Genomic DNA, 109,352 nt, shown 5'->3' with positions numbered 1-109,352 from the left:
TTCTGACCAGCGTCCACCCGGTCGGCTCGCCGGACCGATGCGTGGAGTCCATCATGCGCACGTCGGAAGCGACGGGGATCCAGCACCTCATCCTCATGGTCGAGGGTATGGGCGACCACCGGCGCACCTTGGAGAACATCCACCGCCTGGGCGCAGAGGTGTTGCCGCAGGTCAGCGGCTGAGTGGAAGATGAGAGTCGCGCTGCCGGGTGCAGTCAGCCGAGTTGGTCGAATTCGCCGTCTTTGACGCCGCCCAGGAAGGCTCTCCACTCGCCGGGTGTGAAGGTGAGTGCGGGGCCGCCACGGTCCTTGCTGTCGCGGACGGCGACGATTCCGGGGATGTTGCTTGCGACCTCGACGCACTGGCCGCCGTTTGAGCCGGACCGGGAACTCTTCCGCCAGATGGCCCCGGACAAGTCAATGTCGCTCAGGTCTGCTGCTTCCATTGGTTCCGCGCTTCCTTGATCATCTGTAGAGACGGACCGGGGCGGAGCGCCTCTGTGCGTAGTTTGTCATAGATGTCCCAGATCAGAGAAACGAGTTTATGATCTGCAGAGACTTCCGCCTTTGCTGCGGAGTCTACTGAGACAGTGGTCGGGGCGTCGGAAAGCTCGGCAATCATGAATGCGGACATCAAGCCTGTCGTGCAAGTGGTGTCATAGGGGACGATCTGTATCGTCACGTTGGGGAGTTCCCCGGCGGTGAGCAGGTAATCAAGCTGCTCCTCCATAACCTTGGCGCCGTCGATGGGGCGACGAAGCACCCATTCGTCCAGGAGTACGAGCAAGGTGGGCGACTTGTCTCGTAGGAGGATGCCCCTACGCCGCATACGGGCATCAACCTTGTCTTGTATGTCCTGCTCGGAAGTGAATAGGCCACCGCGAAAGACGGCTCGCGCGTATGCCTCCGTCTGGAGGATGCCGGGAATCTGGAGGGGGTCCCAACTTCGGAGCACCCGTGCGTAGGGCTCGATTTCCTCTGTCCAACGGATGTACCAGTCGGGACCGGTGGGAGAGGTGATATTGCGGCATAGTCGTTTGAACCGGTCACCTGTCCCGAAGATCTCGTCACACCCTGCGGCAAGGTCGAGCTTCGGGGTCCTGTCACCTTTTTCGAGATGCGCTATGAGCGATGACGAGCAGCCCAGGTGTTTGCCGAGTCTGATTTGTGTCATGTTCGCCTCTTTGCGAACGCGGGCGAGCTCCTTGCCAAAGCGCTGAGCTGCCGTCAGGCGTGGGTCAAGATCGTTGGCCATGTTCGTCCTCCCCTTGTGTCTCCTCAGCGCGACAGATCTTTGACAAGTATTGACAGTTAGCCCCTCTCGTGGGGGTGTTTTGGGCCCCGATTGTGCGCCGCTTTCGTCTACTACACAAGTTTCTTCGCAGGCATTCTGGAAGCGCAAGGCGTTAGTTCTAAGTGTGGCCTTGACGGTGAATGGACAATTCGGTCATATGACTGGGGTTATCGTGACAGGCCAAGATCTCGGATGGATGGCCCCAGGAATGCGGCGGTGATTGTGTGGACGGCGTCTCGTTCGGTCCGTCCGGCACGGGCGCGGGGTTCTCCGTACGTGAGGGCAGCCTTCAGGGGGAAGCGGTGGATCTTCACCTGGGGGCGCGGTCGGGGTTGGTGGGTGCGTACGACGTTGACGCGGCTACGCGGGTCTGGGAGGTGGCGCGGTGGAGGAGCGGTTTCTTGGTGAAGTCGTGTTGCCGGGGGTGGCGCAGTCGGTGGCGGTGGCTCGTCACTGCGTCGGGGCGATGCTGGCCGCGGCAGGGCATCGGGTCGTGGAGGATGTGCGGTTGATCGTCAGCGAGTTGATTACCAACGCGCTGATCCACACCGCTTCCGGGTTGCATGGCGGGGTGGTGACGGTGGAGGTCGTCGCCGTTGATGCCGAGATCGTTCGCGTTGAGGTGACCGATGACGGGGCGGACACGGTCCCTCGAGCGCGGGTGTCCGGCGGTGACGACTGTCATGGGCGGGGTTTGTGGCTGGTCGAGCAGGTCTCCCTCAGATGGGGCGTGCGCCTGTTGGGTGCGGGACAGCGCGCGGTCTGGGCGGAGACGTTCACGGGTCAGGCCGCGCCTGGCTGCGCCGGGGAAGGCGTGACGGTCGGGGCCGCGTACACCGGGCATGAGGTGAGGGGATGAGTTGGGTGATGAGTCAGTGGCCGTTTCCCCCTCATCGCATGGCACCTCACATCCCAGCTGCGCAGTCGCACTACGACCGGCTGGCATGGCACCCTCCGCGCGGGGGCGAGCCGCCCGGGCGGGTCTTGCGGTGGACCTGCGACTGCGAAGAGGTCGTTTACGAACTGGTCGCGCTCGGCGGGTTGCGCTTCATCCGCCGGACGGCTCTCCGAGGTGGGAAGGGCGTCATTCACGAGAGTGATCGCTGGTCCCTCCATGCGGCAAATGCCATGTGGGACGCGCTACTGACGGGGAACGCGAGATGACGTGGAGATCATCGGGCGTCCAGCGCAAGGGCGCTCCACCGGGGCGGGTCGGCCACCATGGACCTGATGGGATGATGCCGAAGTGGCGCGCTTTGGGCCGTTTGTGGAGGAGCTGCTCGATTTTCTGCTGAAGCGGCTGGATGAGGCGGGGTTTGAGCGGCTCGTCGTCCATGAGCCCCGGCGAATGTGCGCCCCATATATCTTCTCGGGCGGCGGCCGTGTGGAGCAGCGAGGACTGTGGTTCACGGGGTGCTGCGCCTGCTCGCAGATCCCCCAAGGAGGGTTCGGCAACGACATCAACGTCGAAGCATGGCCGTGCCTGCATGTTCGGTCCCTGACGCTGCAGTTCGTCGACGACCCGGACTACTGCCAGGGATGGAGGCCAGAAAATGCGCTGTTCGCTTCGGGGAGACTCATCCACCCGGACGACGTCTAGCCAGCGGGTGTTCCTCCTCCTGTCCACGACGCGAAGTTTGTCCTGGTCAGCCTGATGTCGGCTCGGCGAGCCGGGCCTCCAGGTCTGAGATCAGGGTGAGCAGGCTGGTGTTCTCGTCGACTCCGTGCTCCAGGCAGTACGACAAGTACAAGGCGACCCGGCCGACGTAGGTCTTCTGCGGACGACCAAGCGACGTTTCGATATCCGGTTGCCGGTGAGGTTCTGGACAAACTACTAGTTGGCAGATGAGCGACTCGCAATTGTCGGACGGCGTCGTAACTTTGTCGCCGCTGTGTCTGGATGACCTGGATGCGCACCTGGCTGGCGAGGACGATCAACTGGTGTGGTGGCTCAACGGGGGCCCGAGCACTCGAGCTGGAACCGAGGCATACATTCGAAAGTGCATGCAACAGTGGAGCGACGACGGTCCGCTGCGCGCCTTCGGGATCCATGTCGACACCCAGGCGGCCCTGGTGGGCACCATTGACCTGCGGTTCGGGCTGGAGGACTTGGCCGACGGCCAGGTGAACATCGCCTACGGGCTCTACCCGAAATGGCGGGGTCGGGGCCTCGCAACCCGTGCGGTCCACCTGGTTTGCCAATATGCAGCCACACAAGGGGTGACGCAGGGAGTGATCAGGGTGGAACCGGAGAATGCCGCGTCCGTCGCCGTCGCACAGCGGGCCGGCTTCCGCTACGTCACACAGATCCAAGCTCCGGACGGCACCCAGCTCAGCTGCTACGTCCGTGATCTGGCGGCAAGAAGCTTCAACACGCGGATTTGACGGGGAAGATCACCACCCACACCGACTCATCGGCGGCCACCGCCCGCTCAGACCGGTGGCACCGAGGCAGTGCATCTGACGTGGCCGACATGCCTGAAGACCCCGGAACTGAAAGAGGGAACGATCGCGGACAACACGATGTGCGTGTATCAGGGTGCGCGGATTGTGCGCGTACATGACGTGGAAGCAAACGTTGTCGCGATGAGAAACGTGGAAGCGTTGTTAGGTTTGTAAGACGTAAAGCGGCGGGCCGGGAGAACCGGCCCGCCACAGGGGGAATCAGCAGTCCACCAGCTCGGGTTTCTGGTTGAGGATCTGTGCGCGTGGAGTGACGAACTCTCGCAACGCGTCGGCGGCCTTCGGTGAGAACACCGCCACCCGATGGCAGTTCTGGAAGGCCAGGCGGATGCCGAAGTGGCGCTCCAGGGCGCCCCGCATCGAGTCGCTGGCCAGGCAGCGCAGGAGCTGGCCGCGGGCCTCCTCGTCCGGTGGGGGCACCTGGTTGTCGGCGAAGTCGGCGCCGGTCCTGTCGCGGTGCTGGACCAGCTCGCTGATCACCGACCAGGCGTACGGCAGAGAGTCGCGGACGCAGGCGACGAACGCCGCGTCGTCGACCTCGCCCGCTCTGGCCTGATCGAGTAGATCGTTCGGAACGGTCAGCGACATGCTGTCTCCTCTCAACGGGGATTGATTCGAACGCTAGGTGGACTCGGTGGGGGCTTCCAGACGACCGAAGGGGACAGTCATGTGGTCGGGCAGCCGCCGTAGACGAACTCCGGGTCGATCTGGTCGGCCAGGTCGAGGCCGGTCTTGGCGTTGGCCCAGGACCGGGCATTGCGCAGGTGGAACTCCTCGGCCTGGCGGCCGAATCGGACCCAGTCCTTGGTCTGCGCGTCGAGGTGTTTGAGCAGCATGGCCAGCGCGTCGGTGTTGGCGGGCTCCAGGTCGTCGAGGGCGAAGCGGCGGCCCTGCTCCATGGCGCGGACGGCGGAGGAGTGGTCCATCCAGGTGAGCAGGTCGTCGCCCACCTGGTCGTGCAGGAAGTCGACGTCGGACTGGCCGTGCACCTTGTTGCCGATCACGGCGAGTGGCACGTCGTGATCGGCGGCGTAGTCGCGATATTGCCGGTAGACGCTGACGCCCTGCCTGGTCGGCTCCGCGACGAGGAACGTCAGGTCGAAGCGGGTGAACAGCCCCGAGGCGAACGAGTCGGCCCCGGCCGTCATGTCGACCACCACGTATTCGCCCGGGCCGTCCACCAGGTGGTTGAGCAGCAGCTCGACGGCTCCGACCTTGGAGTGGTAGCAGGCCACGCCCAGGTCGTCCGCGCTGAAGGGGCCGGTCACCATCAGCCGCATGCCCTCGCTCGTGGTGACCGCGAACTCGCTGGTCGCCAGGTCCTTGAAGCTGAGCAGCCGGGAGCCCCGGCCCGGCGGGGTCGTCTTGACCATGGCCTGGGCCGAGAGGATGCGCGGGTTGTCGCCGCGCAGCAGCTCCTTGATCTCGGTGAGCCGGGAGCCCAGCGGTTCCGGCGGCTCCTCGACCCCGAGCACCAGGGCCAGGTGCTGGTTGATGTCGGCGTCCACGGCCACGACCGGGCCGCCCTGGCTCGCCACGTATCTCGCGAACAGCGCCGACATCGTCGTCTTGCCGCTGCCGCCTTTCCCGACGAACGCCACCCTCACGAGCACCCTCCTGATGATTATGAAAACCGTTACCGTTTCAGGTCACGCTCATCATGGCACACTGAGCGCGTGCGTGACGATGAATTGGCGCCGGCCGTGGGGCTGCGCGAGGAATTGGCGCAGGCTGTGGGCGTGCGCGAGGAACTGGCGTCGGCCGTGGGCGTGCGCGAGGAGCTGGCGCGGGCCGTGGGGCTGCGTGAGGCGGGCGAGCGGGACGAGGCCCGCGAGCTCCTGGTCGCTCTGGCGGCGCGGCATCCCGAGGACGCCGAGGTGGCCTATCAGGCCGCGTGGGTGCACGACGCGCTCGGCCTGGAGGCCGAGGCGGTGCCGTTCTACGTACGCGCGCTGGCGGGTGACGGGCTGAGCGCCGAGGACCGGCTGGGCGCCTTCCTCGGGCTGGGCAGCACCTACCGGGTGCTGGGGCGGGTCGCGGAGTCGCTGGAGACGTTCGAGCGGGGGCTGGCGGAGTTCCCCGGCGACGCGGGGCTGCGGACGTTCAACGCCATGGCGCTCTACAACGCGGGCCGGGCGCGCGAGGCCGTCAGTACGCTGCTCACGGTCGTCGCCGAGTCAGACCGGGCGGGTGGCTACGTCAGGGCCATCTCCTACTACGCCGAGAACCTGGACGAGACGATCTGAGCGAAGGTGACCTCGGTCAGCAGTCGTTCCTCGTGCTCACGCAGCGCGCTCCAGACGTCGGCCAAGGGCCCCGCGACACCTGGATAGCCACCGTGCGCCGGATATTCGGGTTTGCCCTCGATGACGGCGATCACGTCGGCGAGCGTGATGTCCTCCGCCGGGCGCGCCAGCCAGTAGCCGCCGTCGGGGCCGCGCAGGCTGTGGATAAGCCCGGCCCGTCTGAGCTGCAGCAGGATGTTGTCGAGGAAGCGGCGCGGGATGTTCTGGGCCACGGCGATGCGTTCGGCCGGCACCGGCCCCGGCGGTGCGGCGGCTAATTCGCTGACCGCCCGCAGCGCGTAATCGGTTCGCGCGGAGACCCGCATCACACCGGATTAAGGCCCCAGCGCCGCCGCAAGGCGCTGTCGGCCGCCTCGAACAACATGTCGATCACTATACCGATCACCAGGATCACGATCATCGTGCCGATCAGTCCCGGCGAGTCGGACAGTTCCCGCGAGATCGCCAGCTGCTCGCCGAGCGACGACTGATAAGCGATGATCACCAGCAGCTCACCGGCCATCAGCGAGCGCCAGGCGAACGCCCACCCCTGCTTCAGCCCCGCCAGGAACGACGGCAGCGACGCGGGCAGGATCACATGCCGGTAGAGCTGCAACCGCCGGAACCCGAGCACGTGCCCGGCCCGCAGGAGCAGCGGCGGCGTGTAGTCGACGCCGGTGATCAGGCCGTTGGCGATCGACGGCGCGGCGCCCAGGATCACCACGAACGTGATGGCGCTCTCGGTCAGCCCGAACAGCAGGATCGCGAACGGGAACCAGGCGATCGACGGCATGGTCTGCAGGCCGGTGATCAGCGCGCCGAAGGCGGCCCGCAGCACCTTCACCCGCGACACGGCCGCACCGACGACCAGTCCGACGAGCACGGCCAGCGCGAAGCCGGTGACGGCCCGGCGCATGGTGGTCCCCACGGCCTGGTAGAACTCGGGGTCGCCGAGGCGGTGCCCGAGGTCCTGGAACGTGGTGATCGGCCCGGCGAAGACGTACTCGGGCCAGCGACCGCTCAGCACGACCAGCTGCCAGGCGACCAGCACCAGCGCGATCGCGGTCAGCATCGGCCAGACCCGCGCCCAGACGCGGGACGCTATCCCGGCGCGCTGGTCACCGGCCAGCTCCAGCGCGTCGAGCCCGGCGATCTGCCGCGCGTGCGTGTCAACGGCCATCACTCGCCTCCTTGCCTTGAGCGGCCCTGTCCTGCGCGGCCCTGTTCTGAGCGGCCCTGTTCTGAGCAGCCCGGCCTTGAGCGGTCCAGCCTTCAGTGGCCATGGCGCAGGACCTCTTCCTTCAGCCGGTCGGTGATCTTCGCGGCCAGCTCGGCGACCTCGGCGGAGTCGGTGCGGCGGGGCCGGGCCAGCTCGACGGGGAACTCCTCGACCACCTTGCCGGGCCGGCTGCTGAGCAGCACGACCTTGTCGCCGAGCCGTACGGCCTCGCGGACGTTGTGCGTGACGAACAGGACGGACAGCGCCCGCTCCCGCCAGATGCGTTCGAGCTCGTCGTGCAGCAGGTCGCGGGTCATCGCGTCGAGTGCCCCGAACGGCTCGTCCATCAGCAGCACCGCGCCCCCTTCGTCCTCCGCAGATGAGGAGGACGACGAGGAGGACTGGGCGAGCGCGCGGGCCAGGGCGACGCGCTGGCGCATGCCGCCGGACAGCTCGTGCGGGCGCTTCTTCCCGAACCCGCCCAGGTGCACGAGGTCGAGGAACTCCGCCGCCCTGGTCCGACGCTCGTGCTTGGACAGGCCCTCAGCGCGGAAGGCCATCTCGACGTTGGCCGAGACCGTGAGCCACGGGAACAGCGCCGGCTCCTGGAACATCATCGCGACCTGCCGCCCGACCGTGGAGATCTCCCCCTGCGTCGGCTTGTCGAGCCCGGCGACCAGCGAGAGCAGCGTGCTCTTGCCGCAGCCGGAGGCACCCAGGAGGCAGACGAACTCGCCGGGCCGTACCGACAGCGAGACCTTGTCGAGGGCGAGCAGTCCGTTGCCACCGTGACCGTAGACCTTGGAGACGGCCTCCAGCCGGACCGCCGTCGTGCGATCGACCAACTGCGTCGTCATGTGCGTCACCTGTCCGAAATCGACTGCTGGCCCTGCGCGGCCAGCACCTCGTTGAGTGGCTTCAGGTTGTAGATGCCGTTCAGGTCCACGGGCTTGAGCAGCCCGACCTTGACGGCGTGGTCCGCACTACCGGTGAGTGAGGAGGCGATGGGGTCGTTCGTGAAGGTGATGTTCTTGAACGCGCTCGCCAGCACCTCGGGCTTGAGCGGCTTCTGGGTGAGCTTCTGGATCGCGGTGTTGACGGTCTGCGCGGCCGCGGCGGGGTCGTCGTTGAGGTACTTGGTGGCCTCGACGTGCGCTTCGAGCAGCTTCTTGAGCAGGTCGGGGTTGGCCTTGGCCCAGTCCTGCCGGACGATCAGGTGGGTGATCACGAACTGCTTGTTCGGCCACAGGTCACGCTCGTCCTGCAGGATCTTGCCCTTGCTCTCGATGACCAGGCGGCTGGCGAACGGCTCGGGCACCCAGGCGCCGTCGATGTCGCCCGTCGCGAAGGTCTGCAGCGTCTGCGCGTTCTCCTGGGGCACGATGTGGACGTCGCCGCCGCCCTTGGTGTCGGTCTTGAGCCCCTTGCTGTCCAGCCAGTAGCGCAGTGCCACGTCCTGGGTGTTGCCGAGCTGCGGCGTGGCGATCTTCTTGCCCTTGAGGTCGGCGGGGGAGTTGATCCCTTGCTTGACGACCAGGTAGACGCCGCCGGACGCGGCGCCGGCGACGATGTTGATGGCCTTGCCCTTGGACTTCTCCCAGGCGTTGATCGCCGGGTTCGGGCCGATGTAGGTGGCGTCGATGGCGCCGGAGAAGACCGCCTCGATCGCGGCGGGGCCGGCGTTGAACGTGCTGGTCTTCACCGGTACGCCGAGGTGCTTGGCGTAGAAGCCCTTCTCGACGCCGACCAGGGCGGTGGCGTGGGTGATGTTCGGGAAGTAGCCGAGGCGCAGTTCCTTGGCGGCGCCGTCGCCGGCGGGAGACGCGCTGCTCCCGCAGGCCGCCGCGAGCGCGGTGAGTGCGGTTGCGGCCAGAGCGGCGAGCACCCTGCGAGCGTTCATGCTCTACTCCCTATTTCCTACTTAATAAGTCGGCTATGTGCATATGAAACCCCCCCAATCCCTACACGTCAAGTTGGTATAGGGGGATAACTAGGATCTGTCCATATGGAGAGACAGCTGATCAGCCACCTCGCGCACGCCGACCACCCGATCGCCTCCCCGATCAGCGAGGCGAACCTGACCCGCCTGCTGCGCCGCGCCAAGCTGGCGAGCGGCGCGCGGATCCTGGACCTGGGCTGCGGTGCGGCGTTCTGGAGCGTCCGGCTCCTGGAGTTGTACGGCGACGCCACAGCCGATGGTGTGGACCTGTCCGACGCGGGTTTCGCCGACGCCCGCCGGATGGCGGCCGAGGCCGGGGTGGCGGACCGGCTGACCCTGCATCACGGGTCCGCGACGGACTTCACCTCGGCCGAGCCGTACGACCTGGTGCTCTGTGTCGGTGCCACGCACGCGTTCGGCGGGCTGACGCCGTCGATGGAGGCGATCGGCGGACTGCTCGCTCCCGGTGGGCTGGCGCTGGTGGGCGAGGGGTTCTGGGAGCGGCCCCCGGGCAGGGAGATCGAGGCGGAGATCGGCGAGTACGCGGACCTGCCGGGCACTGTGGCGCAGGCCGAGTCGAGCGGGTACCACACCGTGTACGCCCACGTCAGCGAGCGGGGAGAGTGGTACGACTACGAGTGGTCGTGGACCGGGTCGCTCATCGACTGGGCGCTGCGGCACCCCGGCGACGACGGCGACGCCGCGATGGCCGCCGCGCTGGAGCACCGGAAGATGTGGCTCGACGGTTACCGTGACCTGCTCGGGTTCGTGACGCTGCTGCTCAGGCGCGGCTAACGGCAGGCGGAGTCGAGGGCGATCGGGGTCTCGGGGCTCGGCGTCTGCGGGGTGGCGTGCGGGGGTGTGGTGCTCGGGCCGTGGTCGGCCAGGGCCCGGGTGACCTCGCGCCGGATCAGGCTCCAGTCGGGGTAGACCGTGTTGATCAGCGGCGGTACGAAGCTCAAGCTTTTGATCTTGTTGGCCTTCACCCGCTGCGCCAGCTCGACCAGGTCGGGCAGCACGTTCTGCGGGATGTCGGTGGAGATGGCGCGCTTCGTCGCCACGGCCAGCTTCTCGAAGCTGTTCAGCACGGTGACCGGGTCGGCCTGCTTGGCGACGGCGTTGAGCAGGCATTTCTGGCGGCCCATGCGCACGTAGTCGTCGCTGTCCGTACGCGAGCGGCCGAACCAGAGGGCGTCCGCCCCGGAGAGCTTGCGGGTGCCAGGGCGCAGCAGGCCCTCGCGGTACTTGCCGTAGACGATCGGCTCCTTGATCGTGACCGTCACGCCGCCCATCGCGTCGATGATCTGCGCGAAGCCCTTCATGTCGACCATGGTGTAGTAGGTGATGGGGATGCCGAGGATGCCGCTGATGGTCTTCTTGAGCAGGGTCGGGCCGCGCTGCCCCTTGCGTATGCCGGGCTCCATCTCGGGATAGTCCTCGGCGTACTGGAACACCTCGTTGAGCAGGCCGGGAGTCTCCGGGCCCGCGCCCGTGAAGCCGTCCGGGAAGCGCTCTCTGGGCGGACCTTCCGGCAGACGCACCCGCTGCAGGTTGCGCGGCAGGCCGAGCAGGATCGTCGCGCCGGTGGCGACGTCGACGCTGGCCACAGTCATGCTGTCGGTGCGCACCCCGGGCCGGCCGGGGGCGGCGTCGGCGCCGAGGAGCAGGAGGTTGATCCGCTTCGCGCCGTCCCATGGATCCTGGGACACGACGGGCGAGACGTTCGCGGTGAACAGGCTGTTGACCACGTCACGCGACACGTAGGTCACGCGGGCCGCGTAGATGGCCGGGGTCAGGATGAGCGCGCACAGGGCGATGGTCAGCGCGCTGGTCACCGCGCGGCCCACGCGGTTCACGGGCGCCGGGCGTACCAGCATGTACGACCAGATGACCACCCCCGTCCAGATGATCGCGATCGTGGCGATCATGATCGCGAAGGCGGTGAGCCAGGCGGGCTGGACGGCCAGCGGGAGCAGCTTGCTGCCGAACACGGTGATCACGGTGAGGATCATGGCGAGCATCACCACGTGCGCCACCATGAGGGCGAGGCCGGTCTTCCGGCGGTCGGCGGCCAGGTGGGCCACCCCCCACAGCAGGGTTGACGCGAGGGTGAGGATGATGCTGAAGCCAAGCCCATAACCCCGTGTTCTGACTGTCATCCCTGGTAGGCCCCCCTGTTCTACGAATTACTCCCAAGGCTAGTAACGGGTTCCACGCGGGGTATTTGCGGAAAAGGCAGTGTCACGGCAAGTTTCGGTGAAGTCCATCTTGCGATATAACGTGAGTGTGAAGCGCGGTAGCTATGGATTCGACGCGCCATGGGCCCTTGCCGGACTCTTCTTCGGGGCAGTGGTCCTGCTGGTGCTGGCAGCGGTCTCGTTCATCTCCGACGTCCCGGCGGCGGCGATCGCGTTCCTGCTCGGCGCGGTCTACACGCTGGCCAGCGCGGTCAGCTATCTCTACACGACCCGGCGGGGGAAGTTCGCTGTCTGGGGCGAGGAGCTCGGCCGGATCGAGGGCGGTGAGCAGGTTCTCGACCTCGGCTGCGGGCGCGGGGCGGTGCTGCTGCTCGCGGCCCAGCGGCTGCGCGAGGGCCGGGCCACCGGCATCGACCTGTGGCGCGGCGTGGATCAGTCGGGCAACGCCGAGGGCGTCACCAGGGCCAACGCCGAGGCCGAAGGGGTGTCGGATCGGGTCGATCTGGTCACGGGTGACATGCGGGAGCTGCCGTTCGACGACGGCCGGTTCGACGTGATCGTGTCCAGCCTGGCCATGCACAACATCCCGACTGTGGAAGGACGCGAGCAGGCCGTCAAGGAGGCGCATCGGGTGCTGCGTCCGGGCGGGCTGATGCTGATCGCCGATTTCCAGCACACGCCCCAGTACGAGACCGTGCTGCGCGAGCTCGGCGTGGTCGATGTGCGCAGGCGCGACCTGGGGTGGCGGTTCTGGTACGGCGGGCCGTGGTTCAAGTCGGAGATGCTGGAGGCGCGCAAGCCGCGCCCGAACGGCGGCGACCCGCGCTCGGCCGGCGCCAAGGCGGTCGCCGACGGCAGTGAGGCTCCTCCGGTCGACGGTGAGGTGCTCCCAGACGGCGATCGGTCTCACCAGGACGCGGCGCCCGCGAAAGACGTCGGCGAGGGCGTGTAGCCGAGGCATTCGCGGGCCGCGGTGATGTCCAGGGTGCGCTCGACGGCCAGGTGGCCGACGGCGTAGCGGGTCAGGCGCGGCTCGCGGGTGAGCGTCTCGGAGATCGCCGCCAGGCCGTGGGCGAGCCGCCGGGGCAGGTAGAGCGGGGTCGCGTCGATGCCCTTCTCCCGCAGTACGGCACGGAGCGCGTCGTCCAGGACCACCGGCTCGGCGTCGGTGACGTTGTAGGTGCCGAGAGGGCCCGTGACGGCCAGCAGGCAGGCCTGGGCGAGGTTGGCCACCGAGGTCAGGCTGACGCGCTGCCGCCCGTCGCCGACCGCGACCAGCCGGCGGCCCCTGACCGACCGCAGCACGCGGGGGAGCAGCGTGGTGTCGCCGGGACCGTAGACGGCGTGCGGGCGCAGGATCACCGCCCGCCCCTCGACCAGCCGCTCGGCCGCCGCCTTGGACGCGCCGTAGGCGTTGACGTACCGGCTGACCGGGGCCTCGTGCTCTCGGGCCATGATCGTGGGCCGGCGCGGGTCGTACACGCTGGCCGTGCTGACGTGCACGAACCGGGCGCCGGGGAAGGCGGCCATGGCGTTCCGGGTCCCGTCGAGGTTGGCCCGCCAGATCCCGGCCGGCGGGCCCCAGTCGGTGACGCTCCCCGCGCAGTGGATCAGCGCGTCGAGGTCGAGGTCCGGGCGGTCGCGGCCGGTCAGGTCCCAGGTGAGGTACGGCACGCCGGGGATCCGCGTGGGCCTGCGCCCGAAGCCGTACACCTGCCAGCCCCTGGCCACGGCCGCCCGGCAGACCGCGCCACCCACGAAACCGGACGCCCCGGTGACCCCGACCCTCATACGGCCCTGATCAGCAGCCGCTCGTAGGTCGGGATGAGCACACCCCTGGCGGCCCGTCGCGCCACCACCCTGACCGGGCGGGCGAGCACGACCCGGGCCACCGCGCGGATCTCGGCCAGCGCCAGCGGGTAGCCGATGCAGAAGTGCGGCCCGGCGCCGAACCACAGGCGGCGCAGCTCGGGTGGATGCGGCCGGGACGGATCGAACGGTCCGTACGCGCGGGCGCAGTTGTGCGTGACGATCACCACGCGGTCGCCGGGCCTGGCCAGGACCCCGCCCAGGCGTACGGGCTCGGCGACGGAACGCAGCATCACCGGGGTCGGTGTGGTGACCCGCATGGCCTCCTCGATCGCCAGATCCAGGTCGGCGCCGAAGGCGTCGTGATCGTGCAGCAACGCGACCAGCCGGGGCACGAACGTGGCGACCGTCTCCGTGCCGGTCAGGAAGAACGCCCCGGCCGCGCCACGGGCCTCCGCCGCCGACAGCCCGAGCTCGCGCATCCGGCCCATCACCGTGGCGGGATCCCCCGCGTCGTAGGCGGCCTGCGCGATGTCGCCGATCCCGTCGAGCACCTCGTGGGCCACGGTGAGCTGGCGGGGGTTCAGCCCCCTGGTGCGCAGCGAGACCATCGACACCACCCGCTCCCCATCGGCGAACAGCCGCCTGGCCCTGGCCGCCGGCACCTCGCCCAGGCCGACGACCCGGCAGATCACCGCTCCGGCCAGCAGGCGCATCTCGTCCACCAGGTCCACCGTGTCGCCGTTCGCCAGTCGTACGCGGAGATCGTCCAGCGGGGCGGCGAGCACGTCGGAGACCAGCGTGGCGACGGACGACGGCGTGAACAGCGGGGCCAGCTTGGCGCGGAGCGCCGCGTGCGGCTCGCCCTCCATGTTGAGCAGCACCGACGGACCGAGCACGGGCGTCCACAGGTCACCGGGTGAGCCGGGGCCGTCCTTCCGGAAGCGGCCGTCCATGAGCACGCGCCGGGCGAGTGCCGCGTCGTTGACCACCACGCCAAGCCCCGGCACTCGCACCACCGCGCCCAGCCGGGCCAGCAGACGCATCAGCGGGTAGGCGAAGGGGTGGGCGGCGAGGTAGAGGCGGGTTTCGTGGCGTCCCCGCCGCCGGTCGTGTCGCTCGTGTCGGCGGTTCATGGGGCTGTTGATGTCGTTCACAGGTCCGCCAGCATGACGCCCAGGCTGATGCCGCCGCCGAGGCCGAGCAGCGCCACGCGGTCGCCCTCGCGGGCGTGCGCGAGTTGGAGCGGGAGTGTGGCCGACGCGCAGTTGCCGTGGTCGGGCAGTGTGATCACCAGCCGGTCCTCGGGGAGGTCCAGCGCCTGGGACAGGACCTTCAGGTACGGCAACGCCACCTGGTGGACCGCGATCACGGCGAAGTCGTCCCAGGTCAGGCCGGTGCGTTTCAGGGCGTTGAGGAAGAGGTCGGGGCCGATGAGCTCGAACGCCTCCTTCAGCCTGCGGCCGTCGCCACGGAAGTAGGAGTAGTCGGGGTCGCGCGGGTGCATGGAGCCGCCGCCAGGAAGGGTACCGATGACCCACGCACTACTATCAGCCGAAAAATCGCGATAAAAGATGCCGCGCGTGGGGTCGGCCTCCACGAGCACCGCCGCGCCCGCGTCCGACAGCGTGTACCCCGCGAACGCGTCCACGAACTGCGCCCGATCCCTGACCTCCCAGCGGATCGCCCGCGAGGGCGTCTCGCCCGAGCACACCAGCACCCTGCGGTACGACCCCGAGACGATCAGACCCTCGGCCACCTGGATCCCGTTGAGCAGGCTGTTGCAGGCGTTCTTGACGTCGAACACCGGGCACGACAAACCGAGCTTGGCGGCCACGATGTGCGCGGTCGCGGGCTCGACCAGGTCCTGCGAGGCCGAGGCGAAGATCAGCAGATCGACGTCGGCCGCCAACTCCTTGGCGGCCTCGACGGCCAGGTCCGAGGCCTGCTGGTCGTCGGAGGCCACATGGCGGCGCCTGATGCCGGTCATCCGCTCGACGATGCCGCGCGGCGGGTGGTAGCCCCGGATGCGTCGCTCGACCTCGTCGCTGGTCAGCGTGCCTGGGGGGAGGTACGTGGAAATCCTGGTGATGCGGGCCTTCATCTGCCGCAACCTAGCGGGTCGCCCTTGCAGAACGTTTGCCAGCCGTTCATCAGTGATGCGGAGACGGTGCGGGCCGCATGACGCGCAGCACCTGGGTGCTGTCGGCGAGATACAGGTGCGGAACGTCCACGAACACCCGCATCGGACCGGTGCCCAGCCCCAGCCGTCCCGCCATCCCGGCCTGGACGTCCGCGAGCGGCAGGTAGTTCAGGTAGCTGGTGAAGGCGTTCTGCGACCGGAACGTGGCGGTCATGACCAGCGCGTCCTGCCTGATCCTGAAGGCCAGTCCGATCAGGCAGGGCACCGAGTCGTACGGTTCGCCAGGGGTGGTCAGCGAGATCCAGGCGCTCTTGCTGTACGGCTTGGCCCGCAGCAGGTCGGCCGCCCATTGGAGCTGGCCCTTGATCCTGGCGCCGTAGCTGTACTTGAACGGCGGCACGATCGTGTCCTGGCTGAACTTCCTGCGGTACAGCGCCAGCCGGTCCGTGTCGCCGTACCTCTCGATGATGGGGTCGTTCCCACTCGTGACCGCGATCTCGAACAGCACGGACGGCGCCTCGATGACGGGACCCCGGTCATCGTCGGCGAGCGCCCCCGCCGTCCAGACATGGCGCATCAGCCATATCCACGCCTCCCCACATGACGCCCAAAGTGTTGGGCCCGGCATTCACGTCTCCATATTCGGGAATTCGTAGGGATTGTTCGGGAGCCGGCGCCGCCTGCTGACGTTGCAGCGCACATAGTAAACGGAGTAGTGGATGAGAGCCACCAGCGTGATGCCGCTCAGCAGTATGAGCAGGTTCGGATCCTGCCCGCCGAGGCCGCTGACACCCACTGTCAGGTACGTCGAGTTGACGATCGCCAGCATCATCACGTTGATCCCCGGCCAGGCCAGAGGGGCGTACGTCTCGGGAAAGCGCGGATCGACCGGCAGATTCGGCGACCAGTTGAGCTCGTCCTTGAGCCGGCCCGCGTACAGCAGCCGGAAGTTGTTGATCGCCCTGGCCGTCCTGGCGTGCGCGTTGACCGCCTCGATGAGCCGCAGGAACGGCAGCACGCTGAGCAGTCCGAACGCCGCCACCAGGGCGAACAGGTACCACGGCACCCGGTGCCACTCCGTCAGGTCCTGCGGGTCGACGACCTTCGCGCTGGTGAGCGCGATCGCGGCCAGGAACGGTCCAGACAAGAGGCTCATCGCGAGCCGTGTCATCTTCAGGCGCTCTTCCTTGGCGGCCAGGTGGACCGCGTACACGCCGTTGAAGTCGATCGCGGCGAGTTGGAGGAAGTGGTTTGACTCCAGCCTTGACTCCGGAGCCATGCGTGGGGGTGTCTTCCGCATGATCGTGCTCCTGTGGGACCAGCTTCCCCAAGTATGAGCACACTGTTCCCGGATTTGACAGGATTTCTACCAATCATTCCAACAAATTGGTATGGGTGGTCGGCTGATCTTTAAGCGAACTAGATCATTTGGGGAGGCAGCTGATCCAAAGGGCGGGGTAAGCCAGCGGGCGAAACAACGGTGTCATCACCTCTGGGGGATAGACCTTGTACAAGCACGCCATTACCGCGCTAGCGCTGACCGCCTCCGGCCTGCTGCTGAGCGCAGGACCCGCGGTTGCCGACGACGAGTTCGACAGCAGCGGCTTCACCTTCTTCCCGGTCGATGCGATCGGGACGCAGGACTTCAAGGCAACGGGCCACTTCTTCTTCGCCGACTCGAACAGCGTCCGCGCCGGCAGTTTCAGCATCAGCCGCTCCAGCGTGAGCAGCGTCCGCTCCAGTGCGAGCAACTCCAGTGTGAGCAGCGTCCGCGCCATCCCCGAGGCCGGCGCTGGCACCGCGACCTCTGCCTGCCCGGCGGCGACGGCCGCTGTCCGTCCGGCCACCGTCTGTCCCGACGCCTGGACCGCTGCCCGCCCGGAGGCCCTGACGGCCGTCCGCCCAGAGGCCCCGGCTTCTCCCTGCTCCGCCGCCGCCCCGACGATCGTCCGCCCGATCGCCCAGGTCTCCGCCTGCCCGGCGGCCACGACCGCGGTCCGTCCCTCGGCCACGGCGGTTGTCCGTCCCTCGGCCACAGTGCTTGTCCGTCCTGCGACCACGGTGATGGTCCACTCGACGGTGACGGCGATGATCCATCCGACGCTCACGGCGGTCATCAGCCCCACGGTGACGGCGGCTGTCCGTCCCACGGCCATGGTCGGTGTCCATCCGACGGTGACGGCGGCTGTGCGTCCCACGGCCATGGTCGGTGTCCGTCCAACGGTGACGGCGGCTGTGCGTCCGACGGCCATGGTGGATGTCCGCCCGACGCTCACGGCGGTCATCAACCCCTCGGTGACAGCGGTTGTCCGCCCGACGGTGACGGCGGCTGTCCATCCGACGGCCACGGTGGCCGTCCGGCCAAGGGTGACGGCGGTTGCCCGTCCGAGGGTGTCGAATGCCGTCCGTCCGGCGGTCGCGACCGATGCCTGCCCCGCGGCCTCGACGGATGTCCGTTCGATGGCCCCCGCCGCGGCCTGCCCGTCTCCGGCCGCCGCGACCGCCGTCCGGCCGGTGGCCCCGGCCGCTGCCTGCCCGGCCGCTTCGGTGGCGGCGGCTCCGGCGGCTGCCTGCCCGGCCCAGCCGACCGTTGTCCGCCCGGCCGAGCCGAAGAGTGACTGCATCGACCCCACGACCGTCAGCAGCCTCGAGCGGCAGCGCACGCCGTCTCAGGCCTACACCTGGGACAGCGGCTGGCGAGGGTCCATCCACGGATACGCACGCGGCTGGTGGCAGGGCGGTTCCATCCCCGCCCACGCGCACGGGAGGTAACAGCACCTTCGGCTCCATCATCCGCCTGAAGCCGTCCGCTCGCCGCACATGCGGGCGGACGGCTCGTCGGCCTTCAACCCGGCTATCCTGCTATCCGGTGCACTGCTCCGAATGCCAGCCTGGAGGCGAGCCGAATGGCGGACACGATGCGCGCGGACGGCCGCCGCAACTACGACCGGCTGCTCGACGAGGCCCGCGCCGCGTTCGCCGAGCACGGCACCGACGTCTCCCTGCGCGACGTCGCCCGCCGCGCGGGGGTCGGCATAGGCACGCTGTACCGCCATTTCCCCACCCGCGAAGCGCTCATCGAGGCCGCCATGCGGCACGGTCTCGACGCTCTCTGCGCGCGGGCCGACGAGCTCATCGACACCGAGCCGGCCAGTGAGGCGCTGGCCGCGTGGCTGCTCGCCTTCGCCACCGGCTCGACCCGATATCAGGGTCTGCCCGGGTCGATCCTCGACGCTCTCGGCGACGAGACCTCCGAGCTGTACCGCTCCTGCCACGCCATGCGCGCCGCCGCCGCCCGGCTGCTCCACCGGGCCCAGCAGGCCGGCCAGGTACGGTCCGACCTCGCGGTCGACGATCTGCTGGCCCTGGTGGTCGGGGTCGCCTGGGCGGGCCAGCACGCCCGCGACGGAGCGGACCTGACCGGCCGCCTGCTCGGCCTGATCAGAACCGGCATCGAGACCTCCGGCGGTCGGTGAGTCAGAACCGGCATCGAGACGCCCGGCGGTCAGTGAGAACGCCAGGCGGAAATTTCCGGACTATCCGCCGACCTACTACGCCACTTTCTGCGTTTGGATTCCTCTTGGAGATGGCCTGCCACCATGCGCGCGATTGACTCTCACACGGTGTCAGGTCGTAGACCGGGAAGTCCCAGCGAAGAGGAGATCGTCATGGCGTTTGCGGATCGGGTGGACAGTGTCCTGCGGGCGGGTGAAGCACCGAACCTGCACGGGCTCGTGGTCGTCGAGAACGGGCAGATCACTCTCGAACGCTACGGCGCGGGCGAGGACTTCAAGCTCAACGAGCCCCTCGGGCACGTCACGTTCGGGCCGGACACGCTGCACGACGTCCGGTCCGTCACCAAGAGCGTGGTCTCGCTCCTGTACGGCATCGCGCTGGCCGAGAAGCTGGTGGCGCCTCCGGAGGAGAGTCTGCTCGCTCAATTCCCGGAATATCCGGACCTGGCCGAGGACCCCCAGCGGGCCCGCCTCACCGTCGAGCATGCCCTGACGATGACGCTCGGGCTGGAGTGGGACGAGAGCGTGCCGTACACCAGCACCGCCAACAGCGAGATCGCGATGGAGTACGCGCCCGACCGCCACCGCTTCGTGCTGGAGCGGCCCGTCGTCGAGGAGCCGGGGCTGCGGCGGACGTACTGCGGTGGCGCGACGGCCTTGATCGGGCGGCTCGTCGCCAAGGGAAGTGGCCGGTCGCTGACCGAGTTCGCCAGGAGCGCGCTGTTCGAGCCGCTGGGCATCGGTGAGTTCGAGTGGGGGCGGGGCGGCGACGGAGTCGAGATGGCGGCGGCGGGGCTGCGGCTGACGCCGCGCGACCTGGCCGCCATCGGCACGCTCCTGCTCGACGGCGGGCGCGGGATCGTGCCGCGGAGCTGGATCGAGGAGCTGTGGCGGCCCCGCGTGCAGATCGACGACAGGTCCGCCTACAGCTACCACTGGTACGTCGGCACTGGTGAGCACCCCGGGCTCTCCGCGCACGGCAACGGCGGCCAGGTGCTCCACCTGGCCCCCGAGCGTGGGCTGGTCGTGGCCATGACCGCGGGCAACTACGACAACTTCGCACAGTCCACCTCCGCGACCGTGCTCGACGCGGTTCTCCAAGGGGCTTGACAGCTTTCGGCTAAAGCCATTAGCTTTCTGGCTATAGGGATTAGCCAAGGAGAGCGACATGACCGAGTTCCTGAAGCACGAGGGCGGACAGCTCGCGTACGACGTGACGGGTGAGGGCCCGCTGGTCGTGCTGGCGCACGGCATGGGCGACGGCCGGAAGGCGTACCGCTTCCTGGTCCCGAAGCTCGTGGCGGCCGGATGCCAGGTGGCGAGCCTGGACATCCGCGGCCACGGCGAGTCGAGCATCGGCTGGGACTCCTACACCCGCGTCGACGTGGCGGGTGACATCCTGGCGCTCATCCGCCACCTGGACGCGGGTCCCGCCGTCGTCGTGGGCCATTCGTTCTCCGGCGGGGCCGCCACCATCGCGGCGGCCCAGGATCCCCAGCTGGTCAGCGCCGTCGTCGAGGTCGGCCCGTTCACTCGGGCGCAGAAGATCGACCTGAAGGGCATGCGGATCGCCCGTCACCGCAAGGGCATGATGCGGCTCCTCGGCACCGCCATCCTCCGCAGCGTCGGGCTCTGGAAGAGCTACCTCGACGTCGCCTACCCCGGCACCAAGCCGGTCGACTACGCCGAGTACATCACCGCGCTCGAAGCCGACCTGCGCCGGCCGGGCCGGATGGCGGTCGTCAGCAAGATGGGTGGATCCGCGCCCACCGACGCCGGCGCCCTGCTCCCGGACCTCCAGGTTCCCGCCCTGGTCGTCATGGGCACGCTCGACCCCGACTGGGCGAGCCCCGAGGCCGAGGCCCAGGGCATCGTCGCGGCCATGCCGGAGGGGCGCGGCACGATCGCGATGATCGAGGGCGCCGGGCACTACCCGCACGCGCAGTTCCCCGACGAGGTCGCCGCGGCCGTGCTGTCCTTCCTCAAGGAGAAGGTCCGTGGCTAGGGCGGCGCTGTCCCCGGACGCGGTCGTCGCGCTCGCGGTCGCGCTCGTCGACGAGGAGGGCCCGGCCGCGCTGACCCTCTCGGCGGTGGCGGCACGGGCGGGCGTCGCGACCCCGTCCCTGTACAAGCATGTGCGCAACCTCGCCGAGCTGCGCAACCTGCTGTCCGTGCGGATACTGAACGAGATGGCGGAGCACGCGAACGCGGCCGTGCTCGGCCGGTCCGGCGACGAGGCGTTGCGGGCGCTGATGGAGGCATGGCGTTCGTACGTCACGATGCATCCCGGCCGCTACGCCATCGTGAACCAGACCCCGGACCCCGCCACGGCCGAGGCGGGGGCGCGCCTGGTCGATATCCTGCTCGCGGCCCTCAGGGCGTACGGGCTGGAGGGCTCGGACGCGATCCACGCGGCGCGCTCCCTGCGCGCGGCCGCCCACGGTTTCTCGGTGCTGGAGGCGGCAGGCGCGTTCGGGCTTCCCGAGAAGCTCGACGAAAGCTACGACCTGCTGATCCACATGATCATTTCAGGCCTCCACACCCCCCGCTAGGGGACCAGCACGATTCTGCCCAGCGCGGTGCGGCCTTCGAGCCTGCGATGGGCCTCGGCGGCCGACTCCAGCGGCAGCGTGGCCTCGATGTACGCCTGGCTGCGTCCGTCGGCCACCCTGGCCAGCATCTCCGGATAGTGGACGCCGAACGCCTCGGCTCCCCACGCGGGCCCGCCGCACCCGACGATGGTCACGCCGCGAGCCCACAGATCGGCGGCGCCCACCGCCGCGGGTTCGCCGCTCAGCGAGCCGTAGCAGAGCATGCGCCCGGAGCCGGGCGTGAGGTGATCGAGCACCTGCTTGGCCGACGCCCCGCCGATCGACTCGAAGACCACGTCCACGTCGGGCAATTCGCCGGGCCAGCCGGGCTCGCGGTGGTCGATGACCTCGTCGGCCCCCATCTGCCGGGCCCGCTCCCGCTTCGCCGGGGCGCCCGCGGTGGCGATCAGCCGTTCCGCGCCGAACTCCTTGGCGTGCCGCAGCAGGTACGTCCCGATGGAGCTCGCCCCGGCCTCCACCAGCACGGTCTCCCCACCCTTGAGCCCGGCCCGGTGCAGCAGCGCCAGCGCGATGGCGCCCGGCGCGGCGGCGGCGACGGCGTCGACCGGCGACACTCCCTCGGGCACCGGGGAGATCATCGCCGCGGGCACCGCCGCGTACTCGGCGTAGGAGCCGATCCCGCCCGTCACGCAGGCGATCGTGGTGCCCAGCAGGGCCTCGTCGACTCCCGCCCCGACCTCGGTCACCACGCCGGCCGCCTCGGCGCCGAACACCACGGGCAGCGGCACCGGCAGCGGGAACGGCAAGGTGCCCGCCCGCAACTGGGTCTCCGCGTAGCTGACCCCGATGGCCTGCGTACGGATGACCAGCTGCCCCTCTCCCGCCTTCGGCTCCGGCCAGTCCTCGGCCTTGAGCACCTTGGGACCGCCCAGTTCGTGGACAACGATGGCGCGCATGCGACACTCCTTCTAAGTGAACCGCTGGTCCAGTTAATATATGGACCGACGGTCAACTTGTCTATGGGGAACAATGATCTGATGGAACGGCGGGAGCGGGCCGACGCGGCACGCAACAGGCGGGCGATCCTGGAGGCCGCCGAGGCGCTGCTACGCGAGCATCCGCCGGGGGAGGTCTCCGTCGAGCGGGTCGCCGCCGTGGCAGGGGTGGGCAAGGGGACGGTGTTCCACCGGTTCGGCAGCCGGGTCGGGCTCATGCAGGAGCTCATGACGGAGCGGGCACGCGCCCTGGAGCAGGCCGTCGCGGACGGGCCGCCGCCGCTGGGGCCGGGCGCTCCTGCGGGGGACCGGCTGGTCGCCTTCCTCGACGCGGTGGTCGCGATGGCGGCCGGGAACGCGGGGTTGATGGCCGCGCACGAGCACGCGCGGCTGACCCAGAAGGCCGGGGGCGGGTCGCGGCTGGCCAACCCGATCTACGTGGCGTGGCACGGGCACGTCTCGGCGCTGATCGCCGAGGCGCGGCCGGATCTCGACGCCGAGCTGGCCGGGCACATCCTGCTCGGCACGCTGCACACGGAGCCGATCAGCGGCCTGCTGCTCGGCGGCGAGTCGGCCAGGGTCGCGGCCACCCTCGGCGACCTGGTCAAGGGCCTGCTCAGCGAGGGCGAGGGTCCGCCCAGTGAGCTCAGAGCGGGAGGTGGGTGATCGCGGTATGGAAGGCCGCGACAGCCGCCTTGATGGCGGGATGCCCGCCGTACCCCCTGCGGAAGGCGGCCAGGGTGCGGCGGCTGAGCGGCAGCCCGGTCAGCGTCACCCCGTGCGGCGGCGTGAGCGCGGCCAGGCGCGGCACGAGCGCCACGCCCTGACCGGCGGCGGCGAAGGCGAGCACGGTGTCGAAGTCGTCGATCTGATGACGGACCCGCGGCTCGAAACCGGCCGCCTGGCAGGCCCGGATCGCCATCGCGTGACACAGGGTGCCCGGCTTGCCGACGATCCAGGCGTCGTCGCGGGCGTCGGCGATCGTGGCCCGGTTGGTGAGGTACATCTGCTCCCCGAACAGCGCCTCCGTCTCCAGCGACGCGTCGGTGACCGGCGGCACGAAGTCGTACTCGTGCACGAGCGCCACGTCCACCTCACCCGCCCGCAGCGCGGCGGACACGTCGGCGGGGTCGATCTCGGAGACCATCGGCCGCAGTCCCGGATGCGCGCGGGACAGCTCGGCGAGCGCGGGCGGCAGCAGCACGCGCGCCGCCGTGGGGAACGCGCCGACCCGCAGCGGCCCCGACGGGCCGCTGCGCACCGCGGCGAGCGCCGCGGACGCCTTCTCCAACTGCTCGAGCACGTCCTGCGCGTGCTCGACGAGCAGGTGGCCGGCGGGCGTCAGCGTCACCGTACGGCCGGTGCGCCGCAGCAGCGCCACGCCCGCCTCCCGCTCCAGGGCGCTGAGCTGCTGGGAGATCGCCGACGGGGTGAAGCTGAGCGCCTCGGCGACGGCGGCGATGGTGCCGCGCTGGGCGAGTTCGCGCAGGAGGCGGAGCTTGCGAGGGTCGAGCATCAGACAAGCTTAAGCTCGACAGCAGAAATCCGCGCTGGACCTAACGTATCGTTCCGGGTCAGGCTGAAGCATGCTCACAGGACTTCATGTGCCACTGGTCACGCCGTTCACCGAGACGGGCGAGGTGGCCGTCGAGACGATCGACAAGCTCGCCCGCCACGTTCTCGACCAGGGCGCCGCCGGACTGGTCGCGCTGGGCACCACCGGAGAGGTCGCGGCGCTGACGCCCGCCGAGCGGGCCCGGGTGATCGAGGTCTGTGTCCGGGTCTGCGCGGAACGCGAGGTGCCGCTGACCGTCGGCATCTCCGGCAACGACACGCGCTCGACGGCCGTGGCGCTGAAGGAGTTGCCCGCGGGGGTCTCCGCCGCCCTGGTGACCGTGCCGTACTTCCTGCGGCCCTCGGAGCGAGGGGTCGTCGCGCACTTCGAGGCGCTGGCGGAGGAGACGCCGGTGCCGCTGGTGATCTATCACATTCCCTACCGGACCGGGCAGGCCGTGAGTGCGGCGACCCTGCGTCACCTGGGCGGGCATCCGATGATCGCCGGGGTGAAGTACGCGGCCGGCGGGATCGACCAGGACGCCGTGGATCTGCTCGGGGACCTGCCTGAGGGGTTCGAGGTGCTGGGCGGGGACGATCTGTTCATCTCGCCGCTGCTGGCGCTGGGCGCCGCGGGCGGCATCCTGGCCTCGGCGCATCTGGCCACCGACCGGTTCGCCGAGCTGGTCGCGGCGTGGCGCGCGGGTGACGTGGCCAGGGGCCGGGCACTGGGCCACCAGCTTGCCCGGCTGTCGGCCGCGCTGTTCGCCGAGCCGAACCCGACCGTCATCAAGGGGGTCCTGCACGCCCAGGGTCTCATCCCGACCCCGGACGTGCGCCTGCCGCTGCTCCCCGCGAGCCCGGAGGCCATTTCACAGGCTGACGTGGTGGCGGTACATCCAGGACAGTGACTCCTGGCTGGCCGTCTTCTTGAGGAAGAACGGCATCATCAGGTCGCGGAACACCCGGCCGACGGGTCCCGCGGCCTTGCTGTTGCTGATCGTCCGCGAGTAGGCCACGACCCGCTCGGCGCGCTCGCGCCGCTCGGCCTCGAACCGCTCGAACGCCTCCCGGTGGTCCGCCGCGTCCCGCAGGCACCTGGCCAGCACGATCGCGTCCTCGATGGCCTGCGAGGCGCCCTGCCCCGCGCTCGGAGAGGTGGCGTGCGCGGCGTCGCCGGTGAGCACCACCCGCCCCTTGTGCCAGGTCCGCAGCGGCGGCAGGTCGTAGACCGGCAGCGCCAGGTCGATCTTGGAGCGGCTGATCAGCTCGGCGGAGAAGTTCACGTCGTCCTTGAACGCCTCGACCAGCAGTGGCTTCCAGTCCCGTGGAACGTCCCCGAGTTCGCGCGGCAGGTTGGCGAACCACCAGGTCTCTCCGGAGGCGGCCACGGTGTAGCCGAAGAACGCGCGTTTGCCGAACACCATGTTGTAGACCCCCGGCTCGCCGATGAAGTCACCCTCGCGGACGATCCCGCCAAAGCTGTACAGACCGCTGTAGCGGGCGGCGGGCGCGCCGGGGTCGAGCTGGGCGCGGGTACGCGAGTGCACGCCGTCGGCGGCGATCAGCACGTCGCCCGTCTCCTCCGTGCCATCCTCGAAACGGGCGGTCACCTGGTCGCCCGTGTCGTCGAAGGAGACCAGGCGCTTGCCGTACGAGATCTTGATATCGCGGGAGCGGGCCTCGTCGCGGACGATGCGGTAGAGGTCGGAGCGCAGGATCGTGTGGCTCACCGTGCCGTCGTCGAGGGGCAGGCCGTTGGCCACCTCGCCGAGGCGCTTGCCGGAGCCGCTCCACATGACCATGTGCGGGGTGGGGATGCCGGAGGCCATCACCCGGCGGTGCGCACCCAGCACCCGCAGGGCGTCCAAACCGTTTGAGGCGACGTTGAGGAAGGAGCCGACGCCTTCCGCCTTGTCCCGGTACGCCTCGAAGATCGCGGCGTCGATGCCGACTTCGCGCAGAGCCATCGCGGTTGCCGGGCCACCGATGCCGCAACCTATGATCAGAGCCTTCATGGTGATAACCTTTCGTTCGGTCGAACGAAATATATGCCGGGAAGGAGGGCCGTGTCCAGAGATATTTCGGAACACCGAAAGAATTTGCTCGAAGCCCTGTTTGTGGCCGGTCGGGACAACAGCAACGCCGCGGTGATGTTCCACACCGCCATCGGCGAGCGGCTGGGCGTGGGGATGACCGAGGAGAAGGCCCTTGACCTGCTACAACGGTTGGGCCCGCTGACCGCGGGAGAGCTCTCGAAGCACACCGGCCTGGCGCCCGCCTCGGTGAGCGGGCTCATCGATCGGCTGGAGGGCAAGTGGCTGGTGCGCCGCACCCGCGACCCCAAGGACCGGCGGCGGGTGATCGTCGAGGTCAATCACGAGCAACTGGCCGGAGGCGCCGAGATCTTCGCGCCGTTCGTGGCCGGGCTGACCGAGCTGTACTCCAGCTACTCCGACGAGCAGCTGGAGACGATCCTCGACTTCCTCGACCGGGCCACGGCCATCCAGCGGACCTGCACGGCGGAGCTGACCTCGTCGCAGTGACGCGTCAGTCCGCCGCGTTCTGCCTGATGGCCGTGCCGACCTCGCCCACCCGGTCCGCGAGCAGGCCGATGGCGCCCACGGCCCTGGTCATCGGGTCGTCCTCGGCGCCGCCGAGCGCTTCGGCGCGCAGGTAGGCCGTCTTGATCTCGCGCCAGCGGGCGGCCTGCTCGGGGGTGAGGCGGCCGCGGAGCTCGGCGAGCTTGAGCAGGTTGGCCTCCGCGTCGCTGGTCAGGGTCTGGGCCTCGCCGAGGTAGTGGTCGTCGATGACCGCTTCCAGCTCGGCGTCGTTCATGGCGGGCACGATCCGCTCGGCCAGCTTGTTCATGTTCCGGTACGAGCCCTGCAGGCGGAACGGCGGCTCGGTGCGGGCGGCGTCGGACTGCCCGGCCGAGGCGATGTAGGCCTGGTTGTTGGCCAGCACGACCTCCTGCACCCGCACCAGCTTCCGCAACACGCTGAGGATCTGGTCCAGCTCGGTCTTGGCGTACGGGTGCCGGAGCTGGTCAGGGCGGGCGGTCTGGTCGCCGCGGGCCAGGCGTACCAGCAGCTCGACATCGGACCGGTCACGGGAGGAGAGCGGCGCCAGCACCGGGTTGGAGGTGAGCGCGTTGTCGATGTAGCTCAGCGCGAACAGCTCCTCCTTGCCCGACAGCACGTCGCCGAGGTTCCACACGTCGGCGCGGTTGGCCAGCATGTCGGGGATGCGGAAGCGCCGGCCCGACTCGGTGTACGGGTTGCCCGCCATGCACACCGCGAACCGCTTGCCACGCAGGTCGTACGTGCGGGTCCGGCCGTTCCAGACGCCCTCGATGCGCCGCTGGGCGTCGCACAGCGAGATGAACTTCTGCAGCAGCTCGGGCGAGGTGTGCTGGATGTCGTCCAGGTACAGCAGCGTGTTGTTGCCGCTCTCCAGGGCGAAGGAGATCTTCTCCACCTCCTGCCTGGCCGTCGCGTCGGGCGCCTCCGCCGGGTCGAGCGAGGTGACGGCGTGGCCGAGCGCCGGGCCGTTCACCTTGACGAAGACCAGGCCGAGGCGGCTGGCGACGTACTCCATGAGCGTCGTCTTGCCGTAGCCGGGGGGCGAGATGAGCAGCAGCAGGCCCATCTGGTCGGTCCGCTTGTCCGCTCCGGCGGCGCCGAGCTGCTTGGCCAGGTTGTCGCCGATCAGCGGCAGGTACACCTCGTCGAGCAGCCTGTTGCGGACGAACGCGCTCATGACCTTGGGCCGGTACTCCTCCAGCCGCAGCCGGGTCCGCTCGGTGGCCACCAGCTCGGTGCGCCGCTTCTGGTAGGCGCGGTAGGCGGGGACGCGTTCGGTGCGGAAGCGGCGGGTCCTGGCCAGGGTCTCGTCCAGCCGCAGTTCCAGCTTGCGGTCGGCGATGCGCGGGTGGGTGCCGAGCAGACCTTCCACGGTGGCGGTGAGCGCGGCGCTGGAGTCGTGCCGGGGCAGGTCGCAGAGCTGTACGGCGATGGACTCGGGCACCTCGGGGCCCGTGCCGAAGGCGCCGATCCAGGCCCGGGCCAGTTCCAGCCGATCAGGCAGCGCCACGGCCTTGAGCTCCTCCTCGAACTCCCGTGACCTGGCCGGGCCGAGCGCCTGGTGGAAGCCTTGAAGGAGGGAGCGGGCCGCCGCGCTGGTCACGAAGCCGGCGGGTTGGCCGGCGAGCTCCTCGACGAGGTACTCCCCGGCCAGCGCGGCCGTCTCGCCGGGCCCCGGGTCGAAGGCGGCGATGTGCGCGCCCAGTTCCGTTGCGAGAGCGGCAAGCTCCGGAGTCGGGCCGAAGACCGCGCGGGCGCGCACCAGCGACACGGCCCGTGTGGCGAATGTTTTACGTGAAACCTCGTCCGGCCCGAACGCCCAGTACAGCTGCGCCGCCGCCCGAGCATCCGGTGGAAACCGCAGCAGCCCCGCTCCCTCCCGGAGCCGGAGCAGCGTGTCGAGGATGGCGGTCGCGTCGTGGTCGTGGACGCCGCGCTCGTACCCCTCGTCGTAGCGCTCTTCGGCCGTCTGCCGTACGAGGTCCTGGAGCGGCCCGCCCGGCACCGCCACGTCGAGCAGTGAGGCGGCCAGGTGCTCGGCGCGGTAGACCTCCGGCGTCTCGGAGGCGAGCAGTTGGTCCCAGAACGGCTGGGTGTCGGCGAACGAGGCGGGGGCGGGGGACCGGTAGTCGGTGCCGGTGATGGCGAAGTGCATGGCGCCGTCATGCGGCACCAGCGTGAGGTCGATGGGCTGGGTGTTGACCGCGAACCGGTGCCGGCCCAGGCGCAGCGTCTCGCCGCCGTCCGAGAACAGGTCGAGGCGGTCGCGCAGGGCCCGGCCCGCCTCCTGCTGCGCGGCCTTGACCCTGCCCTCCAGCTCCTCGGCCCGTACGGCGTCGCCGAGCCCGCGCAGCTCGACCGAGACCGAGCCGAGCTTGGCCACCATCGGGTCGGTGGCGAAGAAGGTGTTGACCTCGTCGAGCGAGCCCAGCGACGGCAACCGTCTGGTGACGCTGCCGAGGATGCGTTCGGCCGAGGCGAAGATCCGGTCGGCCCGGCGGGCGAGCTCGTCCAGCTGCGTCTGCTTGCGGGCCGAGAACGCCTCGTAGACGTCGTCCCGCTTGCCGGCGAGCCGGGCGGCGAAGTCGTCGAACTCGCCGAAGCGCGTCTCCAGCGCCTCCAGCCGCAGCATCAGCCTGCCGAGCTGCTCGTCGCACCGCTCCGGCGTGTCCGCCACGGCCAGCGCGCCGGTGATGGCCTGCCCGAGCAGCGCGAACTCGGCCGCGAACGCCGCCCGCCCCTCGGCCCCCAGCAGCTCGCGCCGGCGGCCTTCGAGCACGGCCCGCGCCCGGTTCACGCCGCCGAGCACCTCGGCGATGCGTTCCAGGATGGAGGTGCGTACGGTGGCGTCGGCGATCTCGAGCGAGCCCACGACCTCGGTGACGACCTCCAGCCCCTCCGACTGGGTGGCCAGGCGTTCCGTGACGGGCTCGGCCTCGGCCACCGTGGTGATCGCGGCGGCCTCGGCGGCCAGCCCGTCCACCGCCTGGTGGTAGCCGGTGAACGCGTCGGCCCCCTGGAGGAAGGCCACGGCCCGCTGTCCGACGGAGACCAGCTCCTCGGCCAGCGATCCGGTCAGCGTGTCGAGCCGGGCGAGGTCCAGGTAGCGGACCTCGCGCAGCGTCACCAGGCGGCCCTGGGCCCGGCGCAACGTGGCCAGCAGCGTCACCCAGGCGTCGGCGGTGGCGGGGGTGTCGCCGCGCGCCTGCCGTACGAGCCGGGTGGTCTCCTCCGCTGCCTCGGCGAGGGTGCGGGCGGCCTGTCGGGTGAGCGCCTCCACGTGCTCGTACTCGTCGAGCACCTGCTCGGCGGTGGATCGCACGTCGGCGAGCGGGCCGCGCAGGCCCTGCTCGCCGAGCCAGTGGTAGTGGTCGAAGGCCCGCGTGCAGGCGGCTATCAGCGCCTCGAACGTGGCGGCCGACGGCGCCATCTCGCCGATCATGCGGGCCACCGACAGGCAGTCGGAGATGCCGCGCACCAGCTCGGCGTTGCCGATGCGCTCCAGCGGCCCGGTGCCGGTGGGCTGGGCGGCGGCGTAGGTGTCGGAGACGTACGGCGTCTGCCAGACCTGCATGGGATGGACCCGCGTCGGCTCCTCGGAGGTGGCGCGGAAGACCACCATCGTGCCGTCGTCGAACAGGGAGTAGCCGTGGCAGACGATGGGGTTCGCCACCTCCTTCCTGATGACGTTGTACGGCAGGAGCAGGGAGCGGCCGTCGCCCCTGGCGTGGAAGACGTACAGGACGTCCTCGCCGTTGGGGGAGCGGACCACGCGGTCGAACTCCAGGTCCGTGACGTCCGTGTCGAACGTCTTGCTGACCCCGGTGGCCAGGTAGTAGCCGCCGGGGAAGATCAACCCCTGGTCCTCCGGGAGGCGCTGGCAGGCCTGGCCGATGCCGTCGAGCCTGGTCACGGCCTTGGTACGGATGTTGAAGACCAGGTGGCGCCAGTCGGTCTCCTTGTACGGGCGGATCCTGATCAGGATGAGCGGGCCGATGACGGCGTGCTCGACATCGGCGTCGGCGAGACTCTGGAGGGGTTCGGCGACGGGCTCGGCGTAGATGCCCTCGCCGGTCTCGGTGTTGTTCTCGATCTTGATGGTCAGGTCGCCGCCGACCGTCTCGACGAACACCTCGTCGCGGATGGAGATGTGCGGGTGACGGCCGAGCACGTGGTCGTCCCGGGTGGCCGGGGTCCACGCGAAGTCGTGCGAGGGCGGGAAGGCATGGTCCCGCTCCCCCCTGTTGTCCTGATATTTCGTGACACCTTGGGGGTCGACTGTCCATCTGAAGACCCGGGTGTCGGCCGAGCCGGTCTGGAAGACGGCCAGCAGCTTGCCCTCGACGCGTCTCAGATGGTGGAGCCTGGACTCCTTGTAGTAGCGGTACAGCTCGGCGAAGTCCTTCTGGAACGCCGGATCGTCGAGGGCCGCGAGCCGGTCGGGGTCGAACCTGAAGGCGTCGCCGTCCCTGGTGAAGCGGTGCACGGAGAAGACGTCGGCGACCGTGGTCTCGGGCTTCAGCCCGATGAACACGTTGTAGCCGAACAGCATGACGCCGCCCAGCGAGACGATGTCCCGGGGGACGCAGTTGTTGTCCGTGCGGATGCGCTCGGTGCCGAGCAGGCGGAGCTCGGTGCCGCCGAAGACGGTCAGGCGCTCGGCGTTGACCGCCTCGGTCGCTCTGGCCAGGGCCTTGGCCTGTGCTTCCAGCCGGGACTTGAGCACCTCGTAGGTCCCGGCCGCCAGGGTTGGAGCGGTCGCGCCGGGCTCCGCCGTACGGGAGCCCTGGCGCTGTGCGTCGTCGGTCACGCGCGATCAGACCTTCGCGGCGGTGAGCGCGGCCACCGGGGAGTCGGCCACGCCCAGGCGGCGGGCCGTCTCCAGGAGCTCGCCCAGCGGGGCCGAGTCGGGCCCGCCGTTCTGGATGAGCCGCATCAGCAGCGCCGACACGGTCAGGTTCTTCAGGTCCTCGGTGCTCACCCCGCCGACCAGCGCGCTGAGGTCACCCGCGAGACTGGCCGACCCGTTGAGGTACGGCGCGGCCAGCGAGCCCGCGACCTGCGAGTGCTCCACGAACCCGTCCACCACCTTGCCCGCGGTGATCGAACCCACCACCTTGTCGAAGAACATCGTGTCGCCGCCGACGATGTCGATGTTCGCCTTGGCCAGGCCGGCGGCCAGCACGCTGGCCTGCGACTCCGCCACCTGCCGGGTGACGTCGATCTGCTTGAGGCGTACCTCCGTGTCGGCCTCCAGCCGCAGGCGGTACTCCTCGTGCGCCCGGCTCGCGTCGTCGAGCGCGGCCATCGCGGCCGCCTTCTCGGTCAGACCCTCGGCCTCGGCCTTGAGCTTCTCGCCCACCGCCGTGGCGGTGGCCAGGGCCATCGCCTGCTCGCCCTCGGCCTGCGCCTTGAGCCGGTCGCCCTCGATCACGGCCATGGACCTGGCGCCTTCCGCCTCTGCCTTGAGCTTCTCGGCCAGCGCCACCGCCTCCGCGCGGCCGACCTTCTCGATCGCCTCCGCGTCGCGCTCCCTGACCTGGACCTGGGCCAGTCCGGCAGCCGCCGACTCGGCCTGTACGCCCTCGGCCAGCCTGATCTTGGCCCGGGTGTCCAGCTCGGCGGCCTGCTGCCTGGCCTCGGCGAGCGTCAGCTCCTCGCGGGCCTTGAACTTCGACGCCGCCTCCGCCGCCTCGGCCGCCTTGATGCCCTTGACCAGGTTCTCCTGCGCCTCGGCCTCGGCGGCGATGATCACGCTCTGGCGGGTGCGCTCGGCCTCCTCGACCACGCGCAGCCGCTTGATGCTCTCCTCCTGCTCGGCCACCGTCTTGTCGACGGCGATCCGCTCGCGTACGACCTCGGCGATCGACCGCTTCTCGGTCTCGACCTCTTTGTCCTTGGCGATCCGCGACAGCTCGGTCTCCCGCTCGCGGGCGATGACCTCCAGCATGCGGTCCTTCTCGATCCGCTCGGTCTCGATCGCGATCACCCGCTCGCGGTTCTTCTCCGCGACTGCGACCTCACGGGCCCGGTTCTCGTGCTGGACGCCGAGCTGCTCGTCGGTCTTGATGTTGGCGGACTGCGACTTGAGCCGCTCCTCGGCCGCCACCCGGGCGATCTCCGCCTCCTCGCGGGCCTTCATGGTCTCGATCTCCCGACGCTGCTTGATCTCGGCGTCGGCCTGCCGGCGCTCCAGCTCCAGGATCGCCTCGCGGGCGTCCACGTTCTGGCGGGTGATCTCCTTCTCTTCGCTGCGCTGGAACTCGTTGGTCCGTACGTGCTCGATCGCCGTCAGCTCGGTGATCTTGCGGATGCCCTGGGCGTCGAGGATGTTGCTCTTGTCCAGCGCGATCAGCGAGGTCTGCTCCAGGTAGTCGATGGCCGCGTCCTCCAGGCTGTAGCCGTTGAGGTCGGTGCCGATGAGCCGGACGATCTGGTCGCGGAACTCGTCACGCTTGGTGTACAGATCCACGAAGTCGAGCTGCTTGCCGGCGGTCTTGAGCGCCTCGGAGAACTTCGCGCTGAACAGCTCCTGCAACGTCGACTCGTCGCTGGCCCGTACGGTGCCGATGGCCTGGGCGACCTTGATGACGTCTTCGGCGGTCTTGTTGACGCGTACGAAGAAAGTGATCTTGATGTCGGCCCTGATGTTGTCCTGGCAGATCAGCCCCTCACGGCCGGTCCGCTCGATCTCGATGGTCTTCACCGAGATGTCCATGACCTCGGCCTTGTGAAAGACGGGGAGCACGGTGGCTCCGGTGAACGTCACGTCGACCTTGTTGACCTTCGAGATGATCAGTGCCTTGCCCTGCTCGACCTTCCGGAAAAGGCGGCTGATGGCGGCAAGCAGGCCGATCACGATGATCAGCACGACGGCGAGGAATATGCCGAATCCGGTGGAGATGACGTCCATCAGTGCTCGCTTTCGTAAGGCATGACCCAGAAGAATTCGCCGTTGGCGTCGTATTCGAAGATGAGCGCGTTGTCGCCGCGGGCGAGCCGGTCCTGGCCGGTCGTCCTGACCTGGACGACCGCTGAGGAGCCATCGGGCGCGGTGACTTCGGCCTGGCCGAAGTCGGCGCCCGCGTGGCCGGTCCGGATCACGCACATCTGGCCGACGAAGTCGCCGCGTGACGGGCGCCGCGCGTCGGGGAACAGCCGGCGCAGCGGGATGATCAGCCCCCGCATGCCCAACCAGGCGCCGAGCAGGGCAAGGATGGGTACGGCCAGCAGCGCGACCCCCTGCGCCAGCTGGCTGCCGATCAAGGTGAGCAGCCAGGCCAGTGCGATCAGCAGCGACAGCGCGATCCCGGCAGGCACTCCGCCCAGCCCCAGCCAGGGCGCTTCGCCGTCTTCGAAGTCGAAAAGGCCGGATATGACAATGAACCAGTAGCCGGCCACCACGACGAGAAGGAAGGTGAATACCACCGTCGGGAAGCTCAGCGCAACATGTAAGAACTCGGTCATCAGACCCTGGTTACCCCGTCCCCTGCTGTGCCCCCGTCGGACTATATACAGATAAAGCCGGACTAAAGCTGAAAGTTCCCGAAATGCGATCCGACTTGACCTCAAGTGCGGTTGGGGATGCAGGGTCGACTCCATGACCGACGGAAATTTCATGAAAGCAGCGGCGTTTGCCGACTTCGGAGGGCCTGAGGTGCTGCGCCTGATGTCCCGGCCCATGCCGGAGGCGGGGCCGGGACAGGTTCGGGTGCGGATCAAGGCTGCCGGGGTTCAGCCCTTCGACGCCGCGGTACGTGCCGGGTGGACGCCGCCCGGCTTGACGGATCCGTTGCCGCGGGTCCCCGGCAACGAGTTCGCGGGCGTGGTCGACCAGGTGGGGCCGGACGTGACCTTGGATGTGGGGGAGGAGGTGCTCGGATTCTCCCTACTGAACAGCTACGCCGAGTACATCGTGGTCCCCGCCACCGACGTGACGTCCAAGCCGCCGGGTGTCCCCTGGGAGGTGGCAGGTGCGCTGACCGCCGCGGTGCAGACCGCCGAGATCGCCCTCGACCAGCTGAACCTGGCAGCCGGCGACACACTCCTCATCCATGGCGCCGCCGGAGCGGTCGGCACGGCCGCCGTCCAGATCGCCGTTGCCAGGGGCGCCACCGTCATCGGGACCGCTCGCGAGGAGAACCACGCCTACCTGCGCGACCTCGGCGCGATCCCGGTCGTGTACGGGGAGGGTCTCGCCTCCCGGGTACGAGCGCTCGCACCGAACGGGGTGGACCTGGCCCTCGACGGAGCGGGTGGCGCCGCGCTGGACGTCTCGCTGGAGCTGGTTTCGGACCCTGGTCGCGTGCTCACGCTGGTCGAGCATGGCAAGGCGGCCGGGCTGGGGGTCATGACCACGCGGGGTGTCCGTACGGCTGAGCGTCTTGGCCGGTATGCCGAGCTTTATGCGAAGGGGGAGCTGAAGTTCCTGATCCGCCGGACGTACCGGCTGGAGGAGGCGGCGGACGCGCACCGCGAGATCGAGACCGGCCACGGCCGCGGCAAGCTCGCCCTGCTCATCTGACCGCTTGGCTGATCAGCCCTCGGTGCGCTGGGCCGCGCCTTCCTCCACGGCCTGTCGTCCTAGAGGCGTTGACGGACCGCCTCGGCCACGGCGAGCTGGATCTCGTGGAGCTCCCGCTCGCCGCGCGCCACGTCCCAGAGGGAGTTCTGCAGGACCCGGCCGAGCGTCCACCCCGCGGCCCGCTGCCGGTCCAGCCCGAGCCCGTCCACCATGAAGTCGAACCGCCGCAACACCGCCCGCCGCACGTCCCCCGTCGCCACGGCCTCCTCCCACCGGTTGTGCAGCGCGGGCAGCAGGTCGAACCCAGGGTCCCCGGCGAGCGGCTTGGGATCGATGGCCAGCCATGGCTCCCGTTCCCCGGCCAGGACGTTGTCGTAGTGCAGGTCCCAGTGCAGCAACCGATCGCCCGGCTCGCCCACGAGCTCGCGCACCGCCGCCGCGCAGACCCCTAACCAGTCCCGATCCCGCTCCCTGCGCAACCCCGCCACCGCATCGGGAACGCGGCCGAGCATGTCACCCGCGATGTCCCCCAACCGCCGCATCCCCTCGGGGGCGGGCGGCACCACCAGCCGCCGGAGCAACTCGGTGAGGATGCCGAGCGCCTTCATGACATCGGGTTCGGCCGACAACGAGCGCTCGGCGTCGAGCCGTTCGAGCAGCAGGGTGCCGGTGGCGGGGTCCTCGTCGAGCAGCAACACCGACCCGTCACCCGCCCAGGCCCGCAGCCCGGGCCCCTCGCCGATCGTCTCGTGGCTCACGGGCTGCAACTTGAGCGCCGCCCGCGTGCCATCGGCCCGCACCACGGGCAGCACCAGCGACACCATCCCGTGCGCGGCTCCGCCATCGAGCCGCAGCTCCCATCGCTCGAGATACCGCTCGGCCAACGCGGGCAACCCCGCCGACCAGGCCCGCCCGGCCTCTCCATCGTGCTTCACGTGAAACTCGGTCAAAGCGGCAGGCACCACGATCTCCACCCACCCAGTCTGCCGCAAGCGAAACGTATGCAGTGCTATCCTTAATCGTATGCAGACGAAGGACAAGCGGACCAGCTTCTCCCACACCGAGGACGTCGGCAGGCAACTCAAGCAGGCCGCCGCCGCCCACGGCGTCACCGTCTCCACCTACATAGACGAAGCCGTCGCCGAGAAGCTCGACCGAGATCGCAGAATGACCGCCTGGCGCGAGCTCGTCGGCTATAACCTCGACGACGCCCCCGCCGACACGCTCGCCCGCGTCCGCGCCATGTTCGACCGCATCGAGGAGAGCCACCAATAGCCGTGCGCTTCCTGGACACCGGCCTGGTCCTCGACCACGCCGCCCTCACCGACTGGCTCGGCAAAGACATCGAGATCGAAGTGATCATCGGCGAAGCGGTCCGCCGCGGTTACCCCATCGTCATCCCCACGGTCGTCGCCGCCGAGGCCGCCCGTCAGGTCCGCACCGAGCCCGCCCGCGAACGCCTGCAGGGCCTCCTGTACGTGATCGCCCACCACGTCGACACACTCGACCGAGATGACGCCGTCACCGCCGGCTCCCTGGCGGCGGAACACGACGTCGCCTCGCTGCCTGCCGCTCACGCCGCACTCGCCGCATCACGCCGCCGCACCGACGTGGGCAACGCCACCGACTGGCGCATCATCACCCGCGACGCCGACCCCTACCAGCGCCTCTGCCCGGACGTCCCGGTCAACTGGCCCTGACGCCGATCAGGCTGCCGGTCGTCTGTCAGCAGCAGACGTGGGTCGATCGTCCGGGTGAGGCGGCCCCGCCGGCTGAAGACGTGCCGGAGCTCGCCTCTTGGTCTTGGGCGATGCGGCCGCGCAGCATGGTCTCCATGACCTTCATGAAGCGCTGCGTCCTGGAACGGCCGATGACGAACGGATTCCCCGCTCCCGTGGACCCGGCGCGCAACTCCTCGATGCGCGCCAGGCCGTTGTCGACGCCCCCGTGATTGTTCAGCTCGACGTCCACGCCTGCCTGTCTCATCCTGGAGGCGAAGGCGAGCGCTGAGGAGAGAGTGGTGCGCTTGTCCGTGGTCGCGGCGGGCGGGGCGGTCCCGCCCCACAACATCGCGGTGTGCCGTAGCCCCTTCCAGCGCACCGGGAAGATCGACGAGACGGTGCCCGGCGTATGCCCTGGCGTGTGGTGGAACGTGACCGTGGTGCCGGCGAGGGTGAGCCGCTGCCCGTCGGAGATCTCCAGGTCTCGCTTGGGCGCGTTGGCCGGGCGTTCGGCGGCGATGAGGTTCCAGTCGGCTCGGCTCATCATGACTCGGGCGCCGTACTTGTCGGCGAGGAACTGGGCGCCGCCGAAATGATCACTGTGGCCGTGGGCGACCACCACGTACTTGATCTTCGCTGGATCCGCTCCCACAGAACGCAGCCCAGGAACGATGATCTTTTCGGCGTCGTCCGGTGATCCCAGCGCGTCGATGAGGATGACGCCACGGGCGGTGAGCAAGGCTGTGGCCTGGACGAAGCTGGTGCCCAGCACCGCGACGTTGTCGAAGATCCGCAGTGGCGAGAGGGGTTTCACGGGCGGCAGTGCGCCGCCCGGCGTGAGCGCTTTGACGAGGGCCCGCAGCACCGGGTCGTCACCGGCCAGCCTGGCCGCGCGGTCGTAGTAGTACCGCGCGCTCTTGGGGGCGGCCGCCGATGCTTCGGCCTCGCGTCCCGCCAGCGGCAGGAGGGCCGCGGCGGCCAGCAACGCACGGCGGGACGGGCTGGACTGCCCGAAGGACATGGGCGAACACCTGCTTTCACGGGCCGGAGGATCACGACCTCGATGGACGTCGATGCCCGCTTAGCAGACCAGAAACGATCTCCTTGCGTCCAATATTGATATATATAATCCACCGATTATGAAGTCGATATTTAAGCTGATCAGGCACCATTGATGCCCCGGCCCGGCGTGCTTCCCGGGCCGGAGCCGCACCTGTTGCGTAGTCGGTCAGTCGTCGAGCACGCTGGTGTTCTGGCAGGCGGTCAGGCGCCACTGCCCGTCTTCTTTGGCCATGACGAACAGCGGAGTGCCCACCTCTGGCCCGTCGGATGTCTGGTAGACCTGACGGACCTTGACCGCGGCGACGTCGGGGCGGATGAACAGCACGTGCTCCACCTCGAACGAGACCGTCGAGCCCTGCATCCCACCAGGAAGAACCTGGTGGGTGAAAGTCGAGATCGCATCGCGGCCGAAGAGGCGCTTACCCCCACCCGTGGTCCAGATCGCATCAGCCCGGAAGAGGCCGACGAACTCATCGGGAAGCTCATTGTTCTGGGAGTGCTCCACCACGGCGACCACCTGCTTGATCGCCGCGATCTCGGCTTCATGTGCCTGTTCGTCAATAATTGTGGTGCTCATGAGGATCATCCTTGAACCTCGAGAGCGCTTGATGTCAAGATGCCGCGACGCCGGTGGTCCCTGTCAGAGGTGGACCTGGCGGGTGATGGAGGGGTCGGTGATGGTGGTGTCGGCAGCCAGCAGGAAAGCCTTGGACAGGATGATCGACAGCATGCCGCCATCCTCCTCGAACGGCAGGAACACCTGATCACCGGAGCCGCGGGGGACGACGCACAGATAGGCGTCGTTGGGTTCCATCGTCGAGCACGTGCCGAACCTCGGGCGGAAGGCCGTCGAGCACACCCACGTCAGCCGCCGACCAGCGGGACGAGCTTGACGAAGGAGACGACGGGGTCGGCGATCAGGTCGATCTCGGTGTCCAGGTCCTCGATCTGGCGGTCGCCGACCAGCAGCAGGAAGCCGTTGCGGGCGAACGCGGCCTCGGCGGCGTCGGCCTGACGCTCCCAGTTCAGCTTGCGCGCGGTTGGCATCCGGTAGCCGTTCAGCTCGGCCTCGGCGTCGCTGGGCTTGATCAGGCCGTGAAAATGGCGGGAGGGGGCAGCGTTGTAGCGGGCCACCTCCTCGCGTACGCGCAGCCGTACCAGCTCCCGGGCCGAGATCCGCTCCGGCAGGTCCGGCAGGGAGAACTCCTCTAACGCCCGTCCTGTCGCCGTCTCATCGCGAAACGTCACCAACGCCATCGAAATCCCTGCCTCCGTACGAAGATCGGACGATGGCGTCATTCATAACAGCGGTGGCCGACAGAATCGCGATCCCGTTCACGGTCCCTTGCTCAGGGCTTGGCGGCGGAGCGGCGGCGCATGAGCAGGCCGCCGATGCCGGCCGCCGCGATCAGAGCGCTGCCCGTCAGCACGAACATGCGGCCATCCGGGCCGGCGTCGCCGCCCGCGCCCGTGTCGGCTCCGGCCTTCGGGGTTTTCGAGGTCTTGGAGGAGGGTTTGGTCGATGACTTGGGCGTCGAGGTCGGGGTCTCTTCAGGATCGGCAGAGGGGGAAGTCTTGCTGCCCGCGCCGATGGTGAGGGGGTACGTCTTCAAAGCGGAGGCGTCCTGGATCGTGCACTCGATGACCGAGACGGTCGATGAGGTGCCGATCTTGATGGCCGCCGGCTTCACCGTCGCCGAGCCGGAATTCTTGGACTTTGTCTTCATATCGACGCTGGTGGGCAGCGTGATGGGGCCGCCTGCGGTGCTGGTTCCCAGCTCGCCCACTCCGTCCGCGGAGGTCAGTTCGGACAGGCCCGAGATCGAGGCGTACGCGTACAGCTTGCTGCCGGCGGGGACCCCGGTGGACGGGGCCTCGAGTTCGGAACCTGTCTCATAGGTGCCCGACCAGCCGATGGAGAACTGTTCGCCGGCCTTGGGGGTGCTCGTCGGCATCGTGAGCGTTACCCGGATCTTGACGGTCTCGGGGGTGGCTTCCGTGCCCGTTCTGCACGAGTAGGTGACCAGGTCACCGGCTCCGGACCCGGTGCCTTGCCCGACCGTGACCACCACGCTCGTCGTGCTGGTCGTGGTGCACGAGGTCACGTCCGTCGGCGCGCTGGCCAGGCTCAGCTTCAGGCTGCCTTGGTCGGTGGCCCCCTTGACCGTCACCTCGTCACCCGTGACGGCGGTTACCGACACCGTGCTCGTCACCTGTCCGGCCAGCACCGACGTGGATCCGGAGGTGACGCTCGCCCCTGTCTTCTCCAGATCCGTGTGCGTCCCGCCGGTCACCGCGAGTTTCCCGGCGACGTGGACCTGCGTGGTGGTGGTCGGCGGCGTGCGCAGAGTAAGGGCGGGAATTTTCCACTTGACGTCGAACGTGCCAGTCGCCGTATCGGGCATGGTGAGCGGCACGCTGAGCGATGTGTCGGTGAACGGGCCGCCTGTACAGGTGTACGTCAGAGTGAGGGTCTTGTCGGCCAGGGCCTGGGCAGGAGATGGCAGAGCCAACGCGATCACCGCGCCGACGAGCCAGAGAGCGGACGTGCGCCTGACGAAGCGGCGCCACACCCTGGATGCCGGCAACTGTCTCATCCCCATCCCATGGCCGAGTCAAATGACGTCCCAGAATTGCAGCCCTTGGTCACGATTGGGTTGAGATGGGCAGTAAGGAGACCGACTCCGTCTGAGTCGACCTGCTGGAGGAAGGCGTGATCACCACCCCCAGCGCCAGAAGCGGTGCTGGTGCCGGACGAGCAGCCGACCGGCTCGCTGCTTGCCGTGGACCACGAAATGTCGCCCGTCCCCGGGGAACGGCGAGCTCGTCACACCCCGCACCTTGGAGGGGCTCGCGATCAGCTCGACATTGTCGATGTCCACGGAGGCGCCGGGCGGGAGTATGAGCGTGGTGGAGCCCGCCCACACGTCCAGCTCGATCTCCACGACCCGATGGGCCATGACGGCATCGGTGAAATCCAGCTTCACCGCCCCGGCCTTGGCCGACACCCGCAGCAGCCGGGGCACGACCCATTGGCCGCGCCGTTTGAGAGCAGCCGCCGTGGAGCGCAGTTCGCCGCTCTCCGGTGCCGGTGCCGCCACCGGGCTCCCCGGCAGGTCGGCGACGAATGGCTCAGCCTCGCCGAACGTTCGGGCGCCGAGCACCCCGCTCAACCGCTGCTCGAACTCCTCCATGGTCAGCCGGCCCTCGCTGACCGCCGTACGCAGTCGGATCGCGACTCGCTCGCGATCCGCGTCGGACATCCGCGCCTCTGGCGGCTGCGGGATTAAATCTCCGCTCACGCCGCAACTCTAGATAACGGGAGACGGAATTCGGCGGCATCGGTCGGTGAATAGCGAAACGATTTCGCGTTGCGGGCGACGTGCCGCCGCCCTCAGCGCGGCGGCGAGCGGATCAGTAGTGCCAGGGGAACGGCGACCAGTCGGGCGAGCGCTTTTCCAGGAACGAGTCGCGCCCCTCTGCGGCCTCGTCCGTCATGTACGCCAACCGCGTCGCCTCGCCCGCGAACAGCTGCTGCCCCACCAGCCCGTCATCGATCATGTTGAAGGCATATTTCAACATCCGCTGAGCCGTAGGCGACTTGCCATTGATCTTGCGGCCCCACTCCAGCGCCGTCTCCTCCAGCTCGGCATGGGGCACGACGGCGTTCACCATCCCCATCCGATGCGCGTCGGCGGCGGAGTAGGTGTCGCCGAGGAAGAAGATCTCGCGGGCGAACTTCTGCCCGACCTGCCGGGCCAGGTAGGCCGACCCGAAGCCGCCGTCGAAGCTGGCCACGTCGGCGTCCGTCTGCTTGAAGCGCGCGTGCTCCTCGCTGGCCAGCGTGAGGTCCGACACGACGTGCAGGCTGTGCCCGCCGCCCGCGGCCCAGCCGGGCACCACGCAGATGACGATCTTGGGCATGAAGCGGATCAGCCGCTGCACCTCCAGGATGTGCAGCCGGCCGGTGGACGCCGAGCCGTCGGCGTACTGGTAGCCGTCCTTGCCCCTGATCCGCTGGTCGCCGCCCGAGCAGAAGGCCCAGCCGCCGTCCTTGGGCGAGGGGCCGTTGCCGGTGAGCAGCACGCACCCCACGTCCGTGGTCTGCCTGGCGTGGTCGAACGCGCGATAGAGCTCGTCGACCGTCTGCGGCCGGAACGCGTTGCGCACCTCTGGGCGGTTGAAGGCGATCCGCACGGTGCCCTGGTCGACCGCCCGGTGATAAGTGATGTCGGTGAAGTCGAATCCCTCGACCACCTGCCACGCCTTCGGATCGAACAGTTCGGAGACCATGGGCCGAGCTTAACGGATCTGCTCTTCCGCCCATTCGGCCCACTGGCGCTGCGTGGTGGCCATGCGCAGGCCGTACTCCAGCGCGATCCTCCCGTACACCGACAAGTTGTCCGTCCCGCTCTCCACGAAGCCCTGGATGCTCTCGATATGTTCCAGTCGCTTGGCCGTGATCTCGGCCTGCTGCCGTAGGTACTCCTTGGCCTGCTGCGGATCCACCTGGGCCAGGAAGAACACCCGCAGGAGCATGTCGCTGCGCGCGGCCCTGACCGGCTCCACCTCGGTGATCCAATGGCGTAGCTCGGCCAGCCCGGCGTCGGTGATCGCATATTCCTTGCGGCCACGCGGTCCCTCGGCCGACACGCTCACCAATCCGGCGTCGGCCAGCTTGCCGAGCTCGGCGTAGAGCTGGCTCTGCGTGGCCGGCCAGACGTTCGCCAGGGAGACGTCGAATACCTTCATCAGGTCGTAGCCGCTCGCCGGTCCCTCGGAGAGCAGGCCAAGCACGGCGTGTCGAAGACTCATGTTCCTATATTGACATATCGACGCCGCAGGTTCTACTTTCGACATGTCTGCATAGGAACGTCATGAGGAGCTCAAAATGCGCGGCCTGCTGGGATTCTCCCCCTGGATCCTCTATGCGATCATCGCCACCAGCGACGAGTGGCGCTGGGGCGCCATCACCGGTCTCGTCATCGCGCTGGTCCTCGTCCTCGTGGACCGCCGGTCGGGGCGGGCCTGGGACGAGATGGTGATCGAGTCGAGCGCCGCGGTGTTCTTCGCCTGCCTCACGGTCCTGTCGCTGGTCGATCCGCATTCGTTCCTCACTCCGTATGGCCCGGCGCTGGTCAACGTCTGGCTCGCGGGCACCGCCTGGGGCTCGCTGGCCATCCGCAAGCCGTTCACGCTCGGCATCGCGCGGACCATGGCGCCCAAGGAGGTCTGGGAGACCCCGGTCTTCTACCGGATCAACGTGGTCATCACGACCGCCTGGGCGATCGCGTTCACGGTCGCCGCCGTCTCGCTGACGTTCGTGCTGGCCGCCGCGCCGCACGCGACCGCCGTGGTCATCTCCATCAAGGCGCTCTCGTTCGTCGTCCCGGCCGTCTTCACCGCCCGCTACCCCAAGGTCGTCCAGGCCCGCGCCCGCCGTACGGCCGCCGCCAGTCCCAGCCCCAGCACAGGCACCGACAAGTAAGGCCGGCCCCGGCGCAGGCGCCGACAAGTAGGGCCGGCGCCGGCGAGCAAGAGCACCCCCGCCGTCAGGTGACGTCGCGCCGGAGGGTGAGAACCCTGGCCAGCAGCACGATGACCGCGACGTACCCGACGAAGAGCAGCCCACCACCCCAGGCGGGCAGCAGCGCGCCCCCCTCGAGCCGCATGGCGCCGAGCGATCGGGCGGCCCCGGTGGGCAGCCACCGGTAGACATCGGGCACCAACCAGGCGAGGAAGCCGTCACCGTACGCGAACAGCAGGGCGGCCAGCGTGATCGCCCCCACCTGGCTCCTGACCAGCACGGCCAGGGCGACGCCGAGCAGCCCGTAGATCGCGGTGCTGAGCACCCCGCCGAGCAGGATCAGCGGCACCTCAGAACTCAGGGCCGGATGTCCCCGTAAGGCCAGCAGCACGCCCCCGGCGGCCAGCGTGACCAGTGCCGACAGGACGCCCACCAGCAGGCCGAGCAGCCCGTAGGCCACCAGCTTCGCGGTCACCACGGCCCCTCTGCGTGGTGTGACGAGAAATGCCCAGGTGATGGTCTGGTGCCGGTATTCGCCGGCCATGCCGAGGATGCCGAGGATCAGGCTGAAGAGATAGGCCTGCTGCGCCATGTTGTAGACGCCGGCCATCCGCGCCGCGTCCGACGAGGCGGGGGCGAACAGCGGCACCAGCACCCACAACGCGCAGAAGACGGGTGCGACGGCCGCGAGGATCCAGGTGGCTCGGACGGCGCGGGCCTTGATCAGCTCGGCCCGCACGAGCCGCATGATGATGGGGCCGCGTGGGGTTGATCGGTTCATCCGGTCGCCTCCAGATAGAGCTCCTCCAGGACGGCCCCGTCGTGCAGCGGCCCGCTCCACCGCAGCTTGCCGGCGGAGACGATGACCACCCTGTCGGCGATCTGCTGGATCTCCGACAGGACGTGGCTGGAGATCAGCACCGCGTTGCCTTGATGCGCGTACGCACGCAGGAACCCGCGTAGCCACCGCATCCCGGCGGGGTCGAGCCCGTTGGCCGGTTCGTCCAGGATGAGCACCTCCGGGCTGCCGAGCAGCGCGGTGGCCAGCGCGAGCCGCTGCCGCATGCCGAGCGAGAACCCGCCCACTCTCCGATGCGCGGCCTCCTGGAGATCGACCTGTTCGAGCACGTGATCGATCCGCGCGGACGCCAGTCCGGCCGCCATCCGCACGGACTCCAGATGGGCGACCGCGCTGAGTCCGGGGTGGAAGGCCGTCGACTCCAGGACCGCGCCGACGCGTTCGAGCGGCCGGTCGAGCTCGGAGTAGGGTCGGCCGCGGATGGTCGTGCCGCCCGCGGTCGGCTTGACCAGGCCGAGGATCATGCGCAGTGTGGTGGTCTTTCCCGCGCCGTTGGGCCCGAGGAAGGCCGTGACGGCGCCATGTGGCACGTCGAAGGAGAGGTCGTCGACCGCGACCACTTTCCCGAACGTCTTGGCCAGATGGTCGACGCTGATGGCGGTGACGCTGGTGGCTGTCATGCCTCGACAGTGCGGCACCGGCAGCCTCAGGCGCATCGGAGCACGGGTGGAAAGCCGATGTCCACCCGTGGGCCGATGTCCCCGCTCCGGCCCGCCGACTACCGTGAGCGCGTGGCCTTCACCCTCCGCCCGGCCGTCCGCACCACGCTGATCGTCCTGCTGGTGGCCTACCTCGCCTACGGGCCGATCACCGTCGTCGTGACCCGGCCGAGCGTTGTCCAGGCCCTGCTCACCCTGCCGCTCGCCGTGGCCACGCTCGGCTGCGTCCTCTGGGCACTGGCCCGCGACGCGCCTCGACGCAACGTCTGGCTGCTCCTGCTCGCCCTGGCCGGGGGGCTGGCCCTGCACGCGATCGAGCCCTATACCGGGGTGGCGTTCTGCTTCGTGGTGGTCTTCGTCTCGCCCTACCGCCTCGGGCTGCGCCGGGCCCTCGTGCTGACCGCGCTCGACATTCTCGCCCTGCCGCTCGTGTCTTACGCGGCGGGCGCCGAGATGGGGCTCGCGATGGGGACGACGACCGGGCTCGCCTACTCCGCGGTCTTCGCCTTCATGATCTGGCACCTGTCCATGGCCAAGCGGCAGTCGGCGGAGATCGCCGCCGCCCGGGCGCGCGAGGCCGTGCTGTCGGAGCGCACCAGGCTGGCCCGCGAGGTGCACGACATCCTCGCCCATTCGCAGTCCGCGCAGATCCTGCATCTGGAGGGCGCCAGGATGCTGCTGAAGGACGGCGGCGACCCGGCCGTCGCGCTGGATCGGGTGGAGCGGGCCGTACGCCTGGCCAGGGCAGGGCTGGAGGAGACCCGCAGAGCGCTCGACACGCTGAGGGGTGACGAGTTACCCCTGGTGGAGCGACTCGAACGGCTGGCGGCGGAGTTCCGCGCGACCACGGGAGCCGCGTGCGCCCTGTCGATCGAGGCGGACCTCGACGCGCTGGAGACGCAGGCCAGGCTGGCGGTCGCCCGCACGGCGCAGGAGGCGTTGACCAACGTCTGCAAGCACGCGCCCGGCGCGTCGGTCTCGGTCGCATTGCGTCACTTAGGGCGCTGGTGCGAGCTCGAGGTACGCGACGACGGCAAGGCCACACGCCCGGCGGACGTCCGGGGAGTCGGCGCGGGCTACGGGTTGATCGGGATGCGCGAGCGGGCGGAGCTCATCGGCGGCTCGCTCACCACGAGCGCGGAAGGGGGAGGGTTCAGCGTGGTCCTGAGGGTGCCGGCATGAGTGAGCGTCAGGGCGTTGGAGGTGCCCGCATGAGTGCGCGCCGTCGGGAGAAGGGGATGGTCCGGTGACCGTGCGGGTCCTGGTCGCCGACGACCAGACCGTGGTGAGAGAGGGGCTGGTGCTCCTGCTCGCCCTGCTGCCCGACGTCGAGGTGGTCGGCACCGCCGCCGACGGTGAGGAGGCGGTCCTGCTGGTCGCCGAGCTGTCGCCCGACGTGGTGCTGATGGATCTGCGGATGCCGCGGCTCGACGGGGTGGCCGCGACCCGGGCGATTCGCGCCGCGCATCCCGGCACCGAGGTCGTGGTGCTGTCCACCTACTCCGACGACGAGTCGGTGTTCGCGGCGCTGCGGGCGGGTGCCCGTGGCTACCTGACCAAGGACACCGACGCCGAGTCGCTCGCGCGGGCCATCGCGGTCGTGGCGAGCGGTGAGGCGCAGTTCGCCCCGCGCGTGCAGCGCCGTCTGGCCGAGGCCGTGGCCAAGACGGCATCGGCGGCTCCGGGGCTGCCCGACGGGCTGACCCACCGCGAGGCCGAGGTCCTGCGGTTGATCGCCCAGGGCAACTCCAACGCGGAGATCGCCACCCGGCTGCACATCTCCGAGGCCACGGTCAAGAGCCACATCAACAACCTGTTCGCCAAGGCAGGGGTCCGCGATCGCGCCCAGGCCGTCACCTACGCCTTCCGCCACGGTCTGGGCGACGCTCCTCGGTCAGGAGGTCTCGGCGGATAGCTCGGTGAGTGGGCGGTCCAGGACGGCCGCGGCGTTGCGGGGAGTTCTGACCATGGGCAGCAGCGTAGGAAGGGTCCCGAGGCGCCCGACACTGCCGAAAGACCAGCCCGTGCTCTTACTTTCGGCGGTTGACAGCGTCGTCGTAGCTCTCAGGCGCCCTGGTCGGCCGCGGCGTCTCCGTACCGGTGGCGGCCCTCGGTCAGGGGACCTCGGCGCGTAGTTCGGCGAGGAGTTCGCCCTGGTCGGCGAGCATGTCGGTGAGGATGCGGCGCGCGGCCCCGAGCAGGTCGGCCAGCTCGGGAGTGGCCAGCGTGTAGACGACGGTGCTTCCCTCACGGATGGCGCTCACGATCCCGGCTCTTCGCAGGACCGCCAGCTGCTGGGAGAGGCTGGACGGCTCGATGTCGATCTGGGCCAGGAGTTCCCGGACGGGAAGCGGGCCTTCTTGAAGTAGCTCCAACACTCTGATGCGAGCGGGGTGGCCGAGTGTTCGGAAGAAATCGGCCTTGGCCTGGTTGACCTCCACGTGCATACTGCCAGACTAATCCAGCGCACTTGCATAATTCTTCAAGTCGTAACGTTGTTGGCTAGGATGACAGCGGGGACTAGGGAGTAGCCATGGGCCGAGGAAGAGCCAAGGCGAAGCAGACGAAGGTCGCTCGCCAGCTTAAGTACACCAATCACAACATCGACTACGACCGGCTCCGCGAGGAGCTGGGCGCCGACTCGCCGCATGACGAGATGCACCCGACTACGGCGTCCGAGCAGGAGTCCGAGCACGCGCGCTGACGCGTGTCAGCTTTGCAGGGGCAAGGGTGACGAGCTTGAGCCGCCTGGCCTCCGGCGCCGGATCTGGTGCGGAGAGCTCCAGGCGGTTCAGCACCTCTCGGAGGATGACGCGCATCTCCAGGAGGGCGAGCTGGGCCCCGACGCAGAAGCGTCGGCCGCCGCCGAAGGGCATCCACGCCTTGCCGTGGGCGTCCGCGCCGTCCAGGAAGCGCTCGGGCCTGAACTCCTCCGGTGACGGCCAGACCGACGGGTCCTGGTGGATGAGCGCGATGAGCGGTGCCGCGTACCATCCGGCGGGCACCTCATAGTCGCCCAGCCGCAGCGGGGCGTCGACCAGCCGGGGCGCCTCGAAGACGACCGGTCTGACGCGCAGTGCCTCCTTGACCACGGCGTCGAGATACTCCTCGTCGTGCGGCAGCCGGTCGAGGATGCCCGGGGTGCGCAGCAGTCGTTCGAACGCCCATGCCAGCCCGGTGGCCGTCGTCTCGTGGCCGGCGATGAGCAGGGTGATCAGCTCGTCGCGCACCTCCTGGTCGCCGAGCTCGGTCTCCAGCAGCCGGCCCAGCACGTCGGTGCCGCCCGGCTCGGCGCGTCGCCGGCCGATCTCGTCGAACAGGATCTCGTCGACGGCCGCGCGTAACCGCAGGAATCGCCCGTACGGCGTGAACGGCAGGCGCCGCGTGGCCTCGCGCAGCCGCGGCGGCAGCAGCATCAGGGACGCCGAGCCGCCGACCTCGATCAGCTTCGGCAGCAGCACGCGCAGCCGGTCGAGCCGCTGGGCGTCGCGGATGCCGAAGATCAGCCGGATGATGACCTCCAGCGTGATCTCCTGCATGCGGTCGCGCAGCGCGAACGGCGTGCCGAGCGGCCAGGTCGCGATCTTCTCGGCGGCGATGGCGGCGATCTCGCCCTCGTACCCGGCGATCTGCTTGGCGCGCAGCGGCGGGGTGAGCAGCCGCCGGTGCCGCCACCACGGCTCGTCGTCCAGGGTGAGCAGCGAGTGCGCGCCGACCATCGGTTCGAGGAAGTCACGCCGGACCCGCCCGGCCCGGCCGCCGCCCTGGTCGAGCCGGTAGACCTGCTCGGCCAGCTCGGGGGTGGCGACGTAGACCTCGGGCGGGAAGCCGAAGAAGCGCAGCGTGAAGATCGGCCCGTACTTGCGGCGGCACTTCTCGAACGCGCCTACCGGGTCGGTCAGGAGCCAGGCGGTCTGGAGCAGCGTGGGGAGTTTCGGTCCAGGGGGGAGCATCTTTCTACCTCCGTATATATACGTACGTCATATACGCTCGTATATATCAGTAGCATAAGACGCGTGTCGAGAACAGAGCTCGGTGGATACCGGGAGAGACTCCTGGCGGCGGCCGTCAACTGCCTGCAGGAGAAGGGCTACGCCCGGACGACCGCCCGCGACCTGGTCGCCGCGTCAGGCACCAACCTGGCCTCCATCGGCTACCACTTCGGCGGCAAGGACGCCCTGCTCAACGAGGCGATCGTGAGCGCCTACGACGCCTGGATCGAGCACGTGGAGGAGTCGGTCTTCGGCGGCCCACTGGCCGGCCCGAGGGAGATGCTCGAACGCGCCATGGTGGCTCTGGTCGACGTCTTCGCCGAAATGCGCCCGCAACTGGTCCTGGCCGTGGAGGCCTACCCGGCCGCCCTGCGGGAGGAGCTGCTGAGAGCGAAACTGGCCGCCGTCTACGGCAGGGCCAGGCAGGCGGGCATCGACATGATCAACAGGGCGGCGGCGGAGTTGGGGGTGGAGCTGCCGTTCGCCCCGGAGGCCCTGATCTCGGTGCTGATCGCGATCTCGGACGGCCTGATGATCCAATGGCTGCTGGACCCGGAGAGCACCCCGGACGCCCACCAGGTGGTGGAGGCACTGGCCGCGCTCTCGGCGTTCATCGCCTGATCAGGACGACCCTGATCAGGACGATGCGCACGTGTCGTGGGTCGCGTCGAAGCCCTTCAGCGACTCGGTGTCGTTGGTGGCGAGGGGCTTGGTGCCCTTCCAGTCGTTGCCGAGCACCAGCACCAACCGGCTGGTCTGCGCTGCCGCGACCAGCTTCGTCTGGGAGGTGAGCAGGTCCTTCGTCAGGGTCGGGACACCCGTCTCCCCGTTCGGCCCGTAGAAGACGGTCGTCTTCGCCTGCGGCTTGCGGGCCGTGTCGCCGATCTTGGTGATGTGATAGCCCCGCTGCTCCAGCGCGGCGGCCACCTGCGTGCCGAGACCGCTGCGATAGGTGCCGTTGCGTAGCTCGATCTGCATCTTGGACCTGGACACCTTGGTCTGCCCGCCCTTGACGCCCTGCACGCTCTCGTCCTTGGACACGATCTGGAACAGCTTCCCGGCCTGCGGCTGGACCCACTCCACCCGCCCCGGCTGGGTGAGTGAGTAGTGCCACGGCGTGGTGATGAAGCGGATCTGTCCCGCGTTGAGGCCCTGCAGGCTGAGCGCCAGGTCCTTCATGACGCCGGCCGTCAGGCCGGGGTCGGTGGTGACGGCCTTGGTGCCGGCGTCGAGGAACCCGTAAAGCTTGGCGGGGTTGGTGAGTGTCTCTCCGCTCATGACCTTCTTCACCATCGACGCGATGAACATCTGCTGACGCTGGATACGCCCGATGTCGGAGCCGTCGCCCAGGCTGTAGCGGGCACGGACGTAGCCGAGCGCCTGCTCGCCGTTGACCGTCTGCCGCCCGGCGGCCAGCTTGAGCAGCGCCTTCTTGTCGTCGACCGCCTCGGGCAGGCAGATCTCCACGCCGCCCACCGCGTCGACCATGCTCTTGAAGCCGGTGAAGTCGACCTTGACGAAGTGGTCGATATGGATGCCGGTGAGCGTCTCGATGGTCTTCCAGGTGCAGGCGATGCCGCCGGAGTTGAACGATTCGTTGATCATGCCCAGATGCGGCTGCTGGCCGGTCAGGCCCGTCTTGGCGCGGCACGCGGGGAGTTGCACCAGCGAGTCGCGCGGGAAGCTGACGACCATCGCGTTGTCCCGTTTCGACGAGACGTGCGCGAGCATGATCGTGTCGGTGCGCTCGCCCGCGACGTGGTGGCCGTACTTGGCGTTCTTGCCGTCGCGCTGGTCGGAGCCGACGATCAGCACGTTCATCGCGGTGCCCGCGACCTTGGGCGGGCGGGTCGCGCCGAGGTCCTCGGCCGTGACGTCGTCGTGCTTCAGGTTGCCGGTCAGCTTGACGATGACGCCTACCGTGACGCCCGCGATCAGCAGGACGACTGTCACCCCGATCGCGATCGCCCACCGCAGCCAGTGCTTGCGGCCGCGGGCCGGCGCTTGGGGGGACGGCGGCGCGTCCAGCAGCCCGTTGCTCACGTGACTCCCATGGGACAGGGCCGCGGGCCGCTGCCCACGGCCAAGACCTCCGCCGTACAGATCTCGGCCGGTTGGCGTGCCGAGTGTACTAAGCCGGATCGGGTGAGATTCCTTATTCGGGCAGTCCCAATCGCAACGACACGGCGCCGCGCAGGTCGAGCCAGGCCGCGCCGGGCCCGCGGACCAGACGCAGCACGACCTCGTCGCAGCCGGGACAGCGCGCGACCAGCCCGGGCTCGGGGCCGTAGACGCGGAGCGAGGCGATGGGACCGGTCAGCCCGCAGCTCGCGCACCGGCCGATGGCCGCGGTGATGTCCACGGCGAAGATCTCGCCGAGCGGACCGGCCAGGGCGTTGCCGTCCAGATGTTCGGTGGTCATGTCAGCCTCCGGTCGGGCCGAAGCGTTCGGTCCTGATGTGTTCGGGCGCGTGCCCGAGTGCGAGCAGAAGGTCGGCCGCCGCCTCGACGAACCCCGTCGGCCCGCAGACGTAGCACTCCGGCTCGAAGTCGGCGGGCCAGCCGCCTTCGGCCAGGTCGTCCAGCAGGATGCGACCGGCCGGACGCGGCCAGCCGTCCGGGACGGCCCGCGTGTAGAGATAGCCGACGTCGAGCCCGGCGTCGGGACGGCGCAGCTCCTCGGCGTAGTAGCGGCGGCCGGGATCGCGCAGCGAGTACAGCAGCCGGAACGGCACGCGGCTCCCCGCCTGACGGCGCGCGCGGATCATGGCCATCAGCGGGACGATGCCGGAGCCGCCGCCGACCAGCAGCACCGGCGACGTGCTCTCGGGCCGCCAGACGAACCACCCGCCGACCGGCCCGCGGATCTCCACCTGGTCACCGGGTTCGATGATCTCGGTGAGGTACGGCGAGACCTCCCCGTCGGGCACCCGTTCGACGGTGAGCTCGATCGTGTCGCCGTCGGCCGGCGCGGCCACCGAGTAGCTGCGCTGGGTGCTGTAGCCGTCCTCGGCGGTCAGCCGCACGTCCACGTGCTGCCCGGCCAGATGCCCCGGCCAGTCCGGCACCTGGAAGACCAGCGTGCGGGCACTGTCGGTCTCCTCGCGCAGCCCGGTCAGCCTGGCGGCCCGCCAGGTCAGGCGGCGGCGCACCTAGTCGCCCTCGTAGCGCTGCTCGCGCCACGGGTCGCCGTAGTTGTGGTAGCCGGCGGTCTCCCAGAATCCCGGCCAGTCCTCTTCGAGCAGCCGGATGCCGCGTACCCACTTGGCCGACTTCCAGAGGTACAGGTGCGGGACCAGCAGCCGGGCCGGACCGCCGTGGCGGGGTTCGAGCTCCTCGCCGTCGAACCGGTGGACGATCCATGCCTTGCCGTCGAGCAGGTCTTCCAGGGGCAGGTTCGTGGTGTAGCCGCCGTACGAGTAGACCAGCGCGTACTCGACGGCGGTCTCGACGTTCTCGAACAGCGTGTCGAGCGAGACGCCCTGCCAGCCGGTGCCCAGCTTGGACCATTTGGTGACGCAGTGGAGGTCGACCGTCGGCGTCTCCTGCGGCAGCGCCATCAGCTCCGCCCAGGACCATCGGTGGGTCTGTTCGGACTCGGTGTCGATGGCGAACTCCCACCGGTCCAGCGGGACCCGCGGCGTCGGTCCCGCCGACAGCACCGGGAAGTCCTCGACCAGGTACTGGCCGGGCGGCAACCGGTCGTCGTCCTCCCTGCGCCGGCCTCGGAAGCCGCGCGAAATGATGCTCACCGGCACTCCCTTCAGGGACGCGCCAGATCGCCGTTCGCACTGGCGCTTCTTATGCCCAGTATGTCGTGTGGGGTGTCAGCCCCTTGGCAGGACCAGGCCCGATTCGTACGCGAAGACGACGAGCTGGGCCCGGTCCCGAGCCTGCAGCTTGGTCATGGCCCGGCTGACGTGGGTTTTGGCGGTGGTCGGGCTGATCACCATCTGGGTGGCGATCTCGTCGTTCGACAGCCCTCTGGCCACCAGCGCCGTCACCTCGCGCTCCCGGTTGGTGAGGATCTCCAGCCTGGTGGGCGCGGGATTCGGGCGGCGGCCGACGTACTCGCCGATCAGGCGGCGGGTGATCGCGGGCGAGAGCAGCGCGTCGCCCCGTGCCGCCACCCGTACGCCCTGGAGCAGGTCGGTCGGCTCGGTGTCCTTCACCAGGAAGCCGCCCGCGCCCGCCCGCAGCGCGTTGTAGACGTACTCGTCCAGCCCGTAGTTGGTCAGGATCACCACGTGGACGCCGCTGAGCCGCTCGTCGGCGGCGATCCGCCGGGTGGCCTCGATGCCGTCCATCACCGGCATCTGCACGTCCATGAGCGCGACGTCCGGCCGGTGCTCCAGGGCCAGGGCGACGGCCTGCTCGCCGTCGGCGGCCTCGGCCACCACCTCGATGTCGTCCTCGGCGCTCAGCAGCGCACGGAAGCCCGCCCGGATGAGGGCCTGGTCGTCGGCGAGCAGTACGCGGATCACGCTCGTCCTTCCAAGGAGAGCCCGATCGAGACGCCCGCAGGGGACTCGGTCGCGGGGAGTTCGGTGGGGAGGTTCACGGGGAGTTCGGCGCGGACGGTGAATCCGCCTTCCGGCCTGGCCTCGGCCCGTAACCGGCCGCCCAGGGCCGTGACTCGTTCGCGCATGCCCAGGAGCCCCACACCGGGCACGTGGGTCGCGTCCGCGCCGGCCCGGCCGTCGTCGTCGACCTGCACGACCAGCTCGTCCGTGCCGTAGTCGATGCGTACCGCCGCCGACGCGCCGCCCGCGTGCCGCGCGACGTTGGTCAGCGCCTCCTGCACGATCCGGTACGCGGCCCGGTCGACCTCGGCGGGCAGTGACCCGCGCGTACCGGTGATCAGCATGGTGGCGGGCAGGCCCGCGGACCGCGCCCGGTCCAGCAGGTCGTCGAGCCGGTCCAAGCCGCTACCCGGCGCCTCACCGGCATCGGCGTCGGAGTCACGCAGCACCTCCAGCGTCGCCCGCAGCTCGCGCATGGCGTCACCGCTCGCCTCCTGGATGGCCAGCAGCGCCGGGGGCACCTCCTCGCCGCGCTTGCGCGCGAGGTGCACGGCCACGCCCGCCTGCACCTTGATGATCGAGATGCTGTGGGTGAGCGAATCGTGCAGCTCCCTGGCGATGCGCAGCCGCTCTTCTCCCGCCCGCCGCAGGGCGACCTCCTCACGGGTGCGCTCGGCCTCGGCGGCACGTTCCTCGGCCTGGTGGAGGTACGCCTGCCGGTGCCTGCTCACCGTCGCGGCCACGCCCGCGGCGACGAACCAGCCGATCAGCAGGCTCGTGTTCTGCATGATGATCAGGGCGGGCTGGTCGGTGGCGGTGGCCAGGTCCGCCGCCAGGCTGCCGCCGAGGAACACGACCCCCGCGCCCGCCGCCACCAGCCGATGCCCGGCATGGACGGCCGCGAACACGCTCACAATGACGGGAAAGGCCGCCGGTGGGCCCGGATGCGCCTCGACCGAGAACACGAGCATGCAGGCCGTACAGATCACCAGCGCCACCACCGGCGCCCGGCGGAGAAGAAGAAGCGACAGCGAACCGGCTACGACGACGACATAGTCCAGCACGCCCGTGCCCGGCGTCGACAGCGCGACCACCAGCAGCATGACGACCAGCGCCACCGAGACGGTCACATCGGCCGCGAACGGCCGCCACCGAGTGCTCATTCCTGCACAGTACGGCGTTTCCCGATCGCCCTCCTCCGCACGAGGTCGGAACCGGCGCTACTTCCTGTGTGGTAGTCGCGCCCGGCCCGTGACCCCAGGTGGTAGTCACAGGTGTCTTCCCCGGCACGACGCCCCGGGCCTGGACAATCGACACCATCTCGGTCATGACACCGAAGTTCTTCCCCCTGCTACGCGTCATGGCCGTCGTGCAGGCCGCCGCGTTCCTGACGCAGGCGATCACGGCCGGGCAGTTGCTGTCCACGCCCGGCGGCCGCGCCCTGCACGCCGCCACGGCGATCGCCGCGCTGGCCGCCGGCGTGCTCAACCTGATCGCGGCGATCCTGGTGTGGCGTCCCGGCGGCGGTTCTGCGCGCTTCGCAGGGTCGGCCGCGTTCACTCTCGCGATCACGGTCGCCCAGGCGGCTCTGGGCATGGCGCACGTGAAGGCGCTGCACGTGCCGCTCGGCGTGCTGCTGTTCGGCAGCAGCCTCATGCAGATCAACCGGGTGATGCCGCGCCGCGCGCCGGCCCCGGCATGACGGTCACCAGGCGCCAGGCGTTGCGGCTGCTCGGGCTGGGCGCGGCGGCGGTGGCGGCGGCACCCGGATGTTCGCTGCTGTCCCGCACACCGCAGCCCCAGTTGCTGACCAGCGGCGCGCCACTGCCCCAGCCGTTCGCGGTGCCGCTGCCGGTGCCCGCGCTGGCCAAGCCGTCGAGTCCCGGCCACTACGACCTGGTCGAACAGGCCGCCGAGGTGGAGATCCTGCCCGGCCTGCGTACTCCCATCTGGGGGTACGGCGGGCAGTTCCCCGGCCCGACCATCGAGGCCCGCAGCGGTGAGACGACCGTGGTACGCCTGTCGAACGGCCTCACCCAGCCGACCGTGCTGCACCTGCACGGCGGGCACACCCCGCCGGAGTCCGACGGCTACCCCACCGACCTGGTACAGCCCGGCGCACGGCGTGACTACACGTTCCCGTTGCGGCAGCGGGCGGCCACGCTCTGGTACCACGACCACCGGATGGACTACACCGGGCCGCAGGTGTGGCGGGGGCTGGCCGGGTTCTTCCTGGTACGGGACCCGGCCGAGGAGGCGCTGGGACTGCCCGCCGGTGAACGCGACATCCCGCTGATGATCTGCGACAGGTCGTTCGCCGAGGACGGCTCGATGCCGTACCCGGGCCTGCCGGGCAAGCCGGGCGTGCGCGAGGCTTACATGGGTGGGGTGCTGGGCGACGTCATCCTGGTCAACGGCGCCCCCTGGCCGCAGCTCCGGGTGGCCAGGGCCCGCTATCGGCTGCGGCTGCTCAACGCCTCCAACGCGCGGACGTACGAGCTGGCGCTGTCGTCGGGTGGTCCGATGGTACGCATCGCGAGCGACGGCGGCCTGCTCGCCGCCCCCATAGCCGCCAAGCAGGTACGGCTGGCACCGGCCGAACGCGCCGAGGTGATCGTCGACTTCGGCGCCTACCGGATCGGCGACCAGATCGAGCTGCGGAACCTGGCCGGGGAGGGCCCGCAGGCCAAGGTGATGCGGTTCGTCGTGGATCGCGACGAGGCCGACGACTCGACGATCCCGCGCGTGCTGTCGGAGGTGGCGCGGCTCGACCCGTCGAAGGCCGCCGTGACCAGGGATTTCGACTTCAACAGCGGCACGATGCACGGTGGCGGCGGATGGCTGATCAACGGGAACCCGTTCGACCCCAAGAGGATCGAGGCCAGGCCCAAGCTCGGTGACATCGAGATCTGGCGGCTGACCAGCGACGTCGCCCACCCTGTACACCTGCACCTGGCGCAGTTCCAGGTGCTGTCGGTCAACGGTGAGCGCCCCGCCGGGCCGCCGGAATGGAAGGACACGGTGGAGCTGCGCGACGCCCAGACCGTCGAGATCATCACCAGGTTCACTGGTTATCGCGGCCGCTATGTCGTCCACTGCCACAACCTCGAACACGAGGACATGGCCATGATGGCCACCTTCGAAGTCGTCTGAAGGTGTGGCGTTGTGATGCCCTTCACCCATTCGGAACCGTTGGACATGGCGTTTCCCGGGCAGAGGGGAGGGCGACGCTAGGGGAAGTGAGTGGCACGATGAGCGCGCGTTCAGTGCGAATCGACACCATCCGACACGTTTATTGCACGGTCCTTCGAGCGAGCGGCGAGCTGGATCACGCCGGTCGGGCGCGTCTGAGCGCGCGCATCCAGGAGGTTTGGGACTGGTCTGACGGGCCCATTCTCGTGTTCGACCTGGCTGACCTGGTGTTCTACGACTCCTCTCTGGTCGGGGCGCTGGCGGTGGCGTTGCAGCGCGTACGGGCCACGCGGAGTGGCCGCATCATCCTGGCGAATCCTCCGGATCGGCTGGTGGCCGTTCTGGAACGTACTGGTCTGCTGCGGTATGTGGAGATCAGCGGTGGCGTCCAGGAGACGGTTGCGGAGATCGTGCTCGCGGCGGAGCGAAGGCGCCGGGAAGGCGCCGGTGGGGTGCCTATGGGAGGCCGGCTGGGTGTCGGCGGCGTGCCCGAAGCCCGGTCGGGTGCCGACGACGCGTCCGTGAAAGGCCGGGCGGGCTCCGGCGGCGCGTCCCGGGCGGGGCCCAGCGGTGCGTCCCGGGCGGGGCCCGGCAGCGCGTCACAGGGAGGCTCCGGCGGCGTGTCTCAGGCAGGTTCCGGCGGCGCGTCCGCGGACGAGGGCCGCGATAAGCGGAGCTCTCGAACAGCCCTGCCGTATTTGCCGTATCCGCGGTAGTCAGCGGCCGGCGCCACCGCGCCGTCTGCTCTCCGACGCCCTTCCCGAGTTATCCACAGGCGGCTGAGCTCCGGCCTGACCGTCGTGGCGAGTGTGCTGGAATTTGCGGGTGACTTCGGAGACGCGGCGCGGAAAGGCGCCAGGTCGGCTCGCGCAGCCGGCTGCGGCGGCGATCGGCGCCTCGATCCTGCTGACGATCGCCATCGGACTGCTGGGCCCGTCCGTCATGGTCCCCGCGCTGAGCGGCCCCGCCTGGCAACCGCCCTACTCCCTGCACCTGGATCCCGGCCCCCACCTCGTGGTGGGCCTCGCCGCGGCCGCGATCGTGCTCGGCGCGCTCGGCTCACTGGGTCTGCTGCTCGCGCTCACCCGCGCGTCCCCGAGCGGCTTGTTGGCGACCGGTCCACCGGGTGCCGGTCAGTGGCTGCCGGACCCCCGGCTGCTGGTGCGCCTCGGCTGCCTGGCCGCCGCCCTGCTGGCCTTCCTGCCGCCCTCGGGCTCCGGTGACCACCTCAACTACGCCGCGTACGGACGCATGGTGACGCTGGGCGTCAACCCCTACACCCACGGCGCCGTCGACCTTCCCACTGACCCCATCGCCCGCGCCGTCGAAGCCCCCTGGCGTGAGGAGCCGAGCGTCTACGGCCCGGTGGCGACGGCCGTGCAGGCCCTGGCGAGCTGGATCGGCGGCGACTCGCTCCGGCTGACCATCTTCGTCCTGGCTCTGGTCAACGCGGCCGCGTTCATCGCGACGGGCCTGCTGATCGACCGTTTCACCGCACACGATCCCGCCAGGCGGCTGCGCGCGGCCCTGCTGTGGACGGCCAACCCGCTGCTGCTGTACCAGCTGGCCGCGGGCATGCACGTCGACACCCTGGCCGTCGCCTGCATGGTCGCCGCCCTCCTGGCCCGGGGCCGCCCGGTCGGCTCCGGGCTCCTGCTCGGCCTCGGCGTCGCCGTGAAGATCAACGCGGGCCTGGTGGCGCTGGGCCCGGCCTGGGAGCTGCGACGGCGGCCCGCCCGCCTGGCCCTGATGGCGGGCACCGCCCTGGCCGTGGTGGTCGTCGGCTACGTGATCGTCGGTCCCGAGGCGATCAGCCCGATGACCCGCACCAGCAAGTCGATCTCGCTGGCCTCGTTCTGGAAACTCGTCCAGGGCCGGCTGCAGTCGATCGTCGGCGAGGGCAGCGCCTACCGGGGCGAGATCCAGATCGGCTCGCTGCTCCTGCTCGCCCTTGTGGCCTGGTCGCTGTTCCGCCTGATGTCCAGACTCCACGCCTCGGGCTCACCGCACCCGCTCGCATCCCCCGGGTCGTCCGGGCTGAGCGCCCCCGTGGTGGCCGCCGTGATCGTCATCGCCTACCTGTTCGCGACGCCGTACATCCTGCCCTGGTACGACGGGCTGGCCTTCGGGATGCTCGCCCTGATCGGGGCGTCGGCGCTCGACGGGTTGCTGATCACGCACCTGCTCATCCTCTCCCTCGCCTACCTGCCCGCCCGCGTCCTCGACCAGGTCATGCCGCACGACCTCGACTGGCTCCGTACGGTCGTCAGGTCGCAGATCGCCCCGTGGGCACTGCTCGGGCTGACCGCTGCGCTGGTTTGGTGGGCGTGGCGAGCTGCAGGGCGCGTACCGAAGCCGCGAGCGTCAACGGCACCGCCACCGTGAGCGCCATGGCCGGGATGGCGATGCCCGAGTCGTTGATGAGAAACCCGATGAACGCACATGTGAGCGCCCCGAACAACCCTGCCCGGAGCGTCGGCGCGAGCGCGTACGCCTGACCGAGCGCGGGAGCGCCCCATTGCGACGGCCGATTGAGCACCCAGAAGAGGAACGCGAGCGCGACCAGCGAGAGCAGGGTGAGAGACCAGTTCCCGACGGTGACGCCGATCATCGCGCTGAACTTGCGCCAGACCACGGTCCACGCCTGACCGTCGATGATCTGCTGCACGAAATTGCCCAGGTGAGTGCGCTGCGCCGCCGGCCGCAGCCAGTCGAAGAGTGAGATGCCCCCGATGAGGACGCCTCCCGCCACCCCGACCAGCAGCAGCTTCGTGATCGAGACCCGCTGTCCGGCCAGCAGGATGAGGAAGACCGCCATACCGATCACAAAGGCCGGCACCCCTCCGAAGTCCGCCCCCCACGACGGCCACCCATCCGCGAACACCGCCAACGCCCCATAAGCCCCACACACCAGCACCGTGACAAACCTCGACACCCCCCTCTTGAGCAGCCACTGGGCGACCCCCGCCAGCCCGAGCACGGTCCCCGTCGAGTAGACGGCGAAGGCGATGTTGGAGAACCCGTAGAACCGCCCCCCGGTGACGGGCTCGTACCCGGTCACCGCATTGACCTGCAACGTCGACCCGGTCATGACGTCGACAAGCAGCGCGACGGAGGTGATGCCCGCGACTACGGCAAGAGGCCCGAGCACATGCGCCCGCCACGGCCCGGCGAACGCCACCCCGGTGATCAGCCCGGCGATGGCGAGGATGGTCACGATGACGCCGAGCATCGGCGATGGCAGGGCCCACCACGGCACCAACTGCGCGAGGAACGTGGAGACGGCGATGGCCCCACTGACCACGGCCACAACCTGCACGACGGCCAGCAGCCGGGAGGCACTCGCCGGCACCGGACCCACCGGCCCCGATGCCGACGACCCACTGGCACCACTGGCACCACTGACGTCATCGGCACCACTGACGTCACCGACGCCACCGCGAGTCTCCGCAGAGATGTGCTTCGCAGACCCGGCTCCCACAGCCGCCGTCTCGCCGGACGAAATGCCCGCAGACTCGGTTCCTGCGGGTGTGGCTTCTCCGGGCGAGGCGCCCGTTGGTGTGGGTCCGTTGACGGTTTCGGATGGTATCCGGGGGACCCCGGCTTCAGCGGGTGTGGCTTCTCCGGGTGAAGCGGTCGTTGGTGTGGGTCCGTTGGGTGGGGCGGTTTCGGTTGGGATCCCTGTGCCCACGGCTTCAGTGGACGCGGCTTCTCCGGGCGAAGCGCCCGTTGGTGTGGGGCCGGTAGGTGGCGTGGCTTCGGAAGGGATCCCTGCGGGTCCGGCTCCAGCAGCCGCCGTCTCTGCGGACGAGACGCCCGTAGGCGTGGATTCGGCTGGCGGTGCTCCTTCGAGTGAGATCGCCCCAGGCGTGGATTCGGCTGAGGGCGCTCCCTCAGGTGAGATTCCCCCAGGCGTGGATCCGGCAGGCGCGGGCCGGGCGGGAGCGGTGCCCTCGATCCCGTCAGCGCCCTCAGCGGCCTCAGCGCCGTCGGCGCCTACAGGAGAGTCGGTGGTCGGGGTCTGCTCGGCCCCGGCGGAGCGGCGACGGCGGCGGAGGGCCAGGGCGGAGAAGGCGTAGAAGACCAGCTGGACCGTCACGAACACGGCGAAGAACGGGCCGCGAACCTCGCGTAGCACCTGGCTGGCCAGATCACTGTCCGACAGCTCGTTGACCGTGTCGGCGGGTGTGGCGGAGGCCTCCGTGACGTCGCTCTGCCAGGCGCGCCCGACCACTTCGCGAGGGGCCTCCAGGCCCAGCAGCTGGATCACGGTGGCGGTGAGGTCGGTGATCGTGACCAGGGCGTCCTGGCGGGTGGAGGTCGCCGTCAGGTAGCCGTGCAGGTACGGCCGGCCGCCAGGGGAGGGGCCGGTGGCGATGGCGACGTGGAGGTGGGGGTTCGTGGTGATGTCGGAGATGCCTGCCACCAGGACGGTCGTATCGTTCGGCAGCTTGCCGAGCAGAGCGCCGATGCGGCGATCCGCCTGTGCGACGGCGGCCTGCCTCGTCGCGGTGGGGAGCGGGGTCGGCACGCCGTACTCGTCGAGCGGCTGACGGGCCCAGGCGGCGGCGAGGTCGGGGGCGTCCAGGACGATCAGGTTGTACGGCGTGGGGTCGCCGAGAGCATCCGCTGTGTCAGCGTATTTGGCGATTTTTCCGGTCGTGCCGGCAGCGCCCAGCGCGGCGCCGGGGCCGATGGCGGCGACCTTGCCACCCGAGGACATCACCAGTCCGCCCAACGTGCCGAGCCGCGCGTCGTACCCGGTGTCGGCCTGGTACGCCACCAGCGCAGACCAGCCCGGGACCGTGGCGCCCTCACCGGTGCCCCGAGGCGCCGGAATCGCGGGACAGCCACGCCCTGCCGTACCGGACCGCTGGCCCGCCGACACGGTCAGCCACCCGGCCATCGGGCAGGTGACGCCACGGTCGGGCGGTGGCACGGCACGCGTGGAAAGCGACGCGGAGCCACCCTGGGAGACCAGCTTCCACAGGTTGGGGGTACGGGTTGCGTCCAGGTCACTCCACTGGAGACCCGGCACCCCGATGAGGGCCACCCGGCCACGCACGGAGGCCGCCGCCTCCACACGACCAGGCGTGGAGGTCTCTGTCTCCACATGACCACTCGCGGAGGCCACTGTCCTCACGCGACCACGTGCGGAGGTCGTCGCCTCCACATGACCAGGCATGGAGGCCGACGCCACATGACCAGGCGTGGAGGCGAGGCCCGAGCTGGGTGTGGGGGCGGCGAGTGAGGTGATGGCTGAGGTGTGGGTGGGCGTTGCCGCAGCGGCTGGGCTCGCGCCGAAGAGGGGTGCCAGAACGGTGGTGAGGAGCAGCGCGGCAAGAAACTGTGTGGCCGAGCGGCGACGGAGCAGCGCGGCAAGGAACTGTGTGGCCGAGCGGCGACGGAGCAGCGCGGCAAGGACGTGTGGGGGCGCACCGAAGGTGGCGTGCGGCATGTGCGGGACCCCCAGTACGACGCGCTCGATCAACAACAGCCACGGTAACGTGCCACACCGTGACAGGTGGCAGGGCGACGACGATCCGGCGGCAGTGGTGGGCGTGGGCGATTGCCGTCCTGGTCATCGCGGTGGCCGTAGCACCGCTGGTGCAGCAGTGGCTGACGAATCCCGACGATCAGCGGCTGGTCGATCTGGATGTGTACCGGACCGGCGGGCAGATGCTCCTCGAAGGCCGGCCCGTCTACGAGTTCGCCACGCCCGCGCCTCAGTTGCTGCCGTTCACCTACCCGCCGATCGCGGCGATGCTGGCCGTACTGCTGGCCAAGATGTCCTGGGACACCGCCCAGTGGGTGTGGACCGTCGGGGTCTTCGTGTCGCTCGCCGTCGTGGTGGCGTACTCCTTCAGAGGGGTACTCGGCGGGGTGAAGCGGTACGCGCCGTGGGTCTTCGCCTTCCTCATGGTGGCCTGCACCTATTTGATGCCCATCCGGGACCAGGTCCGGTTCGGGCAGGTGGACATTCTGCTGGTCGCGTTGTGCCTGGTCGACTGTGTGGCCAGGCGGCCGTGGTGGCCGCGGGGGTTCCTGATCGGGCTGGCCACGGCGGTGAAGCTCACGCCGGGCGTCTTCCTGATCTACCTGCTGGTGACGCGGCAGTGGCGGACGTTCTTCATGGCGGCGTTCGCCGCGGCGCTGCTCACGCTGCTGCCGTTCCTGGTGATCCCGCACGACGCGGCCGGCTTCTGGTTCTCCGCGCTGTTCGATCCCGAACGGCTCGGCGCGAACGCCGCCACCACCAACCAGTCGATCCGCGGCATGCTGATCCGCCTCTACATGAACGACACGGTGACGTCCGTGATCTGGATCGGCCTGGTGGCGGTCGTGGGGTGGTACGGCTTCCGAGGCGCGCGTGACGCGTATCAGGCCAAGGATCCGATGACCGCCGTCGCGCTGGTCGGGCTCATGGCCGTGCTGCTGTCGCCGGTCGCCTGGATCCACCATCTCGCCTGGGTGGTCGTGGTGCTGGGGGCCATCGTGGGTGACGGGCGGGATCCGGTCAGGCTACGGGTGGCCGCGGGGGTGTGGTTGTACTACGTGCTGCCCATCCCCTGGTGGGGCGTGGCGCTGAAGGTGGCGGGCGTGCCGGTGCTCGACAAGATCGTGCAGGACGGGTTCGGGCTCGGGGCGCTGGGGCTGGTCTGGTTGCTGGTCGCCTGGTTGCCGAGACGGCGCGACCTGGTTTGACGATCCATTACTCTCTGTTACGTGCTGATTACCGTATGGGTTATGGTGGGGCTCGTTGCCGGGGTGAGCGGCGTCTGCGTCGGCTTTCGGGCGCTCAAGGAGGCCAGGACCGCGCTCGACGAATGCCGGCAGCAACTGGTCAGGCAGACGAGCGAGGGCAAGGGTGATCTCAAGGCCATCCGCGACGTGGCCGTGTGCCGATACGACGCGCTTGAGGAGATGACCGGGAGGTTGTCGTTCTCGATCGCGATGATCAACGGACTGGGCGACGGCATCGTGCTGACCTCGATCAACGGGCGGTCCGAGACCCGCACCTATGTGCGCCCCGTGGTGAGCGGCAAGGGGGAGGAGCCACTGTCTCCGGAGGAGGAGCAGGCGGTGCGAGCCGCCCGGCTGGGTCACGGCCCGCTGATAGACGCTCAGGCGGGCAGATGGTGAAGAGGCTTCCGTGTGAGTAAAGGTTCATACGCCACCCCGTAACCTGCGGATACTCTGTCTGCATGCCCAGACTCGCCTATCTGGGACCGGAGGGCACCTTCACCGAAGAGGCCCTGCGACTCCTGGAGCCCGAAGCCGAGCGTCTGCCCTGCGCCAACGTCGGCGCCGCCCTGGCCGCCGCCCGCGACGGCGAGGCCGACGGCGCGGTCGTCCCGCTGGAGAACTCGATCGAAGGCGCGATCACGACGACCCTCGACGAGTTCGCCTGGGGCGAGCCGCTGCTGATCACGGCGGAGCTGCTGCTTCCCGTGCGCTTCTCGCTGCTGGCCAGGCCCGATACCGAGATCGTGCACATCAAGCGGGTCTACACGCATCCTGCGGCCATCACGCAGTGCCGCGCGTTCTGCGCCCGGGAGCTGCCCGACGCGGTCGTGGTGGCGGCGCCTTCGACGGCCGCCGCGGCCCAGGAGGTCTCGCTGCCCGGCTCGCCGTACGACGCGGCCATCGCCGCGCGCATCGCGGGCGAGCACTACGGGCTGGTGGAGCTCGCCGACGACATCGGCGACCGCAACGACACCGTGACGAGGTTCGTACGGGTGAGCCGTGCGGGCACGCTGCCCGAGCCGACCGGCAGCGACCGCACCTCGCTCGTGGTGTTCCTGGCGGACGACCACCCGGGCGCGCTGCTGGAGATGCTGACGGAGTTCTCCGTACGCGGGGTCAACCTGACCCGCATCGAGTCGCGGCCGACCGGCAACGGCATCGGCCGCTACTTCTTCCACTTCGACTTCGAGGGCCACGTCGCCGACGCCCGCGTCGGTGAGGCCATTTCCGGTCTGCATCGCATCTGCGACGAGGTGCGCTTCCTGGGCAGTTACCCGCGTGCCGACGGCGTCGCTCCGCAGATCAAGAAGGGCACGGCCGACCCGGAGTTCGCCGAGGCGGGAGACTGGCTGGCCCGAATCCGTGCCGGACGCGTCTAATCCGGAGGCGGGCGGTCACCGGGCGCCGGTAGCCTTTATCCGTGATTGACCTGCGTACCCTTCGTGAGAATCCCGACCGGCTACGGGCCTCGCAGCGTGCCCGCGGCGAGGACGACTCCATCGTCGACACGCTGCTCGACCTCGACGAGCGCCGTCGCGCCGCGCTGACCTCGTTCGAGTCCCTGCGCGCCGAGCAGAAGAGTCTGGGCAAGTCGGTCTCCAGGGCGCAGGGCGAGGAGAAGGCCGGCCTGCTCCAGCGGGCCAAGGACCTGGCCGGCCAGGTCAAGGCCGCCGAGGCGGAGGCCGAGACGCTGGGCGCCGAGCTCGACGAGCTCGTGCAGTCGGTGCCCAACATCGTCGACGAGGACGCGCCACACGGCGGCGAGGACGACTACGTCGTGCTCGAAACCCATGGCCATCCCCGCGTGTTCGACTTCGAGCCGAAGGACCACCTGGAGCTGGGCGAACAGCTCGGCGCCATCGACATGGAGCGCGGCGCCAAGGTGTCCGGCTCGCGGTTCTTCTTCCTCAAGGGCGTCGGCGCGCGCCTGCAGCTCGGCCTGCTCAACATGGCCATGCAGCAGGCGATCGCCAACGGGTTCACCCCGATGATCACCCCGGTGCTGGTCAAGCCGGAGACCATGCAGGGCACGGGCTTCCACGTGGCCCACGACAAGGAGATCTACCGCCTCCCCGAGGACGACCTCTACCTGGTCGGCACCTCGGAGGTGGCGCTGGCGGGCTACCACGCCCAGGAGATCCTCGGCGGCGACGAGCTGCCGCTGCGCTACGCGGGCTGGTCGTCGTGCTTCCGCCGCGAGGCCGGCTCGTACGGCAAGGACACCCGGGGCATCATCCGGGTCCACCAGTTCGACAAGGTGGAGATGTTCTCCTACGTACGGCCCGAGGAGGCGCGCGAGGAGCATCAGCGGCTGCTCGCCTGGGAGCGGGACATGCTCGCCAAGATCGAGGTGCCCTACCGCGTCATCGACACGGCGGCGGGCGACCTCGGGATGTCGGCGGCCCGCAAGTTCGACTGCGAGGCGTGGATCCCCACCCAGGGGCGCTACCGCGAGCTGACCTCCACCTCCAACTGCACCGAGTTCCAGGCCCGCAGGCTGGGCGTCCGCTACCGCGACAAGGACGGCAAGCCCCAGCACCTGGCCACGCTCAACGGCACGCTGGCGACCACCCGCTGGATCGTCGCGATCCTGGAGAACCACCAGCAGGCCGACGGCTCGGTAGTGGTCCCCGAGGCGCTGCGCCCCTTCGTCGGCCTCGACGTCCTGGAGCCGTCCAAGTAGCTGGAGCCGTCCAAGTAGCAGGACCGCACCGGCTCGGCTCAACCGCTAGCGGCTTGAGCCGGTCATGGTCGGGTCGGCCGTCCGGGGGTGGGTGGCGTGTCTGATGAGCACGCCACTCGCCGCCACCACACAAGCGGTCAGCACGACGGCGAGCCCCACCGCCACGCCGTACGAGTCCGGCGCCCCACGCGCCCAGCCGTAGAAGGGCACGTACACGGTCGCGTACACCAGCGGCGCCGCCCCGAAGCCGACGGCCACCGCCACACCCCTGGCCTGCCCGGCGATGGCGAGGCCGAGGCACATCATCGTCCCGAGCAGCGTCATGGCCAAGCCCAGCACGAGGGTGATCGGATCGATGCCCCACAACAACGACGTCTCGCTGCCCGAGTCGAACACGGCGTACAGCCCCGTACACGCCACCAACGCGGAAACGGCGTAGGCCCCGGCAAGCCGCCGCAACCCCACCCCGACGGCGGAGAGCAGCATCAGGGCGCCGAAAAGCAGCGCCAGGTGCTGCTCGGGAGCGGTGTTCGCCACGTCGTCCTCAGAGGTGCCGAGCGGCTCCGGCCACCTCTCCTGCCGCCACGTCCCGGAGACGTCCCGTACGAGCACGCCGTCGAGCCCGTTGGCGACGACCACGACATGCCCTCCGGGCCGAGCCTGTACGGCCAGCGCACTCAGCGCGGCCATGGAGCTCGCGTCGCGCCGCCTGGCCGATCTGAGGTCCTCCGGCCGGGTCCAGGAGTCCCGCCACGTCTTGCCTCCGTCATCGGACTCGGCGACCGCCGACCGCTCGGGAAGCACCCGGTAGCAGCGCTGCGGCTCCCGGGGCACGCAGGCAGCGGACTGGGGCAGCCGCACCGGCTTCCCGTAATAGGCGGACCAGGTGGCGCCCCCGTCCACGGAGGACATCCCGGTCAGGGCCGACGGACCGCCACCGCGCACCAGCACGACGATCCGATCCCCGTCCACCTGCACGGAATCCCCGTCGGCCGGTACGGAACCGACTTCGGTATGCCGCGTATCAGCAGCCGTCGCCGCCACCGCGAACACCGCCAGCGGCACGACGACCAACACCCGCCACCGCTCCCCGAACCCCGTCAGACGCCAAGGACGTCCGGCCAGACGCTCCGAGAACGCGGTCAGACGCCCTGAAAGCCCGCCCAGCCTCCCGAGTCCCGCCGGGGGCCGCAGAGACGCTCTTGGACCCTCTGAGAGCCCCGCCGGACGCATGGAGAAGCTCCGCCGGCGAGCCCACCAGGCCAATCCGAGCGCGGGCAACGCGAGCAGATCCGTGGGATCGGCCAGAACCTTCGACGGCCCGGCCACCAGACTCCACACCTGGGAAGCCCACTCAGCTCCCGCGTCCGTCGTCTTCACGAACGCGAACAGCACCCCGGTGACCAGCAAAGCCCCGAGATCGGCCCGCCGAGCGAGGACCAGCGCCGCCAGAGGCGGCGCCACCATGAGGCCGGCGACGTCACTGAGCTTGCCGGTGACGAATCCGGGCCAGACCTGCTTGAGCAGGTGGTCGTTGAGCAGCAGCACGAACACCGCGACCAAGGTCGCAGGGTGACACAACCACGCGTACCTCATATATCGGTCGATGGCTGTGGAAGATCGATGGTTCGAGGGCTATGTGAGTTGAGTCACACCTGTGACCGATCCGTCACCACTGTTCGGAGCGCGCGTTACGGCGCCCGGCCCTGTGCGGGGTCAGCGGGCGTATTCCTGGAGGCCCCCGGCCCTGGTCGGCGGGTGGCGGGTTCGCGATGCTTGCCGTACGAGAAGAATGTCCTGCACGGAGAGTGACAGCCGAGCGGGAAGGCCCGCAAAAGGCCGGAGACGCGAAAGACCGAGGTCCGCTGGAAACGAACCCCGGTCTGTCTCGCTGCTACAGGTCAGATGGCACGGACCTGGGAGGCCTGCGGCCCCTTCTGTCCCTGCGTGATCTCGAACTCGACCCGCTGCCCGTCTTCAAGGCTGCGGTAGCCGTTGCCTTGGATCTCGGAGAAGTGCACGAACACGTCCGGCGCACCGCCGTCCGGGGCGATGAAGCCGAAGCCCTTCTCGGCGTTGAACCACTTGACGGTTCCCTGAGCCATAAAAGCTCTCCCTCAGGATGTGAATCTATGGGACCCGCACCTCGCGAGTCCCGGTGTGTCGTACAGCAAGCACCCGGGGTGGCTCAGACAAAGTCATGCTGGTTTTCACTACGGGATCAGCTAATACAACGCCATCACATCTAACACCATTCTGGCGCGTTGGTGTTCCCGTCCCTAGGAAGATTTCTGGCCGGCGGCATCACCGGGCAAACTGGAACGTGTTATGCGAACCCTTGCAGCGCCGCGTCTAGTGGCCACCGACCTCGACGGAACCGCTCTACGCACCGACGGAACCGTCTCTCCCCGTACGGCCGCGGCGTTCGCGAGAGTCGAGGAAACTGGTGCCGTCCTCGTGTTCGTCACCGGCCGTCCACCTAGATGGATGAGCAGTGTGGCGGGTGCGGTGCGTCACCGAGGGCTGGCAATCTGTGCAAACGGTGCGTTGATCTACGATCTGCATACCGAACGGATAGTGGAATCTCACCTCATCGAGGTCGAGGTACTGGAGCAAGTCGTCTCTCAGCTAAGAGCGAACGTGCCCGAACTCGCTTTTTCGGTCGAGTATGAAGGTGGTTTTGCGCATGAGTCCGATTTCCCACTCGGTGGATGGGACAGCAAGGCCATCGGCGGCCTTCGCGTGGGCGCGGCGACACTGACCTCGCGGCCCTGCGCCAAGCTGCTGGCCCTGCACCCGGACATGGCTCCTGACCCCCTGCACGAGGCCGTGCACGGCCTCGTGGGGCACCTGGTGACCGCCACGCACTCCAGCGGCAGAGGGCTGATCGAGATGAGCGCTCACGGTGTCACGAAGGCCACCGCCCTGGCCGCGTTCGCCGAACAGCGTGAGATCAAACCATCACAGGTGGTGGCGTTCGGTGACATGCCAAACGACTTGCCCATGCTCGGCTGGGCAGGCACGTCCTACGCGGTCGCCAACGCGCACCCCGCCGTGCTGGCCGCCGTGGACCATGTGACGGCGGCCAACAACGAGGACGGGGTCGCGCTCGTGCTCGAGCGGCTCTACAGGTAAGGGCCCGAGCCGCCGGGCGGCCGCTGCATGTCGTCGTGGGGCACACCGGGCAGCGCCCTGCGCATCTGCTCCAACTGGGCACGGGCCGCCATCTGCTGCGCGAACAGCGTCGTCTGGATGCCGTGGAACAAGCCTTCGAGCCATCCCACGAGCTGGGCGTGCGCGATGCGCAGCTCGGCCTCGCTGGGCGGGGTGCCGTTCTCGTCGGTGAAGGGCAGCGACAGCCGCTCCAGCTCGTCGACGAGCTCGGGCGCCAGGCCGTCCTCGAGCTCCTTGATGGACGACTCGTGGATCTCCTTCAACCGCTTACGGCTGGCCTCGTCCAGAGGAGCCGCCCGGACCTCTTCGAGAAGCTGCCGGATCATGCTGCCGATGCGCATCACCTTGGCGGGCTGTTCGACGAGGTTCGTGACCGATCGCTCGTCTTCGCCGCTATCGCCCTGACCTTGGAAGTCAGGACCCACCACCACGATGTGGGGGGTGTTGTTGTCCTCAGCATTCATAGCACTCACCGTACTAGCAGGATTTTGCCTATGTGCTCTCCCGAATCCAACATTCGGTGGGCCTCCGCGGCCTGCGCCATCGGCACCTCCGCGTACACCACGGGACGCACCGCCCCGGCGCTGACCAAGGGCCACACGTTGTCGACGACGCCGCGCACGATGACGCCCTTCTCGTCGACCGGGCGGGAGCGCAGTGTGGTGGCGTGGACGGCCGCTCGTTTGGCGAGCAGGGCGCCCAGATCGAGCTCGGCTTTGGCGCCGCCCTGCAGTCCGATGATCACCAGCCGGCCACCCGTACGAAGTGTCCGGATATTTCTGGACAGGTATTTGGCGCCCATGATGTCGAGGATCACATCGGCCGTCACCCGCTCGGCGAAGTCCTCCTCGCGATAGTTGATCACCTCGTCGGCGCCCAGCTCCTTGAGGCGGTCCAGCTTCGCCGCCGACCCGGCCGTCGTGACGACCCGTGACCCGAACGCCTTGGCCAGCTGGATCGCGAACGTCCCGATCCCGCTCGCCCCGCCGTGCACCAGCAGCGTCTCGCTGCGCCGCAGCCGCCCGGTCATGAACACGTTGGACCAGACCGTGCACGCCACCTCGGGCAGCCCGGCCGCCTCGACCAGCGTCACGCCTTCGGGAGCGGGCATGACCTGCTGCCACGGCACGGCCACCCGCTCGGCGTAGCCGCCCCCGGCCAGCAGCGCGCACACCTCGTCACCCGGAGTGAAACGTTCGACGTCCTCGCCGACCTCGATCACCACGCCCGAAGCCTCCATCCCCGGGTACGAGGGCGCGCCGGGCGGCGGATCGTAAAATCCTTGACGCTGGAGGAGGTCGGCCCGGTTCAGGCCGGCGGCCGTCACCTCTATGAGGACTTCGCCCCGGTCAGGACAGGGATCCGGCACCTCACGCCACTCCAGAACCTCCGGTGGTCCTGGCCTGGTGATCTCGATGGCTCGCATGCCAACCACCGTAGCCGGGCAAGGAAGTTGTAGGTTGGCGACCTCTGCCGACAGTGATGGCGTTAACCTGGCATGTATTTGCTGCCCCTTTACACCCACCAGGGGGAGAAACACGGTGGCAAGACACGATCGAGAGGAATCTCTCGAGGAACAGCTGGCCTGGCTGGACGCGATCAAGGAGACGGAAGAAGCTCCGATCTCGGTCAGCGCCTCTGCCTCGGAGGACTCCGTCGCTTCGCCGTACCCCCAGGACCCTTGGCTCTCGGTGCCGACTCAACATGAGACGCCGACGCCGCTGTTCAGGGCCGCGGTCGACTCGGTGTACGGCACTCCGCCCGCGGAGGAGCTCACCGAGGAGGCGGCCGGTACGAAGGACGAACCGGCGCCCGTCACTCCGCCGGCGAGCCTGGGCAAGGCCGACGACGCGTTCCTGGCGCCGCTCAAGCCGCTGCCCCGGCCCGACGACACCGACTCCTACTCGCTGCTGTCCTTCCCGAAGCCGGAGAAGAAGCCGGCGGCCGAGGAGCAGGAGCGGGAGTCCGAGGAGGAGACGAAGTCGTCCTGGCCCGCGCCGCTGGAGTGGCCGCGGCCCGCGGAGACGTTCGACGAGCCGCGACCGGTGGAGACGGCCGAGGAGCCCGCTCCGGGCACCTTCGAGCCGCCCGCCGAGGACGCCACGGAGCCACGGCTGGAGGTCCCGCTGACCTTCGACAAGCCGCTGAGTTTCGACAAGCTGCCGAGCTTCGACAAGCCATCGGCGTTCGACAAGCCGCCGAGCTTCGACGAGCCGTCGGCCCTGGACAAGCCGTCGGCCCTGGGCAAGCCGAGCTTCGACAAACCGTCGGCCTTGGACAAGGCGCCGAGCTTCGACCTGCCGCTGAGTTTCGACAAGCCACCGGCCGCCGAGAAGCCGTCCGCCTTCGAGGAGGCGCGGACTCTCGACGAGCCGCTGCCCCGCGCCTTCGACGAACCGAAGCCGCCGTCCCGCACGTTCGACGAGCCGTTGTCCCGTTCGTTCGATGAGCCGCCGTCTCGCGCGTTCGACGAGCCGCCGTCCCGTTCGTTCGACGAGCCGAAGCCGCGGCCCAGGGCCTTCGACGAGCCCCTCCCGTACGACCAGGACCGCGCCTTCGACCAGCCGCGCTCGTACGACCAGGACCGCGCCTACGAGCAGCCGCGCACCTTCGACGAGCCACCCACGTTCGACGAACCCCCCGCCCCGCGCCGCCGCCCGGCCCCCGTGCCGGTCTTCAACGCCCCGCCCCGCCCCCCGATCACCGGCAAGCCCACGGCCGACAGCCTCGACCCCGAGTCGCTCCTCCGAGGCCGCCGCAACGCCCCCTCCAAGGGCTGGCGCCGCCTGATCTACAAGGCGTCGGGCGGCTGGATCAAGCCGGGTGAGCCGCCGGAGGTCCGCCGCCGCCGCGAGCTCCTGAGCAGGGCCCGCACCCCGGTCGCCACCGGCCACCACCGCGTGGCCGTACTGAGTCTCAAGGGCGGCGTGGGCAAGACCACCACCACGGTGGGCCTGGGCGCCACCCTCGCCGCGATGCGCGGCGACCGGGTGATCGCGGTCGACGCCAACCCCGACCGCGGGACGCTGTCCGACAAGCTCACCCTGGAGACCTCGGCGACCGTACGCGACCTGCTCAACGAGAGCGATCAGGTCAAGAGGTACGTGGACATCAGGGCGTTCACCTCGCAGGCGCCTTCGCGGCTGGAGGTGCTCGCGTCGGACCGGGACCCCTCGGTGTCCGAGGCGTTCAGCGGCGCCGACTACCAGGCCGTCTCGCAGGTGCTGGAGAACTTCTACTCGATCTGCATCACCGACTGCGGCACCGGCCTGCTCCACTCGGCGATGGGCGGCGTGCTCGGCCTCGCCGACCAGATCGTGCTGGTCAGCTCGCCGTCGGTGGACGGCGCAAGGGCCGCGTCGGCGACGCTCGACTGGCTGGAGGCGCACCACTACGGCAACCTGGTCAGGGACGCGACCGTGGTGCTCTGCAGCGTCCGCCCGCGCTCGAAGTCGGCGGTCGACATCTCGAAGTTGGAGGCCCACTTCGCCGCGAGGTGCCGTGCGGTGATCCGCGTGCCGTACGACCCGCATCTGGAGGAGGGCGCCGAGATCGACCTCGAGCGGCTCCAGGAACCGACCAGGGAGGCCTACCTGCAGCTGGCCGCCTGCGTCGGCGACGGATTCGCCGCACGGGGGGAGTGAGCGGAGGGTGTGGGATCCGAGCGGATGATCTTGCGTGGCCTGGCTGCTCACAGGCGAAGAGACATCCGCCCGCATCCCGCCGACGCCGGCTCTGTCACCCGACGCCGCACTCCGTGACCTCCTTCTGGCGAATCACCGCAGGCCGCACACAGCCCGTTGGATCTTCGGCGGGTACTGCCGGCACCCCCAGTCGTCCCCGGGTTGCGCTTGGGGAAGCGGCGACAAGCTGTCGAGGAGGCTGAGCGTGAGAGGAAGAGCGCTTCAGCCCCGGCGATGACGCTGGCGCGTCATCGCCGCCATGGTCGTCTCTTAGGTATCGTGACGGCGCTCAGCCGCCGTCGGGGCACCCGGCTTGGGCGTCGCGATACCACGGAGATGCCTCAGCCTGTTGGGGGCCGGCCCAAATGACGACCTTGGTACGCCCCAACAAGCCCACATCTGATGGCCACCACGCATCGGGCACGTCCGGGCGAACTTCTCTCTTGGGTCCGACGCGGAAGGAGTCGATTCCCATCCCGCGCTTGGCGAGCTCACCGCGAAGCCGCCCTACCGTCATGCCCATATAGGGCACGCAGTGCAGCACTTCTCCGGGGGCGCTGATCTCGCCGGTGGTGGTGTAGTTCTCGCCCTCCCTGGCGGGTCTGCCCAGGGTCACACTGGCGGGTCCTGCGAGATCGGCCGGGATCTTGAGCTTCACCGTACAGGGGTCTTCGAAAGCCGGGCAGTTCGGGTCGGGGATCGGCTCGATCTGTGGAGTCGGCCGCTCGACCGACGTCCCCTGACCACCGACCACCTTGCCCACCAGGCTCGGTGACACCGGCTCCAGTTCCAGCGTGACCGGCAGTCCACGCGCCCGGAACTCCTCGGCATACTGCTCCGGCGCGGCGTACACGTCCTTCACGGTGACGATGTAGTCCTTGCCTGATCTGGTGAAGTCCAGGGCCTCCGCCGGTCGTGGCCAGGCGATGACACCAAGAGCGGCCACGGTGATGACGGTCCCCAAGGCCACGGCGGATACCGCCGGCTTCCATATCCTCCTGCGTGGCAAGGGCTGCGGCCTGAACGCGGCCGTAATGCGCTGTGCCTGAGCCGTCAGGTCCGACTCGGCGCGCACGTCGGAGGCCGGGTCGTGCGCCCGTAGCATGCTTCTGAGCTGCTTGACATCGTGGTTCATATGGCACTCTCTCCGAATTCCGGCCGAAGCTGGGGGTGGTCGGCGAGGGACTGTTCGAGTCGTTTGCGGGCGCGGTGCAACCGCATCGTGGCCGTTGCTCTGGAGCAGCCGGCGACCTGGGCTGCTTCGCGGAGGTCGAGCCCTTCCCAGGCGACCAGCAGCACCAGTTCCCTGTCGCTCTGGCTCAGGCTGTTCAGCGCCGTCAAGGCCGCCTGCCGCGCGACAACCGCAACGGCGTGATCGTCGATGTCGCCGACATCGTGGACCACGAGCAGTCCTTCGCGCCTCTTCTCCTTCTTGACGAGGTTCCGGATCAGGTTCCGGGCCGTGACATACAGCCATGGCAGCGGCCGATCAGGCGGTAATTCCTGGTGCTTCTCCCATGCGATTCTGAACGTCTCGTTGGCGATGTCCGGGGCGTCGGCTGGGCCGACGCGCCGCCACGCATAGCGAAGGACCGACTCATAGTGCTCCTGGAACAGGCGCGTGAAGTCTGCTTCTTCATCCACAGTCACACCCCCTATGTGTCACCAAGCCACCCAACATCACCGAGGACGATGCAACTGGCGGGGTTCGGCAGCGGCTCGCCTCCGATGAGGATGGACGCCGACCCCGACCGCGAGACGCTGTCCGACAAGCTCACCCTGGAGACCTCGGCGACCGTACGCGACCTGCTCAATGAGAGCGATCAGGTCAAAGAGGTACGTGGACATCGGGGCCGGTGAAGGGGCGAGCGGAGCGCGCGGCAATGACGGGACCCTGAAGGGTGGCGGAGGGTGTGGGATTCGAACCCACGAGGCCATCGCTGACCTGGCCGCTTTCAAGGCGGCTGCACTCGTCCACTATGCGAACCCTCCAGTGCGCACACCACCATAGCGGCTGTGGTGACGGCGGTGTACGTTCAGGAGGTGGCGGATCTCAACGTCGAGGTGGAACGGGCCGACGGCACGGCGAGTGTGCGCCTGCGCGGCGATCTCGACAAGCTCACCGCGCCCCGCCTCAAGCAGGTCATGGGTGAGCTCATCGCCGCAGGTCATGTCTCGATCGTCATCGACACGGCCGCCCTGGCGTTCTGCGATTCCAGCGGGTTGTGGGTGCTGGTCGAGCATCAGCGCAAGGCGGGTGAGCGTGGCGGGTCGCTCGAGCTCACGGGCGTGCAGGGGGTGCTGCGCCGGGTCCTCGACGTGACCGGGCTGAAGGCCGCCTTCGACAGCGTCCTGACCGCCCAGCCATGACCGTTCGATCCTGATCGGCGGTCTAGTCGTCCAGCTGTGACAGCAGCCACTTGGGGCCCACGGTCGTGGCTCCCAGCTTGCTGACGCGCTCCTTCAGCCCCCGGTCCGCCGTCACCACGAGCACGCGTTCCCACGGCCGCGCCTGCCGTACGACGTCCACGATCGCGTCGTCGCCGCTGCCCGTCGCGGCCACCACCTGGATACCGGGCACGGCCGGCGCGCTCTTCGCGGCACCTTCCACGACCGCCACGATCCGCGGGTACCACTGCGCGAGCACGGAATGCGCCAGCCGCAGCCCCGCGACGTCGGTCAGCAGCCGCGTCGCCGCGCCGAGCCGGTCCCGCCACCAGCCGTGCTCAGCGCGGGCGCCGATGATGTTGGCGACGTCGAGCACCAGCGTCTCGGGGGTCAGCTCCGGCTGGATCCTGTCCCACGACTCGGCGAACCCGGGGTGCAGCTTCCTGGCCTTGACCTCGGGCAGCGGCACCCAGCGCAGCTCGGTGCTCTCGTTGTTGGCGGGCGCCGCGGCCAGCAGCTCGGCCGACTCGGCGATCACCGTCGCGAACGCCCACCCGCCGTGATCGTCCAGGTAGACACCCTGCACGCGCAGCTCGTCGCCGCGCACGGACGCCTCTTCGTGCGCCTCGCGCAGCGCGCTCATCACGGCGTCCTCGTGGCTGTCGCGCGCGCCTCCCGGCAGCCCCCAGGTGCCGCCGTGGTGGCTCCACCAGACCCGCTTCTGCATGAGGACGTGCGGTACGCCGTGCTCGTCATGGTGTACGGCCAGGAGCCCCGAGGCCCCGTGCAGCCCCCAGTGCCGGTGCCCACGCTCGCATTGGGTCCAGCCGTCGCCGTCCTTCGCCGCCATGATCTGATTCTGACAGCCCGGCACCGCTATCGGCCGTTGCGGCTGAAGTGCTGGTAGTCCTTGGTGCCCGACCAGGAGCCGCCCCAGCCCCAGCCCACCGAGGCGAAGGCCCTGACGACCCGGTCGCCCGGGTTGATCACGCCCTCGCCCTTCAGGGGGCGCTTGGCGAACTTTTTGGCGTTCTGATGGGCGGTGCTGCCGCTCGCGGTGACGTACGGGTTCTCGCGCGGGTTGAGGTCGATCGCCTCGCCGTACGCGTGGTTGGACCAGTTGCTGGACCCGGTGGCGGCGCGGCAGTTGAAGGCCGAGGTGTTGTCGGCGTCGATCGAGTCGTAGTCGTCGCCCTTGTAGACGTCGACGAGCCGCATCTGCTTGATCGGGTAGCGCATGGCGTACAGCTTCCCGAAGACCTTGACGACGTCGTCGGTGACGGTCTTGCGCACGACCAGCTCACCACCGGTGTGCGCCTTGTCGTCGAAGCCCCAGTACGTCATCGTGATCAGCCGCAGGTCCTGGTAGGAGACCGGGCAGCCGGGCTTCCACGAGTAGGGCAGGCGGCTGCGCGAGATCTTGGTGACCTTGGCGGTGAACTTCGGTGGCCCGGTGGTCTTCGCCGTCGGGGTGGGCGTCGCGGGCACCGGCGGCTGGGTCAGCGCCTGGGGCTGAACCTCGGGCGGCGCCGGTGAGGCGACCGGCGCCTGCCCGCCGCACGAAACGGACGCGAACACCACGAATGCAGCGGCAGTACGTTTCATGCGGCCACCCTACGCGACGTCCTACGAGGTCAGGGCGGTATCGGTGAGGCGCGAGGTCAGGGCACGATCAGCACGGTACGGCGAGCACGCCTGGCCAGCCCCACCGCCACCGAGCCGCCGAAGCTGTGCCACAGCGAGCGGGACCGGCCCACCACGATGGCGTCGGCCATGCAGGAGTCCGCGAGTGTTTCCAGCTCACGCGCCGTGTCACCCCGTACCATGACGAACCGCCACGGAACGCCGACCCCGCTCAGCTCGCTCCGCAGGTCCTCGGTCAGGTCTCCAGCCGAGTCGGGGATGATCGGCGAGCCCGCGAAGAACCACAACGTCGCGCTGGTGAGCGTCTCCACGAACGCGATGAGCAGCGCGGCGTTGTCCCGCCGGGCGAGCCCGGCCGCGTACGCGAGCGCGTTGCGGCTCGGGCCCGATCCGTCGAAGCCGACCACCAGCAGCCCGGTGCCGTCTTTGCCGATCTCGAACTGCTCACTGGGGAGTCCGCCTAGGAGGGGCTCCCACCGGTCGTCTGTGCTACCGCCGTACACGGCATGCCTCGCACGTCAGCTGTCGGCGACGTGCTTGCCGCGGCCGGTGAGCTCGCGCAGCGCGTCGGCCGCGTAGACCACGATGGCCACGAACGAGACGCCGGCCAGCGCGCCGCCGAGCCACAGATCGTTGACCGTCGCGTCGGCGTAGGCCGCGCCCCTGGGCTGGTAGCCCACCGCGAACGGCGCCGCGATCAGCCACAGGCCGGCCAGGAACAGCACGACAAGGGCGGAGACGCCCAGCTTGGCCTTCATCGGTTCTCCTCCACTCCCACCAGGGCGGGCTTGCCGTTCTGGCGGTGGTCGCCGCCGCGTCCGGCGTTGTTCAGGTCCTCACGCAGCGCCTCGACGAGCGGGGCGAGCAGGCTGGCCAGCTCCGCGGACGAGCCCTGCGGCGCGGGCGCCACCGGCTCGGGCTCCGGCTCGGCCTGCTTCTGCCGTACGGCCACCAGACCGCGGACCACGAGCTCCTCGTGGATGGCCGCGACGAAGGCCACCACGCCGATGAGCCCGACGACCGCGACGCCCAGGCCGGTGAAGAACTCGGAGGTGGTCGGGTCGGTCCAGTCGGCGTTCTCCGGCTGGGTGCCGAGGGCGAACGGGGCGATCATCAGCCACAGCCCGGCCATGAAGGCCAGGGCGGCCGCGACGGCGCCCACGAACTTGCGAATCATGATGAGACTCCTCCTGTGACGAGGTCTTTCCGCGGCGGCGCGGCCTGCGCGATCAGAGCGCGTGAGGTGGGACGCAGCACGCTCTGCGCGACCGATCTGGCGCGCTCCCGTTCGGTACGGTCATCGGGCGGCGCCATCCTGGCGACCGCGGACAGCAGCGCGGACGGCTGGCCGTTGACCCGCTCGATCCGCTGGGCGATGAGCTCCAGCAGCAGCCCGGCCAGGACCAGGTCGTCCTTGCTGAGCTGCCTGGGCTCCGGCGCGGGCGTCGCGGGGCCTCTGAGCGGCAGTTCCTTGAGGAAGAGCGTCGCCACGAAGCCGAGCAGCGCGATCGGCACGCCGACCATGAAGACGGTCTCCAGACCGCGGGTGAAGGCTTCGAGCACGATGTGCTTGATCGGCCCGGGCAGCGACTGGATGGCGCTGGGGCTGCCCAGCTTGGGCGAGGAGCCGCCGGGCAGCTTGATGTGCGCGGCCCGCAGCATCTCGGTCATCTCGCTGTTGAGGCGGTTGGTGAGGATCGCGCCGAACGCGGCCACGCCCACGGCGCCGCCCAGCGACCGGAAGAACGAGACACCCGCCGTGGTGGACGCCATGTCCCGCAGCTCGGAGCCGTTCTGCGCGGCGAGGATGAGCATCTGCATCGACAGGCCGAGCCCGGTGCCCAGTACGGCCACGTCGAACCCGATGAGCCACTCGCTCGACTCCACGTGCAGCCGCGACAGCAGGAACAACCCCACGCCCACGATCAGCAGGCCCGCCACCGGGAAGATCTTCCACTTGCCGGTCTGGGTGACGATCTTCCCGGAGATCACACCGCCCAGGAACAGCGCCACCACCATGGGCAGCGTCATCAGCCCCGACTCGGTGGGGGTCAGACCCTTGACGATCTGCAGGTACTGCGGCAGGTAGATCATCGCGCCGAACATCGCCACGCCGACGAACAGCGAGGCGGCCGCGGTGAGGACGAACGTCCGGTTCCTGAACAGCCTGGGCGGCAGGATCGGGTTCCGGGCCGTGCGCTCGGAGAGCACCGCCAGGGCCAGCATGAGCAGGCTGATGGCTCCCAGGGCGTACGTCCAGAAGGAGTTCCACTCGAACTCCGTGCCGCCCAGCGTCAGCAGCAGCATCAACGCGCTCGCGCTGGCCGTGATGGTGGTCGCGCCCCAGATGTCCACGGAGGTGTTGCGCCGGACCTTCGGCAGCTTCAGCACCTTCTGGATCACGATGAACGCGATCAGCGCGAACGGCACGACCACATAGAAGCACCACCGCCAGCCGAGCCAGTCGGTGTCCACGATGAACCCGCCGAGCAGCGGCCCCGCGACCGTGGAGATGCCGAAGACGGCGCCCATGTACCCCGAGTAGCGGCCGCGCTCCCGCGGCGACACGATGTCGCCGAGGATCACCTGAGCGAGGGCCGACAGACCACCCACACCCAGCCCCTGTACGGCACGCGCCGCGATGAGCTGCCCGATGTTCTGCGACAGGCCGGCCACGAGCGACGCCGCGACGAACAGCCCCAGGGCGCTCTGGAACAGCAGCTTCCGGCCCCACAGGTCGGACAGCTTGCCCCACAACGGCGTGGAGACCGTCATCGTCAACATGGTCGCCGACGCCACCCAGGAGTACTGGTCCTGGCCGCCGAGTTCCCCCACGATCGTCGGCAACGCCGTGCCGACCACCGAGGTCGAGATCATCGAGGTGAGCATGGCGAGCATGAGCCCGGACATGACCTCGAGAATTTCGCGGTGAGTGTATTGCCGCCTCGCGGGGGCCGCGGCCTGTGTCTGGGCTACCAAGACACCACATCCCCTTCTTACCGTTTCTCCTCGGTGAGTATACGCCCGTTTACTAGCCGAGCGGCAAGTGGGGGGTTCTTGAGTAGAGTTCGGGCCATGGAAGCGCAGTTGACGGAGGCCCGGCCGCGCGATCGCGCGGCCACCCGCCAGCGGCTGCTGGAGGCAGCGCGCATGCTGTTCGGCGAGTACGGCTACACGCAGGTGACGGTCCGCATGATCGCCTCGGCGGCGGACGCCAACATCGCCCTGGTGGGCCGCTACTTCGGCTCCAAGGCGGGCCTGTTCGGCGAGGTCCTGGCGGGCGAGCCGACGGTCCGCGCCGTGGTCGAGGGTGACCGGGCGGGCCTGCCCAGACGGCTGGCGGAGTACGCCGCCGAACGCATGTCCCACGACCCGGAGAGCCCCATCCTGCGCTCACTCGAACGTTCGGCGGGCGACCCGGAGATCCAGGCGCTCGTCCGCGAACGCCTGCTGGCTGTCATGATCGAGCCCATCGCGGCCCTCCTCGGCGGCCCGGACGCGCACGCCAGGGCCCGGATGGCGACGGCGGTCTTCCTGGGCCTCGGCTCGGTCCGCCGCCTCGTGGGCCCCGAGACCCCGTCACCCGCCGACGTCGACCGGCTCACCGCGGTCTTCGAACTCTGCCTGGGCCTGGAGTCCCTGCCCTAGCGGCCTTGTGCCTGCCACGCGTCGACGGTCGCGGTGGCCCAGTGCCGCATCCGTTCCTCGTGCCCCTCGGCCGGAAAGCTGCCGTCCAGGGCGACGTCCGCGATGGTCGTGTCATACGCGGTCGGCGGGACGGAGGGATCCGGGAGCGGTGGCGTGCCGACGAAGGCGTCCGCACCCGGCTTCAGGCCGCCGAAACGGTGCGAGTTGAGCCGCTGAGCGCGCTGGGTCATGGGGCCGAGGGCGGCAAGACCGCCCCGGACGTACACATGAAGTACCGCCCAATAGAAGCCGAGCCCGGATTCGGGCAGGCGCGAGGAGTGCTGGAGGTAGAAGCACGCCACCGAAACGGCGTGCACGGGCGCCCAGGGGGCCCGTGCCGAGAACTCCAGCGTTATCAGCAGGTGAAACAGGGCCTCGCACTCCTCCAGAGCACCGCACTCCGCACACCGGGCCATCTCCGTCACCTCGCTTCGTCGAGGATCGGCAGCTCTTTCAGCGTGCCGTCCGACGTGAGCTCCAGCACGCTCACCGCGTCGGGCCCGTAGGCGACCTGCGAAAGGCAGAGCACCTCCGTGGCACCGACCCGCTCCCTGAACGGGGTGTGCATGTGACCGCAGGCGTGCACCTGAGGCGCGAGCCGGTCGGTCAGCGCCCGGATGGCGTCCCGCCCCACGGGCTCCTTCCCCCGGTGAAGGTACGAGAGCCCGGACGGCCATTCGTGCGTGAGCAGGAGATCGATCCGCTTGCCGCGGGCCTGGTCGAGCAGCAGGTTGACCTGCGGCCTGGTGAAATAGCCGTACTCCTTGAGCCGCTCCGGCGTGACGGCGGGAGGCGTGTCGGGCTCGCTGAAGTGGCGTGAGTAGATGCCGGACAGGAAGGCGACCCGAAGGCCGGCCACCTCCCGCACACCAGAGCGCCCCAGAAAATGAAAGCCGGGCGCCCATTCGCCGGGACCCTGGGCGTCGAGTGACGGCCACGGCTCATGGTTGCCGCCGATGAAGTAGACCGGTGCGCTCATGCTGCGCCACCCCGCGACGAACTCCGGGAAATCGCCGACCTTGCGATATTTGGCCGGCCCGCCGACGCCGAGGCTTTCCGCCTCGGTCCTGTTGGGCTCGGCGTCGCCGACGCTGAAGATGGCGTCGACGGGACCGCAGTGCCGCCGGACTATCGCGTCGGCCTTGGCGAAGTTCGCATGAATGTCGCCGATGACCGCGAATCTCATGGGTCGATCATGCTGAGCGGCGGGCTCGGCGGACAACCGGATTTTCGGCGGCACAGCGTATTGAAACAGGTTTCAGTTTGACCATAGGCTGCGGTCGGAGGTCATGACATGATCCTGGACCGCTTCCACGTCACCGGCCACGCCGCCATCGTCACCGGTGCCGGCCGGGGCATCGGCGCGGCGACCGCGATCGCCCTCGCGCAGGCGGGCGCGGACGTGGCGATCTCCGCCCGTACGGAGGAGCAGCTAGGCGCCGTAGCAGCTCAGGTGGAGGAGGCGGGCAGGCGGGCGCTGGTCGTCCCCGCCGACCTGAGCGTGCCGGGCGCCATGGAGGCGCTCGCGAAGCAGGCCGTGGACGCCTTCGGCCGGGTGGACGCGGTCGTCAACAATGTGGGCGGAGCGCTTCCCCGCGCCTTTCTCGACACCACGCGGAAACATCTTGAGAACGCGTTCCAGTTCAATGTCGGGATCGCGCATGAGCTGACGCGGGCGGCCGTACCGCACCTGCTCGAGACCGGCGGCTCGGTGGTGAACATCACCTCCGCCGTGGGCCGGACGGCGGGCCGTGGTTATCTGGCGTACGGCAGCGCCAAGGCGGCGCTCACGCACTACACGCGGCTGGCCGCCCGCGACCTGGCGCCCAGGGTGCGTGTCAACGCGATCGCCGTCGGCGCGGTCGCCACGTCCGCCCTCGACATCGTCATGACCGACGAGAACCTGCGTACCCAGATGGAGCAGGCCACCCCCTTGAAGCGGATCGGTGAGCCGGAGGACGTGGCGGCCGCGGTGCTCTACCTGGTCTCGCCTGCCGGGCGCTACCTGACCGGCAAGGTGCTGGAGGTCGACGGCGGCATCGACCAGCCCAACCTCGACCTCGGGCTGCCCGATCTCTGAGCTGCAGGGACGAAATCCATTTGAAGCCTCAAGTGGCGACTTGCGAGACTTGGAGCCGAGCAGCGCCCATCCGTGGGAGAACCAAGCCGTGACACAACCCTTCGAAATCGCCTGCGACGAGTCCGGCTCAGAAGGGGAGAAGCTCATTGGCGGAAACACGGTGGTGTTCGCCCACGCCAGCATTCGGCTGGACATCGAATCGGCGGCTGACTGCATCCAGGAAGTACGGAACAGAGCCCCCTCCCCGACCACGGAATACAAGTCGGGCGTCATTCGCAGGAAGAAACACCTGAACGCCCTCAAGTGGCTGCTCGGCCCTTCGTCCCCACTCCACGGAAACGCGCACGTCTATCTGATCGACAAGACCTTCTTCGCGATCAGCAGATTCATCGACCTGCTCGCCGACCAGGATTCCCGAGCCATGGCCGGCACTCTCTACCGAGAGGGCGAGCACACGTTCGGCCCCGACCGGTGGAACGCCTTCCTGGAGTCCTTCAACGACCTGATGCGCACCAAGAACGGCCGAGGTCCGGGCGCTTCCGTCGACTCGGTCTTCAAGCGGATCGACACCCTTCGCCGTGCCGCCCCGCGGAGCCGGGCCGGCGAAATAATGAATCTGCTCTGGGAGTCCAGATCCGACATCGACTCTTTCCGCGCGCGGCTGCCCACGCTGAACCCGCTGTTCCCGGCCATCATCCAAGCAGCCGTCTACTGGGGTGAAGCCGGGAAGCCCGTTTCGGTCGTTCACGACCGGCAGACCCTCCTCACGCAAGAACGCATCGACGAGCTGAAGGAGACGCGTGCCGCGGAAGGCCGACTGGCCGGCCTGCGGCTGGTCGACTCGCGCCTGGACCCACGGATCCAGGTGGCCGACCTTCTGGCCGGACCGGCGCGGAAAATAGCGGAAGACGAGCTCACCCACCAAGGCGACGCCGAACTCACCGCATTGCTACGACCGTACGTGGATGCGTTCTCTGTCTGGGGAGACGACCGAAGCTGGTCCCTGCTCGCGCCGCCTACTCGCGGGTGGGCGGCTCCAGCGGTTGGCTGAGCAGCCGGCGGCCCTCGTCCCGGAAGCCGCGCTTGCGGTAGAAGTCGAACAGGTGGCTCACGTCCTGCCCGTTGGGGGCGATCACGATCTCGAGCTGGCCGCAACCCCGGCCGGCGGACCAGCGCAGGCTGTCCTCGATGAGCCGCTGGGCCTCGCCGCGCCGGCGCGCGTCCGGGGCGACGTAGAGGTCTTCGAGCTCGGCGATCAGGCCGGATTCGAGCCCGAAGGTGGTCGTCGTGATGGCGAACGCGACCACGCGACCGTCCGACTCGCTCACCGCGACGCGAGCCGTGGGAGAGGAGATCAACGTGGCCAGGTTGGTCCGCAGATCGGCTTCTGAAGTGGCGAAGCCGTCCTCCTTGTAGAAGTCCACGGCGAGGGCGAGCAGAGCCGGCAGATCTTCCGGCGCAGCGGTCCTGATGGGCATGTACACCATGATGGCCGAGACCGCATTGGTGCCGCGATGTAAAATATAGTAGACATGGAGTCAAATTTTCACTACATTGATGATGTCGAAGATTCTCCGCATCCAAGGGGTGGGCCATGACACATGAGGAGAAACGCGCGTGGATCCGGCTGGTCGTCGCCGTGGTCGGGTACGCCGCCTATGTGGTCATCATCGTGAGCCGCGCGAATGGACGCTCCCTACCTGAGGTCCCGTACGCCACCACCCTGCTCTGGACCGTCGGCGCGGCCATCGTCGCGTCGATCGTGGCCGAGATCGGGATCGCGATCGTGAACCCGAGGGCCTCCCGCGCCACGGACGAGCGCGACAGGGAGATCGGCCGGCTCGGCGAATACACCGGCCAGTCGTTCGTCGTCATCGGCGCGGTCGCGGCGATGATCATGGCGATGGCCGAGTGGGACTGGTTCTGGATCGCCAACGTGGTCTACCTCTGCTTCGCGCTGTCGGCGGTTCTGGGCGGGATCACGAAGGTCATCGTGTATCGCAGGAGCCTGCCGCAGTGGTGAAGTCGACGCGCGTCACGAACCGCATCCGCACGCTGCGCTTCGCGCACGGCGAGATGACCCAGGCCGAGCTCGCCGAGCGCATCGGCGTGACCCGGCAGACCGTCATAGCCATCGAGCAGAGCCGCTATTCGCCGTCCCTGGAGATGGCCTTCCGGATCGCCCAGGTGTTCGGCGTCCCGCTCGACGACGTGTTCCAGTATCCCGAATCCCCGGGAGAGTGACCGTGGACCTGATCCGCGGGAGGGTGGCCGTGGACCTGCTTCCGCACCTTCGCCGCGCGCACGACCACATCGACCGGCACTACCGAGCGGCGCTGGATCTCGACCAGCTCGCCGCCGTCGCCGGGGTGTCCAAGTTCCACTTCGCGCGCAGCTTCGAGGCGGCGTACGGCGAGACGCCGATCCGCTACCTCACCCGCCGCCGCATCGAGCGTGCCCAGGACCTGCTGCGCGTCGCGAACCTCACGGTGACCGAGGTCTGCATGGCGGTGGGGTTCGCCAGCCTCGGATCGTTCTCGTCCCGCTTCACGCGACTCGTGGGAGAAAGCCCCACCGCCTACCGTGATCGGTGGGCCGCCCGCGGCGGGCCGCACGTCCCCGGGTGCTACCTGTTCATGCGCGGGGTGCTCGACCCGAGTGGTACGGCCGGGCCCAAGGGCGCAATTTGAAAGAAGCGGTCGCCGCGGGTCGCCGCATACCGTACTCACATGATTACCAACATCTCGCTGGTCACCGTCTACTGCCTCGACCAGGACAAGGCCCGCGACTTCTACATCGAGAACCTCGGCTTCGAGCTCCGCACCGACGTCACCATGGGAGAGGGTTTCCGCTGGGTCACCATCGGCCACCCCAGCCAGTCCGAACTCGAGGTCACCCTGATGACCCCCGGACCGCCGCTCGACGCCGACGCCGCCGACTTCATCCGGCGGCAGCTCGAAAAGGGCCAGATGGGCGGCCTCGGCCTGCGGGTCGATGACTGCCGCAAGACCTATCAGGAGCTGAGCGCCAAGGGCGTGACCTTCCTCCAGGAGCCGTCCGACCGCCCGTACGGCGTCGAGGCCGTGATGCGCGACAACACGGGCAACTGGCTGGTCCTCGTGGAGCCCAAGGAATTCACCCCCGAGGACTTCGCCTGAGCGGATTTACATCAAATATCGATATAATGTGGGTGTGGATCACCCACTGAACGTCGACGAGCTGGCCACCGCGATCGAGGACTTCAACACGGTCTTCATCCGGCTCCCGTCGGTCCGGAGGCTCAACTTCTCCACGTTGTCCGTGCTCCACACCCTGTCGCGGAAGGGGCCGCTGCGCCTGACCGATCTGACGGCCACGGAGCAGCTGAAGCAGCCGGCGCTCACGAGCCTGGTCGCGAAGCTTGAGCGAGACGGGCTGGTGTCCCGCCGCCCGGACCCGAGCGACGGCCGTGCTGTGCTGCTGTCTCTTACCGAAGAGGGCGGGCGAATTGTTCGGTCTCGTCACGCGGACCGGGTGGCGAACCTGGCACGTCTCGTGGACCGGCTGAACGACCAAGAGCGTGAGGTGCTCGCCGGGTCGGCGCGTGTCCTGGCGCGTCTGACCGAGATCGCGGCGTCCGACGTCGCGGGCGACTAGATGAGGAGACAATCGTGCCCCTTGAGCCGACGCCGCTCCACGTGTCCGACGAGGTGCTTGACGACCTGCGTCGCAGACTGACCGCGACCAAGTGGCCGCTGGACGCTGGCAATGACGACGGCTACTACGGGGTGCGCCGCTCGTACCTGCAGAAGCTCGTGGCGTACTGGGCGGACGGTTTCGACTGGCGCGCCGCCGAGCGCGCGATCAACGCCTACGAGCACTACCGCGTCGACGTCGGCGGAGTGCCGGTCCACTTCATGCGTAAGCCCGGCGTCGGGCCGAATCCGGTGCCGCTGATCCTCAGCCACGGCTGGCCGTGGACGTTCTGGCACTGGTCCAAGGTCATCGACCCGCTCGCCGACCCGGCCGCGTTCGGAGCCGATCCGGCGGACGCGTTCGACGTGATCGTGCCGTCGCTGCCCGGCTTCGGATTCTCGACACCGCTGACGAATCACCCGGACATGAACTTCTGGAAGATCGCCGACGTCTGGCACGAGCTGATGACCGGTGTCCTCGGGTACGAGAAGTACGCGGCCGGCGGCTGTGACGTCGGCGCGCTGGTCACCGGGCAGCTCGGGCACAAGTACGCCGACGAGCTCTACGCGATCCACATCGGGTCCGCGCTGAAACTCACGTTCTTCAACGGCGAGCGCGCCTGGGACATCAGCGGCGGCAGACCCGTCCCGGAGAACCTGCCGCCGGCCGACCACGAGCGGCTCATGGCCTTCGAAAAGCGCTTCGCCGTCCACCTGGCAGCGCACATGCTCGACTCGGCCACGCTCGGTTACGGACTGGCCGACTCTCCGGTCGGCATGCTCGCCTGGATGCTGGAACGTTGGACGACCTGGTCCGACAGCCACGGGGACGTGGAAAGCGTGTTCACCAGGGACGATCTCCTCACCCACGCGACGATCTACTGGGCGGGCAACGCCATCGACACCTCGATCCGTACGTACGCCAACAACAACCGCTACCCGTGGACCCCGTCGCATGACCGCCGGCCGGTGATCGAGGCCCCCACGGGCATCACCTTCGTCGGCTACGAGAATCCGCCCGGCGTGACGACCGGCGAAGAGCGGGTGAAGAGCTTCCTCGACAGCGATCGCGCCGCTTGGTACAACCACGTCAACATCACCGCTCATGACCACGGCGGGCATTTCATCCCGTGGGAGATCCCGGACGAGTGGGTCGAAGACCTACGGCGTACCTTCCACGAACGACGTCAGTAGCGAGCGCGGAACCATTTCGCGGCAAGGATCACGCGAGGTAGTGGCAAAGGCCACGATGCTTCGTTCTCCGGTCTGCCAGGGTCGACGCGGCCTTGCTGATCGGGGGAGAGATCATGAACCTTGTCGGGGATGACGAGCAGTTCGACCGCCTGCTCATCGCTGCCCGGTCATATTGGGAGCATCGCCCTCCTCGGGATGACAGTGGGCCGGTGGTCGTGGCAGAGGCGTTCCACGAGGACATCAGGGTCATCGTGCGCAACCTTCTGGTGGCGAACGCGATCTGCGACCTGAGGTCGGCCCGGCTGGTCGTGCTCACCGGCATGGACCGGGAGTGGAACGAGGTGCTTTGGGAGCAGTTCGACGTCGAGCGGATTCGGCGGCTGTCCGAGGCGTTCGGTGCCGCCAAGGTGTTCGACGTGCACGACCTCGTGAATCGCCACCTGTCCGACCGAGGTGACAGCCCGAGCGCCGACCGAGGTGACAGCCCGACAGAGGTGAGTGACCCCGAGACGGTGGCCGCCGTGGAAAAGGCGACGCTGATCCGGCTGGGCCGGGTGCCGCGGCTGCCGGACGCCGAAGAGCCTTGGCATCGACCGCGGCGCAGCCGTACCAGAGCCCTTTCCGCCGTCTACGACCGGCTGTTCGCCGAGCTGTCGCCGGACGCGCTGGTCACCAGCCATGTCGACTACGACCAGTGGGGGCTGGCGGTCGATACGGCCATCCGCCGGGAGGTCCCGGTCGTGCATGTACAGAGCACCGGGACCTTGAAGGCGTACGCGCTCTTCCCGGAGCGGCGCAGGGGGCTCGGCACGTTCCGGGAAGAGCTGACCTGCCAGATCGCCGAGTATTTCGAGGAGTTCGTCTGGTCGAACCGGGATCTCATCAAGCCGAGCGCGGAGTTCCTGGCGTGGCGGGCGAAAGTCAACCTCGGCAGGCCGAGCTGGTGGCGGGCCGGGAACGTGAGCGATTTCGAACTGCGTACCGAAACGGAGCGGCGCCAGATCCGCCAGCACGCGTGCGAACGTTTCGGGATCGACCCGGACCTGCCGGTGTTCACCGTCTTCCACCATGCCGTCTCCGACGCTCTCGGCACCAACAGGGAGCTGTTCGATGACCTGGCGCGATGGTTCGAGGAGACCGCGGACTTCGCCGCCGCGAACGACGGTGTGAACTGGCTCTTCCTGGATCATCCGAGCCAGTTCCGGTATGACACGACCGGCCATTTCGCCTCGGTCGCGGAACGCCATTCAGCGCGTGCGCACATGGCGTTCATGCCCAGCCTGGCACTGTCGAAGAACGTGCTGTGGAGCGTGACCGAGGTAGGGGTGACGGTCCGCGGGAGCGTCTCCAGCGAGTTGCCCGCTTTCGGCATCCCGGTCATCCAGGCCGGTTGGTCCGAGTGGAGCGGATGCGGGCTGTCGCACGTCGCCCAGACGCGGGACGACTATTGGCGGCTGCTCGGCGAGGCCGTCGCCAAGCACGCGAAGGGCGAGTCCATCCTGGGGGCCGAGCAGCGGGAGCGGGCCCGGCTGTGGCTCTGGCTCTACCGCAGCGGTGCCGACGTGCCATCGCCGCTGGTGCCGCACTGGGAGGTCGGGGCGGGCAACGAGTACCTGAGTACGCTCATCGCCGGCCTGCGGCACGTGGAGCGCGACGGCGACCCGCTCTACTGCTCGATACGCAGGATGTGGGAGCGGCGCGACCCGCTGCTGAGCCGGTTCGACGTCCAGGATTCCAGTGGGTTCGCCGCGGCCTTGGCCGCTTCGAGGAGCGCGTCATGAGCACATCGCCGATCGCCGGCACCGCCACCGACTTCGACCGGCTCGTCGTTCCCTGCGAGGTGCCGATCGAGATCGCCGGCGGCCAGACGGCGGCGCTACAGGTGGCCGACCAGTTGCATCGTGGCGTCCAGATCGTGGGCCGGTTCGAGCGGTCGGGACTGGCCGGCTTCAAGGTGGCCGCCGCGGGCCGCCGACTGCGGGTCACGGTCACGCTGGCCGTGGACGCCAAGTCGGTGCCCGGTTGGCACGAGGAGGAGACGGACACGGCGGAGGCCGCCAAGGGCCTGCCCCGGCTCATCCAGGTCCGCTCCCAGGGGCGGCTGCGCCAATGCGTGCTGCTGAAGGCCGGCAGCCGCATCAAGAGGAGCGTGGTCGTCTTCGACCTGCTGCCCGAGGAGATGCCGGACGATGGTCTGATCTGTATCGAGGCGCTGGACATCATGGAGGGCCGCGGCGTTTCCGGCGCGCTCCGCGAAGCCGTGGCGGGATCCGTCATGGAAGACGGCGTAGCCGGGCTGCGCATCGACAGCGTGACCTTCGCCGTGAGCCCGGCGGAGGGCCAGGCCATCGCCGCCGCCCGCCAGACGTGGAACGGCGCGGGCAGCGAGGACTCCTCCCTGATCAGCTGCGGCGGCTTGACCGGCCGCCGTGACCGTGAGAGCCGCTCCCTCCGCTCCGGCCTGCTCGTCGTCAACCCCACGCCGCCGGGCGTCTTCGGCTCGGGGGGCACCCTGACCGTCCGCCTGGACAGCAGGGCGGAGGCCACATCGGGCAGGCGAGTCCGCGCGCTGATCCGGAAGGCCCGGCCCGGGGGCAGCGGCTGGACCTTCAGAGCGGGCGCGCCGACCGTACAGCAGGTCCTGAGCGTTCAGGACGGCGACCTGGCGCCGCTGATCCAGTCGACGAGCGGCAACATCACCGAGCTCGAGCTCCCGGCGCCCATGAACGCGCCGGTCCTCGTCCTCGTGACGGCCAAGCAAGGCGTCGTGCCCACCCTGCTGTCCACGACCTGGACCCCTTGACGGGCGGCTCGGTCAGGCCACGGGGTGGGCCGCGACGCGGGACTGAGCGGCCATCAGGTGGTCGACGAGCGCCAGCAGGACGTCGCGGCCCGCCGTCCGGTCGCGGGCGTCACAGAGCACCAGCGGCACCTGCGGATCGAGGTCGAGTGCCTTGCGGATCTCCTCCTGCGTGCGGTCCTTGACGCCGTGGAAGCAGTTCACGCCGACGACGAAGGGGATCCGGCGGCTCTCGAAGAAGTCGATCGACGCGAAGCTCACGTCCAGCCGGCGGGTGTCGACCAGGACGATCGCTCCCATCGCCCCGTTGACCAGGTCGTTCCACATGAACCAGAAGCGTTCCTGCCCCGGGGTGCCGAACAGGTAGAGCACGAGCCGGCTGTTGAGGGTGATGCGCCCGAAGTCGAGCGCGACGGTCGTGGTGGACTTGCCGCTCAGCCCGTCTAGATCGTCCACGCCGACGCTGGCATGGGTCAGATACTCCTCGGTACGCAGCGGAGCGACTTCGCTCACCGCGCCGACCAGCGTCGTCTTCCCGACGCCGAAACCGCCGGCGACCAGGATCTTCACTGCCAGGGGAGCACCGTCCCCGTGGTCAGAGGTTGCGTAGCCCATCCCTCACCGCCTCAAGGATCGCCATACCGGGAAGGCCGCCCGCTTTGGCGAAGGCCAAGGGTGGCTGGGCGCGCAGTTGACTGGCATCGATCAGATCGCCGATGAGGATCTTGGTCACCGACGCCGGGAGGTTCAGCGCGGAGGCGACTTCGGCCACCGCCAGGGGGCGCTTGCACATGGCGAGGATGGCGCGGTGCTCCGGCTGCAGTCTCCGGCGGCCGTGTCTGGTCTCTGAAGAGACCTCGGGGATCGCCGTCAACAGGGTGATCAGCGTGAGGTCGTCCCGTTCGGAGGTGGTGCGTCCGCCGGTGATCGTATAGGGACGGACAAGGGATTCGTCGGCGCCGGCGTCGTCGAAGCCCTCCGTCCAGTGTTTCATCCGTGTCCGCCCGCGTCATCGGCCTGCGGGTGGCGCGCGTCGGTCCCCAGCTTCTGGCCGACCTGCTGGACCAGGGTGTGCATCGCGACGGCCATCAGCTCGGCGTCGACCTCCTGGGAGGCGACCACGGCCAGATGGGTGCCGCGGCCCGCGGACGTGATGAACAGCCACAGGTCGGCCATCTCGATGATGACCTGGTGAACCGGTCCGCCGCTGAAGAGTTGCCCGACGCCGCGAGCCAGGCTCTGCTGGCCCGTGGCGATCGCGGCGAGGCGTTCGGCGTCCGCGCGTTCGATGGTCTGGGACCGGCTGATCACCAGGCCGTCGTCGGACAGCACGATGGCGTGCCGGGTGCCCGCGACCTGATTGACCAGGCCGTCCAGGAGCCAGTCCAGGTCTGTGTCGGTGGCGGTGGTTCGCTGCGTCATCCTCGATCTTCCGTCCTAGGGGAACCGGGTTCGGGGGATCCGTCCTGCCGGGGCTGGAAGGCGTCGTCACCGGTCCGGCTCCTGCGGGACTGCCTCTGGAACGCACCGATTGTGGCACTGGATCGGGTGGGTTGGTCACGTACGGCCCAGTTCTCCTGGTCGGTCTGTTCGTCCCTGTCCGCCGGGACTTTGAGCTCGGTGACCAGACTCGCCTGGCGTACCCGCTGGGGGAGCGGGCCCTGGGGTGCGTCGCCCCGATCCGGAGACTCGGCGGCGGGCGCTGTCACATGTGCCATCGCGCGTCCCCTGGAGCGAGTCGGCAACTCTGCCTCCTCCTCGGGTGGGGTGCTTTCCGGCCTGGTGGGGGCCTCCTCGGGGGGCGCGGCCGGCTGGGGTACCACCCGGGGGCGCTCCACCACCAGCGACGTCGGCAGCAGCACGATGACCCGGGTGCCGCCGAAGGCCGACGTCCGCAGCGTCACCTTGAGTCCCAGGCTCGCGGCGAGCCGTGCGACCACGTACAGGCCGAGCCGCACATCATCGGCGTGGGTCATCACATCGAGCTGCGGCGGCGACTGCATCAGGGCGTTGGCGGCCACGTACTGCTCGGGCTCCATGCCCAGGCCGCGGTCCTCGATCTCCACGGCGATGCCCCGGCTGACCAGTGCGGCCCGTACCTCGACGGGGGTCGGTGGCTTGGAGAAGGCGGTGGCGTTCTCCATCAGCTCCGCCAGGACGTGGACCAGCGGTCCCACCGCGCGCTCGGCTATCCAGGGCTCGCCCTGGACCTCGATCAGGATCCGTCGGTAGTCCTGGACCTCGCCTTGGGCGGCGCGCAGTACATCGAGCAGGCGCACCGGCTTGCGCCAGCGGCGCTGCGGCTGGCCGCCGCCGAGGATCACCAGGTTCTCCTCGTAGCGGCGCAGCCGGGCGGTGAGGTGGTCCAGGTCGAACAGGCCCTCCAGCACCTCGGGGTCCTCGTGCTTGCGCTCCATCTCGTCAAGCTTCTTCAGCTGAAGACCGATGAGGATCTGGGTACGGCGGGCGATGCGCTGGAGCATGCGCTGGAAGCCACGGTGCTGTTCGGCCTGCCGTACGGCAGTGAGCACCGCGCTGCGGCTGGCCAGGTTGAGGGCCTGCCCGAGCTCGCCGAGCTCGTCGGGAGTGGGCTCGACCATGTGTACTTCCGCGTCCACGTCGACGTCCTCGCCGCGCTCCAGCCGGGCGACCACATCGGGCAGCCGCTCCTGGAGTTCCTGGGCCTCCTCGCGCAGGCGGAGGATGCGCCGCCGAAGGATGGCGGTCAGGCGCCAGCTGGTGAACACGACCAGGATCAGGGCGAGCAGGCCCACGCTGCTGACGCTCATGAAGACCACGAAGAGTGTGCGGGCGTGCGCGTAGCCGATCTGGCTGACGTTCTCGAGCCGGCGGCTGAGGACTTCCAGCAGCTGCGGGGAGATCGTGTCCACCGAGGAACGCCACGCGCCGCCGACCTCGCGCAGCGACACCTGGCCGCTCTCGCCGCCGGTCCCGGAGGTGACCAGCCGCTCCTCAAGAGCGGTCATGGCCTGCCACGCCTTGCTGGCCGTCAGCGTTCCGTACTGGCTCTCGTTCGCCAGGAGGCTGGGGGCCACCCGGGACCGCAGGAGGTGCTCCTTGGTGCCGATGGCGTCGGCGACCAGGTCCCACTCGTCCTTCGTCAGGTGCCCGGTGTCCCAGCCGCGGGCCAGAACGGCGTCTTCGCGGCCGAGCATGTCGATGACCCAGAAGAGGTCGACCAGTGTCTGCGCCTTGGTGCCCACCTCGCCGTGCTCGGTGTGGCTGAGGGCGGTCAATACGCCGAGGTCGGCCTCGATGACACCGGTGTAAAAGTCGAACGCCTTCTGCGCGCCGCCCGAACCGCCGTCCACCGCCTGGCGCTGCTGGTCGAGGGGGCCGAGGCTGCGTACGGTCCGGGTGACGGCCTCGGTGAGCCCCTCCTGGCCGTCGGGGGCGTCCAGAGCCGCCAGCGGACGGAAGACGCTCACGGCCTTGTCGGTCACCGCGCGCTGCTTGGCGAGCTCGTCACGGGCGCCGCTACGGGGGTCGGCCTGTGCCTCCGCGGTGAGTCGCCGCTCCTGGTCAAGGGTGAAGAACAGGTTCGCGGCGGGTCTGCCGACGGTAGTGGTGGCCAGATCCATCTGGGCCTTCTCCGCCTGCCACTGGCTGAACAGTTGGTACATGCCCGAAGCCAACAGCGGGGCGAAAGTCACCGTCGGTACGAACACCACAATGATCAGCACCGTACGCAGGGGCAGCCGGCGGCCACCGGCCGGTCGACGCGGACGGCCACTGGTCGACTCCGGTAACCCGTTCTCGTCGCCCACGGTCCGTGTTCTTCGCCGCCCGGCCCTGCCCAATCCAGCCACGTGCCGGACACTCCTCACCGGTCGATGCGCTCATGCCTAAAATCGCCAAAGTAGGCGATTAGTGCCCGATGGTAGCGATACGGCAGTTGAGGCCGAAAGCCCTGCCTCACCGACCTGTTGGAGTTCAGTGCGGGTTGCCCGACTGGACGTCGAGCGCTGAGGTGCTGCCCGGCCAGACGCCGCTGAGGTCGATCTGGCGTACGCCGCCGGCCCACTGGCCCAGCGGGGTGTTCCATTCGAAGCGGTGGTGCTCGTCGGAGAAGACGCCCTTGAAGGCGAGATCGAGAACCAGGTTGGTGGCATCGAGGGGGATTGCCCCGAAGGTCGCACTGAGCCCGGCGGGAATCAGGGCGGTTCTGGTCACGGTGTCGTAGGTAAGGCTCGCATTCACGACATAGGTGCAGCCGGGGACGCTGTTCAGCAGCAGCTCGAAGGAGCCGAGGACGCCCGTCCACCTCTCCATCACCGTCCTGCCGTCGAACGAGGCGAAAGTGTAGGCGATGGGTGCAGGGCATGGGGCCAGAGATTCGGGCGTCTCCGGCCAGAGGTGCTGAGAGACGCTCTTGTCGGCGGAGGCGGTCGCGAACGATCCCTGTCCTTTTCCCTGCCCGAGCAGGTCGTGGACCGCGCCGACAGATCCGCTGAGGGAGAACGTCGTGTTCTCCGACTGCGCCGCGATGTTCAGGCCGCTTTTGGCCCAGATCACGCTCGTGACAACGCCGAAGCCCTGACTGATCCGGTGGCCGGTGCTCATGTTGTGCGTTTCGGCGGTCGCTTCCAGCCATTCCAGCTGACTTCTGAGCAGGCTCAGGTCCAGGAACTCCTCCGAGGTCACCGCGAACTCCGAGAACATCGATCCGGACTGCTCCAGACTCCAGGAGACCGTGATCTCCGCATTCACCTTGGTCCCCGTGTCGGGGTCGATGACCGTTCCGTCGGCGCCGAGGTCGATCTCCTTGCGGGACACGTGCTCGGACATGACCGACCACCGTTGTGAGATCGGCCGTGATGTGGTGGTCAGGCCGGGGATGGCCATCCCGACCGGCGTGAACGCCCCGGTGCCCGGGTCCAGGACACCGACGGCGCCGGGGGTGATCGCCGGGTTGAGCGACCAGTTGCCCCAGTAGCCCTGCCGTTCTCTGCGGATGAGCTGAGCGAAGACGACATCCCATGTGACAGTCAATCTCCCGGCCTCCTCTTGTGGGCGTATTTCCTTTTCCGCTCCATCTTCGGAATTCGGGTGGAGGGAAGCGAGGAGAATCGTGGAAAAAGGGTTCAACTGTGGCCGGTGGGATTTATTGGTAACTCCGGCGGCTCAGATATGCCTGGCTTGTAGTTGTTCGCGGGAGATGGATGCGAGTAATTACCATGATTTATCGGCAAATATCCCCCGGTTGGGGGCGGCGCAGGAACGGTCCGATGCCCTCGTACGACATGGGTTGGACGATCACCCGCCACTCGCCCGGCCGGAACGCGGGCGCCGCTGTGGTCGGAGGCGTCCAGCCGGACTTTCGGTCACAAATATGGTGCGATATATCTGGCCCGAAACTACGAAACCCTGTACCTTCTGATCATTGTCGAGGAAATTAATCTTGACCGTTGCGCCGTAATTCGGAAGACCGGATCATCGTGATCATCACGATCTCGCCCCGCAGGGCCAGAGAGGAGACACCATGCTCGGTCTCGTTGACCGTTGAGGCCGGCTGCAGCAACTACTACAACTGCTCGGGTGGCACCAGGTACCTCCGTCAGTGCTGCCTGGACCAGGGTTGCCTTTGGCAAGTGCTGATACGGCTGTATTAGGCGCTCCGTGGATGGCGGTCGGCCGCCGCCCGCCCGCACGCCGACGGGGACAGAACGTCGGTACATCCGCCGCCCCCTTGGCGGCGCGGCTCAGACAGGTGCCGCGGGGGCTCATCGGGGCGATACTGATCGCCTCTTTCGACGACATCGTCGATCTCTTCGCGAGGAACGACCTGATGCCTTACCTGACCGCCGCCATCGTGCTCATCGGTCTGCTCTGCGTATTGAATCTGCTGCTCACCCTGAGCCTGATCCGCCGGCTGAGGCAGACGGGTGGAGGAGGCGTCCAGCATGCCGGGCCGCCCCTCACGTTGCGGCCTGGCTCGCTCGTCGGCGAGTTCGCCGCCGTGACCGTCGCCGGCGAGTTGGTGTCCCACGATACGGTCGTCGGCCTGGTCGGATTCTTCTCCGCCGGCTGCGAACCCTGCCACAAACTGCTTCCCCGCTTCACCGAGCATGCCCGCACCCTCGGACGGGAGAACGTGCTGGCGGTGGTCGCCGGGGACGACGCGGAGGCGGTCGAAGCGCTCACGCCGGTGGCCCGGGTGGTCGTGGAGAACTACGACGGCCCGGTGGCAGGCGCGTTCCAGAACACCTGGACCCCGGCGCTCTACCTGCTCGGCTCCGATCACCGCGTCGTCGCCGCGGGCGGACGCCTGGAGGATCTTTCCGCCGCATCGACAGCATGAGCGACCCGGGGAGCCGACAGGCCGGGATCCGGGACCTGGCCTCGGCCGCCGTGGAGGCCCTGTCCGCCGCCGCGCTCCCCGGGATCGGCCGCTATCTGCGCGCCCAGACCGGACGCCTCGCGCGAGCCGAGGCGATCGACCGGCTGTTCGCGGCGGCCGAGCGGCAGGTCGGCCTGCGGCGTTTCGAGGATCCGGTGTTCCTCGACCGGCTGCGCCTCGCGCAGGAGGGCGCCGGGAGCACCGGCGACCTCGTCAGCGGAATCTGCGGAAGCCTGAACGGAGTCCTGTCCCTCATCGGCTTCGTGGGCTCCCTTCTGATCCTCAGCCCCGCCATGACCGCCCTGGTACTGCTGCTGGTACTGCTGGCCGCCATCCCGGCACTCGTCGCCGAACTGCTGCTGACGCGGAGACGGGCCACCATGCAGTGGGACATCGAGCAGATCCACCGCCGCGAGTTCTTCTACAGCCGGCTGGGCGACAACCCGGACACCAGCTGGGATTCCCGGGAGTTCGGCTTCGTGCGGGACGAGCAGTTCATCGGCGTCATGACGCGCCGCCTGCCATCGCGTTGACCGCCCGTGGCCCCTGCTTCCGCCCGGTCTCTTCAGGCGCTAGACCAGACGAATATCGCAGTCGACGACCACGGGGAGGCTCACGAGCCTGGCATCACCGGTGACCAGGGTGCAACCTTCAGCCTCGGCCAGCGCCACGCAGGCAGCATCGTAAGCCCTGACGTTGCTGCGCAGTTCCCAGATGCGAGGCAGGAGAGGCCGGATGTCCACCAACTCGATCTCGGCCCGGGAGAGCGCCTCAAAGGCGGTCCATCCACGCGCTTGTGTGATCAGTTCTTGCCTGACGAGGCGGGTGACGACGTGGGCGACTTCGCTGGGCATGTGGGCAGGCGCGATCCAGGCGGGATCGGTCATGATGGCCTTGCGTGCGGCACGGCCGGCCTCTCCGTCATCGGCAAGTGCATTGATCATGACGGAGGCGTCGATCACGAGCACGGGCAGTCTCCAGTGTCGTCAGCGAGTTGCTCCTCCCGCTCGTTTCGTGCCAGGTGAACGAGTTCGGCGATCTGCCCTGGAGCGCTGTGCATACCGTCGTCACGCCCCTCGAACTGGGCGATGAGGTCGATGTTGCGGGAACGGCGTGCATCCGCCGCCAGCAGACCCAGCATGTAGGCCTGCGCGGACTGCCCCTTGGCACGGGCTCGGGTTGCGATCGCGTCGGCGATGTCGTCGGGAACATCGCGGATCTGCATGTTCCTAGGCATGCCTTCATTTTACATGCACTCCTCGATGCCATGCGGGATCTGCTACTACAGCAACCATCGCCGCCGACATGCCCGTCTACTTCTGCAACCGGGCGCTTCTCAGTTTCCCGCGGGGTTGATCGTCAGGTGGTGCTGCGATATGTCCACATTTCGGCCATCTGTCCATCCGCCATCCGAACCAGCCAGATCATGCCGGTCCCTGGCGTGCTGAGGTCCTGTCCTTGGCGAACGCTGCCAATGGCTGCGATCCGATCAGCGTCAGCAAGGATGCGTTCGATGTGGAAGTGGAGGGCTGGTTGCGCTGCTTTGATCTGCTTGATCGCGCGTTCCACCGCTGCAGGGCCGGCCACCTCGGGGTGGGCGTGGTCGACCCAGTCCTGGCTGAGGATGGCTGAGGCGGCGGAGACATCGCCGGTGTTCCACATGTCGAAATAGCGTTCCACTACTTGCTTGGATGCTGTGGCGACAGCTTCGTTCATCACCGTTGTGCTCCCATCCGGTGTCCACTGTGGTGTTGAGCCCACCTTATGGCGGACATGTCCGCGGTGATCGCCTGGTGGGCCAGTGGCAAGTGATCCCCGATAGCCGTGAATCGATCTAAATTTCTGGTGCGGCGTGTAAGAAATGCGGGTGTGCGCGAGGTTACCCGGTATCAGACCTGGCAGCGCACTCGAGAGGTGGTGGTGGCGTGACGAACGACAGCCTCCACGATCCGAATGACAGCGATGAAGTCGCCCGCTTCACGTTCATATATCAGAGCAACTACGCGAAGGTGTTCAGCTACGCGCTCGCCTACAGCCAGCGCAGCGTGGCGGAAGATATCGCAAACGAAACATTCATGACGGCATGGCGCAAGCTCGACGCGGTGCCGCAGGACGATCCGTTGCCCTGGCTGCTGGGAGTAGCCAGGAACCACCGGCTCAAACAGTTTGCCGCCGGCCGCAGACACGAGACGATCGCCCAGCGGATAGCGCAGCTCACCAATGAGCGCGACGTGGCGGATTGGGACATCGGTGACCTGGTGGTCGAGCGCGAAGCCGTCCTGGCCGCGTTCGCTTCCCTGTCGGGGCAAGATGCCGAAATCCTGATCCTGAGCGCCTGGTACGGCCTCACCCCGGCGCAAGCCGCGACAGTTCTCGGCTGCACGACAGCCCTCTACTACGTGCGAATCCACCGTGCGCGCCGGCGCCTGGCACGCGCGCTGAAGCAGGATGAGCCTTCGGCGACATCCCCCACGGGCGTTCTGGAAGGACATCGCTGATGACCAACGACCACGTAGTGGCTGCCCTCAAGCCCTCAGCCCTGGACGAAGTTGCCCTGGACGAAGTAACCGCGCTCGACTCAGACGCGAAGATCGCTGCCATCGTTGCGACTCCACGGCCGGCTCCGGCCGTCCGTAGGCACCGGGCGCTCCGGATGCCGCTTCCGCTAATTGCTTCGGTCGTGGTCGCCGTCGTGGCGGCCGTGATGATTCCCTTGTTTGCCGGCGCGAACGATCAGCGCCGCCTCACCCCTCCGAACCACGCCGGCACTGCCGTTCCCTTCGACGCCAGGACTTTCCTGCTCGCTGGAGCTGAGCACGTCGCGGCTGTCCGGGAATCGGTCTCCGGCAAGTACTGGCATTTGAAGACCCGGAGGTGCCGCACCGGCGTTCAGCGACCGATGGCCTCGGTGGACAATCCGCCATCGTCGCGACCAAGTGGGCTTCCCTACCGATTCACCGCATGCGAAACCATGGAGCAATGGACTTCCAGGAGCGGATTCGTACGCACCGTCATCGGCCTCGACCCGAAGGTCTCATTCGACACGCCTGGAGATGAATCCAACTGGCGTGCCGACGGCGCACCGGCGTTGACACAGCGGCTCGGCTACACCGAGGACAACGGTCAGAGCTTCACCAAATGGGGTCTGGACGGAAATCACATGGGGTTCGATCAGTTGACGAACCTGCCATCCGACCCGAGCGCGCTTCGCAACGTGATCGCCAAGTCAGCTGTGGGCCGGCCCCAGGGATCCGCTCTGGACAGCTTCCTGTGGAGGTTCGCCCCGGACCTGTTCGCTCAGCCGATCACGCAGAAGACGCGTGCAGGCCTGTATCGGATGCTGGCCCAGATCAACGGCGTACGGATCGTCAGCAGCACGTTCGACACGGAAGGCCATCCGGTGGTCGTCCTCGCCCGCAGCCAGCCGGTCCGAGCCAGTGCCGCGGGTCCGATACACAAAATCGAGGATCGGCTGGTATTCCGCCAGGACACCTACGAATTCATCAGCAGCCAGTTCGACCCGGATAGGAACGCCATAGTCGATGAGCAAATGATCGCCGAATGGACGGACGTTCTCGGCCCCCGACAGGGCCAACGCGGACACGACTGACAAGGTCGGCCGCTCTGTCCGCCTCAACCAACATCAGCCTGGAGACTACTCACCGCGAAATAATGGTCCAGATGGCGACGACGGGAAAGCGATCACCTGATAAACAGCGCAAGGCACGTGCGCGTGAGGATTGGTACAGCGGGTGCGATCCAGAGCCCTTTTCAAGGCGCACAAGAAGACCTAAGTCGTGGGGGTTCTGTGCTGATCGGCATCATGGCGTTTCAGGAGGTCAGGGGCCCCTGCTCGCGCGGTTTGGGGTGGGCTGCAGCGGCTCGGTGCGGGGTCGTTCGTGCTATCACGGTGCCATCTGGCACAGCGACATGGGGTGATGTTGGCGACGCTGGGGACGCCTCGACGGTGGCTACTCAGCTTCGACCACGAGCTTCTTGGGAGGGGCGGTGATGTGCACAGGCGTTCCCCAGCCCTTGTAGAGGACGTTCAGCCTTACGGTGTCAGCTCTCTGCTCCGCGCCATAGGGCTCGTACACGATCTCGGCTTGGAAACGCCTGGGCAGGTTATCCGGGCCCAACCAGAGTTTCCACTTGACGCGGCCTCCGTCCCAGAATTCTTTTCGCTCGCTGTAGTAGATGCCGACCTGGCGCGAACCAATAGAACCGACTTCCACCGTGCCGTCGTAGCGGGAGGTGCGGACGCCGTCGTAACGGTCTTTGGTGGGTACTTTCTCGGCGCCGGCGGAGATCAGTTGCAGGAACTTCGGGTTCAGAGCGTCCACCAGGTTCTGTGACCAGAGAAAACTGTCCTTGTCTCGCCAGTGGTTCCATTCCTTGCCCTTGGGCAGGCTTTCCCAGCCGCTTTGGGTGTAGCTATCGCGACCGATGTTGACCACGCGGGAGGGCACCGGGTCCAGGTCACCCACGGTGAAAGCCTCCGTGACATCGCCGGCGTAAACACCTGTCTTTGCGGCGAAGCGGTACTTGCCATGAGCAACCGTCAGGCTGGCGTCCGAGGGCGAGCCTCGGCGGGTGTTCCGAGAGAACAGCACACTGCTCCTCTTTGCGAACTCGCCCTTGAGCGCGGATATCGCCTGAGCTGGTGAACCGCTGGTCTGTGCGCGTGCCGCGCCTGTCAGAGGTGACGTGAGCAGCAGGGCCACGACGCCTAACAGCGCGCATAAGCTTCTCATGGGGTTATCGTCGTCGACGGCTGATCTCGACCTTGTCACCGGGAGATTGCAGGCGCGACACCTGCCCAGGCCTCCCGCTAAGTAGCCGCCTCCGCCGTTTGAGCAAGTCCGACCTCTTCGAGCAGGGGGAGGCTGAGCCGAGCGACACGGAGGGCAGGGTGCTGGCGGTCAGTAGGCGGCCGAGCTGAGGCGGAGCCCTGTGCGTTCCATGTGCCGCCTTGGATGGGTGCCAACCTGCCAGCCGCCCAAGCTCACCCCCGACAAGCTGGTCGTCGTGCGCTGCGCGGACGCCATTAGGAGGACCGATCATCGGGATCGAGTCGGTGACCGGCTTGCCAGGCGTGGAAGTCGGGGTTGTCGGGCCGGGGGAACAGCGGCCCTACTACACCGCGTCGCAGAGTCGAATCGCAAGATCTCTGAATGTAGTACTCGGCCCGCGGCAGAAGCGGCATGCTCCCGAGAGAGCGCGTTCTTGATATCCGAGACATCCCATTAAAACAAGGGTAGCGATATTCACCGTCGCCGTGCTCGTACTGCTGCTCGTTCCAGGACCCGCTGCCGTCTACTCCGCCGCCCTGGCCGGAGGCCGACGCTGCTCGCACCGCGCCGGCCGCCGTTTCGACATCGATCCAGACCTGATCCAGGGCCTCGGCGTGATAGCCCCCTTTGCGGAGAAGGTGACCCTCGACAGGGAAGTGATGTTGGCAGGATGTGGGTGTCAGGCGCGTGTCCACCGCTGGTTGGTGCCGCCGGAGCAGTCCCAGATCTGCAGCCGGGTGCCGTTGGCCGAGCTGGCGCCGGTTGCGTCGAGGCACTTGTTGGACTGGGGATTGATTACCTGGCCGGTGCCGGAGTTGTAGGTCCATCCTTGAGCACCGCTGCCATTGCAGTCGTAGAGCTGCACCTGTGCGCCGTTGGCCGTGGAGCCGCCACTGACGTCCATGCACTTGCCGAGCGCGCGCACCGAGCCGTCGCTGTTCCACGTCCAGCTCTGGGCGGCGGTGGAGTTGCAGTCGTAGAGCTGGATGGCGGTGCCGTTGGCGGTGCCGGCACTTGCCACGTCGACGCACTTGCCGCCGATGCCGGTGATCTGGCCACCGGAGCCGCTGGTGGGCGGGGCATAAACGCGGACGTAGTCGACGGTCAGGGTCTGCGGGAAGGCCGTGGAGCTGTCAGGGTAGCCGGGCCAGTAACCGCCGACCGCCACATTCATGATCATGAAGAACGGGTGGTCGAAGACCCAGCGGTTGCCGCTGAGGCTGGCCGGCGTCCGGCGCTGGTATTCGACGCCGTCGACGTACCAGATGATCAGGTTCGGGGACCAGTCGACGGCGAAGGTGTGGAACGCGTCGGCGAACGCCCCGGCGATCGAGTACGGGGCGCCGATGCCTGCGGAGCCGGAGTAGCCGGGGCCGTGGATGGTGCCGTGAACGGTGCTGGGTTCGCGGCCGATGTTCTCCATGATGTCGATCTCGCCGCTGTTGGGCCAGCCGACCGACCCGATGTCGTTGCCGAGCATCCAGAAGGCGGGCCAGATGCCCTGCCCGCGGGGCAGTTTCATACGTGCCTCGAACCGCCCGTAGGCCCGGGTGAAGGTGGCGGAGGTGAGCAGGCGGGCGGAGGTGTACTGGCAGGTGCCGTAGTGGCACTGGTAGTTGGACGGGTTCTCCCGGCGGGCGGTGATCGCCAGGTTGCCGGCGCCGTCCATAGCGGCGTTATGGGTGCTGTTGGTGTAGTACTGCTGCTCGTTGTTGCCCCAGCCGCTGCCACCGATGTCGAAGCGCCACTTCGACTGGTCGACGGCGCTGCCGGCGGATCCGTTGAACTCATCGGACCAGACCAGCGGGCCGGGGGCGGGGGCGGCGTTGGCGGTGCCGGTCATCGGGACGAGCATCCCGATGATGGTGGCGAGAGCGGCACCGATGGCGAGCAACGTTCTGGAACGGGGGGTGCGGTCCATACGAGTTACCTCACCGGATTCACGGGTGTGACTTTACAGAAACCTTCCAGCAATATCAGCCAAGGTGTCAAGAGAGCGCTCTCTAGGAATGGGCACGATATAGGGCGGCGTCCGGGGCGGCCCGGTCTTGCCCTCGACTTTGACGCCGGGCAGGGTTGGCAGCGGCGGAAGTCCATCCTCAAGCAGGCAGGCGTATCCACAACGCCCGGCACACCGTGTGAAGTGGGGTCTGTAGTGGAAGAGATCGCCGAGGCGCTGACCTGGGATGGTGTCCGGTGCGTCATCAGCGTCTTCGTGGTCACCACCGCCGAGGCGGCGCCCCAGGTGAACTTTCGCGACGGCGAGGTCACGCCCTCGCAGGTGAAGGTCTACGACCTCACGGCCGACGAGGACTATCTGCCGGGCCGCCACGTGTTCGAGTACGACCTGATCTTCGATGCTGTTCCCGAGGAGCTGGAGGCGTACCTGGAGGTGTGCCTGCGTCGGGCCTGCGAAGGCGCTGTCGTGGCATGGCTCGCGTTCGAGGGCTCGTTCAGCTACGACTACCTGCTGGCTCCGGAGGTGGCAGGCCAGATCTACGGAATATGTGCACCGGGTGCGCGTGCGGAGCTGGCCCTGGAAGGCGAGGTCCTGGCGAGCGAACGGTGGCGGGAGACGCTCCAACGATACGCGAGGGCTCTCCGTGGGCCTGGCTGAGAGCCAGGGTAAGGGGTGTAGCTCGGCCTCAACCGGCGTGGTGAAGGGGGAACCTTCGAGGACGGCGAGATCGGACTGCGGCTCTGCCCGGGACCTGGCGGCGTTCCCGGGCGTTTGGGCGCGCGGCTCGAAGGAGGTCAAGATTTCCGGCGTCGAGCTGTCGATTTCCTGACTCGTCGTTCGTCTTACCGCGTGACCATCCGGTGGACCATATGAGGAGTACACAATGAAGTTCGTAGAAGCCGCCGAGGCCGCCGACGAAACGTCGGTACGGTCGATGCTGGCCGCCGATCCCGGGTTGCGCGATCGGCATGCGGATCTGGTTATGCGGATGTCCGAGGCGCGCAACTGGTCAGCGGTCCGGCTGCTGGTCGATCTTGGTTTCGGCGTCAACGGCGTCACCTCCGACGGCGCCACCGCCTTGCACCATGCGGCGGCTACTGGCGAGCTGTCGATCGTGCGTCTGCTGGTCGAGCACGGTGCCAACCACACCGCCCGCGAACCCCAGTTCAACGCGCAGCCGGCGGGCTGGGCGCAGTACTTCAAGAAGCGGGAAATCCAGAAATATCTCGAATCCCTGGCCTGATGCCGCACTGCCCGGTCACGCGGCATCAGCCCCCCAGTTCGTCGACGCGGTCGCCTCCTACCTGGTGTTCAATGACTTCTTCCGGAGTGTCGGCATGGTGGCTGGCACGGCGAACACGCAGGTAGGCTCCGCCGGGACGTGGCGGCGTTCCCGGGCGTTTGGGCGCGCGGCTCGGGGGAGGTCAAGATTTCCGGCGTCGAGCTGTCGATTTCCTGGCTCGTCGTTCGTCTTACCGCGTGACTGTCTGGTCGTGACGAGGAGGAAGCGATGAAGTACGTCATGCTGACCTATCAGGGTGACGCGCAGGAGCGACAGGCTGCGCTCTCCGAGGAGGAGCAGAAGCAGGTTTACGCCGACTACCAAGGGATCAATCTGACGCCGGGCGTCACCTCCGTGCCGCGGATGGGCCCGCCTGAGAACGCGACAACGGTCCGCGTCGAGGGCGGCAAGATTCTGACGACCGATGGCCCGTTCATCGGGATGAAGGAGGCCGTGGGCAGCGTGTTCATCCTGGAGGCCGACGACCTCGACGCAGCCATCGAAGTTGCCGCCCGCGTCCCGGCGGCACGCTATGGCGGCGCCGTCGAGATCCGCCCCTCGGAGGTGTATTGCTAGCGCTCGAACAGGTCTTCCGTGAGGAGCGGGGCCGTATCCTGGCCACCCTGATCGGCTTCCTCGGCGACTTCGACCTCGCCGAGGAAGCCGCGCAGGAGGCCTTCGCGATCGCCGCCGACCGATGGCCGCGCGAGGGCGTCCCCAGCAACCCGCGCGCCTGGCTGATGACGACAGCTCGCAACCGAGCCACGGACCGCATCCGCCGCGATCGAGCCCTCGCGGCCAAGTTCGGCCTGCTCGTTGGCGGCGATCGTGTTGAGGTGCAGATGAACACCCCCACCTTTCCCGATGAGCGCCTGGAGCTCATCTTCACCTGCTGTCATCCGGCGCTCGCGATCGAGGCGCAGGTGGCGCTCATCCTGCGCACCCTGGGCGGGCTCAGCACCGACGAGATCGCTCGTGCCTTTCTGGTACCGGAGCGGACGATGGCGCAGCGGCTGGTGCGTGCCAAGCGCAAGATCAAAGCTGCGGGGATCCCGTTTCGCGTGCCACCGGCTCACCTGCTCCGCGAGCGTCTCGACGCCGTTCTCGCCGTCGTTTACCTGATCTTCAACGAGGGTTACGGCGGCCGCGACGAGCTCGCGGCAGAAGCAATCTGGTTGGGACGCGCGCTTGCCGAACTACTACCGGACGACCTCGAAGTTCGCGGGCTGCTGGCGATGATGCTCTTGCACGACTCCCGTCGCGAGGCGCGGTTCTGCGACGGCGAACTCGTGCTGCTCGCCGATCAGGACCGGTCACGCTGGAACACCGAGCAGATCGCCGCTGGACGCGCCGAACTCGACCGCGCGCTCGCCCTCGGCGCCCACGGGCCGTACGTCCTGCAGGCCGCCATCGCGTCGCTGCACGCCGAGGTGCCATGCGACTGGGCGCAGATCGCGGCGCTGTACGGCGAGCTCGCCCGCCTGACCGGCTCGCCCGTCGTGGAGCTCAACCGCGCCATCGCGATCGCTGAGACCGAAGGCCCTGAGGCCGGGCTGCGCCTCGTCGACCGACTCGGTCTCGATGACTTCCGCTACCTGCACTCGACCAGGGCCGAACTCTTGCGCCGCCTCGGGCGCATCGACGAGGCACGTGACGAATATCGACGTGCCAGACAACTCACCGACGACGGCGCCGAACGGCGCTTCCTCGAACGCCGGCTAACAGAACTGGCAGGCATGACAGGCTCGGGTTAGTCGGGTCATCCCGACGATCCCGAGTAACGTGACCGAAAAGATCACCTGGGATGGTGTTCGCGAGGCCCTGCTGGTCAGCCGACAGAGGGGATGCCCACCTTGGCCGCGAACTCGGCGGTGAAGATGACCATGACATCGTCGGTACCCAGGTAGTAGACGTCGGTTGGCGGCCATTCCGCCGGTTCCCCGGCGGCTATCCACACCGACTTCTCCCGTGAGCACAACCTGATCGCGTACGGCGTCCGGACGGGGTCTTGGGACCAGGCGATGTCGACGCAGGTGAGCTTTCTGCCGACCAGGCTCGACCAGCGTGGGTGATCGGTGACGTCCACCGCCGCCGGCCCTCCTGGCTCCCCGATCATCCGCAGGTGAGCGGTCATCGGCTCAGGGAAGACCTCAAGCCCGTAATGGTCGAAGCTGCTGCCCCACACAGCCGAAAAACAAGCGCCATCGTCCGTGAACAGTTCCACCCCCATGGTGGGCTGGTGCCACGTCCCGAAGTCCCACTCCACGACGTCGCAACCGTCCTCCCCGCCCGTCAAGGGGTAATAGACGACCTTCCGGATACGCCTGCCTCGCAACGTGGCAGCCGTGCGTTCGTACTTCACCGCGGTCAGCAACGACGACACCGGCGCCTTTCCGTAGTCCACGAGCCTCACGGGCACCTGATCATGGATGCTCGATACCCGCGACGCGGGAACCGTCCCAGTCCGCAGTCGCGGTAATAACTCTTGTTTTCGCAGCTGGACAGCGCCTCGCGTGTCCCACCCTGTCCCACGGACGATGCGCGCGACCTCGCTGCGGTGGTCGCATGAGTCCTGTCACCACGTACCGATCACCACCAACCCGATGAGAAAAGGTAGTGACAGAACATGAACCAGCACGTCAGCGAGAACCTCTTCGGCGTCAAGGACATTGATAAGCCCAAGGGGCGCGGAACGAAGTTCACGCTCAACGGCGCACTTTGGTCACTGCAAGCGTTGTGGGGCTTCTTCTTTGCCGGCAGCGGTTTCGGCAAAGTGCTGTTGTACGACGAAGCTCTGTATGCGGCAGCACCCCAGGCTGTGGCTTGGTACGCCGCGGTGCCGCAGTCCCTGATCGTCTTCATCGGGGTCCTTGAGGTACTTGGCGGCGTCGGCCTGATCCTGCCGACGATGACGGGAGTCAAACCGAAGCTGGCGCCGCTCGCCGCCGTCGGCCTGACGCTGACGATGATCCTCGCGGCTGGTTTTCATATCAAGCGCGGTGAATACGAATTGGTGCCCACGAATCTGGTGCTGGGAGGCGTCGCGGCGTTCATCGCGGTCGGACGATGGAGGCTGAGGCCCGTCGCACCCGCGATCATCACCACCTCACGCGTACTCAAGTCGTTCGCGGTCCTGGTCGCACTGGCCCTGCTGGCATTCGCTCCGACGTGGTACACGATGACCAACGTCCAATTTTGATCACCTGCGCTGGTAGGTCGAGGGCGCCGGGCGCGGATCGCCACGCTGCGCACCCGGCGCAGAAGCGGGTCACTGTCAGCTGAGCAGCGCCTCGAGCTCGGGAAGTCGGCCGAACAGTTCGGGGAGGCCGTGCACTCCGTTGCGCACGGACTCGTGCGACAGCGCGAGGTCAGGGCCGGTGCCGGCCTCGACACCGGCGAGGCAGCGGAGGATGTTCCACCTCGTGTGCCCCAGCCAGCCGCTGATCATGAACACGAACCAGCTCGGACCCGACGGCGGCAGCGCTCCGCCTCCTGCGACGTAGCCGTCGAGAACCGAGCGGAAGATGGCGGGCTTGATGTCGTCGAAGCCGGGTCCCTTCGCGAGGCTCAACGCTGTCGAGCCGAGCTCACTGGACAGGTTGAGCATCCCCGAGAGCTCCCAGTCGAGCACCACCGGCCGACCCGCTCGAGCGAGTAGGTTCCACGGCTGGATGTCCTTGTGGGTCAGCACGACGGGGCCTGGTCGCTCGCAGGTGTCGACGAAGTGGGCAATTGCGAGGAACGTCGCGACGTGGGAGGTGAGTTCGCCGGCCCACGGTTGTCCGGTCGCCGTCGCCCGCTCGGCGAGTTCGGGCCAGTCCCGTGACGTCGGCTCCTCGATCGAGACGTGGGTCCACGCGACGTCGAGCGCGTGGATGCGCGCCAGAATCTCACCGATCTCGAACGCGTACGCCGGCGACACGGGTGCTTCGGGCATCTTCTCGCCCTCGACCCACCGGTGGACGAGCGTGTCGTGGCTGACCGAGATCGGCTCTGGCATCGGGATGCCGGCGGCGAAGGCCGCCCGCTCGAACCTGAACACGTCCTCGGCGCGGTAGGTCCAGCGGCGATCGAGGAGGTTCAACTCCTTCACCGCGAATGCCCCCTGGTCGGTGTCGAGTCGGTACATCCGGTTGGCGAACCCGCCGTGGACACGGATCATCGGACCGATCGGCGCGCCGAGATGTGAAAGATCCACCCCACGCAATCTAGGGCTGGCAGTTCGTCGATGCACCCGCTTTACCCGGGATGCGTGCTCGCCGAACTATGCCCAGGTCATGAGGACGATTCAGGAGCGGATCGAGTCGGGCGAGTACGCACCTGGCGACATGCTGCCGTCCGAGACGCAGTTGGTTCGCGAGCTTGGCGAGGGCCGGACCACGGTGGTGCGCGCGCTGCAGACACTGGCCAGCTGCTGGGGCGCTGCCCGGCAGCCTGCACGAGCTTGAGGATGCCTACAAGGTCAGCTAGTGGGCCGTCCCGGAACGTTGACCGGGTAATTGATCTCGGCTGGTGAACCCGTCAGGCTGGCTGCCTCTGAAAGCTGGGAGGTAGTCGTGGCTCGTCCACCGGATGTGTTCGTCCGGCCCTTGT

General features: G+C 68.6%; 122 protein-coding genes, 1 tRNA gene and 1 pseudogene (1 of these 124 running past the window's edge). 55 read left to right on the top strand and 69 right to left on the bottom strand.

Annotated elements, in window-relative coordinates:
* Positions 1-182, top strand: the end of a protein-coding gene (locus KME78_RS41415; RefSeq protein WP_219534986.1) for an LLM class flavin-dependent oxidoreductase. Its footprint begins 802 nt before the window's first position; only the last 182 of its 984 coding nucleotides appear in the window; the start codon falls outside the window, past its left edge; the stop codon is at positions 180-182.
* Between the two features lie 32 nt (positions 183-214).
* Here the strand turns inward: KME78_RS41415 and KME78_RS41410 are convergent, their stop codons facing one another.
* Both KME78_RS41410 and KME78_RS41405 read right to left on the bottom strand, forming a co-directional pair.
* Positions 215-445 (bottom strand): DUF397 domain-containing protein, encoded by a 231-nt coding sequence (locus KME78_RS41410; RefSeq protein ID WP_246653055.1) that lies wholly within the window; start codon positions 443-445, stop codon positions 215-217.
* Entirely contained in the window at positions 427-1,254 is an 828-nt protein-coding gene (locus tag KME78_RS41405) for a helix-turn-helix domain-containing protein (protein WP_219534985.1), read from the bottom strand. Before KME78_RS41405 ends, KME78_RS41410 begins: the two co-directional genes overlap by 19 nt.
* A 424-nt stretch (positions 1,255-1,678) precedes the next feature.
* On the opposite strand from KME78_RS41405, the gene KME78_RS41400 reads away from it, so the two are divergent.
* The 3 genes from KME78_RS41400 to KME78_RS41390 all read left to right on the top strand — a co-directional run bounded on the left by KME78_RS41400 (position 1,679) and on the right by KME78_RS41390 (position 3,678).
* Complete coding sequence (locus KME78_RS41400; RefSeq protein WP_219534984.1) at positions 1,679-2,152, top strand: ATP-binding protein; 474 nt, start codon at positions 1,679-1,681, stop codon at positions 2,150-2,152.
* A 387-nt stretch (positions 2,153-2,539) separates the two neighbouring features.
* The gene (locus tag KME78_RS41395; protein WP_219534983.1) at positions 2,540-2,893 is read left to right on the top strand and encodes a hypothetical protein; all 354 of its coding nucleotides are present in this window, start codon (positions 2,540-2,542) and stop codon (positions 2,891-2,893) included.
* A 245-nt stretch (positions 2,894-3,138) separates the two neighbouring features.
* On the top strand, positions 3,139-3,678 hold the full coding sequence (locus tag KME78_RS41390; protein WP_219534982.1) for a GNAT family N-acetyltransferase: 540 nt from the start codon (positions 3,139-3,141) through the stop codon (positions 3,676-3,678).
* A 279-nt stretch (positions 3,679-3,957) separates the two neighbouring features.
* Here the strand turns inward: KME78_RS41390 and KME78_RS41385 are convergent, their stop codons facing one another.
* Positions 3,958-4,344: an SCO5389 family protein gene (locus KME78_RS41385; RefSeq protein WP_219534981.1), complete on the bottom strand. Its 387-nt coding sequence runs from the start codon at positions 4,342-4,344 to the stop codon at positions 3,958-3,960.
* A 77-nt stretch (positions 4,345-4,421) separates the two neighbouring features.
* Positions 4,422-5,363, bottom strand: a complete 942-nt coding sequence (locus KME78_RS41380) for an ATP-binding protein (protein WP_219534980.1) — start codon at positions 5,361-5,363, stop codon at positions 4,422-4,424.
* Positions 5,364-5,432: 69 nt separating this feature from the next.
* Between KME78_RS41380 and KME78_RS41375 the strand changes: the two genes are divergently transcribed.
* Positions 5,433-6,002: a tetratricopeptide repeat protein gene (locus KME78_RS41375; RefSeq protein WP_219534979.1), complete on the top strand. Its 570-nt coding sequence runs from the start codon at positions 5,433-5,435 to the stop codon at positions 6,000-6,002.
* Here the strand turns inward: KME78_RS41375 and KME78_RS41370 are convergent.
* The 4 genes from KME78_RS41370 to KME78_RS41355 all read right to left on the bottom strand — a co-directional run bounded on the left by KME78_RS41370 (position 5,972) and on the right by KME78_RS41355 (position 9,160).
* On the bottom strand, positions 5,972-6,367 hold the full coding sequence (locus tag KME78_RS41370) for an RrF2 family transcriptional regulator (protein WP_219534978.1): 396 nt from the start codon (positions 6,365-6,367) through the stop codon (positions 5,972-5,974). The two genes, KME78_RS41375 and KME78_RS41370, sit on opposite strands and share 31 nt — an antisense overlap.
* The gene (locus KME78_RS41365) at positions 6,367-7,221 is read right to left on the bottom strand and encodes an ABC transporter permease (RefSeq protein ID WP_219534977.1); all 855 of its coding nucleotides are present in this window, start codon (positions 7,219-7,221) and stop codon (positions 6,367-6,369) included. The genes KME78_RS41370 and KME78_RS41365 overlap by 1 nt, the downstream gene beginning before the upstream one ends.
* A gap of 92 nt (positions 7,222-7,313) precedes the next feature.
* Complete coding sequence (locus KME78_RS41360) at positions 7,314-8,117, bottom strand: ABC transporter ATP-binding protein (RefSeq protein WP_219534976.1); 804 nt, start codon at positions 8,115-8,117, stop codon at positions 7,314-7,316.
* A 5-nt stretch (positions 8,118-8,122) separates the two neighbouring features.
* Positions 8,123-9,160: an ABC transporter substrate-binding protein gene (locus KME78_RS41355; protein WP_219534975.1), complete on the bottom strand. Its 1,038-nt coding sequence runs from the start codon at positions 9,158-9,160 to the stop codon at positions 8,123-8,125.
* 105 nt (positions 9,161-9,265) lie between these two features.
* Here KME78_RS41355 and KME78_RS41350 point away from each other — a divergent pair, with 105 nt between their 5' ends.
* Positions 9,266-9,994, top strand: coding sequence for an SAM-dependent methyltransferase (locus KME78_RS41350; RefSeq protein ID WP_219534974.1), 729 nt, complete (start codon positions 9,266-9,268; stop codon positions 9,992-9,994).
* On the opposite strand, the gene KME78_RS41345 is transcribed toward KME78_RS41350, so the two are convergent.
* On the bottom strand, positions 9,991-11,358 hold the full coding sequence (locus KME78_RS41345; RefSeq protein ID WP_219534973.1) for an LCP family protein: 1,368 nt from the start codon (positions 11,356-11,358) through the stop codon (positions 9,991-9,993). The genes KME78_RS41350 and KME78_RS41345 overlap by 4 nt on opposite strands.
* 127 nt (positions 11,359-11,485) lie before the next feature.
* Here KME78_RS41345 and KME78_RS41340 point away from each other — a divergent pair, with 127 nt between their 5' ends.
* A complete protein-coding gene (locus tag KME78_RS41340) occupies positions 11,486-12,349 on the top strand; it encodes a class I SAM-dependent methyltransferase (protein WP_308127330.1) in 864 nt (287 codons plus the stop codon).
* On the opposite strand, the gene KME78_RS41335 is transcribed toward KME78_RS41340, so the two are convergent.
* The 6 genes from KME78_RS41335 to KME78_RS41310 all read right to left on the bottom strand — a co-directional run bounded on the left by KME78_RS41335 (position 12,304) and on the right by KME78_RS41310 (position 17,973).
* Positions 12,304-13,188 carry an NAD-dependent epimerase/dehydratase family protein gene (locus KME78_RS41335; protein ID WP_219534971.1) on the bottom strand — a complete coding sequence of 295 codons (885 nt, stop codon included), beginning with the start codon at positions 13,186-13,188 and terminating at the stop codon, positions 12,304-12,306. The genes KME78_RS41340 and KME78_RS41335 overlap by 46 nt on opposite strands.
* Positions 13,185-14,342 carry a cytochrome P450 gene (locus KME78_RS41330; protein WP_219534970.1) on the bottom strand — a complete coding sequence of 386 codons (1,158 nt, stop codon included), beginning with the start codon at positions 14,340-14,342 and terminating at the stop codon, positions 13,185-13,187. Before KME78_RS41330 ends, KME78_RS41335 begins: the two co-directional genes overlap by 4 nt.
* A gap of 17 nt (positions 14,343-14,359) precedes the next feature.
* Entirely contained in the window at positions 14,360-15,310 is a 951-nt protein-coding gene (locus tag KME78_RS41325) for a 3-oxoacyl-ACP synthase III family protein (protein WP_219534969.1), read from the bottom strand.
* Between the two features lie 49 nt (positions 15,311-15,359).
* The gene (locus KME78_RS41320; RefSeq protein ID WP_219534968.1) at positions 15,360-15,926 is read right to left on the bottom strand and encodes a thymidylate synthase family protein; all 567 of its coding nucleotides are present in this window, start codon (positions 15,924-15,926) and stop codon (positions 15,360-15,362) included.
* Between the two features lie 51 nt (positions 15,927-15,977).
* Complete coding sequence (locus KME78_RS41315) at positions 15,978-16,649, bottom strand: hypothetical protein (RefSeq protein WP_219534967.1); 672 nt, start codon at positions 16,647-16,649, stop codon at positions 15,978-15,980.
* A 124-nt stretch (positions 16,650-16,773) separates the two neighbouring features.
* On the bottom strand, positions 16,774-17,973 hold the full coding sequence (locus KME78_RS41310; protein ID WP_219534966.1) for a hypothetical protein: 1,200 nt from the start codon (positions 17,971-17,973) through the stop codon (positions 16,774-16,776).
* A 282-nt stretch (positions 17,974-18,255) separates the two neighbouring features.
* Here KME78_RS41310 and KME78_RS41305 point away from each other — a divergent pair, with 282 nt between their 5' ends.
* The 4 genes from KME78_RS41305 (at position 18,256) to KME78_RS41290 (ending at position 21,416) form a co-directional block, all read left to right on the top strand.
* Entirely contained in the window at positions 18,256-18,825 is a 570-nt protein-coding gene (locus tag KME78_RS41305; RefSeq protein ID WP_219534965.1) for a TetR/AcrR family transcriptional regulator, read from the top strand.
* A gap of 192 nt (positions 18,826-19,017) precedes the next feature.
* On the top strand, positions 19,018-19,974 hold the full coding sequence (locus KME78_RS41300; protein WP_219534964.1) for a serine hydrolase domain-containing protein: 957 nt from the start codon (positions 19,018-19,020) through the stop codon (positions 19,972-19,974).
* Positions 19,975-20,032: 58 nt separating this feature from the next.
* Positions 20,033-20,869, top strand: a complete 837-nt coding sequence (locus tag KME78_RS41295) for an alpha/beta fold hydrolase (protein WP_219534963.1) — start codon at positions 20,033-20,035, stop codon at positions 20,867-20,869.
* Positions 20,862-21,416 (top strand): TetR/AcrR family transcriptional regulator, encoded by a 555-nt coding sequence (locus KME78_RS41290; protein ID WP_219534962.1) that lies wholly within the window; start codon positions 20,862-20,864, stop codon positions 21,414-21,416. Before KME78_RS41295 ends, KME78_RS41290 begins: the two co-directional genes overlap by 8 nt.
* Here KME78_RS41290 and KME78_RS41285 read toward each other — a convergent pair.
* Positions 21,413-22,372, bottom strand: a complete 960-nt coding sequence (locus KME78_RS41285; protein WP_219534961.1) for a quinone oxidoreductase family protein — start codon at positions 22,370-22,372, stop codon at positions 21,413-21,415. The genes KME78_RS41290 and KME78_RS41285 overlap by 4 nt on opposite strands.
* Positions 22,373-22,453: 81 nt before the next feature.
* On the opposite strand from KME78_RS41285, the gene KME78_RS41280 reads away from it, so the two are divergent.
* Positions 22,454-23,077, top strand: coding sequence for a TetR/AcrR family transcriptional regulator (locus KME78_RS41280; protein ID WP_246653049.1), 624 nt, complete (start codon positions 22,454-22,456; stop codon positions 23,075-23,077).
* Here KME78_RS41280 and KME78_RS41275 read toward each other — a convergent pair.
* Positions 23,058-23,927, bottom strand: a complete 870-nt coding sequence (locus KME78_RS41275; RefSeq protein ID WP_219534959.1) for a LysR family transcriptional regulator — start codon at positions 23,925-23,927, stop codon at positions 23,058-23,060. The two genes, KME78_RS41280 and KME78_RS41275, sit on opposite strands and share 20 nt — an antisense overlap.
* A gap of 70 nt (positions 23,928-23,997) precedes the next feature.
* Here KME78_RS41275 and dapA point away from each other — a divergent pair, with 70 nt between their 5' ends.
* Positions 23,998-24,876 carry a 4-hydroxy-tetrahydrodipicolinate synthase gene (gene dapA / locus KME78_RS41270; RefSeq protein WP_219534958.1) on the top strand — a complete coding sequence of 293 codons (879 nt, stop codon included), beginning with the start codon at positions 23,998-24,000 and terminating at the stop codon, positions 24,874-24,876.
* Here the strand turns inward: dapA and KME78_RS41265 are convergent.
* Positions 24,838-25,983, bottom strand: coding sequence for an FAD-dependent monooxygenase (locus KME78_RS41265; protein WP_219534957.1), 1,146 nt, complete (start codon positions 25,981-25,983; stop codon positions 24,838-24,840). The genes dapA and KME78_RS41265 overlap by 39 nt on opposite strands.
* An 84-nt stretch (positions 25,984-26,067) precedes the next feature.
* Between KME78_RS41265 and KME78_RS41260 the strand changes: the two genes are divergently transcribed.
* Positions 26,068-26,511 carry a MarR family winged helix-turn-helix transcriptional regulator gene (locus KME78_RS41260; protein WP_246653048.1) on the top strand — a complete coding sequence of 148 codons (444 nt, stop codon included), beginning with the start codon at positions 26,068-26,070 and terminating at the stop codon, positions 26,509-26,511.
* A 4-nt stretch (positions 26,512-26,515) separates the two neighbouring features.
* On the opposite strand, the gene KME78_RS41255 is transcribed toward KME78_RS41260, so the two are convergent.
* The 3 genes from KME78_RS41255 to KME78_RS41245 are packed head-to-tail and all read right to left on the bottom strand — an operon-like array spanning position 26,516 to position 34,017.
* Positions 26,516-31,360: a DNA repair ATPase gene (locus tag KME78_RS41255; RefSeq protein ID WP_219534955.1), complete on the bottom strand. Its 4,845-nt coding sequence runs from the start codon at positions 31,358-31,360 to the stop codon at positions 26,516-26,518.
* A 6-nt stretch (positions 31,361-31,366) separates the two neighbouring features.
* Complete coding sequence (locus KME78_RS41250; protein WP_219534954.1) at positions 31,367-33,463, bottom strand: flotillin family protein; 2,097 nt, start codon at positions 33,461-33,463, stop codon at positions 31,367-31,369.
* Positions 33,463-34,017 (bottom strand): YqiJ family protein, encoded by a 555-nt coding sequence (locus tag KME78_RS41245; protein ID WP_219534953.1) that lies wholly within the window; start codon positions 34,015-34,017, stop codon positions 33,463-33,465. The genes KME78_RS41250 and KME78_RS41245 overlap by 1 nt, the downstream gene beginning before the upstream one ends.
* Before the next feature lie 133 nt (positions 34,018-34,150).
* On the opposite strand from KME78_RS41245, the gene KME78_RS41240 reads away from it, so the two are divergent.
* Positions 34,151-35,074 carry an NADP-dependent oxidoreductase gene (locus KME78_RS41240; RefSeq protein WP_308127329.1) on the top strand — a complete coding sequence of 308 codons (924 nt, stop codon included), beginning with the start codon at positions 34,151-34,153 and terminating at the stop codon, positions 35,072-35,074.
* Between the two features lie 59 nt (positions 35,075-35,133).
* Here the strand turns inward: KME78_RS41240 and KME78_RS41235 are convergent, their stop codons facing one another.
* Positions 35,134-36,048 (bottom strand): aminoglycoside phosphotransferase family protein, encoded by a 915-nt coding sequence (locus KME78_RS41235; protein ID WP_372455051.1) that lies wholly within the window; start codon positions 36,046-36,048, stop codon positions 35,134-35,136.
* Between the two features lie 49 nt (positions 36,049-36,097).
* Here KME78_RS41235 and KME78_RS41230 point away from each other — a divergent pair, with 49 nt between their 5' ends.
* Both KME78_RS41230 and KME78_RS41225 read left to right on the top strand, forming a co-directional pair.
* Positions 36,098-36,349 carry a hypothetical protein gene (locus KME78_RS41230; protein ID WP_219534951.1) on the top strand — a complete coding sequence of 84 codons (252 nt, stop codon included), beginning with the start codon at positions 36,098-36,100 and terminating at the stop codon, positions 36,347-36,349.
* A gap of 2 nt (positions 36,350-36,351) precedes the next feature.
* Positions 36,352-36,774: a PIN domain-containing protein gene (locus KME78_RS41225; protein WP_219534950.1), complete on the top strand. Its 423-nt coding sequence runs from the start codon at positions 36,352-36,354 to the stop codon at positions 36,772-36,774.
* Between the two features lie 25 nt (positions 36,775-36,799).
* Here KME78_RS41225 and KME78_RS41220 read toward each other — a convergent pair whose 3' ends face one another.
* The 8 genes from KME78_RS41220 to KME78_RS41185 form a co-directional block, all read right to left on the bottom strand.
* Entirely contained in the window at positions 36,800-37,816 is a 1,017-nt protein-coding gene (locus tag KME78_RS41220) for an MBL fold metallo-hydrolase (RefSeq protein ID WP_219534949.1), read from the bottom strand.
* Positions 37,817-38,023: 207 nt separating this feature from the next.
* Complete coding sequence (locus KME78_RS41215; RefSeq protein ID WP_246653041.1) at positions 38,024-38,443, bottom strand: SgcJ/EcaC family oxidoreductase; 420 nt, start codon at positions 38,441-38,443, stop codon at positions 38,024-38,026.
* 54 nt (positions 38,444-38,497) lie between these two features.
* Complete coding sequence (locus KME78_RS41210; RefSeq protein WP_219534948.1) at positions 38,498-38,671, bottom strand: DUF7737 domain-containing protein; 174 nt, start codon at positions 38,669-38,671, stop codon at positions 38,498-38,500.
* Positions 38,672-38,721: 50 nt separating this feature from the next.
* Positions 38,722-39,114, bottom strand: a complete 393-nt coding sequence (locus tag KME78_RS41205; RefSeq protein WP_219534947.1) for a hypothetical protein — start codon at positions 39,112-39,114, stop codon at positions 38,722-38,724.
* 92 nt (positions 39,115-39,206) lie between these two features.
* Entirely contained in the window at positions 39,207-40,454 is a 1,248-nt protein-coding gene (locus KME78_RS41200; RefSeq protein ID WP_219534946.1) for a hypothetical protein, read from the bottom strand.
* Positions 40,455-40,574: 120 nt separating this feature from the next.
* Entirely contained in the window at positions 40,575-41,159 is a 585-nt protein-coding gene (locus tag KME78_RS41195; RefSeq protein ID WP_219534945.1) for a DUF1707 SHOCT-like domain-containing protein, read from the bottom strand.
* Between the two features lie 112 nt (positions 41,160-41,271).
* Complete coding sequence (locus tag KME78_RS41190) at positions 41,272-42,150, bottom strand: 1,4-dihydroxy-2-naphthoyl-CoA synthase (protein WP_219534944.1); 879 nt, start codon at positions 42,148-42,150, stop codon at positions 41,272-41,274.
* 9 nt (positions 42,151-42,159) lie between these two features.
* Positions 42,160-42,672: a PadR family transcriptional regulator gene (locus tag KME78_RS41185; protein ID WP_219534943.1), complete on the bottom strand. Its 513-nt coding sequence runs from the start codon at positions 42,670-42,672 to the stop codon at positions 42,160-42,162.
* A gap of 76 nt (positions 42,673-42,748) precedes the next feature.
* Between KME78_RS41185 and KME78_RS41180 the strand changes: the two genes are divergently transcribed.
* The gene (locus KME78_RS41180; protein WP_219534942.1) at positions 42,749-43,345 is read left to right on the top strand and encodes a hypothetical protein; all 597 of its coding nucleotides are present in this window, start codon (positions 42,749-42,751) and stop codon (positions 43,343-43,345) included.
* A gap of 64 nt (positions 43,346-43,409) precedes the next feature.
* On the opposite strand, the gene KME78_RS41175 is transcribed toward KME78_RS41180, so the two are convergent.
* Both KME78_RS41175 and KME78_RS41170 read right to left on the bottom strand, forming a co-directional pair.
* Positions 43,410-44,165: an ABC transporter permease gene (locus KME78_RS41175; RefSeq protein ID WP_219534941.1), complete on the bottom strand. Its 756-nt coding sequence runs from the start codon at positions 44,163-44,165 to the stop codon at positions 43,410-43,412.
* On the bottom strand, positions 44,162-44,863 hold the full coding sequence (locus tag KME78_RS41170) for an ABC transporter ATP-binding protein (protein ID WP_246653035.1): 702 nt from the start codon (positions 44,861-44,863) through the stop codon (positions 44,162-44,164). The genes KME78_RS41175 and KME78_RS41170 overlap by 4 nt, the downstream gene beginning before the upstream one ends.
* A 57-nt stretch (positions 44,864-44,920) precedes the next feature.
* On the opposite strand from KME78_RS41170, the gene KME78_RS41165 reads away from it, so the two are divergent.
* Together KME78_RS41165 and KME78_RS41160 are read left to right on the top strand one after the other, a co-directional pair.
* Positions 44,921-46,084, top strand: coding sequence for a sensor histidine kinase (locus KME78_RS41165; protein ID WP_219534939.1), 1,164 nt, complete (start codon positions 44,921-44,923; stop codon positions 46,082-46,084).
* Positions 46,085-46,148: 64 nt separating this feature from the next.
* A complete protein-coding gene (locus KME78_RS41160; protein ID WP_219534938.1) occupies positions 46,149-46,817 on the top strand; it encodes a response regulator in 669 nt (222 codons plus the stop codon).
* 199 nt (positions 46,818-47,016) lie between these two features.
* On the opposite strand, the gene KME78_RS41155 is transcribed toward KME78_RS41160, so the two are convergent.
* The gene (locus tag KME78_RS41155) at positions 47,017-47,349 is read right to left on the bottom strand and encodes an ArsR/SmtB family transcription factor (RefSeq protein ID WP_214635030.1); all 333 of its coding nucleotides are present in this window, start codon (positions 47,347-47,349) and stop codon (positions 47,017-47,019) included.
* 86 nt (positions 47,350-47,435) lie between these two features.
* Here KME78_RS41155 and KME78_RS41150 point away from each other — a divergent pair, with 86 nt between their 5' ends.
* Positions 47,436-47,606, top strand: a complete 171-nt coding sequence (locus KME78_RS41150) for a DUF3073 domain-containing protein (protein ID WP_219534937.1) — start codon at positions 47,436-47,438, stop codon at positions 47,604-47,606.
* On the opposite strand, the gene KME78_RS41145 is transcribed toward KME78_RS41150, so the two are convergent.
* Positions 47,569-48,855 carry a cytochrome P450 gene (locus KME78_RS41145; protein ID WP_219534936.1) on the bottom strand — a complete coding sequence of 429 codons (1,287 nt, stop codon included), beginning with the start codon at positions 48,853-48,855 and terminating at the stop codon, positions 47,569-47,571. The two genes, KME78_RS41150 and KME78_RS41145, sit on opposite strands and share 38 nt — an antisense overlap.
* A 63-nt stretch (positions 48,856-48,918) precedes the next feature.
* Here KME78_RS41145 and KME78_RS41140 point away from each other — a divergent pair, with 63 nt between their 5' ends.
* Positions 48,919-49,515, top strand: a complete 597-nt coding sequence (locus tag KME78_RS41140; RefSeq protein WP_219534935.1) for a TetR/AcrR family transcriptional regulator — start codon at positions 48,919-48,921, stop codon at positions 49,513-49,515.
* 15 nt (positions 49,516-49,530) lie between these two features.
* Here KME78_RS41140 and KME78_RS41135 read toward each other — a convergent pair whose 3' ends face one another.
* The 6 genes from KME78_RS41135 to KME78_RS41110 form a co-directional block, all read right to left on the bottom strand.
* Positions 49,531-50,937 (bottom strand): LCP family protein, encoded by a 1,407-nt coding sequence (locus tag KME78_RS41135; RefSeq protein ID WP_219534934.1) that lies wholly within the window; start codon positions 50,935-50,937, stop codon positions 49,531-49,533.
* A 112-nt stretch (positions 50,938-51,049) separates the two neighbouring features.
* Positions 51,050-51,316 carry a DUF6510 family protein gene (locus KME78_RS41130; RefSeq protein ID WP_219534933.1) on the bottom strand — a complete coding sequence of 89 codons (267 nt, stop codon included), beginning with the start codon at positions 51,314-51,316 and terminating at the stop codon, positions 51,050-51,052.
* A gap of 1 nt (position 51,317) precedes the next feature.
* The gene (locus tag KME78_RS41125; RefSeq protein WP_219534932.1) at positions 51,318-52,046 is read right to left on the bottom strand and encodes a ferredoxin reductase; all 729 of its coding nucleotides are present in this window, start codon (positions 52,044-52,046) and stop codon (positions 51,318-51,320) included.
* On the bottom strand, positions 52,047-52,646 hold the full coding sequence (locus KME78_RS41120; RefSeq protein WP_219534931.1) for a sulfite oxidase-like oxidoreductase: 600 nt from the start codon (positions 52,644-52,646) through the stop codon (positions 52,047-52,049). It abuts the gene before it with no gap.
* 75 nt (positions 52,647-52,721) lie between these two features.
* Entirely contained in the window at positions 52,722-53,378 is a 657-nt protein-coding gene (locus KME78_RS41115) for a response regulator (RefSeq protein ID WP_219534930.1), read from the bottom strand.
* Complete coding sequence (locus KME78_RS41110; RefSeq protein ID WP_219534929.1) at positions 53,375-54,580, bottom strand: sensor histidine kinase; 1,206 nt, start codon at positions 54,578-54,580, stop codon at positions 53,375-53,377. The genes KME78_RS41115 and KME78_RS41110 overlap by 4 nt, the downstream gene beginning before the upstream one ends.
* Positions 54,581-54,744: 164 nt before the next feature.
* Here KME78_RS41110 and KME78_RS41105 point away from each other — a divergent pair, with 164 nt between their 5' ends.
* The 4 genes from KME78_RS41105 to mptB all read left to right on the top strand — a co-directional run bounded on the left by KME78_RS41105 (position 54,745) and on the right by mptB (position 58,994).
* Positions 54,745-55,119 carry a hypothetical protein gene (locus KME78_RS41105; RefSeq protein ID WP_219534928.1) on the top strand — a complete coding sequence of 125 codons (375 nt, stop codon included), beginning with the start codon at positions 54,745-54,747 and terminating at the stop codon, positions 55,117-55,119.
* Positions 55,116-56,570, top strand: a complete 1,455-nt coding sequence (locus KME78_RS41100; RefSeq protein ID WP_219534927.1) for a multicopper oxidase family protein — start codon at positions 55,116-55,118, stop codon at positions 56,568-56,570. Before KME78_RS41105 ends, KME78_RS41100 begins: the two co-directional genes overlap by 4 nt.
* A 98-nt stretch (positions 56,571-56,668) precedes the next feature.
* Positions 56,669-57,325, top strand: a complete 657-nt coding sequence (locus KME78_RS41095; protein WP_246653094.1) for an STAS domain-containing protein — start codon at positions 56,669-56,671, stop codon at positions 57,323-57,325.
* Positions 57,326-57,434: 109 nt separating this feature from the next.
* Complete coding sequence (gene mptB / locus KME78_RS41090; RefSeq protein WP_308127327.1) at positions 57,435-58,994, top strand: polyprenol phosphomannose-dependent alpha 1,6 mannosyltransferase MptB; 1,560 nt, start codon at positions 57,435-57,437, stop codon at positions 58,992-58,994.
* Here mptB and KME78_RS65150 read toward each other — a convergent pair.
* Positions 58,876-62,100 carry a hypothetical protein gene (locus KME78_RS65150; protein ID WP_246653031.1) on the bottom strand — a complete coding sequence of 1,075 codons (3,225 nt, stop codon included), beginning with the start codon at positions 62,098-62,100 and terminating at the stop codon, positions 58,876-58,878. The genes mptB and KME78_RS65150 overlap by 119 nt on opposite strands.
* A 26-nt stretch (positions 62,101-62,126) precedes the next feature.
* Here KME78_RS65150 and KME78_RS41080 point away from each other — a divergent pair, with 26 nt between their 5' ends.
* The 4 genes from KME78_RS41080 (at position 62,127) to serS (ending at position 66,039) form a co-directional block, all read left to right on the top strand.
* Complete coding sequence (locus tag KME78_RS41080; protein ID WP_219534925.1) at positions 62,127-63,314, top strand: glycosyltransferase 87 family protein; 1,188 nt, start codon at positions 62,127-62,129, stop codon at positions 63,312-63,314.
* A 42-nt stretch (positions 63,315-63,356) separates the two neighbouring features.
* Positions 63,357-63,752: a DUF4446 family protein gene (locus KME78_RS41075; protein WP_219534924.1), complete on the top strand. Its 396-nt coding sequence runs from the start codon at positions 63,357-63,359 to the stop codon at positions 63,750-63,752.
* 62 nt (positions 63,753-63,814) lie between these two features.
* Positions 63,815-64,735, top strand: coding sequence for a prephenate dehydratase (gene pheA / locus KME78_RS41070; protein WP_219534923.1), 921 nt, complete (start codon positions 63,815-63,817; stop codon positions 64,733-64,735).
* A 41-nt stretch (positions 64,736-64,776) separates the two neighbouring features.
* Entirely contained in the window at positions 64,777-66,039 is a 1,263-nt protein-coding gene (gene serS, locus KME78_RS41065) for a serine--tRNA ligase (protein WP_219534922.1), read from the top strand.
* Between the two features lie 45 nt (positions 66,040-66,084).
* Here serS and KME78_RS41060 read toward each other — a convergent pair whose 3' ends face one another.
* Both KME78_RS41060 and KME78_RS41055 read right to left on the bottom strand, forming a co-directional pair.
* The gene (locus KME78_RS41060; protein ID WP_219534921.1) at positions 66,085-67,602 is read right to left on the bottom strand and encodes a sialidase family protein; all 1,518 of its coding nucleotides are present in this window, start codon (positions 67,600-67,602) and stop codon (positions 66,085-66,087) included.
* 338 nt (positions 67,603-67,940) lie between these two features.
* Positions 67,941-68,144, bottom strand: coding sequence for a cold-shock protein (locus tag KME78_RS41055; RefSeq protein ID WP_219534920.1), 204 nt, complete (start codon positions 68,142-68,144; stop codon positions 67,941-67,943).
* Positions 68,145-68,394: 250 nt separating this feature from the next.
* On the opposite strand from KME78_RS41055, the gene KME78_RS41050 reads away from it, so the two are divergent.
* Positions 68,395-69,174, top strand: coding sequence for an HAD family hydrolase (locus KME78_RS41050; RefSeq protein ID WP_308127326.1), 780 nt, complete (start codon positions 68,395-68,397; stop codon positions 69,172-69,174).
* On the opposite strand, the gene KME78_RS41045 is transcribed toward KME78_RS41050, so the two are convergent.
* Together KME78_RS41045 and KME78_RS41040 are read right to left on the bottom strand one after the other, a co-directional pair.
* Entirely contained in the window at positions 69,165-69,677 is a 513-nt protein-coding gene (locus KME78_RS41045) for a bacterial proteasome activator family protein (protein ID WP_214635013.1), read from the bottom strand. The two genes, KME78_RS41050 and KME78_RS41045, sit on opposite strands and share 10 nt — an antisense overlap.
* 5 nt (positions 69,678-69,682) lie before the next feature.
* The gene (locus KME78_RS41040) at positions 69,683-70,639 is read right to left on the bottom strand and encodes an NAD(P)H-quinone oxidoreductase (protein ID WP_219534918.1); all 957 of its coding nucleotides are present in this window, start codon (positions 70,637-70,639) and stop codon (positions 69,683-69,685) included.
* Between the two features lie 115 nt (positions 70,640-70,754).
* Here KME78_RS41040 and KME78_RS41035 point away from each other — a divergent pair, with 115 nt between their 5' ends.
* Complete coding sequence (locus tag KME78_RS41035) at positions 70,755-72,857, top strand: MinD/ParA family ATP-binding protein (RefSeq protein WP_308127325.1); 2,103 nt, start codon at positions 70,755-70,757, stop codon at positions 72,855-72,857.
* 328 nt (positions 72,858-73,185) lie between these two features.
* Here the strand turns inward: KME78_RS41035 and KME78_RS41030 are convergent, their stop codons facing one another.
* On the bottom strand, positions 73,186-74,031 hold the full coding sequence (locus KME78_RS41030; protein WP_219534916.1) for a hypothetical protein: 846 nt from the start codon (positions 74,029-74,031) through the stop codon (positions 73,186-73,188).
* Entirely contained in the window at positions 74,028-74,540 is a 513-nt protein-coding gene (locus KME78_RS41025) for an RNA polymerase sigma factor (protein ID WP_219534915.1), read from the bottom strand. Before KME78_RS41025 ends, KME78_RS41030 begins: the two co-directional genes overlap by 4 nt.
* 48 nt (positions 74,541-74,588) lie before the next feature.
* On the opposite strand from KME78_RS41025, the gene KME78_RS41020 reads away from it, so the two are divergent.
* Complete coding sequence (locus KME78_RS41020) at positions 74,589-74,756, top strand: hypothetical protein (RefSeq protein WP_219535109.1); 168 nt, start codon at positions 74,589-74,591, stop codon at positions 74,754-74,756.
* Between the two features lie 42 nt (positions 74,757-74,798).
* Here the strand turns inward: KME78_RS41020 and KME78_RS41015 are convergent.
* Positions 74,799-74,888, bottom strand: a tRNA-Ser gene (locus tag KME78_RS41015).
* Between the two features lie 24 nt (positions 74,889-74,912).
* On the opposite strand from KME78_RS41015, the gene KME78_RS41010 reads away from it, so the two are divergent.
* Positions 74,913-75,266, top strand: a complete 354-nt coding sequence (locus tag KME78_RS41010; protein WP_219534914.1) for an STAS domain-containing protein — start codon at positions 74,913-74,915, stop codon at positions 75,264-75,266.
* A 22-nt stretch (positions 75,267-75,288) separates the two neighbouring features.
* On the opposite strand, the gene KME78_RS41005 is transcribed toward KME78_RS41010, so the two are convergent.
* Genes KME78_RS41005 through KME78_RS40980 form a run of 6 tightly spaced genes read right to left on the bottom strand, consistent with a single transcriptional unit; the run spans position 75,289 to position 79,838 of the window.
* Positions 75,289-76,134: an NUDIX hydrolase gene (locus KME78_RS41005; protein WP_219534913.1), complete on the bottom strand. Its 846-nt coding sequence runs from the start codon at positions 76,132-76,134 to the stop codon at positions 75,289-75,291.
* Between the two features lie 26 nt (positions 76,135-76,160).
* Positions 76,161-76,889, bottom strand: a complete 729-nt coding sequence (locus KME78_RS41000; RefSeq protein ID WP_219534912.1) for a M15 family metallopeptidase — start codon at positions 76,887-76,889, stop codon at positions 76,161-76,163.
* A gap of 56 nt (positions 76,890-76,945) precedes the next feature.
* Complete coding sequence (locus tag KME78_RS40995; RefSeq protein ID WP_219534911.1) at positions 76,946-77,431, bottom strand: universal stress protein; 486 nt, start codon at positions 77,429-77,431, stop codon at positions 76,946-76,948.
* A 15-nt stretch (positions 77,432-77,446) separates the two neighbouring features.
* Complete coding sequence (locus tag KME78_RS40990; protein WP_219534910.1) at positions 77,447-77,686, bottom strand: hypothetical protein; 240 nt, start codon at positions 77,684-77,686, stop codon at positions 77,447-77,449.
* Positions 77,683-78,105, bottom strand: a complete 423-nt coding sequence (locus tag KME78_RS40985) for a hypothetical protein (protein WP_219534909.1) — start codon at positions 78,103-78,105, stop codon at positions 77,683-77,685. Before KME78_RS40985 ends, KME78_RS40990 begins: the two co-directional genes overlap by 4 nt.
* Positions 78,102-79,838, bottom strand: a complete 1,737-nt coding sequence (locus KME78_RS40980; protein ID WP_246653029.1) for an MDR family MFS transporter — start codon at positions 79,836-79,838, stop codon at positions 78,102-78,104. The genes KME78_RS40985 and KME78_RS40980 overlap by 4 nt, the downstream gene beginning before the upstream one ends.
* Positions 79,839-80,003: 165 nt before the next feature.
* On the opposite strand from KME78_RS40980, the gene KME78_RS40975 reads away from it, so the two are divergent.
* Entirely contained in the window at positions 80,004-80,576 is a 573-nt protein-coding gene (locus tag KME78_RS40975; protein ID WP_219534907.1) for a TetR/AcrR family transcriptional regulator, read from the top strand.
* On the opposite strand, the gene KME78_RS40970 is transcribed toward KME78_RS40975, so the two are convergent.
* Entirely contained in the window at positions 80,573-81,031 is a 459-nt protein-coding gene (locus KME78_RS40970; protein WP_219534906.1) for a DUF5946 family protein, read from the bottom strand. The two genes, KME78_RS40975 and KME78_RS40970, sit on opposite strands and share 4 nt — an antisense overlap.
* Before the next feature lie 5 nt (positions 81,032-81,036).
* Complete coding sequence (locus tag KME78_RS40965) at positions 81,037-81,801, bottom strand: metallophosphoesterase family protein (RefSeq protein ID WP_219534905.1); 765 nt, start codon at positions 81,799-81,801, stop codon at positions 81,037-81,039.
* A gap of 108 nt (positions 81,802-81,909) precedes the next feature.
* On the opposite strand from KME78_RS40965, the gene KME78_RS40960 reads away from it, so the two are divergent.
* Both KME78_RS40960 and KME78_RS40955 read left to right on the top strand, forming a co-directional pair.
* Entirely contained in the window at positions 81,910-82,695 is a 786-nt protein-coding gene (locus KME78_RS40960) for an SDR family oxidoreductase (protein WP_219534904.1), read from the top strand.
* An 88-nt stretch (positions 82,696-82,783) separates the two neighbouring features.
* Complete coding sequence (locus KME78_RS40955) at positions 82,784-83,746, top strand: DUF3800 domain-containing protein (protein WP_219534903.1); 963 nt, start codon at positions 82,784-82,786, stop codon at positions 83,744-83,746.
* Here KME78_RS40955 and KME78_RS40950 read toward each other — a convergent pair.
* The gene (locus tag KME78_RS40950; RefSeq protein ID WP_219534902.1) at positions 83,712-84,173 is read right to left on the bottom strand and encodes a GNAT family N-acetyltransferase; all 462 of its coding nucleotides are present in this window, start codon (positions 84,171-84,173) and stop codon (positions 83,712-83,714) included. The genes KME78_RS40955 and KME78_RS40950 overlap by 35 nt on opposite strands.
* A 116-nt stretch (positions 84,174-84,289) precedes the next feature.
* Here KME78_RS40950 and KME78_RS40945 point away from each other — a divergent pair, with 116 nt between their 5' ends.
* The 8 genes from KME78_RS40945 to KME78_RS40910 all read left to right on the top strand — a co-directional run bounded on the left by KME78_RS40945 (position 84,290) and on the right by KME78_RS40910 (position 90,366).
* Positions 84,290-84,718: a hypothetical protein gene (locus tag KME78_RS40945; protein WP_219534901.1), complete on the top strand. Its 429-nt coding sequence runs from the start codon at positions 84,290-84,292 to the stop codon at positions 84,716-84,718.
* Positions 84,712-84,939, top strand: coding sequence for a helix-turn-helix transcriptional regulator (locus KME78_RS40940; protein ID WP_219534900.1), 228 nt, complete (start codon positions 84,712-84,714; stop codon positions 84,937-84,939). The genes KME78_RS40945 and KME78_RS40940 overlap by 7 nt, the downstream gene beginning before the upstream one ends.
* A 2-nt stretch (positions 84,940-84,941) precedes the next feature.
* Entirely contained in the window at positions 84,942-85,385 is a 444-nt protein-coding gene (locus KME78_RS40935; RefSeq protein ID WP_308127324.1) for a helix-turn-helix domain-containing protein, read from the top strand.
* A 39-nt stretch (positions 85,386-85,424) separates the two neighbouring features.
* Entirely contained in the window at positions 85,425-85,853 is a 429-nt protein-coding gene (locus KME78_RS40930; protein WP_219534899.1) for a VOC family protein, read from the top strand.
* A gap of 34 nt (positions 85,854-85,887) precedes the next feature.
* A complete protein-coding gene (locus KME78_RS40925) occupies positions 85,888-86,331 on the top strand; it encodes a MarR family winged helix-turn-helix transcriptional regulator (protein ID WP_308127323.1) in 444 nt (147 codons plus the stop codon).
* 14 nt (positions 86,332-86,345) lie between these two features.
* Entirely contained in the window at positions 86,346-87,563 is a 1,218-nt protein-coding gene (locus tag KME78_RS40920) for an epoxide hydrolase family protein (RefSeq protein ID WP_308127322.1), read from the top strand.
* 113 nt (positions 87,564-87,676) lie between these two features.
* On the top strand, positions 87,677-89,344 hold the full coding sequence (locus KME78_RS40915; RefSeq protein ID WP_219534897.1) for a hypothetical protein: 1,668 nt from the start codon (positions 87,677-87,679) through the stop codon (positions 89,342-89,344).
* The gene (locus tag KME78_RS40910) at positions 89,341-90,366 is read left to right on the top strand and encodes a hypothetical protein (protein WP_219534896.1); all 1,026 of its coding nucleotides are present in this window, start codon (positions 89,341-89,343) and stop codon (positions 90,364-90,366) included. The genes KME78_RS40915 and KME78_RS40910 overlap by 4 nt, the downstream gene beginning before the upstream one ends.
* 12 nt (positions 90,367-90,378) lie before the next feature.
* Here KME78_RS40910 and KME78_RS40905 read toward each other — a convergent pair whose 3' ends face one another.
* The 5 genes from KME78_RS40905 to KME78_RS40885 all read right to left on the bottom strand — a co-directional run bounded on the left by KME78_RS40905 (position 90,379) and on the right by KME78_RS40885 (position 95,376).
* Positions 90,379-90,978 (bottom strand): GTP-binding protein, encoded by a 600-nt coding sequence (locus KME78_RS40905; protein WP_219534895.1) that lies wholly within the window; start codon positions 90,976-90,978, stop codon positions 90,379-90,381.
* Positions 90,959-91,357, bottom strand: a complete 399-nt coding sequence (locus KME78_RS40900) for a DUF742 domain-containing protein (protein WP_219534894.1) — start codon at positions 91,355-91,357, stop codon at positions 90,959-90,961. Before KME78_RS40900 ends, KME78_RS40905 begins: the two co-directional genes overlap by 20 nt.
* Complete coding sequence (locus KME78_RS40895) at positions 91,354-91,785, bottom strand: roadblock/LC7 domain-containing protein (protein ID WP_219534893.1); 432 nt, start codon at positions 91,783-91,785, stop codon at positions 91,354-91,356. Before KME78_RS40895 ends, KME78_RS40900 begins: the two co-directional genes overlap by 4 nt.
* Positions 91,782-94,151, bottom strand: coding sequence for a sensor histidine kinase (locus KME78_RS40890; RefSeq protein WP_219534892.1), 2,370 nt, complete (start codon positions 94,149-94,151; stop codon positions 91,782-91,784). Before KME78_RS40890 ends, KME78_RS40895 begins: the two co-directional genes overlap by 4 nt.
* A 166-nt stretch (positions 94,152-94,317) precedes the next feature.
* Positions 94,318-95,376 carry a hypothetical protein gene (locus KME78_RS40885; protein WP_219534891.1) on the bottom strand — a complete coding sequence of 353 codons (1,059 nt, stop codon included), beginning with the start codon at positions 95,374-95,376 and terminating at the stop codon, positions 94,318-94,320.
* Positions 95,377-96,094: 718 nt separating this feature from the next.
* Between KME78_RS40885 and KME78_RS40880 the strand changes: the two genes are divergently transcribed.
* Together KME78_RS40880 and KME78_RS40875 are read left to right on the top strand one after the other, a co-directional pair.
* Positions 96,095-96,685 (top strand): TlpA family protein disulfide reductase, encoded by a 591-nt coding sequence (locus tag KME78_RS40880; protein ID WP_219534890.1) that lies wholly within the window; start codon positions 96,095-96,097, stop codon positions 96,683-96,685.
* A complete protein-coding gene (locus KME78_RS40875) occupies positions 96,682-97,257 on the top strand; it encodes a S26 family signal peptidase (RefSeq protein WP_219534889.1) in 576 nt (191 codons plus the stop codon). The genes KME78_RS40880 and KME78_RS40875 overlap by 4 nt, the downstream gene beginning before the upstream one ends.
* Positions 97,258-97,296: 39 nt before the next feature.
* Here KME78_RS40875 and KME78_RS40870 read toward each other — a convergent pair whose 3' ends face one another.
* The 3 genes from KME78_RS40870 to KME78_RS40860 all read right to left on the bottom strand — a co-directional run bounded on the left by KME78_RS40870 (position 97,297) and on the right by KME78_RS40860 (position 98,440).
* Complete coding sequence (locus KME78_RS40870) at positions 97,297-97,692, bottom strand: type II toxin-antitoxin system VapC family toxin (RefSeq protein ID WP_308127321.1); 396 nt, start codon at positions 97,690-97,692, stop codon at positions 97,297-97,299.
* The gene (locus KME78_RS40865) at positions 97,683-97,961 is read right to left on the bottom strand and encodes a hypothetical protein (RefSeq protein WP_219534888.1); all 279 of its coding nucleotides are present in this window, start codon (positions 97,959-97,961) and stop codon (positions 97,683-97,685) included. The genes KME78_RS40870 and KME78_RS40865 overlap by 10 nt, the downstream gene beginning before the upstream one ends.
* A gap of 122 nt (positions 97,962-98,083) precedes the next feature.
* On the bottom strand, positions 98,084-98,440 hold the full coding sequence (locus KME78_RS40860) for an ester cyclase (protein WP_219534887.1): 357 nt from the start codon (positions 98,438-98,440) through the stop codon (positions 98,084-98,086).
* 209 nt (positions 98,441-98,649) lie between these two features.
* On the opposite strand from KME78_RS40860, the gene KME78_RS40855 reads away from it, so the two are divergent.
* Both KME78_RS40855 and KME78_RS40850 read left to right on the top strand, forming a co-directional pair.
* A complete protein-coding gene (locus KME78_RS40855) occupies positions 98,650-99,222 on the top strand; it encodes an RNA polymerase sigma factor (RefSeq protein ID WP_219534886.1) in 573 nt (190 codons plus the stop codon).
* A complete protein-coding gene (locus KME78_RS40850; RefSeq protein WP_219534885.1) occupies positions 99,222-100,334 on the top strand; it encodes a CU044_5270 family protein in 1,113 nt (370 codons plus the stop codon). Before KME78_RS40855 ends, KME78_RS40850 begins: the two co-directional genes overlap by 1 nt.
* A 361-nt stretch (positions 100,335-100,695) precedes the next feature.
* On the opposite strand, the gene KME78_RS40845 is transcribed toward KME78_RS40850, so the two are convergent.
* Complete coding sequence (locus KME78_RS40845) at positions 100,696-101,448, bottom strand: hypothetical protein (RefSeq protein WP_219534884.1); 753 nt, start codon at positions 101,446-101,448, stop codon at positions 100,696-100,698.
* A gap of 748 nt (positions 101,449-102,196) precedes the next feature.
* On the bottom strand, positions 102,197-103,438 hold the full coding sequence (locus KME78_RS40840; RefSeq protein ID WP_219534883.1) for a glycoside hydrolase family 16 protein: 1,242 nt from the start codon (positions 103,436-103,438) through the stop codon (positions 102,197-102,199).
* 222 nt (positions 103,439-103,660) lie between these two features.
* On the opposite strand from KME78_RS40840, the gene KME78_RS40835 reads away from it, so the two are divergent.
* The 4 genes from KME78_RS40835 (at position 103,661) to KME78_RS40820 (ending at position 106,513) form a co-directional block, all read left to right on the top strand.
* Positions 103,661-104,134, top strand: coding sequence for a hypothetical protein (locus KME78_RS40835; protein ID WP_219534882.1), 474 nt, complete (start codon positions 103,661-103,663; stop codon positions 104,132-104,134).
* Between the two features lie 226 nt (positions 104,135-104,360).
* On the top strand, positions 104,361-104,720 hold the full coding sequence (locus tag KME78_RS40830; RefSeq protein ID WP_219534881.1) for an ankyrin repeat domain-containing protein: 360 nt from the start codon (positions 104,361-104,363) through the stop codon (positions 104,718-104,720).
* 267 nt (positions 104,721-104,987) lie between these two features.
* Positions 104,988-105,335, top strand: coding sequence for a YciI family protein (locus tag KME78_RS40825; RefSeq protein WP_219534880.1), 348 nt, complete (start codon positions 104,988-104,990; stop codon positions 105,333-105,335).
* On the top strand, positions 105,329-106,513 hold the full coding sequence (locus KME78_RS40820; RefSeq protein WP_219534879.1) for an RNA polymerase sigma factor: 1,185 nt from the start codon (positions 105,329-105,331) through the stop codon (positions 106,511-106,513). The genes KME78_RS40825 and KME78_RS40820 overlap by 7 nt, the downstream gene beginning before the upstream one ends.
* 74 nt (positions 106,514-106,587) lie before the next feature.
* Here the strand turns inward: KME78_RS40820 and KME78_RS40815 are convergent, their stop codons facing one another.
* The gene (locus KME78_RS40815; protein WP_219534878.1) at positions 106,588-107,172 is read right to left on the bottom strand and encodes a hypothetical protein; all 585 of its coding nucleotides are present in this window, start codon (positions 107,170-107,172) and stop codon (positions 106,588-106,590) included.
* A 213-nt stretch (positions 107,173-107,385) separates the two neighbouring features.
* Here KME78_RS40815 and KME78_RS40810 point away from each other — a divergent pair, with 213 nt between their 5' ends.
* Complete coding sequence (locus tag KME78_RS40810) at positions 107,386-107,958, top strand: DoxX family protein (protein ID WP_219534877.1); 573 nt, start codon at positions 107,386-107,388, stop codon at positions 107,956-107,958.
* A 75-nt stretch (positions 107,959-108,033) separates the two neighbouring features.
* Here the strand turns inward: KME78_RS40810 and KME78_RS40805 are convergent, their stop codons facing one another.
* Positions 108,034-108,957: a phosphotransferase family protein gene (locus KME78_RS40805; protein ID WP_219534876.1), complete on the bottom strand. Its 924-nt coding sequence runs from the start codon at positions 108,955-108,957 to the stop codon at positions 108,034-108,036.
* Between the two features lie 79 nt (positions 108,958-109,036).
* On the opposite strand from KME78_RS40805, the pseudogene KME78_RS40800 reads away from it, so the two are divergent.
* Positions 109,037-109,168: pseudogene (locus KME78_RS40800) on the top strand (GntR family transcriptional regulator); the annotation flags it as partial.
* Positions 109,169-109,352 lie beyond the last annotated feature (184 nt).

Source organism: Nonomuraea guangzhouensis, assembly GCF_019396345.1.
GTDB classification, from domain to species: Bacteria; Actinomycetota; Actinomycetes; order Streptosporangiales; family Streptosporangiaceae; genus Nonomuraea; species Nonomuraea guangzhouensis.
This window is presented reverse-complemented; position numbering and strand designations above follow the sequence as displayed.

Excerpts from the sequence above, each read along its gene's own strand:
- KME78_RS41410 (WP_246653055.1), bottom strand. The coding sequence starts at position 445 with ATGGAAGCAGCAGACCTGAGCGACATTGACTTGTCCGGGGCCATCTGG.
- KME78_RS41405 (WP_219534985.1), bottom strand. The coding sequence starts at position 1,254 with ATGGCCAACGATCTTGACCCACGCCTGACGGCAGCTCAGCGCTTTGGC.
- KME78_RS41390 (WP_219534982.1), top strand. The coding sequence starts at position 3,139 with ATGAGCGACTCGCAATTGTCGGACGGCGTCGTAACTTTGTCGCCGCTG.
- KME78_RS41385 (WP_219534981.1), bottom strand. The coding sequence starts at position 4,344 with ATGTCGCTGACCGTTCCGAACGATCTACTCGATCAGGCCAGAGCGGGC.
- KME78_RS41370 (WP_219534978.1), bottom strand. The coding sequence starts at position 6,367 with ATGCGGGTCTCCGCGCGAACCGATTACGCGCTGCGGGCGGTCAGCGAA.
- KME78_RS41365 (WP_219534977.1), bottom strand. The coding sequence starts at position 7,221 with ATGGCCGTTGACACGCACGCGCGGCAGATCGCCGGGCTCGACGCGCTG.
- KME78_RS41360 (WP_219534976.1), bottom strand. The coding sequence starts at position 8,117 with ATGACGACGCAGTTGGTCGATCGCACGACGGCGGTCCGGCTGGAGGCC.
- KME78_RS41355 (WP_219534975.1), bottom strand. The coding sequence starts at position 9,160 with ATGAACGCTCGCAGGGTGCTCGCCGCTCTGGCCGCAACCGCACTCACC.
- KME78_RS41350 (WP_219534974.1), top strand. The coding sequence starts at position 9,266 with ATGGAGAGACAGCTGATCAGCCACCTCGCGCACGCCGACCACCCGATC.
- KME78_RS41345 (WP_219534973.1), bottom strand. The coding sequence starts at position 11,358 with ATGACAGTCAGAACACGGGGTTATGGGCTTGGCTTCAGCATCATCCTC.
- KME78_RS41335 (WP_219534971.1), bottom strand. The coding sequence starts at position 13,188 with ATGAGGGTCGGGGTCACCGGGGCGTCCGGTTTCGTGGGTGGCGCGGTC.
- KME78_RS41330 (WP_219534970.1), bottom strand. The coding sequence starts at position 14,342 with ATGAACCGCCGACACGAGCGACACGACCGGCGGCGGGGACGCCACGAA.
- KME78_RS41325 (WP_219534969.1), bottom strand. The coding sequence starts at position 15,310 with ATGAAGGCCCGCATCACCAGGATTTCCACGTACCTCCCCCCAGGCACG.
- KME78_RS41320 (WP_219534968.1), bottom strand. The coding sequence starts at position 15,926 with ATGCGCCATGTCTGGACGGCGGGGGCGCTCGCCGACGATGACCGGGGT.
- KME78_RS41315 (WP_219534967.1), bottom strand. The coding sequence starts at position 16,649 with ATGCGGAAGACACCCCCACGCATGGCTCCGGAGTCAAGGCTGGAGTCA.
- KME78_RS41310 (WP_219534966.1), bottom strand. The coding sequence starts at position 17,973 with ATGCAGTCACTCTTCGGCTCGGCCGGGCGGACAACGGTCGGCTGGGCC.
- KME78_RS41305 (WP_219534965.1), top strand. The coding sequence starts at position 18,256 with ATGGCGGACACGATGCGCGCGGACGGCCGCCGCAACTACGACCGGCTG.
- KME78_RS41300 (WP_219534964.1), top strand. The coding sequence starts at position 19,018 with ATGGCGTTTGCGGATCGGGTGGACAGTGTCCTGCGGGCGGGTGAAGCA.
- KME78_RS41295 (WP_219534963.1), top strand. The coding sequence starts at position 20,033 with ATGACCGAGTTCCTGAAGCACGAGGGCGGACAGCTCGCGTACGACGTG.
- KME78_RS41285 (WP_219534961.1), bottom strand. The coding sequence starts at position 22,372 with ATGCGCGCCATCGTTGTCCACGAACTGGGCGGTCCCAAGGTGCTCAAG.
- KME78_RS41280 (WP_246653049.1), top strand. The coding sequence starts at position 22,454 with ATGGAACGGCGGGAGCGGGCCGACGCGGCACGCAACAGGCGGGCGATC.
- KME78_RS41275 (WP_219534959.1), bottom strand. The coding sequence starts at position 23,927 with ATGCTCGACCCTCGCAAGCTCCGCCTCCTGCGCGAACTCGCCCAGCGC.
- dapA (WP_219534958.1), top strand. The coding sequence starts at position 23,998 with ATGCTCACAGGACTTCATGTGCCACTGGTCACGCCGTTCACCGAGACG.
- KME78_RS41265 (WP_219534957.1), bottom strand. The coding sequence starts at position 25,983 with ATGAAGGCTCTGATCATAGGTTGCGGCATCGGTGGCCCGGCAACCGCG.
- KME78_RS41250 (WP_219534954.1), bottom strand. The coding sequence starts at position 33,463 with ATGGACGTCATCTCCACCGGATTCGGCATATTCCTCGCCGTCGTGCTG.
- KME78_RS41245 (WP_219534953.1), bottom strand. The coding sequence starts at position 34,017 with ATGACCGAGTTCTTACATGTTGCGCTGAGCTTCCCGACGGTGGTATTC.
- KME78_RS41240 (WP_308127329.1), top strand. The coding sequence starts at position 34,151 with ATGACCGACGGAAATTTCATGAAAGCAGCGGCGTTTGCCGACTTCGGA.
- KME78_RS41230 (WP_219534951.1), top strand. The coding sequence starts at position 36,098 with ATGCAGACGAAGGACAAGCGGACCAGCTTCTCCCACACCGAGGACGTC.
- KME78_RS41220 (WP_219534949.1), bottom strand. The coding sequence starts at position 37,816 with ATGTCCTTCGGGCAGTCCAGCCCGTCCCGCCGTGCGTTGCTGGCCGCC.
- KME78_RS41215 (WP_246653041.1), bottom strand. The coding sequence starts at position 38,443 with ATGATCCTCATGAGCACCACAATTATTGACGAACAGGCACATGAAGCC.
- KME78_RS41210 (WP_219534948.1), bottom strand. The coding sequence starts at position 38,671 with ATGGAACCCAACGACGCCTATCTGTGCGTCGTCCCCCGCGGCTCCGGT.
- KME78_RS41205 (WP_219534947.1), bottom strand. The coding sequence starts at position 39,114 with ATGGCGTTGGTGACGTTTCGCGATGAGACGGCGACAGGACGGGCGTTA.
- KME78_RS41200 (WP_219534946.1), bottom strand. The coding sequence starts at position 40,454 with ATGAGACAGTTGCCGGCATCCAGGGTGTGGCGCCGCTTCGTCAGGCGC.
- KME78_RS41190 (WP_219534944.1), bottom strand. The coding sequence starts at position 42,150 with ATGGTCTCCGAACTGTTCGATCCGAAGGCGTGGCAGGTGGTCGAGGGA.
- KME78_RS41185 (WP_219534943.1), bottom strand. The coding sequence starts at position 42,672 with ATGAGTCTTCGACACGCCGTGCTTGGCCTGCTCTCCGAGGGACCGGCG.
- KME78_RS41180 (WP_219534942.1), top strand. The coding sequence starts at position 42,749 with ATGCGCGGCCTGCTGGGATTCTCCCCCTGGATCCTCTATGCGATCATC.
- KME78_RS41175 (WP_219534941.1), bottom strand. The coding sequence starts at position 44,165 with ATGAACCGATCAACCCCACGCGGCCCCATCATCATGCGGCTCGTGCGG.
- KME78_RS41170 (WP_246653035.1), bottom strand. The coding sequence starts at position 44,863 with ATGACAGCCACCAGCGTCACCGCCATCAGCGTCGACCATCTGGCCAAG.
- KME78_RS41165 (WP_219534939.1), top strand. The coding sequence starts at position 44,921 with ATGTCCACCCGTGGGCCGATGTCCCCGCTCCGGCCCGCCGACTACCGT.
- KME78_RS41155 (WP_214635030.1), bottom strand. The coding sequence starts at position 47,349 with ATGCACGTGGAGGTCAACCAGGCCAAGGCCGATTTCTTCCGAACACTC.
- KME78_RS41150 (WP_219534937.1), top strand. The coding sequence starts at position 47,436 with ATGGGCCGAGGAAGAGCCAAGGCGAAGCAGACGAAGGTCGCTCGCCAG.
- KME78_RS41145 (WP_219534936.1), bottom strand. The coding sequence starts at position 48,855 with ATGCTCCCCCCTGGACCGAAACTCCCCACGCTGCTCCAGACCGCCTGG.
- KME78_RS41130 (WP_219534933.1), bottom strand. The coding sequence starts at position 51,316 with ATGACCACCGAACATCTGGACGGCAACGCCCTGGCCGGTCCGCTCGGC.
- KME78_RS41110 (WP_219534929.1), bottom strand. The coding sequence starts at position 54,580 with ATGAGCACTCGGTGGCGGCCGTTCGCGGCCGATGTGACCGTCTCGGTG.
- KME78_RS41105 (WP_219534928.1), top strand. The coding sequence starts at position 54,745 with ATGACACCGAAGTTCTTCCCCCTGCTACGCGTCATGGCCGTCGTGCAG.
- KME78_RS41100 (WP_219534927.1), top strand. The coding sequence starts at position 55,116 with ATGACGGTCACCAGGCGCCAGGCGTTGCGGCTGCTCGGGCTGGGCGCG.
- KME78_RS41095 (WP_246653094.1), top strand. The coding sequence starts at position 56,669 with ATGAGCGCGCGTTCAGTGCGAATCGACACCATCCGACACGTTTATTGC.
- KME78_RS41075 (WP_219534924.1), top strand. The coding sequence starts at position 63,357 with ATGGTGGGGCTCGTTGCCGGGGTGAGCGGCGTCTGCGTCGGCTTTCGG.
- pheA (WP_219534923.1), top strand. The coding sequence starts at position 63,815 with ATGCCCAGACTCGCCTATCTGGGACCGGAGGGCACCTTCACCGAAGAG.
- KME78_RS41055 (WP_219534920.1), bottom strand. The coding sequence starts at position 68,144 with ATGGCTCAGGGAACCGTCAAGTGGTTCAACGCCGAGAAGGGCTTCGGC.
- KME78_RS41045 (WP_214635013.1), bottom strand. The coding sequence starts at position 69,677 with ATGAATGCTGAGGACAACAACACCCCCCACATCGTGGTGGTGGGTCCT.
- KME78_RS41040 (WP_219534918.1), bottom strand. The coding sequence starts at position 70,639 with ATGCGAGCCATCGAGATCACCAGGCCAGGACCACCGGAGGTTCTGGAG.
- KME78_RS41030 (WP_219534916.1), bottom strand. The coding sequence starts at position 74,031 with ATGAACCACGATGTCAAGCAGCTCAGAAGCATGCTACGGGCGCACGAC.
- KME78_RS41020 (WP_219535109.1), top strand. The coding sequence starts at position 74,589 with ATGCAACTGGCGGGGTTCGGCAGCGGCTCGCCTCCGATGAGGATGGAC.
- KME78_RS41005 (WP_219534913.1), bottom strand. The coding sequence starts at position 76,134 with ATGGCGGCGAAGGACGGCGACGGCTGGACCCAATGCGAGCGTGGGCAC.
- KME78_RS41000 (WP_219534912.1), bottom strand. The coding sequence starts at position 76,889 with ATGAAACGTACTGCCGCTGCATTCGTGGTGTTCGCGTCCGTTTCGTGC.
- KME78_RS40990 (WP_219534910.1), bottom strand. The coding sequence starts at position 77,686 with ATGAAGGCCAAGCTGGGCGTCTCCGCCCTTGTCGTGCTGTTCCTGGCC.
- KME78_RS40985 (WP_219534909.1), bottom strand. The coding sequence starts at position 78,105 with ATGATTCGCAAGTTCGTGGGCGCCGTCGCGGCCGCCCTGGCCTTCATG.
- KME78_RS40980 (WP_246653029.1), bottom strand. The coding sequence starts at position 79,838 with ATGTCCGGGCTCATGCTCGCCATGCTCACCTCGATGATCTCGACCTCG.
- KME78_RS40975 (WP_219534907.1), top strand. The coding sequence starts at position 80,004 with ATGGAAGCGCAGTTGACGGAGGCCCGGCCGCGCGATCGCGCGGCCACC.
- KME78_RS40970 (WP_219534906.1), bottom strand. The coding sequence starts at position 81,031 with ATGGCCCGGTGTGCGGAGTGCGGTGCTCTGGAGGAGTGCGAGGCCCTG.
- KME78_RS40965 (WP_219534905.1), bottom strand. The coding sequence starts at position 81,801 with ATGAGATTCGCGGTCATCGGCGACATTCATGCGAACTTCGCCAAGGCC.
- KME78_RS40960 (WP_219534904.1), top strand. The coding sequence starts at position 81,910 with ATGATCCTGGACCGCTTCCACGTCACCGGCCACGCCGCCATCGTCACC.
- KME78_RS40950 (WP_219534902.1), bottom strand. The coding sequence starts at position 84,173 with ATGCCCATCAGGACCGCTGCGCCGGAAGATCTGCCGGCTCTGCTCGCC.
- KME78_RS40945 (WP_219534901.1), top strand. The coding sequence starts at position 84,290 with ATGACACATGAGGAGAAACGCGCGTGGATCCGGCTGGTCGTCGCCGTG.
- KME78_RS40930 (WP_219534899.1), top strand. The coding sequence starts at position 85,425 with ATGATTACCAACATCTCGCTGGTCACCGTCTACTGCCTCGACCAGGAC.
- KME78_RS40915 (WP_219534897.1), top strand. The coding sequence starts at position 87,677 with ATGAACCTTGTCGGGGATGACGAGCAGTTCGACCGCCTGCTCATCGCT.
- KME78_RS40910 (WP_219534896.1), top strand. The coding sequence starts at position 89,341 with ATGAGCACATCGCCGATCGCCGGCACCGCCACCGACTTCGACCGGCTC.
- KME78_RS40905 (WP_219534895.1), bottom strand. The coding sequence starts at position 90,978 with ATGGGCTACGCAACCTCTGACCACGGGGACGGTGCTCCCCTGGCAGTG.
- KME78_RS40900 (WP_219534894.1), bottom strand. The coding sequence starts at position 91,357 with ATGAAACACTGGACGGAGGGCTTCGACGACGCCGGCGCCGACGAATCC.
- KME78_RS40895 (WP_219534893.1), bottom strand. The coding sequence starts at position 91,785 with ATGACGCAGCGAACCACCGCCACCGACACAGACCTGGACTGGCTCCTG.
- KME78_RS40875 (WP_219534889.1), top strand. The coding sequence starts at position 96,682 with ATGAGCGACCCGGGGAGCCGACAGGCCGGGATCCGGGACCTGGCCTCG.
- KME78_RS40865 (WP_219534888.1), bottom strand. The coding sequence starts at position 97,961 with ATGCCTAGGAACATGCAGATCCGCGATGTTCCCGACGACATCGCCGAC.
- KME78_RS40860 (WP_219534887.1), bottom strand. The coding sequence starts at position 98,440 with ATGAACGAAGCTGTCGCCACAGCATCCAAGCAAGTAGTGGAACGCTAT.
- KME78_RS40850 (WP_219534885.1), top strand. The coding sequence starts at position 99,222 with ATGACCAACGACCACGTAGTGGCTGCCCTCAAGCCCTCAGCCCTGGAC.
- KME78_RS40840 (WP_219534883.1), bottom strand. The coding sequence starts at position 103,438 with ATGGACCGCACCCCCCGTTCCAGAACGTTGCTCGCCATCGGTGCCGCT.
- KME78_RS40830 (WP_219534881.1), top strand. The coding sequence starts at position 104,361 with ATGAAGTTCGTAGAAGCCGCCGAGGCCGCCGACGAAACGTCGGTACGG.
- KME78_RS40825 (WP_219534880.1), top strand. The coding sequence starts at position 104,988 with ATGAAGTACGTCATGCTGACCTATCAGGGTGACGCGCAGGAGCGACAG.
- KME78_RS40810 (WP_219534877.1), top strand. The coding sequence starts at position 107,386 with ATGAACCAGCACGTCAGCGAGAACCTCTTCGGCGTCAAGGACATTGAT.